Source organism: Pseudomonas sp. P4_C1 (genome assembly GCF_056402155.1).
Map to the genome: position 1 here is coordinate 1 of NZ_JBFUHY010000019.1, position 81,688 is coordinate 81,688.

58 protein-coding genes, 2 pseudogenes and 1 riboswitch are annotated in these 81,688 nt (G+C 60.8%); of the genes and pseudogenes, 38 read left to right on the forward strand and 22 right to left on the reverse strand.

Features of this window, described 5'->3' with window-relative positions:
- A partial coding sequence (gene uvrA, locus AC1DU9_RS13955; RefSeq protein WP_477810341.1) for an excinuclease ABC subunit UvrA occupies positions 1-2,810 on the reverse strand: 2,810 nt, incomplete at its 3' end.
- A 191-nt stretch (positions 2,811-3,001) separates the two neighbouring features.
- Between uvrA and AC1DU9_RS13960 the strand changes: the two genes are divergently transcribed.
- Positions 3,002-4,399: an MFS transporter gene (locus AC1DU9_RS13960; RefSeq protein ID WP_477810342.1), complete on the forward strand. Its 1,398-nt coding sequence runs from the start codon at positions 3,002-3,004 to the stop codon at positions 4,397-4,399.
- A gap of 9 nt (positions 4,400-4,408) precedes the next feature.
- Positions 4,409-4,927: a single-stranded DNA-binding protein gene (locus AC1DU9_RS13965; protein ID WP_223461674.1), complete on the forward strand. Its 519-nt coding sequence runs from the start codon at positions 4,409-4,411 to the stop codon at positions 4,925-4,927.
- Positions 4,928-5,038: 111 nt separating this feature from the next.
- On the opposite strand, the gene AC1DU9_RS13970 is transcribed toward AC1DU9_RS13965, so the two are convergent.
- Positions 5,039-5,587 carry a cysteine hydrolase family protein gene (locus AC1DU9_RS13970; protein ID WP_223461676.1) on the reverse strand — a complete coding sequence of 183 codons (549 nt, stop codon included), beginning with the start codon at positions 5,585-5,587 and terminating at the stop codon, positions 5,039-5,041.
- Positions 5,588-5,688: 101 nt separating this feature from the next.
- On the opposite strand from AC1DU9_RS13970, the gene AC1DU9_RS13975 reads away from it, so the two are divergent.
- The 3 genes from AC1DU9_RS13975 (at position 5,689) to AC1DU9_RS13985 (ending at position 8,844) form a co-directional block, all read left to right on the forward strand.
- Complete coding sequence (locus AC1DU9_RS13975) at positions 5,689-6,681, forward strand: GlxA family transcriptional regulator (protein WP_223461678.1); 993 nt, start codon at positions 5,689-5,691, stop codon at positions 6,679-6,681.
- Between the two features lie 305 nt (positions 6,682-6,986).
- A complete protein-coding gene (locus AC1DU9_RS13980) occupies positions 6,987-8,096 on the forward strand; it encodes a DUF3182 family protein (RefSeq protein ID WP_223461680.1) in 1,110 nt (369 codons plus the stop codon).
- Entirely contained in the window at positions 8,086-8,844 is a 759-nt protein-coding gene (locus AC1DU9_RS13985; protein ID WP_223461682.1) for an alpha/beta hydrolase family protein, read from the forward strand. Before AC1DU9_RS13980 ends, AC1DU9_RS13985 begins: the two co-directional genes overlap by 11 nt.
- Positions 8,845-8,981: 137 nt before the next feature.
- Here AC1DU9_RS13985 and AC1DU9_RS13990 read toward each other — a convergent pair whose 3' ends face one another.
- The 4 genes and pseudogenes from AC1DU9_RS13990 to AC1DU9_RS14005 all read right to left on the reverse strand — a co-directional run.
- Positions 8,982-9,968, reverse strand: a complete 987-nt coding sequence (locus AC1DU9_RS13990; RefSeq protein WP_223461685.1) for a lysylphosphatidylglycerol synthase domain-containing protein — start codon at positions 9,966-9,968, stop codon at positions 8,982-8,984.
- Positions 9,955-11,247: a cardiolipin synthase ClsB gene (gene clsB / locus AC1DU9_RS13995; RefSeq protein WP_477810343.1), complete on the reverse strand. Its 1,293-nt coding sequence runs from the start codon at positions 11,245-11,247 to the stop codon at positions 9,955-9,957. The genes AC1DU9_RS13990 and clsB overlap by 14 nt, the downstream gene beginning before the upstream one ends.
- On the reverse strand, positions 11,244-12,008 hold the full coding sequence (locus AC1DU9_RS14000) for an endonuclease/exonuclease/phosphatase family protein (RefSeq protein ID WP_477810359.1): 765 nt from the start codon (positions 12,006-12,008) through the stop codon (positions 11,244-11,246). The genes clsB and AC1DU9_RS14000 overlap by 4 nt, the downstream gene beginning before the upstream one ends.
- Positions 12,009-12,247: 239 nt before the next feature.
- Positions 12,248-13,180 (reverse strand): annotated as a pseudogene (locus AC1DU9_RS14005) (MFS transporter); the annotation flags it as partial.
- Between the two features lie 192 nt (positions 13,181-13,372).
- Between AC1DU9_RS14005 and AC1DU9_RS14010 the strand changes: the two are divergent.
- Entirely contained in the window at positions 13,373-15,493 is a 2,121-nt protein-coding gene (locus tag AC1DU9_RS14010) for a mechanosensitive ion channel family protein (RefSeq protein ID WP_223461690.1), read from the forward strand.
- Between the two features lie 152 nt (positions 15,494-15,645).
- On the opposite strand, the gene AC1DU9_RS14015 is transcribed toward AC1DU9_RS14010, so the two are convergent.
- Positions 15,646-19,962: an Lhr family helicase gene (locus AC1DU9_RS14015; protein ID WP_477810344.1), complete on the reverse strand. Its 4,317-nt coding sequence runs from the start codon at positions 19,960-19,962 to the stop codon at positions 15,646-15,648.
- Between the two features lie 306 nt (positions 19,963-20,268).
- Between AC1DU9_RS14015 and AC1DU9_RS14020 the strand changes: the two genes are divergently transcribed.
- Entirely contained in the window at positions 20,269-21,153 is an 885-nt protein-coding gene (locus AC1DU9_RS14020) for a sugar nucleotide-binding protein (RefSeq protein WP_223461694.1), read from the forward strand.
- The gene (locus AC1DU9_RS14025; protein WP_223461696.1) at positions 21,146-22,075 is read left to right on the forward strand and encodes an NAD-dependent epimerase/dehydratase family protein; all 930 of its coding nucleotides are present in this window, start codon (positions 21,146-21,148) and stop codon (positions 22,073-22,075) included. Before AC1DU9_RS14020 ends, AC1DU9_RS14025 begins: the two co-directional genes overlap by 8 nt.
- Positions 22,076-22,350: 275 nt before the next feature.
- On the opposite strand, the gene AC1DU9_RS14030 is transcribed toward AC1DU9_RS14025, so the two are convergent.
- From AC1DU9_RS14030 to aceE, 7 genes and pseudogenes are all read right to left on the reverse strand, one after another.
- Positions 22,351-23,049, reverse strand: a complete 699-nt coding sequence (locus tag AC1DU9_RS14030; protein WP_223461698.1) for an OmpW/AlkL family protein — start codon at positions 23,047-23,049, stop codon at positions 22,351-22,353.
- Positions 23,050-23,202: 153 nt separating this feature from the next.
- Positions 23,203-25,896: a putative bifunctional diguanylate cyclase/phosphodiesterase gene (locus tag AC1DU9_RS14035; RefSeq protein WP_477810345.1), complete on the reverse strand. Its 2,694-nt coding sequence runs from the start codon at positions 25,894-25,896 to the stop codon at positions 23,203-23,205.
- Between the two features lie 332 nt (positions 25,897-26,228).
- The gene (locus AC1DU9_RS14040; protein ID WP_223461703.1) at positions 26,229-27,512 is read right to left on the reverse strand and encodes an NHL repeat-containing protein; all 1,284 of its coding nucleotides are present in this window, start codon (positions 27,510-27,512) and stop codon (positions 26,229-26,231) included.
- Between the two features lie 223 nt (positions 27,513-27,735).
- Positions 27,736-28,029 (reverse strand): annotated as a pseudogene (locus AC1DU9_RS14045) (2-oxo acid dehydrogenase subunit E2); the annotation flags it as partial.
- A 21-nt stretch (positions 28,030-28,050) separates the two neighbouring features.
- Positions 28,051-29,445 carry an alkaline phosphatase D family protein gene (locus tag AC1DU9_RS14050; protein ID WP_223461705.1) on the reverse strand — a complete coding sequence of 465 codons (1,395 nt, stop codon included), beginning with the start codon at positions 29,443-29,445 and terminating at the stop codon, positions 28,051-28,053.
- A gap of 273 nt (positions 29,446-29,718) precedes the next feature.
- On the reverse strand, positions 29,719-31,662 hold the full coding sequence (aceF, locus tag AC1DU9_RS14055; protein ID WP_223461707.1) for a dihydrolipoyllysine-residue acetyltransferase: 1,944 nt from the start codon (positions 31,660-31,662) through the stop codon (positions 29,719-29,721).
- A gap of 11 nt (positions 31,663-31,673) precedes the next feature.
- Positions 31,674-34,319: a pyruvate dehydrogenase (acetyl-transferring), homodimeric type gene (gene aceE, locus AC1DU9_RS14060; protein WP_108218364.1), complete on the reverse strand. Its 2,646-nt coding sequence runs from the start codon at positions 34,317-34,319 to the stop codon at positions 31,674-31,676.
- Positions 34,320-34,702: 383 nt separating this feature from the next.
- Between aceE and glnE the strand changes: the two genes are divergently transcribed.
- The 15 genes from glnE to AC1DU9_RS14135 all read left to right on the forward strand — a co-directional run bounded on the left by glnE (position 34,703) and on the right by AC1DU9_RS14135 (position 52,879).
- Positions 34,703-37,642 (forward strand): bifunctional [glutamate--ammonia ligase]-adenylyl-L-tyrosine phosphorylase/[glutamate--ammonia-ligase] adenylyltransferase, encoded by a 2,940-nt coding sequence (glnE, locus tag AC1DU9_RS14065; protein ID WP_223461709.1) that lies wholly within the window; start codon positions 34,703-34,705, stop codon positions 37,640-37,642.
- 306 nt (positions 37,643-37,948) lie between these two features.
- Positions 37,949-38,983 (forward strand): lipopolysaccharide heptosyltransferase II, encoded by a 1,035-nt coding sequence (gene waaF / locus AC1DU9_RS14070; RefSeq protein WP_477810346.1) that lies wholly within the window; start codon positions 37,949-37,951, stop codon positions 38,981-38,983.
- A 1-nt stretch (position 38,984) separates the two neighbouring features.
- Positions 38,985-40,046 (forward strand): lipopolysaccharide heptosyltransferase I, encoded by a 1,062-nt coding sequence (gene waaC / locus AC1DU9_RS14075; RefSeq protein ID WP_477810347.1) that lies wholly within the window; start codon positions 38,985-38,987, stop codon positions 40,044-40,046.
- Positions 40,046-41,167, forward strand: a complete 1,122-nt coding sequence (locus AC1DU9_RS14080) for a glycosyltransferase family 4 protein (RefSeq protein ID WP_477810348.1) — start codon at positions 40,046-40,048, stop codon at positions 41,165-41,167. Before waaC ends, AC1DU9_RS14080 begins: the two co-directional genes overlap by 1 nt.
- A complete protein-coding gene (gene rfaP / locus AC1DU9_RS14085; protein WP_477810349.1) occupies positions 41,168-41,974 on the forward strand; it encodes a lipopolysaccharide core heptose(I) kinase RfaP in 807 nt (268 codons plus the stop codon).
- On the forward strand, positions 41,974-42,708 hold the full coding sequence (locus AC1DU9_RS14090) for a lipopolysaccharide kinase InaA family protein (RefSeq protein WP_477810350.1): 735 nt from the start codon (positions 41,974-41,976) through the stop codon (positions 42,706-42,708). The genes rfaP and AC1DU9_RS14090 overlap by 1 nt, the downstream gene beginning before the upstream one ends.
- The gene (locus AC1DU9_RS14095) at positions 42,705-43,457 is read left to right on the forward strand and encodes a lipopolysaccharide kinase InaA family protein (RefSeq protein WP_477810351.1); all 753 of its coding nucleotides are present in this window, start codon (positions 42,705-42,707) and stop codon (positions 43,455-43,457) included. The genes AC1DU9_RS14090 and AC1DU9_RS14095 overlap by 4 nt, the downstream gene beginning before the upstream one ends.
- Positions 43,457-44,908 carry a lipopolysaccharide kinase InaA family protein gene (locus tag AC1DU9_RS14100; protein WP_477810352.1) on the forward strand — a complete coding sequence of 484 codons (1,452 nt, stop codon included), beginning with the start codon at positions 43,457-43,459 and terminating at the stop codon, positions 44,906-44,908. The genes AC1DU9_RS14095 and AC1DU9_RS14100 overlap by 1 nt, the downstream gene beginning before the upstream one ends.
- Positions 44,909-45,127: 219 nt before the next feature.
- Positions 45,128-45,463 (forward strand): YceK/YidQ family lipoprotein, encoded by a 336-nt coding sequence (locus AC1DU9_RS14105; protein WP_223461725.1) that lies wholly within the window; start codon positions 45,128-45,130, stop codon positions 45,461-45,463.
- Positions 45,464-45,628: 165 nt separating this feature from the next.
- Positions 45,629-47,386, forward strand: a complete 1,758-nt coding sequence (locus tag AC1DU9_RS14110) for a carbamoyltransferase family protein (protein WP_223461727.1) — start codon at positions 45,629-45,631, stop codon at positions 47,384-47,386.
- Complete coding sequence (locus AC1DU9_RS14115; RefSeq protein WP_477810353.1) at positions 47,370-48,500, forward strand: glycosyltransferase; 1,131 nt, start codon at positions 47,370-47,372, stop codon at positions 48,498-48,500. The genes AC1DU9_RS14110 and AC1DU9_RS14115 overlap by 17 nt, the downstream gene beginning before the upstream one ends.
- A complete protein-coding gene (locus AC1DU9_RS14120; RefSeq protein WP_223461730.1) occupies positions 48,500-49,396 on the forward strand; it encodes an antimicrobial resistance protein Mig-14 in 897 nt (298 codons plus the stop codon). The genes AC1DU9_RS14115 and AC1DU9_RS14120 overlap by 1 nt, the downstream gene beginning before the upstream one ends.
- 8 nt (positions 49,397-49,404) lie before the next feature.
- Positions 49,405-50,847: a PIG-L deacetylase family protein gene (locus AC1DU9_RS14125; RefSeq protein ID WP_223461732.1), complete on the forward strand. Its 1,443-nt coding sequence runs from the start codon at positions 49,405-49,407 to the stop codon at positions 50,845-50,847.
- A complete protein-coding gene (locus AC1DU9_RS14130; RefSeq protein ID WP_223461735.1) occupies positions 50,844-51,998 on the forward strand; it encodes a glycosyltransferase family 4 protein in 1,155 nt (384 codons plus the stop codon). Before AC1DU9_RS14125 ends, AC1DU9_RS14130 begins: the two co-directional genes overlap by 4 nt.
- Positions 51,995-52,879 carry a glycosyltransferase gene (locus tag AC1DU9_RS14135; protein ID WP_223461737.1) on the forward strand — a complete coding sequence of 295 codons (885 nt, stop codon included), beginning with the start codon at positions 51,995-51,997 and terminating at the stop codon, positions 52,877-52,879. Before AC1DU9_RS14130 ends, AC1DU9_RS14135 begins: the two co-directional genes overlap by 4 nt.
- Before the next feature lie 65 nt (positions 52,880-52,944).
- Here the strand turns inward: AC1DU9_RS14135 and AC1DU9_RS14140 are convergent, their stop codons facing one another.
- Together AC1DU9_RS14140 and AC1DU9_RS14145 are read right to left on the reverse strand one after the other, a co-directional pair.
- Complete coding sequence (locus AC1DU9_RS14140; protein WP_223461739.1) at positions 52,945-54,168, reverse strand: acyltransferase family protein; 1,224 nt, start codon at positions 54,166-54,168, stop codon at positions 52,945-52,947.
- Positions 54,165-56,030, reverse strand: a complete 1,866-nt coding sequence (locus AC1DU9_RS14145; protein WP_223461742.1) for an O-antigen ligase family protein — start codon at positions 56,028-56,030, stop codon at positions 54,165-54,167. The genes AC1DU9_RS14140 and AC1DU9_RS14145 overlap by 4 nt, the downstream gene beginning before the upstream one ends.
- A gap of 154 nt (positions 56,031-56,184) precedes the next feature.
- Between AC1DU9_RS14145 and msbA the strand changes: the two genes are divergently transcribed.
- Together msbA and hldE are read left to right on the forward strand one after the other, a co-directional pair.
- Positions 56,185-57,987, forward strand: a complete 1,803-nt coding sequence (gene msbA, locus AC1DU9_RS14150; RefSeq protein WP_007996569.1) for a lipid A export permease/ATP-binding protein MsbA — start codon at positions 56,185-56,187, stop codon at positions 57,985-57,987.
- Between the two features lie 253 nt (positions 57,988-58,240).
- Complete coding sequence (gene hldE, locus AC1DU9_RS14155; protein WP_223461744.1) at positions 58,241-59,662, forward strand: bifunctional D-glycero-beta-D-manno-heptose-7-phosphate kinase/D-glycero-beta-D-manno-heptose 1-phosphate adenylyltransferase HldE; 1,422 nt, start codon at positions 58,241-58,243, stop codon at positions 59,660-59,662.
- Between the two features lie 109 nt (positions 59,663-59,771).
- Here hldE and AC1DU9_RS14160 read toward each other — a convergent pair whose 3' ends face one another.
- The 4 genes from AC1DU9_RS14160 to AC1DU9_RS14175 all read right to left on the reverse strand — a co-directional run bounded on the left by AC1DU9_RS14160 (position 59,772) and on the right by AC1DU9_RS14175 (position 63,276).
- The gene (locus AC1DU9_RS14160; RefSeq protein ID WP_477810354.1) at positions 59,772-60,740 is read right to left on the reverse strand and encodes a metal ABC transporter ATPase; all 969 of its coding nucleotides are present in this window, start codon (positions 60,738-60,740) and stop codon (positions 59,772-59,774) included.
- 32 nt (positions 60,741-60,772) lie between these two features.
- Positions 60,773-61,585 carry an aldo/keto reductase gene (locus tag AC1DU9_RS14165; RefSeq protein ID WP_223461748.1) on the reverse strand — a complete coding sequence of 271 codons (813 nt, stop codon included), beginning with the start codon at positions 61,583-61,585 and terminating at the stop codon, positions 60,773-60,775.
- Positions 61,582-62,757, reverse strand: coding sequence for an NAD(P)/FAD-dependent oxidoreductase (locus tag AC1DU9_RS14170; protein ID WP_477810355.1), 1,176 nt, complete (start codon positions 62,755-62,757; stop codon positions 61,582-61,584). Before AC1DU9_RS14170 ends, AC1DU9_RS14165 begins: the two co-directional genes overlap by 4 nt.
- A 186-nt stretch (positions 62,758-62,943) precedes the next feature.
- Entirely contained in the window at positions 62,944-63,276 is a 333-nt protein-coding gene (locus AC1DU9_RS14175; protein WP_007977444.1) for a DMT family transporter, read from the reverse strand.
- Between the two features lie 103 nt (positions 63,277-63,379).
- Between AC1DU9_RS14175 and AC1DU9_RS14180 the strand changes: the two genes are divergently transcribed.
- Together AC1DU9_RS14180 and waaA are read left to right on the forward strand one after the other, a co-directional pair.
- The gene (locus AC1DU9_RS14180; RefSeq protein ID WP_177413258.1) at positions 63,380-64,282 is read left to right on the forward strand and encodes a LysR family transcriptional regulator; all 903 of its coding nucleotides are present in this window, start codon (positions 63,380-63,382) and stop codon (positions 64,280-64,282) included.
- 11 nt (positions 64,283-64,293) lie between these two features.
- Entirely contained in the window at positions 64,294-65,586 is a 1,293-nt protein-coding gene (gene waaA / locus AC1DU9_RS14185) for a lipid IV(A) 3-deoxy-D-manno-octulosonic acid transferase (RefSeq protein WP_223461753.1), read from the forward strand.
- Positions 65,587-65,720: 134 nt separating this feature from the next.
- On the opposite strand, the gene AC1DU9_RS14190 is transcribed toward waaA, so the two are convergent.
- The gene (locus tag AC1DU9_RS14190; protein WP_223461755.1) at positions 65,721-67,154 is read right to left on the reverse strand and encodes a TolC family outer membrane protein; all 1,434 of its coding nucleotides are present in this window, start codon (positions 67,152-67,154) and stop codon (positions 65,721-65,723) included.
- A 204-nt stretch (positions 67,155-67,358) separates the two neighbouring features.
- A riboswitch (TPP riboswitch) is annotated at positions 67,359-67,464 on the forward strand.
- Between the two features lie 166 nt (positions 67,465-67,630).
- On the opposite strand from AC1DU9_RS14190, the gene thiC reads away from it, so the two are divergent.
- Positions 67,631-69,520, forward strand: a complete 1,890-nt coding sequence (gene thiC, locus AC1DU9_RS14195) for a phosphomethylpyrimidine synthase ThiC (protein WP_223461757.1) — start codon at positions 67,631-67,633, stop codon at positions 69,518-69,520.
- Positions 69,521-69,672: 152 nt separating this feature from the next.
- Positions 69,673-70,965: a putative hydroxymethylpyrimidine transporter CytX gene (gene cytX / locus AC1DU9_RS14200; RefSeq protein ID WP_223461758.1), complete on the forward strand. Its 1,293-nt coding sequence runs from the start codon at positions 69,673-69,675 to the stop codon at positions 70,963-70,965.
- Here the strand turns inward: cytX and AC1DU9_RS14205 are convergent.
- On the reverse strand, positions 70,934-71,680 hold the full coding sequence (locus AC1DU9_RS14205; protein WP_223461760.1) for an RsiV family protein: 747 nt from the start codon (positions 71,678-71,680) through the stop codon (positions 70,934-70,936). The genes cytX and AC1DU9_RS14205 overlap by 32 nt on opposite strands.
- Positions 71,681-71,904: 224 nt before the next feature.
- Between AC1DU9_RS14205 and AC1DU9_RS14210 the strand changes: the two genes are divergently transcribed.
- The 9 genes from AC1DU9_RS14210 (at position 71,905) to AC1DU9_RS14250 (ending at position 81,353) form a co-directional block, all read left to right on the forward strand.
- Positions 71,905-72,522, forward strand: a complete 618-nt coding sequence (locus tag AC1DU9_RS14210) for an NUDIX domain-containing protein (RefSeq protein WP_477810356.1) — start codon at positions 71,905-71,907, stop codon at positions 72,520-72,522.
- On the forward strand, positions 72,513-72,965 hold the full coding sequence (locus AC1DU9_RS14215; RefSeq protein WP_108218392.1) for a DUF1249 domain-containing protein: 453 nt from the start codon (positions 72,513-72,515) through the stop codon (positions 72,963-72,965). Before AC1DU9_RS14210 ends, AC1DU9_RS14215 begins: the two co-directional genes overlap by 10 nt.
- A 112-nt stretch (positions 72,966-73,077) precedes the next feature.
- Positions 73,078-73,893 carry a 3',5'-cyclic-AMP phosphodiesterase gene (gene cpdA, locus AC1DU9_RS14220; RefSeq protein ID WP_223461766.1) on the forward strand — a complete coding sequence of 272 codons (816 nt, stop codon included), beginning with the start codon at positions 73,078-73,080 and terminating at the stop codon, positions 73,891-73,893.
- Between the two features lie 217 nt (positions 73,894-74,110).
- Complete coding sequence (locus AC1DU9_RS14225; RefSeq protein ID WP_477810357.1) at positions 74,111-74,719, forward strand: YqiA/YcfP family alpha/beta fold hydrolase; 609 nt, start codon at positions 74,111-74,113, stop codon at positions 74,717-74,719.
- 43 nt (positions 74,720-74,762) lie between these two features.
- Positions 74,763-76,667 carry a DNA topoisomerase IV subunit B gene (gene parE, locus AC1DU9_RS14230; protein WP_223461770.1) on the forward strand — a complete coding sequence of 635 codons (1,905 nt, stop codon included), beginning with the start codon at positions 74,763-74,765 and terminating at the stop codon, positions 76,665-76,667.
- A complete protein-coding gene (locus tag AC1DU9_RS14235; RefSeq protein WP_223461772.1) occupies positions 76,667-77,656 on the forward strand; it encodes an esterase-like activity of phytase family protein in 990 nt (329 codons plus the stop codon). Before parE ends, AC1DU9_RS14235 begins: the two co-directional genes overlap by 1 nt.
- Positions 77,653-78,177 (forward strand): retropepsin-like aspartic protease family protein, encoded by a 525-nt coding sequence (locus tag AC1DU9_RS14240; RefSeq protein WP_477810358.1) that lies wholly within the window; start codon positions 77,653-77,655, stop codon positions 78,175-78,177. Before AC1DU9_RS14235 ends, AC1DU9_RS14240 begins: the two co-directional genes overlap by 4 nt.
- 7 nt (positions 78,178-78,184) lie before the next feature.
- Positions 78,185-80,455, forward strand: coding sequence for a DNA topoisomerase IV subunit A (gene parC / locus AC1DU9_RS14245; RefSeq protein ID WP_223461777.1), 2,271 nt, complete (start codon positions 78,185-78,187; stop codon positions 80,453-80,455).
- A gap of 184 nt (positions 80,456-80,639) precedes the next feature.
- A complete protein-coding gene (locus AC1DU9_RS14250) occupies positions 80,640-81,353 on the forward strand; it encodes a PqiC family protein (protein WP_223461779.1) in 714 nt (237 codons plus the stop codon).
- The last annotated feature ends 335 nt before the right edge of the window (positions 81,354-81,688 follow it).

Consider the following 81,688-nt stretch of genomic DNA (forward strand, 5'->3'; position numbering starts at 1 on the left):
GGTTTGAGGTAGTAACCGGTGTGGGATTGCTTCATCTCGGACACTTCCTCCGGCGTGCCGACGGCAATGATCTGACCGCCCTTGGAACCACCCTCCGGACCCAGGTCCACCAGCCAGTCAGCGGTCTTGATCACGTCCAGGTTGTGTTCGATCACCACCACGGTGTTGCCGTGGTCGCGCAGGCGATGCAGCACGTCCAGCAGTTGCTGGATATCCGCGAAGTGCAGCCCGGTGGTCGGTTCATCGAGGATGTACAGGGTCTTGCCGGTATCGCGCTTGGACAGCTCGCGGGAGAGTTTCACCCGTTGGGCTTCACCACCGGAGAGTGTGGTCGCCGATTGCCCCAGCTTGATGTACGACAGGCCGACGTCCATCAACGTTTGCAGCTTGCGCGCCAGGGCCGGTACAGCATCGAAGAACTCCCGTGCTTCCTCGATGGTCATCTCGAGGGTTTCGTGGATGTTCTTGCCCTTGTACTTGATCTCCAGGGTTTCGCGGTTGTAACGCTTGCTCTTGCACACGTCGCACGGCACGTAGATGTCCGGCAGGAAGTGCATCTCCACCTTGATCAAGCCGTCGCCCTGACAAGCCTCGCAGCGGCCGCCCTTGACGTTGAAGGAGAAGCGCCCCGGCCCGTAGCCCCGGGAGCGGGACTCCGGTACGCCGGCGAACAACTCGCGGATCGGCGTGAACAATCCGGTGTAGGTCGCCGGGTTGGAGCGCGGTGTACGGCCGATCGGGCTCTGGTCGATGTCGACGACCTTGTCCAGGTGCTCAAGGCCCTTGATGCTGTCGTGGACGGCCGCTTCAAGGGTAGTGGCGCCATTCAGCGCTGTAGCGCTCAAAGGGAACAGCGTGTTGTTGATCAGCGTCGACTTGCCGGAGCCGGACACGCCGGTCACACAGGTCAGCAGGCCGATCGGAATCTCCAGGTCGACATTGCGCAGGTTGTTGCCACGCGCGCCCTTGAGCGCCAGCGTCAGCTTCTTGTTGCGTGGTGTGCGCTTGGCCGGGACTTCGATCTTCACCCGGCCCGACAGGTATTTGCCGGTCAGCGAGTCCGGATGCGCCATGACCTCGGCCGGCGTGCCTTCGGCGACGATATGCCCGCCATGCACACCCGCGCCCGGGCCGATGTCCACCACGTAGTCGGCCAGACGAATGGCGTCTTCGTCGTGCTCGACCACGATCACCGTGTTACCGATATCACGCAGATGCTTGAGGGTGCCCAGTAGCCGGTCGTTATCGCGCTGATGCAGGCCGATGGAGGGCTCGTCTAGGATGTACAGGACGCCCACCAGGCCGGCACCAATCTGGCTGGCCAGACGAATACGCTGGGCCTCACCACCGGACAAGGTGTCCGCACTGCGATCCAGCGACAGATAGTCGAGACCGACGTTGACCAGGAACTGCAGGCGTTCGCGGATTTCCTTGAGGATCTTGTCGGCAATTTCCCCACGCCTTCCGGTGAGCTTGAGCCCGCCAAAATAATCGGACGCATCACCGATAGGCAGGTTGGTCACTGCCGGCAGGGTTTTCTCGCCGACCCACACGTGCCGCGCCTCACGCCGCAGGCGGGTGCCGCGGCAATCCGGGCACGACTGGGTGCTGAGGAACTTGGCCAGCTCTTCGCGCACCGATGCCGATTCGGTCTCGCGGTAGCGTCGCTCCAGGTTCGGCACGATGCCTTCGAACGGATGCGAGCGTTTGACGATATCGCCACGGTCGTTCAGGTATTTGAAGTCGACGTTTTGCGAACCGCTGCCGTGCAGGATATTTTTCTGCTGGTCAGCGGCCAATTCGTTGAACGGCACTTCAAGGCTGAATTTATAGTGGGCCGCCAGCGACCCGAGCATCTGGAAGTAATAGACGTTGCGCCGATCCCAGCCACGAATCGCCCCTTCGGCCAGGGTCAGTTCGCCATTGACCAGGCGCTTGATGTCGAAGAACTGCTTTACTCCCAAACCATCACAGGTCGGGCAAGCGCCCGCCGGGTTGTTGAAGGAGAACAGTTTTGGCTCAAGCTCGCTGATGGCGTGACCACAGATCGGGCAGGCGAAGCGTGCGGAGAAGATCATCTCTTCACCCGGCTCGTCGTCCATCGGGGCCACCAGGGCGATGCCGTCCGCCAGTTTCAGCGCGGTCTCGAAGGATTCCGCCAGGCGTTGTTGCAGGTCGGCGCGAACCTTGAAGCGGTCGACCACGACATCAATGGTATGTTTTTTCTGCTTGTCGAGCTTGGGTGCTTCGTCCAGCTCGTAGAGCTTGCCGTTGATTCGGGCGCGGACGAACCCTTGGGCGCGCAGCTCTTCGAAAACCGACAGGTGCTCGCCTTTGCGCTCGCGGATGACCGGCGCCAACAGCATCAGTTTGCTGCCCTCCGGTTCGGCGAGGACCAGGTCGACCATCTGGCTGACGGTCTGCGCTTCCAGCGGGATATCGTGATCCGGGCAACGGGGAATACCCACGCGTGCATAAAGCAGACGCAGGTAGTCGTAGATTTCGGTAATGGTGCCGACCGTCGAGCGCGGGTTGTGCGAGGTGGACTTCTGCTCGATGGAGATCGCCGGCGACAGGCCTTCGATGGTGTCGACATCGGGTTTTTCCATCATCGACAGGAACTGCCGGGCGTAGGCCGACAGCGATTCGACGTAGCGGCGCTGACCTTCGGCGTACAGGGTGTCGAACGCCAGGGACGACTTTCCGGAGCCGGACAGGCCGGTGATGACGATCAGCTTGTCCCGTGGCAGGGTCAGGTCGATGTTCTTCAGGTTGTGGGTTCGAGCCCCACGAATCAGGATCTTGTCCAAGGTGGCCTCGCTTGGCGGGCGTCGAAAACGTAGGAGTATACGGCCAAATACTGGATGGATGCACACTATCAAACGAGTGGGCTACTGTCTTACATGAAGAGTGTGTCAGCAATGCGCGTCAAAGCGTCGCGATATACCCTGCCAATCGAAGGGACTGGTAGAATCGCCGCCGGTTAACATGAGGTTTTTCCATGCACGATCCCCACAGCGAGCGCATGAGTGGCAGCGAGACCCGCGCAGCAAGCGGTCTGGCCCTGGTGTTCGCCTTCCGTATGCTTGGCATGTTCATGGTGTTGCCGGTTCTGGCGACCTATGGGATGGATCTGGCCGGGGCTACTCCGGCCCTGATTGGCCTGGCGATTGGCGCTTATGGGCTGACCCAGGCGGTTTTCCAGATTCCTTTCGGTTTCATTTCCGACCGCATCGGTCGCCGCCCGGTGATTTACCTGGGCCTGATCGTGTTTGCCCTCGGCAGTCTGCTGGCAGCCAATGCCGATTCGATCTGGGGTGTGATTGCCGGGCGAATCCTGCAGGGCGCCGGGGCGATTTCCGCGGCGGTCATGGCCTTGCTGTCGGACCTGACCCGCGAGCAGCACCGGACCAAGGCCATGGCCATGATCGGCATGACCATCGGCCTGTCGTTTGCGGTGGCCATGGTGGTCGGCCCGCTGCTGACCCRCGCCTTCGGGCTGTCCGGGCTGTTCCTTGCCACGGGCGGCATGGCGTTGTTCGGCATCGTGATCGTGATGTTCATGGTGCCGCGCTCCACCAGCCCGTTGCAGCATCGCGAGTCCGGTGTCGCGCGCCAGGCGCTGATCCCGACCCTCAAGCATCCGGACCTGCTGCGCCTGGACCTCGGCATTTTTGTCTTGCACGCGATGTTGATGTCCAGCTTCGTCGCCTTGCCACTGGCGCTGGTCGAGAAGGCCGGGCTGCCCAAAGAGCAGCACTGGTGGGTGTACCTGACCGCGCTGCTGATTTCTTTCTTCGCCATGATCCCGTTCATTATCTACGGCGAGAAGAAACGCAAAATGAAACGAGTTTTACTCGGCGCCGTCGTGACGCTGATGCTCACTGAGCTATTCTTCTGGCAGTTCGGCGATAGCTTGCGGGCTCTGGTGATCGGTACGGTGGTGTTCTTCACCGCATTCAATCTGCTGGAAGCTTCGTTGCCATCGCTGATCAGCAAGGTTTCACCGGCGGGCGGCAAGGGTACGGCGATGGGGGTTTATTCCACCAGCCAGTTCCTGGGCTCGGCACTGGGGGGCATCCTCGGCGGCTGGCTGTTCCAGCATGGCGGTCTGTCGGTTGTGTTCCTCGGATGCGCCGGTCTGGCTGCCCTCTGGCTGGCCTTTGCTGTTACCATGCGAGAACCTCCCTACGTGACAAGCCTGCGCTTGCCGTTGTCGCCCGAGGCGATCCGCGAAGCGGGTCTGGTCGAGCGCCTGAAGGCGGTCGTAGGGGTAACAGATGCAGTGATAGTCGCTGATGAAGCGGCCATTTACATCAAATTGGACACCGAACTATTGGATCGCACCACCCTTGAAAGCCTGGTGAACAACTCGGCCGGGGCAGCGTGCGTAGCCTAGGAGAACGTAATGGCCCGTGGGGTTAACAAAGTCATATTGGTCGGCACTTGCGGCCAGGATCCTGAAGTTCGTTACCTGCCCAATGGTAACGCCGTGACCAACTTGAGTCTGGCGACCAGCGAACAGTGGACCGACAAGCAAACCGGTCAGAAAGTCGAAAAAACCGAATGGCACCGTGTGTCGATGTTCGGCAAAGTGGCTGAGATCGCCGGCGAATACCTGCGTAAAGGTTCGCAGGTGTACATCGAAGGCAAGCTGCAGACCCGCGAGTGGGAAAAAGACGGTATCAAGCGTTACACCACCGAAATCGTGGTCGACATGCAAGGCACCATGCAGTTGCTGGGCGGTCGTCCACAAGGCGACCAACAGGGTCAGGGCGGCGGTAACAACTACCAGCAATCCGCTCCGCGCCAGCAGGCTCCGCGTCCACAGCAGTCGGCACCGCAACAGTCGCGTCCGGCGCCACAGCCGGCTGCTCCTCAGCCGGCTCCGGATTTCGACAGCTTTGATGACGATATTCCGTTCTAAAGCAGCTGCAAGCCTCAAGTTACAAGCTACAAGCTACAAGCTGACAAAACAAAACCCGCACTTCGGCCTGAAGTGCGGGTTTTTTATGGGCGGTGGAATTTAACCGCAGACTCAGGCCGCGAGGAAATCGTTGGTCGACACTACGCTGGCATACGCAAACGCCAGGGCTGCCATGAACGCCGCATGAACCTGCGTCGCCGGAACTGTCACGCCATTGAACTCCAGGTCACGGGTCGCGCAGGCGTCGTGGATCACGGTTACCTTATAGCCAAAGTCCGCCGCCGCACGGGTGATGCCGTCGACGCACATGTGGCTCATGCTGCCCACGACCACCAGTTCCTTGATGCCTTGCTCGTCGAGGATCGATTTCAGCTCGGTTTCGCGGAATGAATTGACGAAGTGCTTGAGCACCACAGGCTCGTCGGCGCGGTTGAGAACTTTGGGGTGGAGCTTGGCGCCTTCGGAGTTCGGGGAGAAAAACGGTGCCTCTTCGGAGGTGAATTCGTGGCGGATGTGCACCACCGAATCACCGGCGTCGCGGAAGGCCTTGATCAGGCGTGCGGCGTTGTCTGCGGCGGCGTCGGCACCGACCAGCGGCCACTTGCCTTGGGGGAAGTAGTCGTTCTGGATATCGACTACGATGAGCGCTTGCTTGGCCATGACTGATTCCTCGAAGTGTGTGTTGGTGTGGAATGAAGTATTGGCGCTGGCAGACGATCCGGGGATTGGCCGCACCGACAATAAGAGGGGGAAAACTGACAATGGATGCAGAAAGGGCAATCGCCGAGCTCGGTGTGCTGATCTATCCCGGCGCGCAGATGGCGGCGGTGCATGGCTTGACGGACTTGTTCGGGGTGGCCAACCGGATCGCCGCCGAACATCAGTCTGCGCAGTTGCCGCTGTTGCGGGTCAGCCATTGGCAGGTCGAAGGTGATCAGCCGCCAGTTCGGGTCTTCAACAGCCATCCCGGTCCGGAGCGCACCCCGGTGGCCGTGTTGATTCCGCCATCGATCGCCGGTTTTTCCGAAGGCCAGGCGCCACAGGGATTGATCCGCTGGTTGCGCGAGCAACATGCCAGCGGCGCGACGCTGGGCGGGGTTTGCGTGGGTTCTATCCTGTTGGCCGAAAGTGGTCTGCTCGACGGTCGTAGCGCCACCACCCACTGGACCTCGGCCAAAACCTTTGCCGAACGTTACCCGGCGATCAGGCTCAAGGCCGACACACCGATTGTCGATGACGGTGATCTGATTACCACCGCCGGGCTGATGGCCTGGTCCGAACTGGGTTTGCGCCTGGTCAACCGGTTGTTGGGACCGAGCATTGCCACCAATACCGCACGTTTTCTGGTGGTGGAGCACAGCGACAGCGCCAGTGAGTGCGGCAGCAACTTTGCGCCGATCCTCGGTCATGGTGATGCGGCGATCCTCAAGGTGCAACACTGGCTGCAAAGCACCGGGGCAATCGATGTGTCGCTGGCGGCGATGGCCGAAAAGGCAGGGCTGGAGGAGCGCACCTTCCTGCGAAGATTCCGCGCGGCTACCGGGCTCAAACCCACCGAATACTGCCAGCATCTGCGAGTCGGCAAGGCCCGGGAAATGCTCGAGTTCACCAACGGCACCATCGACCATATCGCCTGGACCGTGGGTTACCAGGACCCCGGGGCGTTTCGCGCGACGTTCAAGAAAATCACCGGGCTGGCGCCGAGTGATTATCGGATGCGGTTTGGGGTGACACCGGGGGCGGCGCCGCGCTAGACGCAGCACCACAAACATACTGTGGGAGCGAGCTCGCTCGCGATGAGGGCATGACATTCAACATTGATGTGTCTGACACACCGCTATCGCGAGCAAGCTCGCTCCCACAGGGTCGGGTGTGCGGGTTTGAATCGTGCAAAATGCCGGAATTTCAAAGGGCGTCGTGCAGAATAAAACAGGCATCATGCCATCACTTTCTGCGCAACAGGCTGATTTGAAAACCCTTTCCCCGTACACAGGCTTGGCCTGATCTCTGCACCCCTTCAGCTACATTCATCAAGCGTCGATTGAAGGGGGGGGGGGGCATGACCCCAACAAACCGCAAGAAACTGGTGGTCGCCCATTCGGTGCTCGCCGATGCGCCACTGCATGAAGTCGAAACCAACCGTGCACTGGCCCGCTGGCTGGCGCAGATACTGGGGCTCGAGTACGGCGGCAGCTACGACCCGCAGTTGCACGACGGGCAGGACCTCTACCTGTTGCCGACCCAGACCCTGGTGGGCGCTGCGGTTGCCCGGCAACTCGGGGTCAAGGGGCCGGAGGACTTGTGGGGCGGTTATGTCGACCACGACTTCATATGCACCAAAGCCATCAGTCATGGATTGCTCAACCACCATGCCCATGCACCGCAAGGCTGGGCACCATTGTTTTCCGAGCGGGTGCGCAGTGTCGTGCTCGACGGTCTCAGTGTGTTCTCGCTGGAGGATGCACGGCCAGCGGCGAAGCATCTGCTCTATACCGGCCCGATCCGCCTCAAGCCGATTCACGCCTGCGCCGGGCGGGGTCAGGAAGTGATCGACAGCCTCGACCGGTTCGACGAAATCCTCGCCCGACCCGAAGCCAAAACGCTGTTCGCGCAAGGCGTGGTGTTGGAGCAGGACCTGGATCAAGTGATCACCCACAGCGTCGGTCAGAGTTTCATCGGCGACAAGGTGCTGAGTTACTGCGGTGAACAATACTTGACCAAGGACGCAAGGGGCGAAGAGGTGTATGGCGGCTCGAACCTGTTGGTGGTGCAGGGCAGCTACGTCGATTTACTGAAGCTGGACCTGGCCGATGATGTGCGGGTGGCTATCAAGCAAGCGCAGGTGTTCGACAGCGCCGCGGATGAAGCCTATCCAGGTTTCTATGCATCGCGGCGCAACTACGACATCGCTCAGGGCATCGATAGCGACGGCAAACAGCGCAGTGGCGTGCTCGAACAGTCCTGGCGCATGGGCGGTGCCAGCAGCGCCGAGGTAGCGGCCTTGCAGAGTTTCGTCAACGATCCGGGGATGCGCGCGACTCGTGTGTCTTCGGTGGAAACCTACAGCGATCAGCCGTTGCCGGCAGACGCCATCGAGGTGTATCGCGGGCCGGCGCAGACCAGTGACTTTCTCCTCAAGTATGTGACGGTTAAATCCTATGACGGCTAGAAGCGAATCCATTCAGATCGACATCGACAACGAACAGATGAGCGGGACTTTTCTGAGCCCCAAATCGAAAGTCCCCGGCGTGCTCTTCGTGCACGGTTGGGGCGGCAGTCAGGAGCGGGATCTGGAGCGCGCCAAGGGCATCGCCGCGTTGGGCTGTGTCTGCCTGACGTTCGACCTGCGCGGACACACCGGCGGCACCGGTATTCCATTGTCCCGGGTGACCCGCGAAGACAACCTGCGTGACCTGTTGGCAGCCTATGACCGATTGCTCGCGCACCCGGCTCTCGATACGTCGGCGATTGCCGTGGTCGGCACCAGTTACGGGGGGTATCTGGCCTCGATTCTGACCTCGCTCAGGCCGGTGCGCTGGCTGGCGCTACGGGTACCGGCGTTGTATCGCGACGAGCAATGGCACACGCCGAAACGCGATCTGGACAAACTGGATCTACGTGATTACCGAGGTACCCTGGTACGTGCCGACAGTAACCGCGCGTTGCATGCCTGTTCGCAGTTCACCGGGGATGTCCTGCTGGTGCAGTCCGAGACCGACGAATACGTGCCCCACGCGACGATCATGAGCTATCGGGCAGCCTGCCAGCAGACGCACTCACTGACCCACCGCATCATCGATGGAGCCGACCATGCCTTGAGTGACCCGATTTCCCAGCAGGCCTACACCTCGATCCTGGTGGACTGGATTACCGAGATGGTGGTGGGGGAGCGGTTAAGCATTATTCAATCCCAGTGATTTTCGGTGAGCTTGCGGACGCCATCGCGGGCAARCCCGCTCCCACAGTTGATCGTAGACGAGCACAAAAATGTGTTCACCCTGGCTCCCTGTGGGAGCGGGCTTGCCCGCGATGACGGACGCCCAAGCACCACAAATCACTTGGGTTTCCTGGCAATCCGCAACGATTTTGCCTTGGCTTCCACCAGCAAATACATCACCACGGTAATCAACAGCGGCAAAATGAAATAAATCGCCCGATAGGCCAGCAGTCCCGCTACCAGACTGCCCCGCGAAACCTCATGTTGCAGCAGTGCCACGAACACCGCCTCGAGTACGCCGAGCCCGGCCGGGATGTGAGTGATGACTCCGGCGATGGCGCTGATCAACAGCACGCCCAGCACCAGTGGATAATCCAGTTTGCCTGGCAACAAGGTGAAAATCACCGCCGCCATCAGCGACCAGTTCAATGCACCCAGGACCAGTTGCAGCACTGCCATGCGCAGTGACGGCAGATCAATTTCCACGCCGCGAGTCGCCCACTCCCGACGTTTGGCAAACCGACACGCCGCCAGGTACCCGGCGCTCAGCAGCAACAACAAAACCCCCACGCCTTGCAGCGCGCTGCTGCTGAGTTTCCAGCCCGGTGGCATGCGCACCAGCCCGCTGCTGAACACCGCGCCGGCAATCACCATGTAGCCGAACCAGTTGGTCGCCAGGCTCAGGCCAAGGATTTTCGCGATGTTGCTCTTGCTCACCCCGAGCCGCGAATACAACCGGTAACGCATGGCGATGCCGCCGACCCAGGCGCTCAGGTTCAGGTTGAAGGCGTAGCTGATGATTCCCACGGGCAGGATCTGTTTCCACGTCAGGTTCTGACGGATGTAGGTGCGGCCGATCAGGTCGAAGCAGGCGTACACCAGAAAACTCACCAGGGTAAGCCCCGAAGCAATGATCAGCGTGCGCACCTTGAAATCTGCCAGGTTATCGAACACTTCGTTCCACTCGATGCGCTGGGCGAGCGTCGTGAACAGCACGATCAGCATCAGGAAAAACAGCATCGTCAGCGGTCGTTTCCAGCGACGCCAATGGGACTTGCCCCAGCTTTTGCCGGGAGAGGCCGAATGGGTCTCAGCGCGGTTCATGGTCAGCACTCCCGGATGGCGGGGGGAAGCGTTTCAGACGAGGTTTATGCGCCGGCAACCAACCGGCCCACGCCGGAAAATGCCGCAGGAAGTGAAACACCAGAAAACCGATGGTCATGTGCCAGACACGACCTCGTGGCGCGACGTCGGGAGACATGGCCTTGCAATGGTTATCGCTGAGGTCTTCCAGGCGATTGAACAGATGACGATTGAAGGCCTGGTCGCGGATCAGCACGTTGGCTTCCAGATTCAACGACAGGCTCAATGGGTCGAGGTTGCTGGAGCCGACGGTGCTCCAGTCCTCGTCCACCAAGGCGACCTTGCCGTGCAGCGGGCGGTCGCAATATTCGTAGATCTTCACGCCGGACTTGAGCAGGTAGTCATAGGTCATACGCGCGGCGAGCCTGGCCACCCGCATGTCTGGCTGGCCCTGCAGGATCAGCCGCACATCCACGCCTCGGCGGGCCGCGTTGCGGATCTCGCGCAGCAAGCGGAAACCGGGAAAGAAGTAGGCGTTGGCGATCACCACTCGGCGCTGTGCCTGGCGCAACACCTGGCGGTAAACCTCTTCGATGTCGGTCGGGTGTTCCGCGTTGTCGCGGTACACCAGCCGTACCTGGCCATCGTGATCGCTGAAGGCCAGTTCCGAACGCCGCTGCCGACGGCGTTGCCACCAGTATTTGGCGTGCATCGGGCGACCGCATTGCAGCAGCGCGAAGTGATGGATGTCGGCCACGGCAGGGCCTTGCACCTCTACGGAATAATCCTGTTTGGCCCCGGGGCCGAAGTCGGCCAGATGATCGGCGGAAAAGTTGATCCCGCCGACGAACGCGACGCTGCCATCCACCACCACGATCTTGCGGTGCAGGCGCCGGAACCAGTTGGTGCGGATGCCCAGGCGTTTCGGTGCCGGGTCGAATACTTGCAGGTGTACGCCGGCCGCAGTCAGCGCGGTGAGGAACCCGGTACTCAGCTCGCCGCAACCAAAGCCGTCGAGGCTGACGGTGGTGCGCACGCCGCGCTGAGCGGCTTCGATCAGGATCTGCTGCAGCTCATTGCCGACCTTGTCCTCGAACAGAATGAAGGTTTCCAGCAGGATTTCACTTTGCGCCCGGCGCAGGGTTGCAAACACCCGGGGAAAGTACGCCTCGCCGTTTTCCAGCAACTCGACGCGATTGCTGCCTTGCCAGCCGTATTCGACATCGACCGCTGTCGGCTCGCGGATCGGCGGAGCGGGGATGTGTTCCAGCGTGGTTTTTTCCATCGACCGGCTGCTCATAGCTCGATCTCCACCGACAGCGGGACGTGGTCGGAAAGGTGCGACCAGGGCCGGGTGGTCAGCACTTGCGGATGGCTGGCCTTGAGGTTGCGCACGTAGATGCGGTCCAGGCGCAATGCCGGCAAGCGCGCGGGGAAACTGCGCGCCGGTTTGCCATGCAGCGCGGCGAAGACTTCATGCAGACCGCTGGGCTTGAGAAACGCATCGGCGCGCTGGCGCCAGTCGTTGAAGTCCCCGGCGACAATCACCGGGGCGTCGCTGGGCAGGGCGTCCAGGCGTTGGGCGAGCAACTTCAGTTGCGCGGTACGATGGGTTTCGCGCAGCCCCAGGTGCACGCAAATCGCATGCACCTCCTGGCCGTCACCGGGCAAACGCAACACGCAATGCAAGAGCCCGCGGTTCTCGTGGCCACTGATGGATACGTCGAGGTTGTCGTGGCGAATGATCTGGAATTTCGACAACAGCGCATTGCCGTGATCACCCGTCGGATACACCGCATTGCGTCCATAGGCGAACTGCGGCCAAAGGGTGTCGGCGAGGAATTCGTATTGCGGCATCGCCGGCCAATTGGTGTAGCGCTTGGGGTGCTGTTCATGGGTGCCGTGGACTTCCTGCAAAAACACCACATCGGCTGACACACTGCGTACCGCTTCACGCAGTTCCGGCAGGATGAAACGCCGGTTGAGCGCAGTGAACCCCTTGTGGGTGTTGACCGTCAGTACCGTGAAACGACAAATGACGGACGAACCTTGTACCCGCATGTCGGTTGCGTTTGAGTGTGCGGGAATATCGGTGTGATTCGCTGTCATGTCGCCTCCCGCCTGACGGCCACTGTCTTTGGATGACTCTGGGGCGGCGGCGAAAGTTTCGATGGGGCTACGGGCGGTACATTTTCTGCAGAACACCGAACAACTGTGGGAGCGAGCTTGCTCGCGATGGCGTTCTGTCTGACAAATCCATGTTGAATTTGCCGCCGTCATCGCGAGCAAGCTCGCTCCCACAGGGTAGGTACGTTGCCGAACGCCACGGCGCCCCAGACCAGCACGGTGGCCAGCGCGAGCCACGGATTGCCGGCGGTGAAGGTCAGCAGGAACAACACGGCGGCGAGCAGGGCAAAGATGATTTTCAGGGCGCTGATCGGACCGCGTTTGTCCGCCAGTTTGCCGCCCCAGATGTTGCCGACAGCTACCGAGATACCGTAGACCAGCAACACCAGGCTGACGGTGCCGGCGCTGAAGCCGGAGAGGTCCTGCAGAATCGGCGCGAGGAAGGTAAAGGCGATGAACGAGCCGCCGTAGCCGAGGGCTGTCATGGCATACACCAGCAACAGGCGCGGTTTCTTGAGCACCTGTAATTGCTGCAACAACGAAGCAGGTTTGCCGTGGGCAATATTTTTCGGCACGTAGAGCAGGCTGCCGATGAAGGCGATGACACCCAGTGCCGAAACGGCGAGGAAGGTTTCACGCCAGCCGAAATGCTGGCCGATGAATGTCCCCAGCGGCACGCCGGTGACCAGCGCCACGGTCAGACCGGTGAACATGATGGCGATCGCGCTGGCGGCTTTTTCCTTCGGCACTAGACTGGTGGCGATGGTCGAACCGATCGAGAAAAACACCCCGTGGGCCAGGCCGGTGACGATCCGGGCGAGGATCAACGACTCGTAGCCCGGTGCTTGCCAGGCCAGCAGGTTGCCGAGGGTGAACAGCACCATCAGCGACAACAGCAGGAATTTGCGTGGAACCTTGCCAGTGAGGGCGGTCAGCACCGGGGCGCCGACGGCAACACCCAGGGCATACAGGCTGACCAGCAGGCCGGCGGACGGCAGGCTGACGCCGAGGTCGGCGCCAATGGTGGGTAACAGGCCAACGATGACGAACTCGGTCGTCCCGATGGCAAAGGCGCTGAGGGTCAGCGCGAGCAGGGCAATGGGCATGGCTGCAACTCCGGAGGTTGATTCGATGGAGCGCAGTGTCGGGGTTCGGGTTGTGCGGAAAAATACAGGGACGGACATTTGATATTTGCGTGCAGATCAAATATCGCTGTCCTGCTTTCTGCGGGCAATGTCCGAACTTGCCCGGCATTTCTCGATCAGTACCTTACAGACACAGCCAAAGGAGTGGGTGCTTTGATCAGGCTCAAGACCGCGATACTGCTGGGTGCGTTGCTGTTGCTGGGCAGCGAGCAGCTGGAAGCCGCCGCGATACCGGGGCTGCCGGCCACCGCGACACCGCTGGCGCACCCCGAACCGCTGGTACAGGGCGGCTTGCTCGGTGCTATCAGCTCAAGCATCGACGAGGTCCAGACCAGACTCGATCTCAACGAGAACCTGGTCGACGCCTGGCGCCTGCGTGCCGATCGCGCGGCCGATGAAGTGGATCAGTTGGTCAATCAGCCTTCGGCCCGTTCGCCCTGGAGCGTCGCCGGCGATTTTCTGCTACTGACCTGCGTGTGGGCGGTGGTGTTTGCCTGTCTTTGGCTGCTTGGGCGGATGACCGCCAGGCGTCTGTGCGAGCATCGTCTGCTGCTCAGTCGTGAACGGGGACAGGCGTTGCTCGGTTACGTGCTGCCCTACACTCTTCCGGCGGTGGTCAGCCTGCCCCTGACGATTTATGCCAGCCAGTTTTTGCCGATATCGGCCGGTCGGGCGCTCGCGCTGTGTCTGGCTTATGCCGCAAGCACGGGGATATTTTCCGTGTCATTGGTGCTGTCGCTGGTGGTGGTGTTCAATGCCGGCCACAAGCGGCGGGCGGTGCAGATCATTCGCGAGAAAAGTCCCCGGCCGTTATTCGGTATCGGTTTTCTGGTGGCCTTGAGCGATGCCCTGACCAGTCCGCAGATCGCCCATCAACTGGGCAGCAATCTCACCAGCAGCATTGCAGTATTCACCGGGTTGGCCGCGTCGATTTCCTTCGGCTTGCTGGTGATCCGCATGCGTCGCCCGGTAGCCCATGTGATCCGCATCCTGCCGCTGGCCCAGCGCCTCAGGCAGCCGGCGTTGCGTGAAACCCTGCGGATATTTTCCGGGCTCTGGTATTGGCCGATTCTGTTGATGGTACTGGTTTCGATCATCAACCTGATCGGTGCCGGGGCGGACAACCAGAGAGTGCTGCGCAGCGCCTTGTTCACCACGGTGCTGCTGATCGCCACGGTATTTCTCAGCACCACGCTGCATCATCTGTTCAAGGCGCGCAGCGAAGCGGAGCTGCGCCGCAGCGGCGCCTACAAGGAGCGTTTTCTCAATCTGTCCCATGCGTTGCTGCGCATCGGCATGGCCATCGTGTTCATCGATATCCTCGGGCGGATCTGGGGCGTGTCGCTGTTCGAATTCGCGGTGAGCAATGCCGTTGGCCGGGCGATCAGTGATTCCCTGAGCCACATCGGTTTGATCCTGCTGGTGACCTGGATGGTCTGGGTGGTGCTCGATACGGCGATTCAGGAGGCCCTGAAACCACCGACCTACAAGCGCTCGGCGCGCCAGCCGAGTACGCGGGTGAAAACCATCCTGCCGCTGCTGCGCAACGCGATCAAAATCATCCTGGTGGTGATTTGCGCGATCACCACCATGGCCAACCTGGGGATCAACGTCGCGCCGTTCCTGGCTGGTGCCGGGGTGATCGGCCTGGCGATCGGTTTCGGTTCCCAGCAACTGGTGCAGGACGTGATTACCGGGCTGTTCATCATCATCGAAGACACCCTGTCCATCGGTGACTGGGTGGTGCTTGATTCCGGGCATGCCGGCACCGTCGAAGGCCTGACCATCCGCACCTTGCGCCTGCGTGATGGCAAGGGCTTCGTGCACTCGGTGCCGTTCGGGCAGATCAAGGCCGTGACCAACCAGTCGCGGCAATTCGCCTATGCGTTTTTCTCGGTGCAATTCACTTACGACACCGATGTCGATAAGGCCATCGAACTGATCCGCGAGGCCGGGCACTCCATCAGCAATGACCCGTTCCTGCGTTACAACCTGCAAGGACCGCTGGATGTGTTTGGCGTCGACAAGATGGACCTCAACGGTGTGGTGCTGACCGCGCAATTTCGCACGGTATCCGGTGGTCAATACGCGGTGAGCCGGGCCTTTAACCAGCGTTTGAAAAAGCTTGTGGATAACTGCCCGTGGGTGAACTTCGCGCAGACTTATCCACAGCAGGCGCTGGTGCCGAGGCATCCGGTCGAAGCGCCGCCCGAGGCAGGGCATGAGCCGGATCATTCGGCAGTGCTGATGCCGGATCGGCCGCGATCTCAGTAGTCAGTTTTGTACTTGAGGCTTTCAGTGGCTGGTCTGGCCCCATCGCGAGCAAGCTCGCTCCCACAGTGATCTCTGTTGTGCCAAAAATTTGTATTCACAGAAAATCCCCTGTGGGAGCGAGCTTGCTCGCGATGGGGCCGGTCCAGACCACATTAATGCCGGATAAGCTTACTGCGCACTTCAGCCATTGCCTGTTCATTCAGCTCCAGCCAGAACTGCTGCTTGCCGGCAATCTCGGCAGCCACCGGCAAACCATCGCGATACACCAGCCGATTGCTCGCCAGCGCCGGGACTTTCGCGCCGGGCAACAGCATGCCGGCAAGGTTCAGCGGATCGACCCCGCACACTGCGACCAGACTGCCGTCATGGGGCCGACGCCGGACCTCGCGCAGCAATGGAATCGCCTCGGGAAGGGCGAATTGCTCGCCCGCCAGGCCGCTGACAAACCGCCCGCCACGAATCTCGCCCCGTGCCTCCAGGCGATGGAAAGTGCGCAGCAGTTCGCGCCAGCTCGGCAGCCAATCCGCCTCGCGTTCCAACAGGCGCCAGAACACCACGCCATAGCGACGCAACAAGGTCATGGCGATGTGTTCAAGGGTTTCGGCCGGTGTCGGCGCGGGACGCTGGTTTTCCACCACGGGCGCGGCAGGTGCGCGTCGCAACAGCGCCCAGCGCCCGGCGTCGTCCATACCACCGATAAATGCCCCGCGCCCGCGCCGACTGTTGCGCGGCTGGCGCTTGCTGACCGGGGTGATCAGTGCGCGCAATCCGGCGAAGCTGTCGGCATTCACCAACCCCGCGCCTACCAGTTCCTGCAGGGCGATTTCCAGCTCCGAACGCAGCAGATGGGCCTCATGGATCAGCTCATCGAAAAACAGCGCGCCGTGCTGGCTGAGGGCGGCGTGGACCTTTTGCGTTTTCGGCGACAGTTCGCTGACCGGCGTCTGTTCGGTCAAACCGCTCCAGAGACCGACCCGGTTACGCGGCAGCAATACAATCGGCGTGCTGCGCAGCGCGGTGCCGGCGCTTTTGTTGTGCGCGGTCAGGCGCGTCCACACCAGTCTTCCGCTGCGGCACAACTCATCCAGCCAGGTCGCTGAGTAGTCCTTGATCCGTCCGGGCAGGATGTCGCTGTCCCAGGCTGAGGCTGCGGCGGGGTAGCCTTCGAATTGCGCGACGACGGCTGGCAAAACCGCCGCGCCCTGACCCTGGCTCGCGGCCGACACATGCTGCCAGTCGAACAGGAATCGCATGAAATCCTGCAACGCCACCGGTTCGATTTCCCGACGCAGGCGCTTGACCGTATAGCGGTGAATCCGCGCCAGCAAATGCCGCTCGCACCATTCTTCTTCGGCGGTGCCCGGGGTGAAGCGACCTCGCAGCACGTAGCCTTCGCGTTCCAGTTGCGCCAGGGCCTGGTTGACCCGTGCAGCGGGCAAGCCGAGTGGTTCGGCAATACGATCGAGCGCCAGCGGCCCGAAGGCACTGAGCCGTGCGCGGATCAGTTCGAGGATGGCGTCGTCGGGTTCCCAGACCTCGTCGAAGTCCGGCAGCGCTTGCAGCCGTGGCGTCAATTCGGCCTGTGGATAAATCGCCCGCAGGCAGGTCAGGCGCTCCAGCGCCAACCACAACGATTGCCCAGCGTTGATCTGCAAGCGGCTCGCGCGTCCGCTGTCGGCCAGGGTCGTGAGCCAATCGAGCCACCGCGGATTGGCACCGGCCTCGGCATCGGTGATGCACGCCAGGCTCATCAACGCTTCGTGCATTTCATCGACGCCGGAGGGCGTCGGCCAGGCTTCGTCGCGCACGGCGGCAATCGCCTCGGCATCCAGGGCACCGAGGTCGTCGGTGGATTGCGGGTCGCTCCAGCGGCGATTGAGCACGGCCTGGGTTCTGCGTTCCTCCAGTGGCGCATCGTCGAGAAAGGTATAGGGGCGGGCGCTGAGAATCTCCGCCGCCAGCGGCGAAGGCGCCGGCAAATCGCGGCTGATCAGGCGAATGTCGCCGCGTTCCATGCGCCGCAACAGGGCCAGCCAGCCTTCAGTGTCCATGGCTTCGTGCAGGCAATCGTCGAGGGTCTGCTCTACCAGCGGATGGTCGGGAATTTCCCGTTCGCCGGCGAGGTTTTCCACGCAGGCGATCTGGTCGGGAAACACGCTGGCGATCAAGTCTTCGCTTTTCATCCGCTGGATCTGCGGCGGGACTTTGCGCCCGCCGCTGTAGCGCGGTAACGCCAGGGCCACCCCGGCATTCCAGCGCCAGCGCACACCGAACAGCGGCGCGTCGAGCACCGCTTGAATCAGGATATGCTCGGCGCTGTTGCTGTGCAGGTAGCGCCAGACATCGTCCAGTTCAAAACTGTGGCTGGTGGACAGCGACAGCACGATGGCGTCTTCGCTGGCGGCGGCCTGCAATTCGAAGTTGAAGGTGCGACAGAAACGCTTGCGCAGGGCCAGACCCCAGGCGCGGTTGATGCGGCTGCCGAACGGCGTGTGAATTACCAGTTGCGTGCCGCCGGACTCGTCGAAAAAGCGCTCCATCAGCAGCGTGTCTTGCGAGGGCAGGGCACCCAGCGTTTGCCGCGCGCGGGCCAGGTAGTCCACCAGTTGTCCGGCGCTGGCGAGGTTCAGGCCCAAGGTGTCAGTCAGCCAGTCGAGCGCTGGCTGCAAGTTGCCTGGCGCAACCCCCAGCAGGTCATCGAGTTGTGCCTGCAAGCGCGCCACCGCCGCGGACAGTTCGGCGCTGCGCCCCGGTGCTTCACCGAGCCAGAACGGAATGGTCGGCGGCTGGCCCTGGGCGTCCTCGACCCGGACTTTGCCGGTTTCCACCCGCAGGATCCGATAGGACGTATTGCCCAACTGGAAGACATCCCCGGCGATGCTTTCCACCGCGAAGTCTTCGTTGATGGTGCCGATGTTCAGCCCTTGAGGCTCCAGCAGCACGCTGTAGTCGGCGTTGTCCGGAATGGTCCCGCCGCTGGTCACCGCCGTCAGTTTTGCGCCCCGGCGACCGCGCAGGGTGCGGCTCACGGCGTCGCGGTGCAGGTAGGCACTGCGGATGCCCTGACGCCCGTTGTAGCCCTCGGCGAGCATGTGCAGCAGCGCCTGGTAGTGTTTGTCGTCGAGTGCAGCGTAGGGCGAGGCATGGCGCAGCATCTCCAGCAACGCCTGCTCCGGCCACTCCTGGCAACTGACCTCGGCGATGATCTGCTGCGCCAGCACGTCCAGCGGCGCCTGCGGGATCATCAAGGTATCGAGTTCGCCCCGGCGCACGCAGTCGAGTAGCGCGGCGCATTCGATCAGGTCGTCGCGGGTGGTGGCGAACAAACGGCCCTTGGGCGTGCCGCCGACCTGGTGCCCGGAACGGCCGACCCGTTGCAGAAACCCGGCAATCGAACGTGGCGAGGCGATCTGGCACACCAGGTCGACGTCGCCGATATCGATCCCCAGTTCCAGCGACGCCGTGGCGATCAGCACCTGCAGGTCGCCGCGCTTGAGTCGCTGCTCGGCGTCCAGGCGAAATTCCTTGGCCAGGCTGCCGTGGTGGGCCGCCACGGCATCCTTGCCCAGGCGCTCGCTCAGGTGCCGGCTCAGGCGTTCGGCCAGGCGCCGGGTGTTGACGAAAATCAGCGTGGTCCGGTGTTCCCGGGCGAGGGCGGCGAGGCGGTCGTAGACCAGTTCCCAGACATCGTTGGCCATCACGGCCGATAGCGGCACGGGTGGTACTTCGATATCCAGGTCGCGGGGGCGGGCGTGGCCGATGTCGATGATCTCGCACGGGCGGTCGCGACCCACCAGGAAGCGCGAGACGGCTTCGATGGGTTTTTGCGTGGCTGACAGACCGATGCGCAGCAGCGGCTCCGGGCAGAGTGCTTGCAGGCGTTCAAGGCTCAGTGCCAGGTGGCTGCCGCGTTTGCTGGCGGCCATGGCGTGGATCTCGTCGACGATCACCGTTTGTGTGGTGCCGAGCATCTGCCGGCCGGAATCAGAGCCAAGCAGCACATACAGGGACTCCGGTGTGGTCACCAGAATATGCGGCGCCGTCTTGCGCATCGCCGAACGGTCCTTTTGCGGAGTATCGCCGGTGCGCACGGCGGTGCTGATCTGCAGTTCGGGCAGCCCCATCACGCGCAATTGCTCGGTAATGCCGGCCAGCGGGTTTTGCAGGTTGATCTGGATGTCGTTGGACAGCGCCTTGAGGGGCGAGACGTAGACCACCAGGGTGGCGTCGGGCAAGCCTTCGGGGCTTTCCAGGCCGCGGTGCACCAGGTCGTCGATGACGGCGAGAAAGGCGGTGAGGGTCTTGCCGGAGCCGGTGGGCGCGGCGACCAGAGTCGAACGGCGCTGGCGGATCGACGGCCACGCCCGGGCCTGGGCGGCGGTGACCGCTGCGAACGTGTGGCTGAACCAGGCGCTGACGGCAGGGTGAAAGCCGCTCAGGGCACTGTCTGCGGGGATGGGCAGGTTCATGCAGCAATTTATGCGGGTGGGGGGCGCAAGATGCAAGTACCACTCAAGATCTTCACCGCCTTTCAGGGCCCTATCGCGAGCAAGCTCGCTCCCACAGGGGGGCGGTGTACACAAAACCACTGTAGGAGCGAGCTTGCTCGCGATGAAGCCAGTGGCAGCACTGCAAAACTCAGGCATCTACACTTTACGGATGACGGTTGCGCTCTAAACCCGCAAAATGCAACGATTCCGGCAATTACCAACGACATCGCCTGGGCGCGGTGTCGATAACGCCATTGTTTCAATCAGACTGGGCCTGCTGACTCTATGCGAATGCGCCTTATGTTACTGGGCGGCGGAAATGCCCTTGGGCAGGCGCTGATTCGCCTCGGTGCGGAGGAAGACATCGGTTTCCTCGCACCCCGCCCGCCCGAAGACGGCTGGGATGCCGCGAGCCTGACACAACTGCTCGACGACACCCGTCCCGATGCATTGATCAACCTTGCCTACTACTTCGACTGGTTTCAGGCAGAGGCGGTGAGCGAACAGCGTCTGGCCGGCCAGGAGCGTGCGATCGAGCGTCTGGCGGAATTGTGCCAGCACCACAACATCGTCCTGCTGCAACCTTCCAGCTATCGAGTGTTCGACGGCTCCCGTGCCACGGCCTACAGCGAAAAAGACGAACCGGTGCCATTGGGCCTGCGCGGTCAGGCGTTGTGGCGGATCGAGCAAAGCGTTCGCGCCACCTGCCCGCAACACGTGCTGTTGCGTTTCGGCTGGCTGCTGGACGACAGTCCGGATGGCACCCTTGGTCGCTTCCTGGCCCGTGCCGAACAACCCGAAGAGCTGCTGATGGCCGATGACCGACGGGGCAATCCGACGCCGGTCGACGATGCTGCCCGCGTGATCATTTCAGTGCTCAAGCAACTCGATTGTGCCGCGCCGCTGTGGGGCACCTACCACTACGCCGGGCATGAGGCGACTACGCCGCTGGCGCTGGGGCAGGCGATTCTGACTGAAGCCCGCAGCCTGCATCCGCTGGCCATCGAAGCCCCGACCGCTCAGGCCCATGCCGCGCGTCCTGATGCTGCCGAAGAACCGCAACACGCGGTATTGGCCTGCAAAAAAATTCTGCACACCTTCGGGATCAAACCGCGCGCCTGGCGTGCGGCGCTTCCCGGTCTACTGGACAGGTTCTATCGCCATGGCTGACGGTCCCGTTTTGATCACCGGCGGTGCCGGTTTCATTGGTTCGCACCTGACTGACGCCCTGCTTGCCAAGGGCCATGCGGTGCGGATTCTCGATGACCTGTCCACCGGCAAGCGCAGCAATCTGCCGCTGGACAATCCCAGGGTCGAACTGATCGTCGGCGACGTGGCCGATGCGGCTTTGGTTGCCCGGGCGATGGCCGGTTGCAGTGCTGTGGCGCACCTGGCCGCCGTTGCTTCGGTGCAGGCCTCGGTGGACGATCCGGTGCGCACGCACCAGAGCAACTTCATCGGCACGCTGAATGTCTGCGAGGCCATGCGCCAGACCGGAGTCAAACGCGTGCTGTTTGCCTCAAGCGCGGCGGTCTATGGCAACAATGGTGAAGGTGAGTCGATCGATGAAGACACGCCCAAGGCCCCCCTGACGCCTTACGCGGTAGACAAACTGGCCAGCGAGCATTACTTCGACTTCTACCGCCGCCAGCATGGGCTGGAGCCGGTGATTTTCCGCTTCTTCAACATCTTCGGCCCGCGCCAGGATCCGTCCTCGCCGTACTCCGGGGTGATCAGTATTTTCAGCGAGCGCGCACTAAAGGGCTTGCCGATCACCGTGTTCGGCGATGGCGAGCAGACCCGGGATTTTGTCTACGTCGAAGACCTGGTCGACTTGCTGGTGCAGGCCATCGAGAAGCCTCGGGTCGAAGTCGGTGCGGTCAACGTTGGCTGGAACCAGGCGACGACACTCAAGCAAATGCTCGAAGCGCTGGAAGCCGTGGTCGGCAAGTTGCCACCGGTGAGCTACGGTCCGGCGCGCTCCGGTGACATTCGTCACTCCCGGGCGAACAACCGGCGTCTGTTGGAGCGCTTCACTACCACAGAGCAGACACCGATGCGTGTGGGGCTGGCGCGGTTGCTGGGGCGCTGAGATTTTTGCTGCCACAAAAAAGGCGCCTTTGACAGGCGCCTTTTTTGTGGCCGGAATTTGCATTAAAAGTCTGTGCAATTCCTGTGGCGAGGGAGCTTGTCGGATCGCCGCATCGTCCCGCTCGACTGCGTAGCAGTCGTCAATCCAGTCAATGCGGTTTGTCTGAGTCACCGCTTCTGCCTGGAATAGGGCTGCTTCGCAACCCGGCGGGAGCAAGCTCCCTCGCCACAACATCCAGGTTCACCACCACGTGAACATTCTTTCAGCGATGTCGCTTAGAACTTGTAGCCCAGACCCACCATGTAGATGAATGGGTCTACATCGACGTCCACACGTGCCCGGGTACCTGGGGCAATCGAGTTGTTCTCGACGGTGGCGCGGGTATCGATGTCGATGTAGCGCACCTGGGCGTTGATCATGATCTTATCGGTCAGCATGTAGTCAGCACCGACCTGCCATGCCAGGCCCCAGGAGTTTTCCGCCTTGAAGTTGCTGAAACCGGCGGACTGCGCTTGGCTGCCAACGTGTTCGTCGTAGATATAGGTGTAATTGATGCCGCCGCCGACGTACGGCTGGAAGGCCGACTTCGGATCCAGCGGGTAGTACACCAGGCTCAAGGTTGGCGGTAGGTGCTTGAGGGTGCCGAGTTTGCCGTTGGCCGCGCTCAGGGCCGTGTCCTTGAGTTTCACGTCATGCTCGAACGGTGTGGCTGCCAGCAGCTCGATACCCAGGTGGTTGGTGAGCATGTAGGCGAAGTTCAAGCCCAGTTGCGTGTCGCTGCTCATGGTCGCCTTGCCACCCAGGTCGGCACCCGCCAGAGGACCTTGATCGACCTTGACGCTGGAGCTGTCGGCTTCCGGGTTGACGGTGATTGCACCAGCGCGAATGAGAATATCGCCGGCCTCGAAGGCTTGGGCGAGCGGGGCTGCGAGCGCGAGGGCAACCAGCGAAGCGCTGAGCATGGACTTGTTCATGGGGGCTCCAGAGGACGTTAAAAATGTTCGATGTCCAATGGTAAGGTGCCTAACGAATCGGTCTTTTGATGCAGCTCAAGGAAAGTGGCAAGGAGTGGATTTTGTAGCGATTTCGATGGCCCTTCGCGAGCGAGCTCGCAGGTTCTGTGCCTGTCAGGCGATTGGGCCACGTGGGTAGCGCTTGAGCTTTTCGATCAGCTCATTGCCCGGGATCGGACGATCGAACAGGTAGCCCTGGCCGACGTCGCAGCGGTGACGGCGCAGGAACGACAACTGCTCGGCGGTTTCGATGCCTTCAGCCACGACCTTGATTTTCAGGTTGTGCGCCATGGCGATCACCGCGGAGGTGATTTCCATGTCGTCCTGGTYGTCCGGGATTTCGTGGATGAAGCTTCGGTCGATCTTGATTATGTCGATGGGGAATTTTTTCAAGTAACTGAGCGACGAGTAACCGGTGCCGAAGTCGTCCATGGCCAGGGTCAGGCCCAGGCGCTTGAGTTGGTCGAGTTGCAAGTGGGTGTCTTCGGTGGCTTCCAGCAGCAGGCCTTCGGTCAGCTCCAGCTCCAGCAAATGAGCTGGAAGGGCTTCTTCCTTGAGGATGTTGGCAATGGAGGCCACCAGGTCCGGATCGGAAAACTGCTTGGGCGACAGGTTGATCGCCACTTGCAGGTTGCCCAGGCCGGCGGCGGTCAGCGCTTTGCTCATGCGGCAGGCCTGGCGGGCGATCCATTTGCCGATCGGAATGATCAGCCCGGTTTCTTCGGCGACGCTGATGAACTGATCCGGGCGGATCATGCCCTTTTCCGGATGGTCCCAGCGCAGCAGTGCTTCCATGCCCAGCAGGCGACCGCTGCGCAAGCACAGCTTGGGCTGATAGAACACGTCGAGTTCGTTCTGGGTCAGGGCGCGTCGCAGGTTGTTCTCGACGAACAGCTTGTAGCTGGCCTCGGCGTTGAGCGCTTCGGTGAACACTTGCACCTGGTGTTTGCCATTGGCCTTGGCCTTGTGCAGCGCCAACCCGGCATTGCGCATCAGGGTTTGCGGGTCGCGCCCGTGCAGCGGCGCGCAGGCCAGGCCCACGGAGCCGGTGACGCTGATCAACTGGTTGTCGACGAACATCGGTTTGTCGAGGGTCGCCAGTAACTGGTTGGCTACTTGCTGACCCACCGTGAGGTCGCTGTTGTCCAGTAACACGGCGAATTCGTTACTGGCGAATCGCGCCAGGCTGCCGCTCGGAACCAGGCTGTTGCGCAGGCGTCGGGCGAGGCTGATCAGCAGCTTGTCGCCAGTCTGGTGGCCAAGGCTGTCATTGATCCGCTTGAAGTTATCGATGTCCACCAGCAACAGGCTGATTGGCGCATCGCTGTCCCGGGCGAAGCGTTCATCGAGGTTGCGAATGAAGGCCGGGCGGTTGCCGAGATTGGTCAGGTTGTCGGTGTAGGCCAGGCGCTCGATACGTTGCTGAGCGAGCTTGGCCTGGGTGATGTCTTCGTAGATGCCGATGTAGTGGGTCAGCTCGCGGTTGTCGCCGTAAACCTTGGAGATCGACAACTGGCCCCAATAGGGTTCGAGATTTTTCCGGCGACTCTTGAATTCGCCCTGCCAACTGTTGCTCTTGGCCAGCGCCGAAGGCGCGTCGAACAGCAGTTCGCTGAGGTTCTCCAGGGCTGGTAGTTCTGACAGGCGCTGACCGTGCACTTCTTCCGTGGAATATTGGGTGATCGCGGTGAAGCTCGGGTTGACGTATTCCACCACGCCGTCGCAGTTGACCAGCAGAAAGGCGTTGGCACTTTGCTCGACCGCACGCTGGAACAGGTGCAGGGCGCTGGTGGCGGTTCGCCGGTTGTGGTTGCTGATGACCTGGGCAAACTGGTCCGCCAGTTCTCCGGCGAAGGCGATTTCATCCGACTGCCAGGCGCGGGTCGCGCCGGTCTGCTCCAGGCACAAAACGCCGACCACCTGGCCATCGACGCGGATACTGGCGTCGAGCATTGCGTTGACGTCGCGCGGACGCAGGCTTTCGGCCATCTCCCGGGTACGCGGGTCGCGCATGGCGTTATGGGCGTCGATGGCGCGGCCGGTGTGCAAGGCGTCGAGGTAATCGGGGAAAACGCTGACGTCGATCGGCTGCGGCAGCAGGTATTGCTGATTCGTGCGGTGATAGGCCGAGATCGGCACCAGCCTCGAGCCTTCGAGGTGCCACAGGCTGGCGCAGTCGATCTCGTAAATATCGCAGGCGCTGCGGGTGATCAGCTCGGCGGCTTCCTGCAAGGAATTGTTGCTGCTGTAGCGTTGACGGGTGAGCAGCAGGATCAGGTCCTGCTGGGCACGCGCCCGGTCCAGATGCAGCAGTTGCTCCTGCTGGGCACGTTGATTGAGTTCCAGGGCGATTTGCAGGCGCGAGTTCTGGGTTTCCAGATCCAGCGCCGGTTGCAGCGGGTCGTCCTCGACCAGGCCGTCAATGACCAACAGGTAGCCGCGCAACAGGTGACGATTGTGTTGTTTGTAGGCTTCGCCCAGTTCCAGCAGATTCAGGGAGCCCGAGGCGGTGTGCAGGGTGTAGCGGATCAGGTAATGCGGGCTTTCAGTCAGCTGCTGCTGGACCGCGTCGTGCAGTTGATAGCGCGCTTGCGGCTCCATCAGGCTGGCGTAGGGCGAGCCCACCAGCGCACACAACTCGACGGCTGGCAGACCGAACTGGCGTTCGCAATTGGGATCGAGAAACAGCAGCGCCCAGCTGGGTTCATTAAGCCGTTCGAAACGCAGCATGCCGAGCCGCGAGGGCACAGGCAACTGCGTCACTACCTCGGCCACCATACGGCTGGCGGCATCGGGTTGGCTTTTCATGGAGGGAAACTCGCTTCGAATATGCTGAACGCGCCGGGCTCTCGCCCTCTTTACTGTTGCCTGCGGCAAGGTTGCATCATGCGGCACTGGCTGACAAGAGAGGATGAAGGCCAAGTGCTATAAGCCTATGTCGGCAGGAACGAAGATTTCTCCAGTTAATAGCAAAAAGTCATAAATTTGGCCGAATTTGAGCTCTGATTTCTCTTTTCGGTAAAAAATGCGGATGAAAGAAACCCCGCCAGATTGGTGGGGTTGAAGTGTGAGCGATACATCGTCGTCCAGTGGGGGGGGTGCCTCCCTCAACTTTTGCTATGGAAGTCGGCGAAGAGATCTCAAGTTTCAGGGGTTAGATGGTAGCGTCGTACCGAACCGGCGGAGTTGTCAGTCTGCCCGCCGACCGCCAGCAGCTGGTTATCGGTTCTGATGATGTCCCAGAAACTGCCTTCGAGTTCTTCGAAAAGGCCATTTTTGCCAAAGCTGTCGTCGGGCTGGCCATTGTGTAAGTAGCGAGCCAGCACGCCATGAAAACGTGGCCCAGGAGAGATGATTTGCCCGGCGCAGAGGATCTGCTGGTCATCGTTCGATTGCACGCGCTCGAATCGAATGTTGCGGCTATCGGCAGGCGTGGTGACAGGTTCGAAACTTTGGTCGAGATGCCCGTTTGAGGTAAACCGGACGATCCAGCCCGCGAGTGCCTGTTGTGGGGTCTGGGTGTAGCCCGAGGCAAGCAGTTCTTCATCCGGCGTCTGGTCCAGCGCCAGGAATGCCCGCTCGCCGGGCAGGGCCGTGAAGCCCTGATTGCCGAAGGCCGGATCGGCTTCACCCTCCAGAGTCACGCCAGCCAGTAGCGCCCCTCCGCTATATTGGCCGGCCAGTACGAGGCGTTGCGCAAGGTCGCGCGCCGGCAGACTGATGATTGCATCCAGTCGGCACGGGCCATTTTCATAGGTGATCTCGATGTAGCCTTTATCGTGAAATTGGGTGTCCAGTTGCCCGTTCTCCTTCAGGCGGATCAGAACGGTCCTGGCCGGTTCGCCGTAGAAGTTGTCCATTACGAACGGAATCAGTAACTGTCCCTCGGGAGTCATGATGGGCGGAGTGCTGTGGGTGCCATTACGAGCTTTTGAGGAGCGGGCCATGATTGAGCGCCGGGTCCTGGCGTTGCGCGAGGAATCCAATTCGACGATGGTGACCCCGTTATTGCCGAAGGTCCGGTCACGCTGGCCATTGTGGTGGTACATGACGAACCCTGGAATATACCCGTCCTGGCCTTCGAGCCATGTTGTCAGCAGCAACCGACCATCGGGCATCAACTGAACATCGATACCTTCGTTGGGGCGTACATCATCAAGATCCTCAGACACATAACCCTGGGCATTGAAGGTTCGGTCCAGGCTGCCATCCTCGTTCAAGGCGATCAGAAGTGCTTTGTCGGCATAGCTGCTTGCCAACACTAGCGAGCGGTCCTGACGCAGAGCGACGGCATAGATAGACGAGGCGGATACCCCGTTACCAAGCAGCATTGCGTTGCACTTCACAGTGCCTTGGGTGCCGAAAGTCGTGTCCAGGCGTGGGCTGGAGCGAGCGCTGCAGCGTGGTTGAGGTGGGTTTTGCATGTCATCATCCTTAATAATGGGACCAGTGATTGGCCCTCGCTTATTAAACTAAGTGACGTAAGGCTGGAAAAACAACTGTCAGAAATAACAGGATATTATTTTTGGAGAACAGTGGAGATCGAGGCAAAAAAAGCCCCGCCAAATTGGCGGGGTTGAGGTACGAGCGTGGCGCTCGGAAACGTGGAACGCAATCGGGCCTCCGGTGAAGGAGGGTCGGTCGGTGTTACAGGAGCATGGTGCGGATGTCGCCCAGCAGGTCGCTCAGACGCTTGGTGAAGCGTGCAGCAGCGGCGCCGTTGATCACACGGTGATCGTAGGACAGCGACAGTGGCAACATCAGTTTCGGCTGGAAGGCTTTGCCATCCCGGACTGGCCGGATGGTTGCCTTGGAAACACCGGGGATCGCCACTTCCGGCGCGTTGACGATCGGCGTGAAGCCGGTGCCGCCAATGTGGCCGAGGCTGGAAATGGTGAAACAGGCGCCTTGCATCTCGTCTGACGAAAGCCGAGCGTCCCGAAGGCTGTGATTTTTTTGCCATCAACGCAAATTAATGCCTGTCGATTGCAGCAACTTGCCCTCCCGATCGTGGTAATTCACCTGAATGCGTTCTGCATCGATGACGAGATGCGCGAAGTTATCCTGACTGATGACTTTGCCGGTCAATTCCTGTCGATATTCGCCTGCGGCGTTGCGTGCCAACGGCTGGTCGAGGATAAAGCTGGATTGACTGGCATAGGGCAACAGTTTGATGTTGCACAATGGCGACGACACGATGGTGTGCACCTCAAAGTCCGGGTCTTCGCTGTGGGTCAGTCGACTGGTCAAGGAGCCGTGGACGTCGCCGGAAACGAAAATGATATTCTTCAGTCGGTGCGAGCGAATGGTCTCCAGCAACCGCAGCCGTTGCCCGGGAAAACCGGCCCAGGCGTCATCCCCGTTGTGTTTGGCGTCGGGATAGAGCATCACGCTGGTGACCACCAACTTGACCCGGGCGGGGCTGTGGATCAGCCATTGGCACAAGGCATATTCCTGCTCAACATCAAGGATACGTCGATCATCGGCGGACAGATTACGCTGGGTGCGGCTATCGGTGACGAACCATTCGATATCGCCATCGGTGAACTTATACCAATAGTGCTTCGGATGCCGGCTGATCCGCCCATCCTCTAGTAATTCAAATGCCGGGCTGTGGCTGGCTTGATATAACTCATAAGCAGTGATGGCGTTTTTATATAAAAAATCATCGCCTGATTTTTTATTTTTCGGCCAGTTATCTTCAATTTCGTGATCGTCGAGGATCATGTAAGTCGATACATTGGCCATTAACCTGGAAATATGCGGCTGTGAGAAAGTCGCACGGTATTTTGCGAGTATTTCCTGATATTCGCGGTCAGGTGCGAAAAAATTCAAATCGTCGACATAGATCTGATCGCCAGTCATCAACATCGCGCTGACCGGCGGGTCGGCTTGCTGAGCCAATTGTGAAATCGAGGCAAATATCCGGTCGCCCAGATGTGGCGCCGACGGGATGCCGGCGGTCATCCGCAAGTAACGGCATGAGCCAACGAAATAGGCTCGTGGTGTGCCGGCCGTGCTGGACCGGGTGCGCACGCGATAGAGTTCTTGCGGCCATCGCAGCGGCAGTTCTTGCACCGAATCCACGGAGTGCCCGGCACTCGTGGTACTGAACCAGCCAGCCTGGTATTCGTATTCGGTATCGGCCGCCAGGTTATTGATAACAATGACATCGGACATGTCTTGCAGGCTTGTCAGCCTTACAAAGATACTTTTAAGCCATTGCTCACGCCCGGACTGCCGATAACGGATGCCGGCAAATACGGGTGCATCTTTTTGCGCTTCGCCGCGCACAAATATACGCGCGTGATTAGTTGTGGTGTGGCCAATAATCGGGCCAACAGTTAGTTTGAGCATGTTTGAGTCCAATCGCTGCCAGTTAATTGGTAGTTGGTTATTTCGGATGTAATGGGAGGGTGTTCAGCCAAGACTAGTTATTTGGCCTGAATAAATATCTGGCAGAAATGGATTCGAGTTGTGGGCGATATCAGCCACAAATGTAGGAAAGCGTATCAAACAAGAACTTCAGGCAAAAAAAAGCCCCGCCAAATTGGCGGGGTTGAGGTACGAGCGTGGCGCTCGGAAACGTGGAACGCAACAGGCCCTCCGGTGAAGGAGGGCCGGTCGGTGTTACAGGAGCATGGTGCGGATGTCGCCCAGCAGGTCGCTCAGACGCTTGGTGAAGCGTGCAGCAGCGGCGCCGTTGATCACACGGTGATCGTAGGACAGCGACAGTGGCAGCATCAGTTTCGGCTGGAAGGCTTTGCCGTCCCAGACTGGCTGGATGGTTGCCTTGGAAACACCGAGGATCGCGACTTCCGGCGCGTTGACGATCGGCGTGAAGCCGGTGCCGCCAATGTGGCCGAGGCTGGAAATGGTGAAGCAGGCGCCTTGCATCTCGTCCGACGAGAGCTTCTTGGTCCGGGCTTTTTCAGCCAGGGAAGCAGCCTCGGCGGCCAGTTGCAGCAGGCTCTTCTGGTCGACGTTCTTGATGACTGGTACCAGCAGGCCATCCGGGGTGTCGACGGCGAAGCCGATGTTGACGTATTTCTTGCGGATGATCGCTTTGCCGCTTGGCGCCAGCGAGCTGTTGAAGTCCGGCAGTTCCTTGAGCAGGTGCGCACAGGTCTTGAGCAGCAACGGCAGGATGGTCAGCTTGACGCCGGCCTTCTCTGCAACGGCTTTCTGGGCAACACGGAACGCTTCGAGCTCGGTGATATCCGCCGAGTCGAATTGCGTCACGTGCGGCACGTTCAGCCAGCTGCGGTGCAGGTTGGCGGCGCCGACCTGCATCAGGCGGGTCATCGGCACTTCTTCGATTTCACCGAAGCGGCTGAAGTCCACGACCGGAATCGGCGGGATGCCCGCGCCACCGGTTGCGCCAGCAGCAGCGGCCGGCGCTTCCTTGGCCTTCTGCATCATGGCCTTGACGTAAACCTGCACGTCTTCCTTCAGGATGCGACCGTGCGGACCGCTGGCGCCAACGGCGTTCAGCTCGACGCCGAATTCGCGGGCCAGTTGACGCACGGCAGGGCCGGCGTGAACTTTTGCACCAGGCTTGGCTGGCGCGGCGGCCGGGGCAGCAGCAGGTGCGGCGGCGGCAGGAGCAGCAGCTGGAGCAGGTGCGCTCGGAGCTGCAGCGGCAGTTGCCGGTGCAGCGGCCGGAGCGGCGCCTTTGACTTTCAGCTTGAGGATCAGGTCGCCGGTACCGACTTCGTCATCGAGCTTGATGGAAATGCTTTCCACCACGCCAGCGGCTGGCGACGGGATTTCCATGCTCGCCTTGTCGGACTCCAGGGTGATCAGCGACTGGTCGGCCACAACGGTGTCGCCGGCCTTGACCAGGACTTCGATGATCTTGGCCTTGCCCGCCGAACCGATGTCCGGAACGTGGATGTCCTGAACGCTGTCGGCCACTGGAGCAGCCGGTGCGGCAGCGGCAGGCGCGGGAGCAGCGGCGGCAGGAGCGGCCGCCTGAGCTGGAGCGGCAGCAGCTGGTGCAGCAGCACCCGCCACTTCCAGATCCAGAATCAGGTCGCCAGTGCCGACTTCATCGTTGAGCTTGACGCTGATGGCCTTGACCACGCCAGCGGCAGGCGACGGGATTTCCATGCTGGCCTTGTCGGATTCCAGGGTGATCAGCGATTGATCAGCCGCGACGGTGTCGCCGACCTTGACCTGGATCTCGATGATCTGGGCCTTGCCCGACGAACCGATGTCCGGCACGTGCACTTGCTGAACGCTGGCGGCAGCCGGCGCAGCAGCAGGAGCGGCGGCGGCAGGAGCAGCAGCCGGTTTGGCTTCAGCCTTGGCAGCCGGCGCAGCGGCAGCCGCAGGGGCACCTTCGACTTCCAGTTCCAGCAGTTCGTCGCCTTCTTTCAGGCGATCGCCCAGCTTCACTTTCAGGCTCTTGATGATACCGGCCTTCGGCGCGGGCACTTCCATGCTCGCCTTGTCCGATTCCAGCGTCAGGATGCTCTGGTCGGCTTCGATACGGTCGCCGACCTTCACAAACAGTTCAATTACTTCACCTTCACCGCTGCCGATGTCAGGTACGCGAATGAGTTCGCTCACAAAATCTCTCCTCAGCAGTCCAGTGGGTTGCGTTTTTCCGGGTTGATACCGAACTTGGCAATGGCCTCGGCCACCACTTTAGGTTCGATGTCGCCACGGTCAGCCAGTGCTTCCAGGGCTGCCAACACCACGAAATGACGGTCGACTTCGAAGAAATGACGCAGTTTCTTGCGGCTGTCGCTACGGCCGAAACCGTCGGTGCCCAGGACTTTGAATTCCTTGGACGGTACCCACTGACGGATCTGCTCGGCGAACAGTTTCATGTAGTCGGTAGACGCGATGACCGGACCTTTACGGCCGTTCAGGCACTCTTCGACGTAGCTCAGCTTAGGCTTCTGGCCAGGGTGCAGACGGTTGGTGCGTTCAACGGCCAGGCCGTCGCGACGCAGTTCGTTGAAGCTGGTAACGCTCCACACGTCGGCGCCGACGTTAAACTCTTCGCGCAGGATCTTCGCTGCTTCACGGACTTCACGCAGGATGGTGCCGGAGCCCATCAGCTGAACGTGGTGCGCCGCTTCGCGGGTGTCTTCCTCAAGCAGGTACATGCCTTTCTTGATGCCTTCTTCGGCACCGGCCGGCATGGCAGGCTGCTGGTACGACTCGTTCATCACGGTGATGTAGTAGAAGACGTCCTGTTGCTCTTCGGTCATCTTCTTCATGCCGTCCTGAATGATCACCGCCAGCTCGTAGCCGTAGGTTGGATCGTAGGTGCGGCAGTTCGGGATGGTGGCAGCCAGCAGGTGGCTGTGACCGTCTTCGTGTTGCAGGCCTTCACCGTTCAGGGTGGTACGGCCGGCAGTGCCGCCGATCAGGAAACCACGGGTGCGGCTGTCGCCAGCGGCCCAGGCCAGGTCACCGATACGCTGGAAGCCGAACATCGAGTAGAAGATGTAGAACGGCAGCATCGGCTGGTTGTGGCTGGAGTACGAAGTACCGGCAGCGATGAAGGAGCTCATGGCGCCCGCTTCGTTGATGCCTTCCTCGAGGATCTGGCCCTTCTGGTCTTCCTTGTAGAACATCACCTGGTCTTTATCGACTGGCTCGTAGAGCTGGCCGACGGAGGAGTAGATGCCCAGCTGACGGAACATGCCTTCCATACCGAAGGTACGGGCTTCGTCCGGGATGATCGGCACGATGCGCGGGCCGATTTCCTTGTCCTTGACCAGCTGTGCGAGGATCCGCACGAAGGCCATGGTGGTGGAGATTTCACGGTCGCCCGAGCCGTCCAGGATCGCCTTGAGGGTGTCCAGTGGCGGAGTCGGGATGTTGAAGCTCTTGGCGCGACGCTGAGGCACGAAGCCGCCCAGTGCGGTACGACGCTCGCTCAGGTAACGGGCTTCGGCGCTGCCTACTTCCGGTTTGAAGAACGGCAGGTTTTCCAGTTCATCGTCCTTGACCGGGATGTCGAAGCGATCGCGGAACAACTTCAGGCTTTCGACATCGACCTTCTTGGTGTTGTGCGCAGTGTTCTTCGCTTCGCCGGCACCGGTGCCATAACCCTTGATGGTCTTGGCCAGGATGACGGTCGGTTGTTCTTTGTGGTTGACCGCTTCGTGGTACGCCGCGTAGACCTTGTACGGGTCGTGGCCGCCACGGTTGAGCTTCCAGATCTCGTCGTCGGACAGGTCTTCAACCATCGCCTTGAGTTCTGGCGTGTTGAAGAAGTGTTCACGCACGAACGCGCCGTCTTTGGCTTTGTAGTTCTGGTACTCGCCGTCGATGACTTCGTCCATGCGGCGTTGCAGGATGCCGTCGACGTCCTTGGCCAGCAGTGGGTCCCAGAAACGGCCCCAGATGACTTTGGTCACGTTCCACTGGGCACCGCGGAACACGCCTTCGAGTTCCTGGATGATCTTGCCGTTGCCGCGAACCGGGCCGTCAAGACGCTGCAGGTTGCAGTTGATGACGAAGATCAGGTTGTCCAGCTTCTCGCGGCCGGCCAGGGAGATGGCGCCCAGGGATTCCGGCTCGTCGCACTCGCCGTCGCCCAGGAAGCACCAGACTTTCTGTTTGCCTGGCTGGATGAAGCCACGGTGTTCCAGGTACTTCATGAAGCGTGCCTGGTAGATCGCCTGGATCGGGCCCAGACCCATGGATACGGTCGGGAACTGCCAGAAGTCAGGCATCAGCCAAGGGTGCGGGTAGGACGACAGGCCTTGACCATCGACTTCCTGACGGAAGTTGTTCATCTGGTCTTCGGTGATGCGGCCTTCCATGAATGCGCGGGCGTAAACGCCTGGCGAGGTGTGGCCCTGGAAGTAGATCAGGTCGCCGCCGTGTTCGTCGCTCGGGGCCTGGAAGAAGTAGTTGAAGCCGATGTCATACAGGGTCGCACTGGACGCGAAGCTGGAGATGTGACCGCCGAGGTCGGAATCTTTCAGGTTCGTACGCATTACCATGGCCATCGCGTTCCAGCGTACCAGCGAGCGAATGCGGCGTTCCATGAACAGGTCGCCAGGCATGCGTGCTTCGTGGGTAACGGGGATCGTGTTGCGGTAAGGCGTGGTGATGGCGTAAGGCAACTGCGAGCCGCTGCGGGTCGCGAGTTCACCCATACGGGTCATCAGATAATGAGCACGGTCTTCGCCTTCTTTGTCGAGAACCGATTCCAGGGCGTCCAGCCATTCCTGGGTTTCGACGGGATCGAGGTCTTGCATGGCTTGCTCCAGGGCGGAAAGGCTACCAGAATCGGTTGCCTGAGTTAGCGACTGGCCTTGTGGGCAGACGTTATGAATTCTTGGATTGCCGACAGGTTGTTCCGGCGGCGTGTAGTTTTACTACAAATCTTCCGGCATTTCAGCCCGTCTAATGTATATACGAGTAGTAAAACTACAGATGAGCGGCTTGTAGCCCCCGGCTGCGTTGTGAGAATAATCGTTAAGGTTGGTCTTTTTCCAACTACAAAAGGTAAAAGCTTGATGCTGGCTGCCAAAATTAAAGAAATTTCAGCTATTTCTAACTTTTGTTCGACAGTCCCTCAGGTAGTGAGTTTTCGAAAACCACTACATGCAGTCCGTTGTACGCCGATCAAGGATAGACCATGAGCCTCCCTTCGCTTGCCGAACTGCCCGCCATTCTCCTGCCGTTGGTCACCCGCGCCGAGCAGTCGTTCCGGGCTGCCGTCGCTGCCCTGGACGATGATCACGGGCTGTCCACCTGGACGCCGGAACGCTGGGCGCAATTTGCCCGCGTCACCGCCGCCAGCGATTTCGTGATTGAACAGTGTGTTCGTGACCCTTTGATGTTGCTGGCGCTGGTGCAGTCCGGCGAACTGGACCGCCGCTTCGCGCCCGGTGAGTTGTGCGCGCAGATTGCCGCTGCCGTGAGCGTGGCCGAGACCGATGATCAGCTTGGTCGCGCCTTGCGCCGTCAGCGTGCACGCCATCAGGTGCGGATCATCTGGCGCGACCTGACCCGTCAGGCTGACCTGGTACAGACCTGCCGCGACCTCTCGGACATGGCCGATGCCAGCATCGATCAGGCCTATCAATGGTTGTATGTGCGGCATTGTCAGCAGTTCGGCGTGCCGACCGGCCGACGTAGCGGCGAGCCGCAGCAGATGGTCATCCTCGGCATGGGCAAGCTCGGCGCCGTGGAGCTGAACCTGTCCTCGGACATCGATCTGATTTTTGCCTACCCCGAGGGCGGCGAAACCGTCGGTGTGAAACGCGCGCTGGATAACCAGGAGTTCTTCATTCGTCTGGGCCAGCGGCTGATCAAGGCCCTGGACCCGATGACCGTCGACGGCTTTGTATTCCGCGTCGACATGCGCTTGCGACCTTACGGTTCGTCCGGCGCTCTGGTGCTGAGCTTCAACGCGCTGGAACAGTATTACCAGGATCAGGGCCGCGATTGGGAACGCTACGCGATGATCAAGTCGCGGGTGGTGGCCGGCGATCAAGTAGCCGGCGCGCAACTGCAGGAGATGCTGCGGCCGTTCGTTTACCGGCGCTACCTGGACTTCTCSGCCATCGAAGCGCTGCGCACCATGAAGCAGCTGATCCAGCAGGAAGTACGGCGCAAGGGCATGGCCGACAACATCAAACTCGGATCCGGCGGTATTCGTGAAGTCGAGTTCATTGCCCAGGCGTTCCAGCTGATTCACGGCGGCCGCGATTTGAGCTTGCAGCAACGCCCGCTATTAAAGGTGCTGAGCACGCTGGAAGGTCAGGGTTACCTGCCGCCGGCTGTGATCGGCGAGCTACGTGAAGGTTATGAATTCCTGCGTTACACCGAACACGCGATTCAGGCGATTGCCGACCGCCAGACGCAAATGTTGCCCGATGGCGAGCAGGATCAGGCGCGTATTGCCTTTATGCTGGGTTTCGCCAACTGGACGGCCTTCCACGAACAATTGATGTATTGGCGCGGCCGCGTGGCCTGGCACTTCGGGCAGGTGATCGCCGATCCCGACGAAGAGCAGGGCGCCGAAAGCGAAGTGGTGGTCGGCGGTGAGTGGTTGCCGCTGTGGGAAGAGGCTCAGGACGATGAGGCCGCTTGCCGTCAACTGGAAGAGGGTGGTTTCAAGGATGCCCCAAAAGCCTTGAAAGCCCTGGCCAGTTTGCGCAGCAGCCCCCAGTTGCGGGCGATGCAGCGTCTGGGTCGCGAACGTCTCGATGCTTTTATTCCGCGTTTGCTGGCGCAGGCCGTGGAGCATGACAATCCGGACCTGGTACTGGAACGGGTGCTGCCGCTGGTTGAAGCCGTGGCCCGTCGCTCCGCGTACCTGGTGCTGCTGACCGAGAACCCCAGTGCGTTGCGGCGGTTGCTGACGCTGTGCGCGGCGAGCCCGTGGATCGCCGAGCAAATCACTCGCTTCCCGCTGCTGCTCGACGAATTGCTCAACGAAGGCCGGCTGTTCAAACCGCCACTGGCGCCAGAACTGGCGGCTGAATTGCGCGAGCGCCTGACACGGATTCCCGAGGACGACCTCGAGCAGCAAATGGAAGCCCTGCGCCACTTCAAGCTGGCGCACCGCCTGCGGGTGGCTGCCTCGGAAATCGCCGGCAGCCTGCCGCTGATGAAGGTCAGCGATTACCTGACCTGGCTCGCCGAGGCGATCCTGGAGCAAGTGCTGGCACTGGCCTGGCGCCAGACCGTGGCCAAGTACGGCACGCCGCTACGCACCGATGGCACTTTGTGCGATCCCGGCTTCATCATTGTCGGTTATGGGAAAGTCGGCGGTCTGGAACTCGGGCATGGTTCGGACCTGGACCTGGTGTTCATCCACGACGGCGATCCGCAGGCTGAAACCGATGGCGTCAAACCCATCGATGGCGCGCAATTCTTCACCCGGCTGGGGCAGCGGATCATTCACTTGCTGACTGCACAGACCAACTCCGGGCAGTTGTATGAAGTGGACATGCGTCTGCGGCCATCCGGTGCGTCGGGCTTGCTGGTGAGTTCCCTGGGGGCGTTTGCCCGCTATCAGGAAAACGAGGCCTGGACCTGGGAGCATCAGGCATTGGTGCGGGCGCGGGTGTTGGTGGGCAGTCAGGATGTCGGCCAGGCCTTCGAGAAAGTCCGCGCCGCGATATTGGGCAAGACGCGTGAACTGCCGACCCTGCGCCAGGAGGTCAGCGAGATGCGCGCCAAGATGCGCGATAACCTGGGCAGCAAGAGCACGGCGGCCGGCACCGGGGCAAATGCCTTCGAAGCCACGGCGCCGTTCGATATCAAGCAGGACGCCGGAGGTATCGTCGATATTGAATTTATGGTGCAATACGCGGCCCTGGCGTGGTCCGAAACACACCCGCCGTTGCTGCGCTGGACCGACAACATCCGCATTCTGGAAGAGCTGGAGCATGAAGGGCTGATGCCCGTCGAAGATGCCGGCCTGTTGCGTGAAGCGTATAAAGCGTACCGTTCCGCCGCCCACCGGCAGGCCTTGCAGAAGGACCCGGGGGTGATTCCGGGCGACCAGTTCGCGGACGAACGGCGGCAGGTCATGCGGATCTGGCGTGAGCTGGGGCTAAGCTGAAACGGGATATTCGATACGCCCAATACCCCTGTGGGAGCGAGCTTGCTCGCGATGGCGGACTGACAGTTACCATTGATGTTGAATGTGATGGCCTCATCGCGAGCAAGCTCGCTCCCACAGTGGATCTGCAGTGCCATGCGGATCGAGGTACACCAATACCCAATGTGGGAGCGAGCCTGCTCGCGATAGCGGAGTGACACTCGACAGCAATGTTGAAGGTGATGACCCATCGCAAGCCGCCGTGCTCCCGCAGAGATTTTCGAGGCGGGGAGGCGTAGGCCTCCCCGGTTCGTTTATGGAAACCACATGAAAATTCTGATCGTTGGGCCCAGTTGGGTCGGTGACATGGTGATGGCGCAGACACTGTTCCAGTGTTTGAAACAACGCCACCCGCAATGCGAAATCGACGTGCTGGCCCCCGAGTGGAGCCGGCCGATTCTTGAGCGTATGCCCGAAGTTCGCCAGGCCTTGAGCTTTCCGCTCGGTCACGGTGTTCTGGAACTGGCGACTCGCCGGCGCATCGGCAAATCCCTGGCCGGCCAGTACGACGAGGCGATCCTGTTGCCCAACTCCCTGAAGTCGGCGCTGGTGCCGTTCTTTGCCGGCATCCCGAAACGCACAGGCTGGCGTGGCGAGTTCCGCTATGGCCTGCTCAACGACGTGCGCACGCTGGATAAAGATCGTTATCCGCTGATGATCGAGCGCTTCATGGCCCTGGCTTATGAGCCGGGCGTCGAGTTGCCAAAACCCTATCCGCGCCCGACACTGCAGATCGACCCGGTCACGCGCGAGGCGGCACTGGCAAAGTTCGGTCTGACCCTCGACCGTCCGGTGTTGGCCCTGTGCCCTGGTGCCGAGTTTGGCGAGTCCAAGCGCTGGCCGTCCGAGCATTACGCCAAGGTCGCCGAAGCGAAGATCCGCGAAGGCTGGCAAGTCTGGCTGTTCGGTTCGAAAAACGATCACGCCGTGGGCGAAGACATCCGCGCGCGGCTGATTCCAGGTCTGCGTGAAGAATCGGTCAACCTCAGCGGCGGCACCTCGCTGGCCGAAGCCATCGACCTGATGTCCTGTGCAGATTCTGTGGTGTCCAACGACTCCGGCCTGATGCACGTCGCCGCCGCGCTGAACCGCCCGCTGGTCGCGGTCTACGGTTCGACGTCGCCGGGTTTCACGCCACCGTTGGCCGAGCATGTGGAAATCGTACGCCTGGGCATCGAGTGCAGCCCGTGCTTCGATCGCACCTGCCGTTTCGGCCATTACAACTGCCTGCGCCAGCTCATGCCGCAGGCCGTGAACGAAGCCTTGCAGCGGTTGCAAGGCACTGTGGTCGAGGTCAAATAGCTTGCGGGTTCTGTTGATCAAGACTTCTTCGCTGGGCGACGTCATTCACGCGTTGCCGGCGTTGACCGATGCGGCGCGGGCGATTCCCGGCATCAAATTCGACTGGGTGGTGGAAGAAGGCTTTGCCGAAATCCCGACCTGGCATCCGGCGGTGGGCAAGGTGATTCCGGTGGCGATCCGTCGCTGGCGCAAAAACATCTGGCAGACCATCAAGAGCGGTGAGTGGAAGCGCTTCAAGCAAAGCGTTCGCGCCACCAGATATGACTTGGTGATAGACGCCCAGGGCTTGCTGAAAAGCGCCTGGCTGACCCGTTACGTCAAGGCTCCGGTGGCCGGCCTCGATAAAAGCTCCGCACGCGAGCCCATTGCAGCGCGCTTTTATGATCGACGTCTGGCCGTTGCCCGTGGGCAGCACGCGGTGGAGCGAGTGCGTCAGTTGTTCGCCATTGCGTTGGGCTATGACTTGCCTAAAGGCCTGGGCGACTACGGACTGAATATCGAGCGCCTGGTGGAATTGCCGCGCAAGAATCCTTACGTGGTATTTTTGCACGGCACCACCTGGGACACCAAGCACTGGCCCGAAGCCTACTGGCGCGAGCTGACCGAACGGGTTGGCTACCTTGGCGTCGGGGTGAAGTTGCCCTGGGGCAATGCCCTGGAGAAAGCCCGGGCCGAGCGTATCGCCGCGGGTTTCAAGCACGCCGAAGTGCTGCCAAAACTGAACCTGGCGGGTGTCGGCAGGGTGCTGGCCGGCGCGCAAGCCTGCGTGGCGGTCGACACCGGTCTTGGTCATCTGGCCGCCGCGCTGGATGTGCCGACGTTGTCGCTGTTCGGCCCGACCAACCCGGGCCTGACAGGCGCTTATGGCAAGGTGCAGATTCACATGGCCAGCGACTTCCCTTGTGCGCCGTGCCTGCAAAAGAAATGCACTTATCAGCCGACGGCTGAAGATGCCCGTCAATTTGACCTGAAACGCGAGTTGCCGTTGTGCTTCACGCGTCTGAATCCCGAGCGTGTCGCCAGCCGACTGAGCACGTTGTTAATGGCTGAGGAGCTGCGCTGATGCAATTGGCATTTGTCCTGTACAAATATTTTCCGTTTGGCGGCTTGCAGCGCGATTTCATGCGCATCGCCCTCGAATGCCAGAAGCGCGGCCATCAGATTCGCGTCTACACGCTGATCTGGGAGGGTGACGTGCCGCCGGGTTTCGAAGTGCTGGTGGCGCCGGTCAAGGCGTTCTTCAACCATCGCCGCAATGAGAAGCTCAGTGAATGGATGGAAGCGGACCTGGCCAAGCGCCCGGTCGACCGCCTGATCGGCTTCAACAAGATGCCGGGCCTGGACGTCTACTACGCCGCCGACGGCTGCTTCGAAGACAAGGCGCAGAACCTGCGCAACTCGCTGTATCGCCGTTGGGGCCGCTATCGCCACTTCGCCGAATACGAGCGGGCGGTGTTCGCCAGGGATGCCAAGACCGAAGTGTTGATGATTTCCGAGGTCCAGCAGCCGCTGTTCATCAAGCATTACGACACGCCGCTGGAGCGTTTCCACCTGCTGCCACCGGGTATCGCCCAGGACCGTCGCCGACCGGCGGATGCCGATGAAATTCGCGCCGGGTTCCGCGCTGAATTCGATCTCAAGGACGACGAACTGCTGCTGGTGCAGATCGGCTCCGGGTTCAAGACCAAGGGCGTGGACCGTAGCCTCAAGGCACTGGCGGCATTGCCTGCCGAGTTGAGGAAACGCACCCGGCTGTTTGTAATTGGCCAGGATGACCCCAAATTATTCCAGATGCAGAGTGCGACATTGGGGCTGGGCGACAACGTCACGTTCCTCAAGGGGCGCAGTGATATCCCGCGTTTCCTGTTGGGTGCTGATCTGTTGATCCACCCGGCGTACAACGAAAATACCGGCACCGTGCTGCTCGAAGCGCTGGTGGCTGGCTTGCCGGTGCTGGTGAGCGCGGTGTGCGGGTACGCCCATTACATTGCCGAGGCCGACGCCGGCCTGGTGCTGGACGAACCTTTCGATCAGGCACAGCTGACGCAGTACCTGACCGGCATGTTGAACGACGCTCAAGCAAGGGCGGCCTGGAGCCGCAATGGTCTGGCCTACGCCGGGACGGCCGACCTCTACAGCATGCCGCAGCACGCGGCCGATGTGATTCTGGCGGAGCACGCTTAAATGAAGTTGATGCTGGCTGAACCGTTCAAGAGCCTCTGGGCCGGACGCGACCCGTTCACCGAAGTCGAGGGGCTTGAGGGCGAGGTGTACCGCGAGCTGGAAGCGCGCCGGACCTTACGCACGGAAGTCGATGGCAACGGATTTTTCGTGAAAATCCACCGTGGCATCGGCTGGGGCGAAATCTTCAAGAACCTGCTCACCGCCAAGCTTCCAGTATTGGGGGCCGGTCAGGAGTGGCAGGCCATTCAGCGCCTGCAGGAAGTTGGCGTGCCGACCATGACCGCCGTCGCGTATGGCGAGAAGGGCAGCAACCCGGCCGACCAGCACTCGTTCATCGTCACCGAGGAGCTGGCACCCACTGTCAGCCTCGAAGACTTCAGTATCAACTGGATCAAGCAGCCGCCCGAGCCAAAACTCAAGCGCGCGCTGATCGCCGAAGTCGCACGCATGACCGGCATGATGCACCGCGCCGGGGTCAACCACCGCGACTGCTACATCTGCCACTTCCTGCTGCACACCGACAAACCGGTGACCGCGGACGACTTCAAGCTCTCGGTGATCGACCTGCACCGCGCCCAGACCCGCCCGGCGATCACCTCGCGCTGGCGCAACAAGGATCTGGCGGCCCTGTACTTTTCCGCGCTGGACATCGGCCTGACCCGCCGCGACAAGCTGCGTTTCCTCAAAGGCTATTTCCAGCAACCGCTGCGCCAGATCCTGAGTGAAGAGGCCGCTTTGCTGGCATGGCTCGACGGCAAGGCCAACAAGCTCTACGAGCGTAAACAGCGATACGGGGATGCGCTCTGATGTCGGGTTGGAAACTGGAACCGGCCTACAGCGAACTGGCCGATGACTTTGGCAGCCTCGAGGCTGTGTTTGCGCTGCAAGGCGAGCGTTTGACCAGCGATCTGCTTTCGGAGGTCATCCGGGTCGAGCGCAATGGCGTCAACTATTACGTCAAACGGTATGTGGGCGCTGGCAAAGGCTTGCGGCGTTACCTGGGCAAGCCTCGGGTGAAGATGGAGTGGCAGAACCTCAAGCGCTTCGCCAAGTGGGGCATCCCCACGGCCGAAGTGGTGGCCTGGGGGCTGGAACGACGCGGTGTGTCCTACGCTCGCGGCGCGATGATTACCCGGGAGCTGCCGCATACCGAAGACTTGTCGGCACTGGCCGAGCGTCGCGACCCGAAACTTTCGGATCGCGCCTGGGTCGATACCGTCAGTCGTCAGCTGGCCGAATACACCCGGACCATGCACGACCACCGCTTCACCCATAATGACTTGAAGTGGCGCAACCTGCTGATCGACGATGAGGCCCGAGTGTTTTTGATCGATTGCCCCAACGGCGATTTCTGGCGCGGTTTCTGGCTCAAGTACCGTATTACCAAGGATCTGGCGTGCCTGGACAAGGTCGCCAAGTATCAACTGTCGGCAACCCAGCGCCTGCGCTTTTACCTGCAATACCGCAATCGGACCCGGCTCAACGCTGCGGACAAAAAACGTATCCGGCACGTGGTGAGATTTTTCGAGGGACGTGAATGACTGATTTTCTGGCCGCTGATGACCGTGCGCTGCTTGAACGCCACGGCCTCGGCACATTCGATGCCCTCTGGGCCAAACAACTCGACGCGGTGGATGAGCCCAACACCGGTCGGGGCGGTTGGAGCAGTGTGTTTCGGCTGGACCTGGAAGGTCATGGTTTCTACCTCAAGCGTCAAAGCAACTACCTGACCCGCACGTTACGCGCACCGTTCGGCGAGCCGAGCTTCGCTCGCGAGTTTCGCAACATCTCCCGTTACCAGAAGCTGGGGGTTCCGGCGCTGGAAGCGGTGTTCTACGGTGAGCGCAAGGTCGATGGTGAAGTTCGGGCGGTCCTGTTGACCCGCGCCCTGGATGGTTGGGACGACCTCGAATCGCTGTTGCAGCGCTGGGATGAACTGAGCCCTGAGCAACACTCGGAAATCCTCAAGGCCAGTGGCGAACTGGCCAGGCGGCTGCACGCGGCACGCCAGGTGCACGGATGCTTCTATCCCAAGCATATTTTCATGCGCGCCACCGGCAACGGCTATCAGGCTCAATTGATCGATCTGGAAAAGACCCGACCACTGCTGTACGGGCAGCGTGACCGAATCAAGGACCTGGAACCGCTGGCGCGCCGCGCGCCCGAGTGGGGAGAGTCGCAACTGCGGCAATTGCTGGCCGCCTATCTGGATCAACCACAGGACAGCTTGTTGATCGACAGCTGGCTGGGGCGTTTGACTACGCGGCGCAGCCAAAAGGGACCACGCTGATGCGTTTATCCGAGTTGAAGTCCGCCGGCCGCAACCCGGCGTTGCCATTGAGCGTTTCGCTGGCTGATGCCGCCGGCCCCGCCGAGCTACAACTGCTGAGCCTGTTGCGGGTGTTGCCGGGGCAGCGTTATGTCGGTGCCGGTGTCTGGCGTGGCCGACCGGTGTTGGCAAAGTTGCTGGTAGGCAGCAAGGCTGCGCGGCACTTCCAGCGTGAGCTGGACGGCGTGCGCTTGCTTGCCGCTCAAGGATTGACCACGCCGCAGCTGTTGGCCGATGGCCTGAAAGAGGGTGAGGGTGGTTGGCTGCTGTTCGAGTTTCTGGAAGGCGCCGAAAGCCTGGGTGATACCTGGAAGCAGGTTGAGCAGCAGCCCGTGCTGTCCGATGGGCAAGGAGCGGTGCTGGCCGAGGCGTTAGGTGCCATCGGTCAAATGCACCGCAAAGGACTGTGGCAGGAAGACCTGCACCTGGACAACCTGCTCCGTCAGCGTGGTCGTCTGTACTTGATCGACGGCGCCGGGATTTGCTCCGAAACGCCGGGGCAGCCGCTGTCACGGCAGAAGGTCCTGGAAAACCTCGGGGTGTTCTTCGCCCAGTTGCCGAAGTCGATTGAACCCTTCATTGAAGAGTTGCTGGTGTATTACCTGCTGAGCAACGGCGAGCACGCCTTGCCCATGGAGGCGCTCCAGAAGCAGATCGACAAGGTCCGCAGTTGGCGCCTCAAAGACTTCCTGATCAAGGTCGGCCGCGAGTGCACGCTGTTCAGCGTCCAGCGCGGGGCCTTCGGCTTGCGGGCGATTCGCCGCGAGGAAGAGTCGTCGATGGTGCCGGTGCTGGAACAGGCCGATACCCTGCTCGATCAGGGGCATCTGTACAAGACCGGGGGCGCGGCGAGCGTCGGTAAGGTCGAGGTGGATGGCCGCACGCTGGTGATCAAGCGTTACAACATCAAGGGCTTTGCCCACTGGCTCAAGCGCTTCTGGCGCCCGAGCCGGGCCTGGCATTCATGGCGCGAAGGCAATCGCCTGGTGTTCCTCGGGATTGCCACGCCCAAGCCGCTGGCGTTGCTGGAAAAGCGTTTTCTGTGGCTGCGCAGCCGGGCGTACCTGATCACCGAGCATCTGTCGGGGCCGGACATCATCGAACGTTTTGCGCCGCATGTTGAAAGCGGTGATGCACCGGAAGTCGAGTTGGCGGCGCTGGATCATCTGTTTGCCGAGCTGATTCGCGAACGCATCAGCCATGGCGACTTCAAGGGCCATAACCTGTTCTGGCAGCAGGATCGCTGGGCGTTGATCGATCTCGATTCGATGTGCCAGCACAGCTCCCTTGGCAGTTTCGCCCCGGCGTATGCAAGGGATCGCGCGCGGTTCATGCGCAATTGGCCTGAAGGTAGCGCCCTTTACCAGGTGATTGATCAGCGTTTGCCCAAAGATATCTCCAGTGCTGGCTGAATCAGGACCTTCGGTCCTATCGCGGGCAAGCCCGCTCCCACAGGGATTGTTGGTGAGCACAAAGCCTGTGGGAGCGGGCTTGCCCGCGATGAGGCCGGAACTGCCAACCGAGAAAGCAGACAAGTTCTTGTGAACCGTCCTACGCGATCTTGGGAAGTCATGAACTGTGGCCCAAATCGCCCCGATGCTAGTTTGCCTGACGTTCTCGGAGGGCAGGCTGTGACAATCAAAATGGCAGTTTCATCAGGTGTTTTATCAGTGTCGCTAATGGGCTGCGGGACTGCCGCAACGGTCCTGCAGGATGAAGCCGAAGCAGCGCAGGGGCTGCGCAGGCAAAAGACCTATTGCCAGTCCATCCCCCGTGTCTACAGCGGCCTGGCTTACGACTTCTGTGTATTGAATGCGCCGCCAGACCCTACGGGTTTTCTTGTACCACTCATATTGGTGGACTTGGCCGTGTCTGGCGCGCTGGACACCGTTGTCTTGCCGTACACGATTTACCGGCAAAGCGTGGACGGCAATATTTCCATCTATTGGCGACCTGCGCGCGGATAAAAATGCCGCGAGGTCCCTGTCGCAGTTGCTGGCCGCTTGCGGCTAGAGGCTTGCCGCTGCTTTTAAGCTATAATCCCGCCCTTTAGCTGTCTCTCGCCCCTTGCGAGGGCACATTAATTTTTGAGGCGCTTGCGCCTGCATGCAGACTAAAGAGGCTAGACCCCTGTGGCATTGACGATTCTTGGCCTGTCCGGCGCCCTTAGCCATGATCCTTCCGCAGCCCTGTACATCGACGGCAAGCTGGTCGCGGCGGCTGAAGAGGAACGCTTCGTACGCGATAAACATGCAAAGAACCGCATGCCCTACGAATCGGCGAAGTTCTGCCTGGAACAGGCTGGCATCAAGCCGTCCGACGTTGACGTGGTAGCGATTCCATTCGCTCCGATCAGCCTGTTCGGCAAGGCCCGCTGGCAGTACGCCAAGCGTTACTGGTATGCCCCGGACCGCGCCCTCGACGCGATCCTGATGGGCAACCGTCGCTACAAGCGCTATCGCAACAAGATCGTCTGGTGCCTGGAGCAACTGGGTTTTGATCCGAAGAAGATCAAGATCGAGCCGGTCGAGCACCACCTGGCCCACGCCTCCAGCGCTTATCACTGCTCCGGTTTCAAAGAGAAAACCGCGATCCTGGGCATCGACGGCAAGGGCGAGTACGCCACGACCTTCTTCGGTTATGGCGAAAACGGCAAGATCCACAAGATCAAGGAATTCTTCGATCCGGACTCCCTCGGCGGCCTGTACGGCGCGATCACCGAGTTCCTCGGATTCGATATGCTCGACGGTGAGTTCAAGGTCATGGGCATGGCGCCGTATGGCGATGCCAGCAAATACGACTTCTCGCGCCTGGCTTCGTTCGAAAACGGCGAACTGGTGATCAACACCGACTACGCCAACGTCATCGGCTTGCGTCGCTACAAAGAGAAGGGCAAAGGTTACTACTTCTCGCCGAAGCTGATCGAGTGGCTGGGTCCCAAGCGTGAAGGCGATATCGCCGACGAGCCGTACATCCACTACGCCGCCAGCATTCAAGCGCTGTTCGAAAAAATTGCGCTGCAGATGATCGACTACTACCTGGGCGACGTGCTCAAGCAAACCGGCAAACTGGCCTACGCCGGTGGCTGTGCGTTGAACGTCAAGCTCAACCAGAAAATCATCGCTCGCGACGACGTCAAGGAACTGTTTGTACAGCCTGCCTCCGGCGATGCCGGTACCGCGGTGGGCGCGGCAGCCTATGTGTCCCACGCCCGTGGCGTACCGGTCGAGAAGATGGAGCACGTCTACCTCGGCCCGTCGTACAGCAACGAAGACGTGATCGCCGCGTGCGCCCGTCACGCCGACAAGCCGACGTGGCGCAAGCTCGACAACATGCCGGAGCAGATCGCCAAGATCATGGTCGATGGCAACCCGGTGGCGTGGTTCCAGGGCCGCATGGAGTTTGGTCCGCGTGCACTGGGTGGTCGCTCGATTATCGGTTGCCCGAGCGTGGCCGGTGTGGCCGACCGAATCAATCACCAGATCAAGTTCCGCGAGCGCTGGAGGCCTTTCTGCCCGTCGATGCTCGACACTGTCGCTCCACAGATGATCAAGATCGATCACCCGGCTCCGTTCATGACCTTCACCTTCGAAGTGGCTGAAGAGTGGAAAACCCGCGTGCCGGAAGTCGTCCACGAAGACGGCACCTCCCGGGCCCAGGTGCTCAAGCGCGAATACAACCCGCGCTACTACGACATGATGAAAGCGCTGGAAGTGCTCACCGGCAACGGCGTGTCGCTCAACACCTCGCTCAACCGTCGCGGCGAACCGATGATCTGCTCGCCGACCGACGCCCTGAACATGTTCTTCGGTTCGGATCTACAGTATCTGATCATGGAAGACATCCTGGTGGTCAAAGAGGGCGCGAACGCCTATGACACGTTCGGCTGAACGCCATGTGCTGCAGTTCTGCCACGGCTATGACGGGCCGTTTCTGGACTGCGCACGGCAGTACGCCAGCCTGTTCGCGGGGACCGGTTATCGAGTGACCACGGTGTTTCTCACCGGGGTTGCCGATGCTGAAGTCGCCGCGCAATGCGCCAGCGATGAAGTGCTGTTCATGGAGTACAGCTCCAAAGCCATTCGCGGCCTGAAGCTGGGAGCCATCGGCGATCTGCGCAAGATCGCCGCGTCGCGCAACTTCAGTTTCTGCATCGCTCATCGCTTCAAGCCTATCTACATCGCCTTGCTCGGTACGTCGTTGCCGGTCATTGGCGTGCACCACGGGTTTGAAGACTACCAGCGCGGCAGCCGTAAACTGTTCGCGCATATATTCCGCAAGCGTTTGAGTTTGCTTGGCGTGTCCGACGCGGTGCGCGACGACATGCGCAATTGCCTGCCGAAGTGGCCGGCTTCGCGAATTCAGACCTTGTACAACCGTATCGACGTGGATGCCTTGCAAGCCACGCAGGTGTCGGCTCGCGAGGCCCGGGAAACCCTCGGGCTGGCGGCGGATGCCTGGATCGTCGGCAACGTCGGACGGCTGCATCCGGACAAGGACCAGGCCACGCTGTTGCACGGTTTTGCCGAGGCGTTGCCGGGGTTGCCGGCCAACAGTCAGCTGGTGATTCTCGGTAAGGGGCGTCTGGAGGAAAACCTCAAGGCTCAAGCCCGGGAGCTGGGTATCGGTGACCGGGTTCTGTTTCTCGGTCAGGTGCCGGATGCGCGCAACTACTTCCGGGCCTTCGATGTGTTTGCCCTGAGCTCTGATCACGAACCGTTCGGCATGGTGCTGCTGGAGGCCATGGCCGCTGGTGTACCTTTGCTCGCCACGGCGTGCGGCGGAGCGAAAGAAGTGGTCGAAGGCGTGGGCATCCTGTTCCCGTTGGGCGATGCCGAGCGTCTGGCCCAAGGGCTGCAACATCTGGCTGGCATGGATGATCAGCAACGCCGACAGTGTGCCGAGTTAATGCTCGAGCGCTTGCGCGAACGCTTCTCCGATCGCGCGGTGCGCGATGCTTTCTGGCATTTGCCGCACGTTACCGAACTGGCACAGAGGGGCTGATGCTCAACCGATTTCAAGGCTGGCGCGAGCGTGGCTGGGCGGTAGTCGACGCCTCGACTTACGCCGAAACCTGGCAGCGTTATGGCGGCAGTGTCGCGACTCATCCCATGGTGGTCGAGCGGCTGGCGCAATTGGCGGATATTCCGGTGCGTTACCTGGCCTGGGTCCAGGGTGACGAGGTCAAGGCGGCGATCCCGACCTGGGGGCGCGACCTGGCCTTGTCCAAGGACGTGCTCAAGCGTCGCGGCAAAAAAGGTCTGTTCGACCTGGGCAACGCCGAGATCATCCTGCCCGCCGCTGCCGATACCCAAGCGCCTTTGCGCCATCGCGCGCGGTATCTGTCGGCGCTGAACGAAGGTCGTTTCACTGGCATCAAGTTGCAAGCCGAACAACTGGCCATGGCCCGCACACCCGAAGAACTGTCGAAAAAATTTCGCTATAACCAGCGCCGCGAATTGCGCTTGCTGGAAGAGGCCGGTGGCGTGGTGCGGCCGGTGTCCGAATTTTCCAGCACTGAACTGGCGGCGATTTATTGCGACCTGTTCCAGCGCCGCTGGGGCTTCCCGGCGACGGGTGCCGAGCGCATGACCGAGGTCGTCGAGTTGCTGCGCGAGTTGCTGATCGGCTCGGTGATTTTCCTCAACGATGCGCCGATTGCGATACAACTGGTGTACCGCGTCGAGACCCCGCAGTGGATCAGTGTCGAGTACATCAACGGCGGAGTCGATCCCGAGACTCGCGAGTTCAGCCCTGGCAGTGTGCTGAGTTTTCTCAATACGCAAAGCGCCTGGGAGCATGCCCGGGCACAGGACAAACCGTTGCGCTTTTCCTTCGGTCGCGCCGATCGTGAGTACAAGGATCGCTGGTGCAACCCCGTGCCGGTCTTCACCGTATGAGCCAAGCCATGAGCCGCAAACAGCAACTGCTCAAGCGCCACCGGCGCAATAAACGTATCGGCCTGTTGATTGCGCTGGTGCTGTTGATCGTCGTAGGTGTGCTGGTGGCCTGGTGGTTGCCGCTGGTGCTGGCGGTTCTTGGCTGGATTGCCCACGAAGCCTGGTTTGCCGACCATCTGTTCTACTCAGCGAAAGACGATTACCAGTACAGCTTCCCCCCGTATACGCCACAGCCCAAGGTGCACCTGAGCGGTGAACACTTGCGGCTGGACGAGGGCGTGATGCTGGTCGACGACGCGACGCTGGTGTTGGCCCTGCGGGTAAAAAGCACCTGGCTGGGGCGTTTTATCGATCCGGTGGTGGAGTTGGCGGGTGGCGAAAACCCTGATCGACAAACCTTCGAGCGGGGCGTGAACGGCCTGCGTTACCTCAATCTCAGTGGTCAGGCTCAGGCGCTGTCGCGCGGTGACCTGCGCTTGCGCGGGCGCTTCTGTCGCGTGTTTGGTGAGCCCGTGCTGTGGGCGTTCGAGCACTCGGATTACCGGCATCAGCGGGTGATGGTCATCGCCCCCCACGCCGATGACGCCGAACTGGCGGCCTACGGTTTGTACAGCCAGGCCGACGAAACCTGGATCGTCACGCTGACCGCCGGTGAAATCGAAGCCGAGCACTATCGGCAGATGGGCCTGAACAAGGTCGATGCGGCCCGCTTGAAAGGCCGCCTGCGCACCTGGGACAGTATCGCCGTGCCACGTTGGGCCGGAGTGCCCGAGGCTCACTGCGTACAACTGGGTTACTTCTGTCTGCAATTGGCGAGCATGCAGGCCGCGCCTGCCGTAGCGGCGGGATCGCGGGAAGCGGATATGAGTGATACCCGTCTGTTCCGCCGGTTGAATCCTTTCGTGCTGCCCGGCGATGTCGATGGCGCGCCGACCTGGAACAACCTGCTGGCGGATCTGCGAGAGTTGCTGCTGCGGGCCCGGCCCGAGGTCATCGTCCTGCCGCATCCGACCCTGGATCCGCATCCCGATCATATCTGCGCCCAGGCGGCAGTCCTCGAAGCCTTGCAAGGCCTGGACTGGCAACCGACCACGCTGCTGGGCTATGCCAACCACCTGCACGACAACGACCGCTGGCCGATGGGCGATACCGGTGACGGCATCGCCTTGCCGCCTGCCTTCGATCCGTCCCAACCGATGCAACCTTATTGCCTGCCCTTGCCGCTGGAGCAGCAGCGAGACAAAGCCATGGCGTTGGGCATGATGCACGACCTGCAACCGGCGATGCCGTTCAAGCGTCGCTTGCGTCGGTTGATCCAACGGTTGTTGGCCGGCCGCTTGCCGCCAACCTATGGCCAGAACGAATTCTTTCGCAAGGCAGTCCGGCGCCACGAGCTTTTGTGGTCCCTCAAGCACACACCAGGCAATGTTTCTCAGCGGGGAGAGTTATGAGTCAGCGGTCAAAGGTCCTGCAACTGCAGCCTGACTACAACGTCAAAGCCCATGATTTCGCCGACCTCGCGGAGCAAATCGTCAAGGCCCTGCCCAGTGAACGCTATGAAGTGACCGCCGCATTTTTGCGCGGCAAACCCGGGCCGGGTGAAGCGGTGAGCCGGGCCGACCGTTCGGTGTACTTCGAGTTTTCCGACAAGTCCCTCAAGGGCATGCGCCTGCGGGCCATGTGGCAGCTGTACAAGTTCTGCCGCCGGGAAAAATTCGATGTGGTGATCTGCAATCGCTTCAAGCCGGTCAACATGATGCTGGCACTCAACCGCTGGCTGAAAGTGCCTTTGTGCATCGGTATTTCCCACGGCTTTGGCGAGTACGACCGTTTTTACCGGCGCCGCCAGACCCAGCGCCTGATTGATCGTCACTGGCGCTTCGTCGGCGTGTCGCCTGCGGTGAAACAGTATCTGCTGGACTGTGACTGCGGCTTCACTGACCAGAATACCTACGCCATCACCAATGCCATCGACATCGAGCAAGCCGAAGGCCTGCAACACAGTCGTGAAAAGGCCCGTGAAATGTTGGGCATCGATCCGTCTGTGCGGCTGATCGGTGCGTTGGGGCGACTGGTGCCGGTCAAGGGCCATATCTATTTGCTGCAGGCCTTCGCGGCACTCAAGGACAAATACCCGAATACCCAACTGGCGATCATCGGAGCCGGCCGTGAAGAGTCGCGCCTGGCTGCGGAAATCGACCGCCTCGGCCTCAGCGGTCGCGCCCATTTGCTGGGGTTCAAGGAAATTGCCCTGCAGTACATTCGCGCTTTCGATATCTGGACCATGCCCTCCCTGGCCGAAGGACTCGGGTTGGCGCTGCTTGAAGGCATGAGCGGGCATTTGCCAGTGATCGCCTCGAACGTGCCGGCCATGCTGCCGCTCATCGAGGGTGCCGGTGGCCTGGCGATTACACCGAAGGATGTGCCGACGCTGCAGGCGGCGCTGGACACTTACCTCGGGCTGACGGATGACGAGCTCAAGGCCAAGGGCGAGCAGGCTTTCCGTTATCTGCAGCAACACCATGACATCGAGGAGTTCCGTCGCGAATACCTCAATCTGATCGACTCCGGCCTGGAACAGGCCCGCAAGGAACAGCCATGAACGACGCGCAACCCATCGTCACGGTCATCATCGCGTCGTATAACCATGCCCCTTACATCGAGGAAAGCATTCTCAGCGTCCTCAACCAGACCTATCGGAACATCGAGTTGCTGGTGGTCGACGATGGCTCGAAAGATGACAGCGTCGAGCGGATCAAGGCGCTGCAGGCAATCCATGGTTTCGATTTCCGGGTGCAGGAAAACCAGGGGCTGACCAACACCCTCAATGGTGCGATTGCCCGGGCCAAGGGCAGCCTGATCGTGCCGTTCGGTTCGGATGACATCATGTTGCCGGAGCGAATCGCCACCCAGGTCGCCCATATGGACGGCAAGCCCGAGGTCGGCATTTGCGCCGGTAACATCGAGTTGATCGATGCCGACGGCAATCTCTACCCCGAGAAGCGCCAACGCCGGGATGTACCGTTCCGTCGCCTGGACTTCGACGACATGTTCCTGGAGCGCAAGCCCTATCCTCCGGCTCCCACCCTGATGATCCGTCGCGAAGCGCTGGAGAAGGTGGGCGGTTTCGACCCGACCATTCGCCTGGAAGACTTGCTGATTGAACTGAAGGTGACCCATGCCGGTTACTTTATCGATGGTCTGAATGTGTTGATGGCGCGCTATCGCAAGCACGCCACCAACTCCTACAAGAACCACCGCTTCATGATTGACAGCATCCTGCGCACCTACGCGCTCTTCAGCGATCACCCGCTGTATGACGAGGTGCGCTACAAATTTCTCAACTCCATGTTCCTCAAGACCGCCAACCGTGATCGCAAGCTGGCGCGGGAGTTGCTGGCGCAGATTCCGTTCAAGGCCTGGAACAAGAAAACCTGGCGTGGGCTGGGGCGGATGTATTTCTCGCGGCTGGAGAAAGACTGAGCCAAAGGCGGGATTCAAGGGGGGGAGGCGGGGCATTGTCCTCGATGACATGCCCCGGTGGTTGCTTAACGTTGTTGAGCCGACTCCTCCGAAAGTTCTTTCCTCAGCTTCCTGTTCTGGCGCAACCAGTGCAGGGTTTTCTTGCCGGCATTGATACCGGGCTTTTCGATGTACAGGTAACTCAGGCTGCTGATGATGATCAGCAGGCAACTGCACACAGCCAGCAACGGCAGGAAGACCCAGGCTTGCCGGGCGTCGAGATGCAATACCGGCGGCAGTCGCTGCACCAGTACCCAGAGCACGAAACCGTGCAGCAAATACGTGCTGTAGCTGATTTCCCCCAGCCAGCGAATGCTGCGTGGTCTCAGGGCACCGAACAAGGTGTTGCCGGACGCCACGATCACAAAGAACAGTGAAAGCAGCAGCAGCGCTCCCAGGTTGAAAGCCCGGTTGAACACCGTAAAGGCGATCGCCAATGCGAGCAGGGCGATGATGCCCGCTAGCGGAGACAGGCTCCAGGCGACCCATTGTGGGCGGCGAACCCAGTACGCTGCAGCGATGCCGCCGAGGAAACTGGCCAGGAAGTGCTTCTTCAGCGAGTGTTCCCAGCCGACCACCTCGTACAGGGCATAGATGCCGATAAGGCACAGCACTGTCTGCATCCAGCCGCCGCGATAAATGAACAGCATGGCGGCCAGTGGCAGGGCCAGGTAGAAAAACAACTCGTACCCCAGCGTCCAGGTGACGTTGGATATCAGCATGCCGGTCTGGTGGTACTGGTTGACGTCTGGCCGGTCGAATATCAGCCAGGCCAGGGTCTGGCCAATGAGCTGGGTGCCGGAGTCCTTGAGTTCCCAGTCCTGCAAATAGAACACACAGACAAACACGGTCAACATCAGCGGCAGGTAGAGCGGGTAGAGGCGAAACAGCCGAGATACCGCAAATGCCAGCCAGTCGTGTTGCCGCCCATGGGTCAGCAAGCGGTCCCAGAACAGAAAGCTGGTGATCATGAAAAAGAGGGCGACGCTACCCTGGCCGAGCTGCGAGTAGAAGTTGCTCGGCGGAAAATCGATCACGCCGGTTTGCAGAAAGATCCAGGTAATGATCGAGTGGTGCACGAACACGCCGAAGGCCAGATACCCGCGTAAGCCGTCGATGCCGGCAAAGCGGCTTTCGCCGCGATGCTCCAGCTGTCGGGTGAATCTCGGCACGCTGCGCAACAGTAGCGCAGCAGTCGCGATGGCGAGCAGGTAGGCCGTCATCGCGATAAGCGGGTTGGTTTCTATCATCGGTGAGCCTGGGCAGGAGGACTCCCGGCCAGCACGTGCCTGTGCAAATTATCTACGTCGGATTGCGAAGCCACTGCAGCGTATCCCTGCAGCAGCGCTTCGAAGTGATCCTCGAACAGCCAGTGCCAATCTGATGCGTAGCGCTGCATGTGGCGCAGATTGCGCCGACGCAGCGAAGGGCTCAACGATGAAGGGTAAATCCGCAGGTCGGCCAGGTCGATCAGGCCGAACTCGCCGTCCTCCAGCACCAGCACATTACCCAGGTGCAGGGAGCGGAAGTAGACCCCTTGCTGATGCAGTTGGGCCATGAATTTGCCGAAGCGCTCCACCAGTGCCTGGCGCACCGCCGGGGCGGTGATGCCTTGCAGGATCTGGCGCAGCGTGTTGCCCGGCAAGGGAGAGTAGTGCACAGCGTTGCTGCCGTCTTCGAACCGGTAAAGGTCGAGGATGTGCGGTGTCGGGATGCCCATGTTGCGCAGTTGCACACTGTTGACGGCAAATCGATCGGAGTAGGGCGTGAAACTGCCCGAGGTGTACCAGCGGCGACGGCGGAACAGCTTGAGAAAGCTGCCATCGGTCAGGCGCAGGACTTTGGGGCCCAAACCATCTTCTTCGATGACCCGGGCATCGGCCGTCAGTTGTTGCAGTGCGCTTGGTGTCGCGGTCTTGATCGGCGTGTCCAGCAGGCGCCTGGCCCGTTGATTGATGCTCAATGCAGCAATCAGCGCCAACGGGATCCACAGCAGGAACCAGTGCTCCTTGGGGCGAGAGATAATTCCGCCACCTTCGGTCAGGCCCGCACCGATACCGAAGGCCAGCCAGGCTGAGGCAATGACAAACAGCGGTTGCACGCGATGGCGCCAGCTACTGATGAAGCTCCACGCGAGGAAGAACAGCCATGGCAGCAGACCGATAATGCCGACGTAGTAGAGCACGCCCAGGGCGAAGCTATGGGGCTCCTGAAGGGGGTAGCCGACGCCTGGGTCCAGGGTCAGTTCGGCGTTGTAGCCGTGCCCGATCCACGGATGATCAGTGATCCTGTCCATGGCCAATTGCCAGAGCTCGATACGAAAGGAGCTGCCTCTTTCGAGGATCTTGTCCGCAAACAACGCGAAAGTCGCCGTGCCGGTGATGAACATGGAGCCAAGCATGAAGACCGAGCGTCGATTCCAGCAGATGTAGCACAGCCACAGCGCGGCCAGCGTCAGTGCAACCAGTGGGGTCCTGGAGCCGGTGGCCAGGACGGCGGCGAACATGATCGCCATCGCCGGTATGCTTAACCAAAGTACCTGGTGTCGCTTGCAGGTCATGCTCAGGCTCAGCCAGTAAGTACAGAAAAAGCCGAAAGCGTGGGAGCTGAGCAGTGGATTGTCGAACGCGCCGACACCGATCAGGCGCATTTCCGGTTGGTAGATCTGGCCGAACCTGTACAGGTTATAGACAGAGGCAATCAGCGCCACCGTTGCGGCGCAGAACAGCAGGGGCTGAATGATTTCGCTGCGATAGCGCACCAGCAGGTAGCAGCCAACGAACAGCATCAGGGTATGCAATGGCGGTTTGAACTCACCAAAGTCGATGTCGCCGCCCAGTCCCCAGCGCAGACTGAGTAGTGCCCACGCCACAAACAGCAGGACTGCAATGACGATCGGTTCGTGCAGCAGTTCTTTGCTGAGCCGCGGACGCAGGCACAGCGCAATCAGTGCCGGAATGCTGAACAGGCCATAGTAAAGCTTGTGATGCACACTGCGCCCAGGCAGGAAAAACAGCGCACAAAGCAGTAATAAATAACCGAGCGGAAGGATCCACAAGCAAATGAAATCGAAGATTCTATTGGACGTGCTGTTCAAAGCGTTTGATTGCATGCTGAGTAACTTATTCCTGAATTGAGCGAGCGTACCAAGGCAGGGACATCTGGTGGGTATTTGACGCGCCACAATACACAGACTGTATGCGATTGCCAGAACCCTGGGGAAGCTGTGCTAAAGTCAGCGTCCTTTTTATCGACATTCGCGTGATATGACCGACTCCAGTCTCAGTGCAAGCCCATCGAGCTTGAAAATCTACTTCCGTCTGCTCGGCTATGTCCGGCCGTACATCAGCCTGTTCCTGATCAGCATCGTCGGTTTTCTGATTTTCGCTTCGACGCAGCCAATGCTGGGCTACATCCTCAAGTACTTCGTCGACGGTCTGTCCAACCCTGAAGCGGCGCTGTTTCCAACCGTGCCCTACCTGCGGGATCTGCAACTGCTGCAGGCGGTGCCGTTGTTGATCATCCTGATCGCTGCGTGGCAGGGATTGGGGTCGTACCTGGGCAACTATTTCCTGGCCAAGGTTTCCCTGGGCCTGGTCCATGACTTGCGGGTGCAGTTGTTCAACAATCTGCTGGTGTTGCCAAACCGGTATTTCGACAAGCATAACTCGGGGCACCTGATTTCACGTATCACCTTCAACGTGACCATGGTCACGGGGGCGGCAACGGATGCGATCAAGGTCGTAATTCGTGAAGGCATGACGGTGATCTTCCTGTTTGCCTCGCTGTTGTTCATGAACTGGCGCCTGACGCTGGTCATGGTCGCCATCCTGCCGCTGATCGCCATCATGGTGCGCACCGCCAGCAAGAAATTCCGCAAGCAGAGCAAGAAAATCCAGCTGGCCATGGGAGACGTGACGCATGTGGCGTCCGAAACCATCCAGGGTTATCGCGTGGTGCGCAGCTTCGGCGGTGAAGCCTATGAAGAGAAACGCTTCTTCGACGCCAGCCAGGGCAACACTGACAAGCAATTGCGCATGACCCGCACCGGCGCCATCTACACGCCGCTGCTGCAATTGGTGATCTACACCGCCATGGCCGTGCTGATGTTCCTGGTGCTGTTCCTGCGTGGCGATGCGTCAGCCGGCGACATGGTGGCCTACATCACCTTGGCCGGCCTGCTACCCAAGCCGATTCGCCAGCTGTCCGAAGTCAGCTCGACCATCCAGAAGGGGGTGGCCGGTGCCGAAAGTATCTTCGAGCAACTGGATGTCGAACCTGAAGTCGATACCGGCACCGTCGAGCGTGACGTCGTCAGCGGTCGCCTGGACGTGCGCAACCTCAGCTTTACCTACCCTGACACCGAGCGTCAGGTGCTCAATGACATCAGTTTCTCGGTCGAGCCCGGGCAAATGGTGGCGCTGGTGGGACGTTCGGGCAGCGGCAAGTCGACCCTGGCCAACCTGATTCCGCGTTTCTATCACCACGACAAGGGTGAAATCCTCATCGATGGCGTCGAAGTGGAACAGTACAAGCTATTGAACCTGCGTCGGCATATCGCCCAGGTGACCCAGCACGTGACCCTGTTCAGCGACACCGTGGCCAACAACATCGCTTATGGCGACCTGGCCGGTGCACCCCGTGAAGACATTGAAAAGGCGGCCAAGGATGCCTACGCAATGGACTTCATTGCTCAGTTGCCTGAAGGCCTGGACACCCAGGTCGGGGAAAACGGCGTGCTGCTTTCCGGTGGCCAGCGTCAGCGCCTGGCGATTGCCCGGGCGCTGTTGAAGAATGCTCCCCTGCTGATTCTCGACGAGGCGACTTCGGCACTCGATACCGAGTCCGAGCGGCATATTCAGGCAGCCCTGGATCAGGTCATGAAAGGTCGCACCACGCTGGTGATCGCTCACCGCCTGTCGACCATCGAGAAGGCCGACCTGATCCTGGTCATGGATCAGGGGAAAATCGTCGAGCGCGGCACCCATGATCAACTGCTGGCGCAAAACGGCTACTACTCGCGCCTCAACGCGATGGGCCTCGACGCCCCGGCCGAAGACATCGCCTGACCCCGAAAGGGCGAGCCTGGCTCGTCCTTTCGCGCGGGTGTCTGCATGTTGCAACGTTATCTCTGGAAATTGTTGCCCAAGCTACGAGATGCCTGGTTATGAATGAAGCCGATGCGTGTCGTCGCCTGGCGGGTTTTCGCTCAAAAAATGAGCAATAAATCCCGGCGAATCATCCGGTTGCAGCCACCGCACAAGCCGACACCAACCCTGTGTTAATATCGCGCCCCTGTTCATTCTGTATGTGGGTTGCACCATGAAGTTGTCCATGCCGCGATTCGATCAAGCCCCCGTCTTGGTGGTCGGCGATGTCATGCTCGACCGTTATTGGCATGGTGGTACCTCACGGATTTCTCCTGAGGCGCCGGTGCCGGTGGTCAAGGTCGATCACATCGAAGACCGCCCGGGCGGTGCTGCCAACGTTGCCTTGAACATTGCCGCCCTGGGGGCTCCGGCTTCGTTGGTCGGTGTCACCGGCGACGATGAAGCCGCCAACAGCCTGGTCAACAGCCTCAAGGGCGCCGGCGTGCGGGCCATCTTCCAGCGCATTGCGCACCAGCCGACCATCGTCAAGCTGCGGGTCATGAGCCGTCACCAGCAATTGCTGCGTATCGACTTCGAAGAGCCCTTCGCCACTGACGCGCTGGCGCTGGCTGTGCAGGTCGATGAGTTGCTCGAAGGCATCAAGGTGCTGGTGCTGTCCGACTACGGCAAAGGCGCGCTGAAAAACCATCAGGCGCTGATCCAGGCTGCCCGTGCCCGTGGCATTCCGGTGCTGGCCGATCCCAAGGGCAAGGATTTCTCGATCTACCGCGGTGCGAGCCTGATCACACCGAATCTCAACGAATTCGAAACCATCGTCGGTGGTTGCGCCGATGAGCACGAATTGGTGAGCAAGGGCGCGCAGCTGATGCACGACCTGGACCTCGGTGCCTTGCTGGTGACACGTGGCGAGCACGGCATGACCTTGTTGCGTCCGGATCACCCGGCGCTGCACTTGCCGGCTCGTGCCCGTGAAGTGTTCGACGTGACCGGTGCTGGCGATACGGTGATTTCCACCCTGGCGGCCGCGATTGCCGCTGGCGAAGAGCTGCCTCACGCGGTGGCTCTGGCCAATCTGGCGGCCGGTATCGTGGTCGGCAAACTCGGTACGGCGGCCATCAGTGCGCCGGAATTGCGTCGTGCGATCCAGCGCGAGGAAGGTTCCGAGCGCGGTGTGCTGGGTCTTGAGCAACTGTTGCTGGCGGTCGACGATGCCCGCGCGCACAAAGAGCGGATCGTGTTCACCAACGGTTGCTTCGATATCCTGCACGCCGGTCATGTGACCTACCTCGAACAGGCGCGGGCCCAGGGCGATCGTTTGATCGTTGCGGTAAACGACGATGCATCGGTCAGCCGCCTGAAAGGGCCAGGCCGTCCGATCAACAGTGTCGACCGGCGCATGGCGGTGCTGGCCGGTCTGGGGGCGGTGGACTGGGTCATCAGTTTCCCGGAAGGCACTCCGGAAAACCTGCTGAGCGCGGTCAAGCCGGATGTGCTGGTCAAGGGTGGTGACTACGGGGTCGACCAGGTGGTCGGCGCGGACATCGTGACGGCCTACGGTGGCACCGTGAAAGTGCTGGGGCTGGTGGAAAACAGCTCGACCACCGCGATTGTCGAGAAGATCCGCAAGTCGTAGGAGCTGGCGTAGCCTGCGATCTTTTCCGGTAGCCTGGGGATCGTAAAATCAAAAGATCGCAGCCTGCGGCAGCTCCTACATGGAGTACGCAGGCTGCGATCTTTTGCGTTTAAGTGCTTACTTTTTTACGCGGCACGATTTTCTTCAGCAGCAACTTGGCCTTCCCACGTAACCGCGCCAACCCCGAATCCTTCCCCGGAGGGGTCAACCCCTGCTGTCTCACCCAGTCCTTCCAGCGAATCCGCTCATCGCGCACCAACCAGCCTTCCTGTCGGGCAAAACTCTCGGCCAGGTACAGGCCGCGCGTGCTGGCCGGGTACAGTTGATCCTTTTTCAGGGTATACAGCTCAGCCATCGGATGGCCGTCCTGCAAAGGCATCAAGTACAGATCGGGACGCTTGCGGTCGAGGCGGGCGACGAGTTGATCGCCTTCCAGTCTTTCATCGACATGGAACAGGCTCAGGGATTTGGCTTCCTTGGGAACGCCCAGGCGCAAGTCGTAAATCAATTGCAGTGACGCCGTCGGTAAATGCACGTAAGCCCGCGGACGCTCTATCAGCATCAGATTGGCGCAACGTACCGGCCGAGCCGAACCGGACAAAGGCGACAAGCGAAACGGCAGGGCTTCACGGTAATGCAGGGCGGCCGAGTAGGGCGTCGGCAGCCAGGTGTCATTGAACCGCCCACCGAGCCAGCCTTCCGGAGTTTCCAGCAGGCATTCTTCGGCTATCTCCTGGATCGCCGTGTGCAAGGGCAGGTTCAGCTCATGAGCCGGCACGTAGCCGGAGATCAGCTTGAGCACCACATCGCCACGGTCCTGCCGGCGTTGGCGCACCAGCACCCAGTAATCGCGATTCTGCCAATGCAGGGTCAGGCGCACCGAAACCCCGAGGTTGGCCAGCTCCAGGGAAAACCGTTCGCTGTCGCCGACCGTCACCGGACGACGACGTTGCAGGGTCTGGGAGAAATTCAGCGGCCTGCCGACGCTCTGATAAGCCAGGCCTTCGGGAGTCGCTTCGACGAATAACGGCAGGGTCTTGAAGTTGCTCGGGTTCTTTCTGATGAGCGTACGCGACATGTCGGCTCCTGCTTAAGGCCGCGTGGGCGGCGTCAGTGGCTACGTAGGACCTGGGCAACGGTCGCGACATTGTGGGCGAGGTGCAGCGGATTGATGGTCCCGACAATAGCACTGGCAACACCCGGATGTTCAAACAACAATTCGAAACTGGCGCGCACCGGATCCACGCCCGGACTCAGGCAGACATGACCGCTGGCGAGGGCTTTCTTGACCAGAATGGCTTTGCCGTGTGCAGCAGCATAGTCAATGACGGCCTTCTCGTTTTGTTCGTTCAGATTGTAGGTGACCATCGCGCAGTCGCCTTGCTCCAGGGCCTTCAGGCCACCGTCGACGGTTTTGCCGGAAAAGCCGAAACCGCGAATCTTGCCTTCGGCCTTGAGCGCGGCGAGGGTCTCGTAGACTTCGCAGTCATTGAGGATCGCCAGGTCGTTGCCATCGGAGTGCACCAGCACCAGATCGATGAAGTCCGTTTCCAGGCGTTGCAGGCTGCGCTCCACCGACATACGTGTGTGTGCGGCGCTGAAATCGTGAAGGGACTGGCCGTCGGCAAACTCTTCACCCACCTTGCTGACAATCACCCAGTCCTGGCGCTGACCGCGCAGCAACGGGCCGAGGCGTTCTTCGCTGCGACCATAGGCAGGTGCGGTGTCGATCAGATTGATACCCAGGTCGCGGGTGAGCTTGAGCAACATGTGCGCTTCATCGTCATCGGGAATCCTGAAGCCGTTGGGATACTTCACCCCTTGGTCGCGGCCCAGTTTCACCGTGCCAAGGCCCAAGGGTGAAACCACCAGGCCGGTACTGCCCAGGGGGCGATGCAGGTCGTGCAGGGTCGGTTGGCTCATGGCAGCAGTTGCTCCCAGGCAGGTACGCCCATCGGTGGCTTCGGCAGTTCAGGCAGTGCTGGCCGGTGGCTTGGCTGGATACCGTCGCGGGTCAGGCTGGCGATCACACGGTCGGCGAAGTCCGGCGCCAGGGCGAGCTTGGTCGGCCAGCCCACCAGCAGGCGGCCTTCTTCTGCGAGAAACGCATTGTCGGGGCGGGTCAGGCCGGATTGCAGGGGTTCGGCGCGATCTACGCGCAGGGTGGCCCAACGCGCCGTGCTCAAGTCGATCCACGGCAGCAACTGGCCGAGTTCTTTCTGTGCGGTGGCGATTTGCTCGGCAGGCTCACGGGCCACGCCTTCAGATTCCGCGATATCGCCGCCCAGGTACCAGACCCATTGGCCATCCGCCGCCGGGTGTGTGGTCACGGTGATACGGGGTTTGGTACCACCGCCCAGGCAGTGGGCGTACAGCGGTTTGAGGCTTGGACCCTTGGCGATGATCATGTGCAACGGGCGGCGCTGCATGGCGGGCTGGCTCAGGCCCAGTGCTTCAAGCAATGCCGCCGTCCCGGCACCGGCGCTCAGGACGATGCGTTGGGCACGGATTTCGCGCTCATCCACCTTCAGGCCGACCAGCACGCCACCTTCCAGCAACGGCTCGATTCTCTGCCCTGCGAGCAAACCATCTCCCGCCAGATCGGCCAGGCGCTGGATCAGGCTCGGCACATCGACCACCAGTTCCGCCAGGCGATAGACCTTGCCCTTGAAGCGTTTGTCTCGCAGGGCAGGCGGCAATTGCTCGCCCTTGACCTGATCGACGCGACCGCGCACGGCCTTGCTGGCAAAAAAACTGGTGAGGTTGCCGGCGAGGGTGCCGGGGGACCACAGGTAGTGAGCTTCGGACAGCAGGCGCACGCCGGACAGATCCAGCTCGCCATCACCAGCCAGGGCTTCGCGCCAGCGGCGCGGCATGTCGGCGATGGCTTCCGAGGCGCCGGTCAGGGCGCCGTGCAGCGCGTATTTGGCACCGCCGTGGATGATGCCCTGGGACTTCACGCTCTGCCCGCCGCCGAGGCTGGCGCTTTCCACCAGCACGGTCGAAAAACCCTGGCGTCGCAGGCGCGCATTCAGCCAGAGGCCGGCGACACCAGCGCCGACAATCAGAACGTCGGTGGAAATAACGGATGGCATGCAGCGACCTCTGTGTTCAAGACGAGGGCGCAGTATACAGACTCGACGAAGAGCAGATTTGTTGGCGGATGCAAAACCTGTAGGAGCGAGCCTGCTCGCGATGAGGGCGTGTCAGTCGATATCAATGTCGACTGATACACCGCTATCGCGAGCAGGCTCGCTCCTACAATGAATCGTGCTTCGGATTTAGTGCCCGGCAGTTTTGGAGAACAGCTGGATCACCACAACACCCAGCACAATCAACGCCATCCCCAGCATCGCCGGCACGTCCAGTTTCTGCCCGTAGATAAACAGTGCCGCGACGCTGACCATCACGATCCCCATGCCGGCCCACACGGCGTACGCCACACCCACCGGAACGCTGCGCACCACCAGGGTCAGCATCCAGAAGGCAATGCCGTAGCCGAGAATGACCAGCACCAATGGCAGCGGGGTGCTGAGGCCTTTGACGGCTTTCATCGAAACAGTGGCAATCACTTCGGCGCAGATGGCAATGGCCAGGTAGTAGTAAGCGGTCATGGTTCAATCCTCGTGTGAAGTGTTGCTCTCTGAGGTCGGCATTCTAGTGATTCGCCAGATGCGGTAAAGTCATTACCTATCTGTTTATAAGATGGGTTGAGCCATGAGCATGCAATGGAATCTGGAGCAGTTGCGGTTGTTTGTCAGCGTAGCGGAGCAGCGTTCGTTTTCTGCCGTGGCGCGGGATCAGCGCAAGGCGCAGTCGGCGGTCAGCAGTTCGATAGCGTTGCTGGAAGAAGACCTGGGTGTCAGCCTGTTCGACCGTAGCAGCGGGCGTCAACCGAAGCTCACTGAAGCCGGTACGGCATTGCTGGACGAAGCGCGGGAGGTGTTGCGCCAGTGCGAACGGCTCAACGGCCGGGCGCTGGCAATGATGCGCGGGCAGGAAGCGCGATTGCGTGTGGCGCAGGATGAAGCGATGCCGTATCAGCCGATCATCGAAAGCTTCGAGGCCCTGGCGGAAAAATTCCCCAGCCTTGAAGTGCAACTGACCAGCGCCGCCCAAGGCGATGTCGCGCGCAAGCTGGTGGAGCGGCGCGCCGATCTGGGGCTGCTGTTCTTTCACGATCAGATTCCCGAGGCACTTGAGCGGCGGGTGCTGGGCAGCGTGGAAATGGTCACGGTGTGCGGCAAGGATCATCCGTTGGCGCGTAAAGGCGCAGTGGACAGTCAACAATTGGCGCAACATCGGCAGTTGCTGATGTCCACGGCGTCGAGCATTTATCCCGGCAGTGACCCGGCCAGCCCGCAAGTCTGGCGCGCCGACAGTTTCTATGTGATGGCCGAATGGCTGGTACGTGGCCTCGGCTGGGCCTGGTTGCCACGCCACGTAGTGCAGTACCCGACTTATCAGAATCAGATGGTCGAACTGGTCAGCGAATGGACCCCGCCGGCTCTGGTGGTGGAACTGGTATGGCGCCGGGATGAGCCGCTAGGTCCGGCCGCGCGCTGGCTCGCCGAACGTTTTGCCGTGCACTTGCAGACGATTGGCGAAAAAAGCCGATAAACTCCGCCGCCATGAATAGAACTCTCTACACCGCGCTGTTTTATCTGGGGCTGCCATTGGTAGCGATTCGGCTTTGGCTGCGCGCGCGCAAGGCGCCTGCCTATGCCAGGCGCATCGGCGAGCGTTTCTCCTGCGCGATGCCGACGATGAAACCTGGCGGCATCTGGGTGCACGCCGTGTCGGTGGGCGAAAGCATTGCTGCCGCGCCGATGATCCGCGCCTTGCTGGCGCGTTATCCGAATCTGCCGATCACCGTGACCTGCATGACACCGACCGGGTCGGAACGGATCCTGGCACTGTTCGCCAATGAGCCGCGCATCCAGCACTGCTATCTGCCTTACGATTTGCCGTGCGCCGCCCGGCGCTTCCTCGATCGGGTCCAGCCGAAACTGGCGGTGATCATGGAAACCGAACTGTGGCCCAACCATATCCATCAGTGTGCCAAACGCGGGATCCCCGTGGCGCTGGCCAATGCGCGACTGTCCGAGCGTTCGGCCAAGGGCTATGGCCGGTTTCCCAAGCTGACCCAGCCGATGCTGGCCGAGATGAGCCTGTTCGCGGTACAGACCGAAGCCGAAGCCCGACGCTTGCGCGACCTCGGCGCGCGGACGGAAACCGTCGAAGTGACCGGATCGATCAAGTTCGACCTGACCATCGACCCGCAACTGCTGGAGCGTGCTGTTGAGCTGCGCGGGCAATGGCAGGCGCTGGAGCGACCGGTGTGGATCGCCGCCAGTACTCACGAGGGCGAGGATGAAGTGGTGTTGGCAGCCCATCGTCAGTTGTTGGCCAGTCACCCCGATGCCTTGCTGATTCTGGTACCGCGTCATCCGGAGCGCTTCAATTCGGTGTACGGGTTGTGCCAGCAACAGGGGTTTGCCACGGTCCGGCGTTCCAGCGGCGATGCGGTCAGTGCGAATACGTCGGTGCTGCTGGGCGACACCATGGGCGAGTTGCTGTTTCTCTATGCCCTGGCGGACAGTGCATTCGTCGGCGGCAGCCTGGTGCCCAACGGCGGGCATAACCTGCTGGAGCCGGCGGCCCTGGCTAAACCGGTGTTGAGCGGTCCGCATCTTTTCAACTTCCTCGAAATCGCCGCCCAGTTGCGCAGTGCCGGGGCGTTGCAGGAAGTGGAGGATGCTGAAGGGCTGGCGGTGGCGGTGCAGCGTCTATTCGAACTGCCGCGAGATGCGCAGCGCATGGCAGAGGCCGGGTTGAAAGTGATGCGCACTAATCAAGGTGCGTTGCAGCGGTTGCTGGACGGGTTGGGGCGGTTGATCGACAACTCTTCAGTCCGCCAATGATCCTGTGGGAGCGAGCTTGCTCGCGATGGCGGCTGAACATTCAACACTTAAGTTGCCTGTCAGTCAGCGATCGTCGGAACGCCGCCCGGAGCAAGCTCGCTCCCACAAGGTTTGTGCTGCCTAAAATCTGATGGTCAAGGCCGGGCTTTCAACTGCTCAGCCGCAGCCTTGGCCAGATCTGGTGGCAGGAAATCCTTGTCCGGGTTGTAGTTGGGATTGAGCCAGCGTGCCAGGGTTTGCAGGTCCCCCGGATTCAACGTGCCGGCCTGTTGCTTCAAGCGCAGGTTGTCGAGGATGTAGTCGTAGCGGGTGTTGTTGTAGTCGCGCACCGAGGTGTAGAGCTGGCGCTGCGCATCCAGCACGTCGACGATGTTTCGCGTACCCACCTGATAGCCGATTTCAGTCGCTTCCACCGCGCTCTGGTTGGAGATGATCGATTGCTTGCGCGCCTGTACCTGCTCGACATCGGTGTTCACCGCGCGGTGCAGGTCGCGGGTATTTTCCACGATGCTGCGGCGCAGGGATTCGCGTTGCTGCTCGGTCTGGTCCAGCTGTGCATACGATTGACGCACCTGGGAGTTGATCAAGCCACCACTGTAGATCGGGATGTTCAGTTGCAGGCCAACGGTCGTTTGCTCGGCGTTGCCACCGAACGGCACAGGCTGGTTATTCGGGTTGCTGAAGCCCAGTGCGTCGTTGTCGCCTTTCTCGTACTTGGCTATCGCATCAACCGTTGGCAAGTGCCCGGACTTGCGCTGCTTGAGGGTTTGCTCGGCGGCGCTGACAGCATAGTTGCTGGCCAACAGATTGAGGTTCTGCCTGCCCGCCGTTTCGACCCAGGCCTTGGCGTCGTTTGGTACTGGCGGCAGGATCGGCAGGTTATGGCTGATGCCCCAGATCGAGTTGTACTGGCGGTTGGTCAGGGTGATCAATGCTTCAAAGGCGTCGTCCACCTGGCGCTGCGCAACGATCCGGTTGGCGCGTGCGGTGTCGTAGCTGGCTTGTGAGTTCAATACGTCGGTCTTGTCCGAGAGACCAACATCGAAACGCTCGTTGGATTGATCGAGCTGACGTTTGAACGCCGCTTCTTCAGCCTTGGTCGAGGCCAGGTTGTCCTGGGTGCGCAGCACGTTGAAATAGCTGTTAGCGGTTTGCAGGATCAGGTTTTGCTCGGTCGCCGAGAGTTGCAGGGCGGCCTGTTCGTTGACTTCCTTGGCGGCCTGGAACTGGAACCAGCGGTCAGCCCGGAACAGCGGCTGCGCCAAAGTGGCCTGGTAGGAATGAGCGTCGCGGTTGAGCGTGGAGGATGGCTGATCGAGATCCGTACGCACCTCGGAAATATTCGCGCCGCCCGAGAGGTTCGGCAGCAGCCCGGCGCGGGCCTGGGGTACGACTTCCTTCTGCGCGCCGTATTGGGCGATGGCAGCCGCCAGGTCGGCGTTGTTGTTGACGGCTTCCTGATAAACGCTGACCAGGTCCGTCTTGTTCGATAGGGGCGCATCTGCTGCCCAGGCCAATCCGTTGGACGCACAAGACACGGCAAGGGCCAGTGAGAGTTTGCGCAGCATAGACGATCCCTAGAATTGATATTACAGAGGTAATTTGAGCGCCAAGGCTAAGGCCCCGCTTTGACAGCGTCAATGCCGGCTCAGCGTAGCGAGTGTAGTTGCGCATTCAGGCGGCAACAATCCTGATACTGCGTGTAATTACGCCATTCATCATGGTATTTGCAGTGGGATTGGCGTTCTTTGCCAGTTGTGTCTAGACTGGCCGGGTTCTTGTCGGGGTGCCTTGCTATGAGGCTGAGATCGAATAATTTCGGATCCCGTTGAACCTGATCAGGTTAGCGCCTGCGTAGGGAACAAGATTTCTCGTCACCCGGCGAGTCCTCTTGTGCTTCGTCCGGGATGTTGTTCGACAATCGAACACCCCTCGAGTATTGAGCACAGCACAGCTGGTTTTCCCAGCGCCCGTGCGTCCATTCGTTTACAGGTTCGCTCCGACAAAAAATCCACTGCCTGGATGTGTGTCTGGAGAGCCCGTGATGACTACAAAATCAAAAATCGCAACCAATCTGAGTGACTCGGCCAAGGTCGATCAGCAATCGGTTAAGCCGTTTACCCGCTCGCAAAAAATTTATGTCCAGGGCAGTCGTCCCGACATCCTCGTGCCGATGCGCGAAATCAGCCTGGACGTGACCCCGACCGACTTCGGCGGCGAAATCAACGCGCCGGTAGTGGTGTACGACACCTCGGGCCCCTACACCGACCCCAATGTCATCATCGATGTGCGCAAAGGCCTGGCTGACGTGCGTTCGCCGTGGATCGAATCCCGTGGCGATACCGAGCGCCTGAGCGGCCTGAGCTCCAACTTCGGCCAGGAGCGCCTTGCCGATCCGGAGCTGGCCAAGCTGCGCTTCGCCCACGTCAACAACCCGCGCCGCGCCAAACCGGGTGCCAACGTCAGCCAGATGCACTACGCGCGCAAAGGCATCATCACCGCCGAGATGGAATACGTCGCCATCCGCGAAAACATGAAGCTGGAAGAGGCCCGCGCCGCCGGCCTGCTGGACCAGCAACACGCGGGCCACAGCTTCGGCGCCAGCGTACCGAAAATCATCACCCCCGAATTCGTCCGTGACGAGATCGCCCGCGGCCGTGCGATCATTCCGGCCAACATCAACCACACCGAACTGGAACCGATGATCATCGGCCGTAACTTCCTGGTGAAGATCAACGGCAACATCGGCAACAGCGCCCTGGGTTCGTCCATCGAAGAAGAAGTGGCGAAATTGACCTGGGGTATTCGCTGGGGCGCGGACAACATCATGGACCTGTCCACCGGCAAGCACATCCACGAAACCCGCGAGTGGATCATCCGCAACTCGCCGGTGCCGATCGGTACCGTGCCGATCTACCAGGCCCTGGAAAAAGTCGGCGGCGTGGCCGAAGACCTGACCTGGGAGCTGTTCCGCGACACGCTGATCGAACAGGCCGAGCAGGGCGTCGATTACTTCACCATCCACGCTGGCGTGCTGTTGCGCTACGTGCCGATGACCGCCAAGCGCGTGACCGGCATTGTCTCCCGGGGTGGTTCGATCATGGCCAAGTGGTGCCTGGCGCACCACAAAGAGAACTTCCTCTACACCCATTTCGAAGACATCTGCGAAATCATGAAGGCCTACGACGTCAGCTTCTCGCTGGGCGATGGCCTGCGTCCCGGCTCGATTGCCGACGCCAACGACGAAGCGCAGTTCGGCGAACTGGAAACCCTCGGCGAGCTGACCAAGATTGCCTGGAAGCACGACGTGCAGACCATGATCGAAGGCCCTGGCCATGTGCCGATGCAGTTGATCAAAGAGAACATGGACAAGCAGCTGGAGTGCTGCGACGAGGCACCGTTCTACACCCTCGGCCCGCTGACCACGGACATCGCGCCGGGCTACGACCACATCACCTCCGGCATCGGTGCGGCGATGATCGGCTGGTTCGGTTGCGCCATGCTTTGCTACGTGACGCCGAAGGAACACCTGGGCTTGCCGAACAAGGACGACGTGAAGACCGGGATCATCACCTACAAGATCGCCGCGCACGCCGCCGATCTGGCGAAGGGGCACCCGGGCGCGCAGATCCGCGACAATGCCTTGAGCAAGGCGCGTTTCGAATTCCGCTGGGAAGACCAGTTCAACCTGGGCCTCGATCCGGACACCGCCCGTTCGTATCACGATGAAACCCTGCCGAAGGATTCGGCCAAGGTCGCGCACTTCTGCTCGATGTGCGGGCCGAAATTCTGCTCGATGAAGATCACCCAGGAAGTCCGCGAGTATGCGGCCAACCAACGGATCGAAGCGGTCGACGTGGACGTCGCCCAGGGCATGGCCGAACAGGCCGAGCGGTTCAAGCAGGAAGGCAGTCAGCTTTATCAGAAAGTTTGATCTGACCTGACGTCGGCGGTGCTTGCACCGCCGCCATCGCGAGCAAGCTCGCTCCCACAGGGGATTTGTGAACGACACAGATCCCCTGTGGGAGCGAGCTTGCTCGCGATGGCGATCTTCACAACAACAAATGTCCCTCTGAGATAACACCCTTGAGCATTCAACCCAGCACTTATTCACCTGATGTCGCAGTGCCGACCGACAAACGTGTCTTCGGCGGCCGCGATCTGTTTTCCCTGTGGTTTTCCCTCGGCATCGGCCTGATGGTGTTGCAGACCGGTGCATTGCTCGCGCCGGGCCTGGGGCTGTCCGGTTCGTTGCTGGCGATTTTTCTCGGCACGCTGGTGGGTGTTCTGCTGTTGGCCGCCGTCGGCGTGATTGGCAGCGACACTGGCCTGTCGTCGATGGCCGCGCTCAAGCTCAGCCTCGGTGCCAAAGGCGCGAGCCTGCCGGCGGTGCTGAACCTGTTGCAATTGATCGGCTGGGGTTCGTTCGAAATCATCGTCATGCGCGATGCCGCCAGCCTGTTGGGCGCCAAAGCGTTCAGCGAAGGCAGTCTGCTGTCGAATCCGCTGCTCTGGACGCTGTTCTTCGGCGCCCTGGCGACCTTGCTGGCGGTCAGCGGTCCGCTAACGTTCGTGCGGCAGATCCTGCGCAAATGGGGTATCTGGCTGCTGCTGGCCGCCTGCACCTGGCTGACCTGGAACCTGTTCGCCAAGGCCGACCTGGCCGCATTGTGGGCTCAGGCCGGTGACGGTTCGATGCCGTTCGCCGTGGGTTTCGACATCGCCATTGCCATGCCGCTCTCGTGGTTGCCGCTGATCGCCGACTATTCGCGCTTCGGCAAACGGGCGAAAAACGTCTTCGGTGGCACCGCCATCGGTTTCTTCATCGGTAATTTCTGGCTGATGAGCCTGGGCGTGGCCTACACCCTGGCGTTCGCGCCAAGCGGTGAAGTCAATGCCTTGTTGCTGGCGCTGGCCGGTGCCGGCCTGGGGATTCCGCTGCTGCTGATTCTTTTGGATGAATCGGAAAACGCCTTTGCCGACATTCACTCGGCGGCGGTGTCCAGCGGGATTCTGTTGCGCGCCAAAGTCGAGCACCTGGCCCTGGCCATCGGCGTCATCTGCACGCTGATTGCCCTGCTGGCTCCGTTGGCCCAGTACCAGAACTTCCTGCTGCTGATCGGTTCGGTGTTTGCACCATTGTTCGGCGTGGTGCTGGTGGACCACTTCATCCTGCGCAAGCGTAGCGGCCAGGTGGCCTCGGCCGCGCTACGCTGGCCGGCGCTGCTCGCTTGGCTGGGCGGGATCAGTACTTATCATTTGCTGGCCAACCTGTACCCGGATGTCGGTGCCACCCTGCCGGCACTGGTCCTGGCAGGGCTGCTGCAGCTTGTGCTGGGCCGAGCCTTCAGTTACGGCCGGGAAACAGCTCGGGCTTGATGATCCCGTTAAGACGAGGGTAGGGGATCTTCAGTTCGACATGGCCCAGCGCGTAAGGCGCGATGCTGCTGGTTTCGTACTTGAGGATCACCCCGCCGTAGGTCAGTGCCACGTTCCGGGTTTTCTGGAACGGCCAGCTCTTCACGAACTCCGGTTCCTGATCGAGCTTGGTGCTGATCAGCCAGTTGTTGTGCGCCACCTGAGCCGCTTTCCAGAACGCTTCTTCCTGCCCCGGCACCAGCATGTCCGACAACGTCAGCACTTTATGCTGCTGGCGCGAGTAGTTGATAAAGCCTCGCCCCGGCGTGCCATGGTCACCGCCGGTGTCCAGGTAACTGGACAATTCGACGATCACCAATCCGTCATGCTGCTCACGTACTTTCGCTTGCAGATAGCTACTGCTGCGCGGGCCGGCGGTGCGCAAAAACTCCTCGCGATAGGCCTCCAGGGTCGGCGCTACCGGAGCGTCAGGCGAGGTGCGGGTCATTTGCAGCAGGCGTTTTTCGATGATGCCGTCCAGTGCAGGCTCGGCCGGGAAGCGCAGGGTGTCGATGTTGACCAGCGGGCAATCCGGGTTGCTGCAACCGGGCTTGAGTTGCTCGGAGGCATCGCGCGTGGTTTCCAGCGGCGTCCGGTAGTTGGGCTGGAACAGACTCGCGCAAGCGCCCAGGGTCAGGGCGATAGCGGCCACGGAGGCGATTTTGAAAAACGACATGTGCGTCCTTTCTGAAACAGGGGAAGGCAAAAAGTTACCGGCTTCGACTCTCAACAAAGCAGTCAGTTCGCCACTAAGCTAATTAGAGTGGGTTTCGCCCTCACCGTCTATCCCGCTGACGGGAAAGGAGCTGCATCAAACATCACGGGCGCGTTAGGATGGCGCGAAGTCGAGGCCCAGGAAAAAAGCAGCCTCGAACAGGATTTGCAGTAACGAGGATAGTCATGAAGGATTTTGCCAACGCCATTCCGACCGCCGTTGATATCGTGCGGCGCGAAAAGTGCTACGAGGGCTTCTACAAACTCGAACGAGTGCACTTGCGCCACGAATTGTTCGCCGGGGGCATGAGCCGCGAGATCAATCGTGAGGTGTTCGTTCGTCATGACGCGGTCTGCATGCTGCCTTACGATCCGCAGCGCGATGAAGTGGTGCTGATCGAGCAGTTTCGCGTCGGAGCCATGGGCAAGACCGACAACCCGTGGCTGATCGAACTGGTCGCTGGTCTGATCGACAAGGATGAAGTGCCGGAAGCAGTTGCTCACCGCGAGGCGCAGGAGGAAGCTGGGCTTGAAATCGGGGCGCTCTGGCCGATGCTCAAATATTTTCCATCGCCGGGCGGCAGCAACGAATTCGTACATCTGTACCTGGGGCGTTGCGACAGTACCGGGGTTGGCGGCCTGCATGGGCTGGAGGAAGAGGCAGAAGACATCCGCGTCACGGTCTGGGCTTTCGAAGATGCCCTGCAAGCCGTACGCGACGGACGTATTGCCAACGCGGCGAGCATCATTGCCTTGCAATGGCTGGCTTTGAACCGCGTTGAAGTGAGGGGGTTATGGTCGTAAACAAGCTGCGCGATCGCTATCGGGTGGACCTGGTGGGGCTGCAAGCGTCTTGCGAGGCGAACTACGCGCGCCTGATGCGACTGCTGCCGGACATGCGCAGCGAGCCCGCCGCGCGGCGCATTGCCGTGACCCATGGCGACCAGATGCTGGGTGTGCTGGCCCTGGAAGTGCTGCTGACCTGTCCTTACACCACGACCCTGCAAGTGCGCCAGGAGCACAGCCTGCCCTGGCTGCCGGTGCCGCAACTGGAAGTACAGGTCTATCACGACGCGCGCATGGCCGAAGTGGTCAGCGCCGAACATGCGCGACGCTTTCGTGGCATCTATCCTTACCCGAACGCCGCGATGCACCAGCCGGACGAAAAAGCCCAGTTGAACATGTTTCTGGGCGAATGGCTGAGCCATTGCCTGGCGCTGGGGCATGAATACGAAGTAGTACGTTAGTAGTGAAGCGCAGTTGTGAACTGTGTCAGGTTCACAGGTTTCCCCTTTCGATCGTCCCCCAGCATAATTGCGGCACTTACCCATCCCCGTGATCACGCCCTGGGAGAACGCCTTGCCGAGCGTATCCACATTGACCACCGCCGATCCGGCGTTGCTGGTGCAACTCTCCGACAGCCACCTGTTTGCCGAAGCGGACGGCGCGTTGCTGGGCATGAACACCCGCGACAGTCTGCAAAAGGTCATCGAGCTGGTGCGCGGGCAACAGCCGCGGATTGACTTGATCCTGGCCACAGGTGACCTGTCCCAGGACGGGACGCTGGAGTCCTACCAGCAGTTTCGCGACATGACGCGCCAGCTTGATGCGCCGGCGCGCTGGATTCCCGGCAATCACGATGAGCCGCGAATCATGGCCGAGGCGGCGGTGCAAAGCGCTTTGCTCGAACCGGTGGTGGATATTGGCAACTGGCGGGTCACCTTGCTCGATTCGGCGGTGCCAGGCTCGGTGCCGGGATATTTGCAGGATGAACAGCTGCAGTTGCTCGCCCGCTCGTTGAGCGAAGCGCCGGATCGCCATCATCTGGTGTGCTTCCACCATCACCCGGTGTCCATCGGTTGCGCATGGATGGAGCCTATCGGCCTGCGTAATCCCGAGGCGTTTTTTGACGTGCTGGATCGTTTTCCACAGGTACGTGCCGTGCTGTGGGGGCATGTGCACCAGGAAATCGATCAATTACGTAACGGCGTGCGTTTGATCGCCTCGCCCTCGACCTGCATCCAGTTCGAGCCGGGCAGCGAGGATTTCAAGGTCGGGGAACAGGCGCCAGGCTATCGCTGGTTGCGGCTGCTGCCCGACGGGCGGCTGGAAACCGGGGTGGAGCGGGTTACCGGGTTCGATTTCACTGTGGATTACGGTTCCAACGGCTACTGATTTTTTCATTTTTCTGGAAACCGAGGTGCGGCCATCGCGAGCAAGTCGAATCGTCGCACCGTCGCTCCCACAGGGATTTTGTGAACGACGCAAAACTAGTGTGGGAGCGAGCTTGCTCGCGATGGCGGCGGTGCAGGCACCTGATTTTTGCGGGTATCCCCGTTTCTCCCTGCGCCCTGTAAACTCCGCCTCTTTAGCCGACGCACAGGGAGCTCAAATGTCCGGTTCGATCCTTTATATCCACGGCTTCAACAGCTCGCCGTTGTCGAAGAAGGCCTGTCAGTTGATCGAGGTGATGGAGCGTCTGGGCCTGAGTGAACACTTGCGCGTTCCGGCGTTGCACCATCACCCGCGCCAGGCTATTGCGCAACTGGAACAGGCGATTGTCGAACTGGGGCGGCCACTGCTGGTCGGCAGCTCACTCGGCGGCTACTATGCGACTCACCTGGCTGAGCGCCTTGGCTTGAAAGCCCTGTTGATCAACCCCGCCGTCGGTCCGCACCGGATGTTCGACGGCTATCTGGGGACGCAGAAAAACCTGTATACCGAAGAGACTTGGGAAATGACCCACGACCACGTGACGGCCCTGGCCGAACTGGAAGTGCCGGCGCCCCAGGACCCACAGCGTTATCAGGTGTGGTTGCAGACGGCTGACGAAACGCTGGACTATCGCCTCGCCCAGCAGTATTACCGGGCCTGTGCCTTGCGCATCCAGGCCGGCGGCGACCATGGTTTCCAGAGGTTTGCCGCACAGCTTCCGGCCATGCTGAGTTTTGCCGGCATTGGCGCAGATTTGTATCAGGCGATCGATTTCACGGCATTGTGAATTCTCGCCCCTATTTTCAATGAACGACTGACGACGAGACCCCATGGCCACTCCCAGCGCTAGCTCTTATAACGCAGACGCCATCGAAGTCCTCTCGGGCCTCGACCCGGTGCGCAAGCGCCCCGGCATGTACACCGACACCAGTCGGCCGAACCACCTCGCCCAGGAAGTCATCGACAACAGTGTCGACGAAGCCTTGGCCGGGCATGCCTCATCGGTGCAGGTGATCCTGCATGCCGACCATTCTCTGGAAGTCAGCGATGACGGCCGTGGCATGCCGGTGGACATTCACCCTGAGGAAGGTGTTTCGGGCGTCGAGTTGATCCTCACCAAGCTTCATGCCGGTGGCAAGTTTTCCAACAAGAACTACCAGTTCTCCGGTGGTTTGCACGGGGTAGGTATTTCCGTGGTCAACGCCTTGTCCACCGAAGTGCGGGTGCGGGTCAAGCGTGACGGCAACGAATACCAGATGACCTTCAAGGATGGCTACAAGGCCACCGAGCTGGAAATCGTCGGCACTGTCGGCAAGCGCAACACCGGCACCAGCGTGTTCTTCGCGCCGGATCCGAAATACTTCGACTCCCCGAAATTTTCCATCAGCCGCCTCAAGCACGTGCTCAAGGCCAAGGCCGTGTTGTGCCCGGGGCTGCTGGTCAGTTTTGAAGACAAGGCCACCGGCGAGAAAGTCGAATGGCATTACGAAGACGGCCTGCGTTCCTACCTGGTGGATGCGGTCAGCGAATTCGAGCGCCTGCCGGACGAGCCGTTCTGCGGCAGCCTGGCCGGTAATAAAGAAGCGGTGGATTGGGCGCTGCTGTGGCTGCCCGAAGGTGGCGACGCGGTCCAGGAAAGCTACGTCAACCTGATCCCGACAGCCCAGGGCGGTACTCACGTCAACGGTTTGCGTCAAGGCCTGCTCGACGCCATGCGCGAGTTCTGCGAATTCCGCAGCCTGTTGCCGCGCGGCGTGAAGCTGGCGCCGGAGGACGTCTGGGAACGCATTGCCTTCGTGTTGTCGATGAAGATGCAGGAACCGCAATTCTCCGGCCAGACCAAGGAGCGCCTGTCGTCCCGTGAGGCGGCGGCGTTCGTCTCCGGTGTAGTCAAGGATGCGTTCAGCCTGTGGCTCAACGCCAACCCGGAAACCGGTCTGGCGTTGGCGGAACTGGCGATCAACAACGCCGGCCGTCGTTTGAAGGCGAGCAAGAAAGTCGAGCGTAAACGCGTCACCCAGGGCCCGGCGCTGCCGGGCAAGCTGGCCGACTGTGCCGGGCAGGACCCGATGCGTTCCGAGCTGTTCCTGGTCGAAGGTGATTCCGCTGGCGGCTCGGCCAAGCAAGCGCGGGACAAAGAGTTCCAGGCGATCCTGCCGTTGCGCGGCAAGATCCTCAACACCTGGGAAGTCGACGGCAGCGAAGTGCTGGCCAGCCAGGAAGTGCACAACATCGCCGTGGCCATCGGCGTCGATCCGGGCGCGGCGGACATGAGCCAACTGCGCTATGGCAAGATCTGCATCCTCGCCGACGCCGACTCCGACGGTCTGCACATCGCCACGCTGCTCTGCGCCCTGTTTGTCCAGCATTTCCGCCCGTTGGTGGATGCCGGCCACGTTTACGTGGCCATGCCGCCGTTGTACCGCATCGACCTGGGCAAAGAGATCTACTACGCCCTCGATGAAGCCGAACGCGATGGCATCCTCGATCGTCTGGTGGCCGAGAAGAAGCGCGGCAAGCCGCAAGTCACACGATTCAAAGGTCTGGGCGAAATGAACCCGCCGCAGCTTCGCGAGACCACCATGGACCCGAACACCCGGCGCCTGGTGCAATTGACCCTGGAAGATTTCGAGGCGACCTCGGAAATGATGGACATGCTGCTGGCGAAGAAACGCGCTGGCGACCGCAAGACCTGGCTGGAGTCCAAGGGCAACCTGGCCGAGGTGCTGGGCTGATGCGTCTGGGCTTTGCCCTGGCTTGTGGGTTGCTGTTGACGTCGTACACGGTATCCGCCGATCCGGCGCCACAGCTGCGCCTGTTGTCCGAACATGTCGTCGACGGTATGCGCGGCGGCAACCTGTCCGGGCTGGCGCAGTGCGGCAATGATCTGTGGGCGGTTTCCGACCGCGACGATAATCAGATCTACCGCCTGGATACCAGCGAATCTGTCTGGCAGGCCGAAACGGTGCACATCAACGCACCGCCAGTGCCTGACAGTGGTTTGCCCTGGGGGCTGAAGTCTCGCGTCTGGGGGGCTTCGTTCGTGCGTGGCGGTGATCTGGACTTCGAGGGCATCACCTGCGACAGCGCCGGCAATCGTTACATCGTCAGTGAAGGCCATGCCGCTGTCTTGCAAGTGCCGCCAACGGGGCCCGCCGCCTGGCTGAAGATCTCGCCGATGCTGGTTCGCGAGGCACGGGCCAGAGGCCTGCTGTTGCAATTCAATGCATTGTTCGAAGGGCTGGCGGTCAATCCGGCGGGCGATCAGATGTGGTTCGCCGCCGAGCGTGAAGGGCGCGGATTGCTGATGATCAAACGCAAGCAGACGTTGTGGGATTGCGACGGTGGCTGCGTGCTGCTGAGCGAAGCGGGCATGGAAATGCAGCCCGAGCAGTTTCCTGACGCCAAAGCTGTACCGCGGGATTTTTCTGACCTGTCGCTGTTCAACGGCAAGCTGTTCACCCTTGAACGCAACGCCTACCAGATCTGCCGCCGGGATCCGCAGACGGCCAGGGTCGAGCGTTGCTGGTCGTATGCCGCCGAGTTGTTGCAGGCAAACCGTCGTTATCCACAGAACTACGGGTTGGAAGAAGCATTGATCGTGGATGCCGATGGCGCCTGGATCGGTGTCGACAATAACTTCGGCGCCCGCGCCGATGGCGAAGTCCGTCCGGTGGTCTGGCGCTTCGCTGCACCGGAAGGTGGCTGGAGTGCCAAGCCATGAGACAACAAACCCCGGGGCAGCGCATCGGCCGGGTATTCATGGTGCTGGCCTGGTGTGCGGCGCTGTTTCTGGCCACACGGTTTTTCGGCCAATGGGAAGCGCGTCAGCAAAATCCGAATGTGGTGGTCAGTTCGGAGCAGGGCGAAGGTTTCATCGAGGTGAAACTGGTGAGCAATGTGCAGGGGCATTTCGTCGCCAGCGGCCAGATCAACGGCCAGCCGGTGGACTTCATGCTCGACACCGGGGCGACTGATGTGTCGATTCCGGCGGACCTGGCCAAGCGCTTGAAGCTCGAAGAAGGATTCGGCGTGACCCTGAGCACGGCCAATGGCTTGAGCCAGGGCTATCGCACCCATATTGAACGCCTGCAACTGGGCGACATAGTGCTGCGGGATGTACGCGCACTGGTGGCCCCGGGGCTGCATGGCGATCAGGTGTTGCTCGGCATGAGCGCACTGAACAAACTTGAATTTACCCAGCGCGGTGGCACCATGCTGCTGCGCCAGACAACGAACCGATGAGGCCCGCATGAGCGACTCCCTTGATCTCAGCCTGGACGGTGTAGAACGCCGCTCGCTGGCTGACTTCACCGAAAATGCCTACCTCAACTACTCCATGTACGTGATCATGGACCGTGCCTTGCCGCATATCGGCGACGGCCTGAAACCGGTACAGCGGCGTATCGTCTACGCCATGAGCGAGCTGGGGCTGGACGCCGATTCCAAGCACAAGAAATCGGCGCGTACCGTCGGTGACGTGCTCGGTAAATTCCACCCCCACGGCGATTCGGCCTGCTACGAGGCCATGGTGCTGATGGCCCAGCCGTTCAGCTATCGCTACACGCTGGTCGACGGCCAGGGCAACTGGGGTGCGCCGGATGATCCCAAGTCCTTCGCCGCCATGCGTTACACCGAAGCGCGGCTGTCGCGTTATTCCGAAGTACTGCTCAGCGAACTGGGCCAGGGCACGGCGGACTGGGGGCCGAACTTCGACGGCACGCTGGACGAGCCACTGGTCTTGCCGGCCCGTCTGCCGAACATTCTGCTCAACGGCACCACTGGCATTGCCGTTGGCATGGCCACTGACGTTCCGCCGCACAACCTGCGGGAAGTCGCCACCGCCTGCGTGCGCTTGCTCGACGAGCCCAAGGCCACGGTCGAACAGCTCTGCGAACACATCCAGGGCCCGGACTACCCGACCGAAGCGGAAATCATCACCCCGCGCGCCGACCTGCTGAAAATCTACGAAACCGGTCGCGGATCGGTGCGTATGCGCGCCGTGTATCACATCGAAGACGGCGACATCATCGTCACCGCGCTGCCGCATCAGGTCTCGGGCGCCAAGGTGCTGGAACAGATCGCCGCGATGATGCAGGCCAAGCCGTCCAAAGCGCCGCAAATTGCCGACTTGCGTGACGAGTCCGACCACGAAAACCCGTGCCGGATCGTGATCATTCCGGGCGCGCGGAAAAACTTCGACCACGATGCCTTGATGCAGCACCTGTTCGCCAGCACCGAGCTGGAGTCGAGCTACCGGGTCAACATCAACATCATCGGCCTGGACGGCAAGCCGCAGCTGAAAAACCTGCGGGCGCTGCTGGTCGAATGGCTGGAGTTCCGGGTGCAGACCGTGCGTCGTCGCCTGCAATTCCGTCTCGACAAGGTCGAGCGTCGCCTGCACCTGTTGGACGGTTTGTTGATTGCCTACCTCAACCTGGATGAAGTGATCCACATCATCCGTACCGAGGAGCATCCACGGGCCAAACTGATCGAGCGTTTCGCCCTGAGCGAAATCCAGGCCGACTACATCCTCGACACCCGTCTGCGTCAGTTGGCGCGACTGGAAGAGATGAAGCTGCGTGCCGAGCAGGATGAACTGCTCAAGGAACAAGCCAAGCTGCAAGCCCTGCTGAGCAGCGAAGCCAAACTGAAGAAACTGGTGCGTAGCGAACTGATCAAGGACGCGGAAACCTACGGTGATGACCGCCGGTCGCCTATTGTCGAGCGCGCCGAGGCCAAGGCCCTGACCGAGCACGATCTGCTGCCGAACGAGAAAGTGACGGTCGTGCTGTCGGAAAAAGGCTGGATTCGCTCTGCCAAAGGCCACGAAATCGACGCCACGGGGCTTTCCTACAAGGCCGGGGACGGTTTCAAGGCCCTGGCAGCCGGACGCTCCAACCAGTTCGCGGTGTTTATCGACTCCACAGGTCGCAGTTATTCGGTGGCCGCCCACACCTTGCCGTCGGCTCGTGGCCAGGGTGAACCGCTGACTGGTCGCCTGACGCCGCCGCCAGGGGCGAGTTTCGAATGTGTGCTGATGCCGGAAGACGATGCGCTGTACGTGATCGCCTCCGACGCCGGTTACGGTTTCGTGGTCAAGGGTGAAGACCTGCAAGCCAAGAACAAGGCGGGCAAGGCCTTGTTGAGTCTGCCGAACAATGCCAAGGTCATGCTGCCGCGCCCGGTGGCCGATCGTGAGCAGAACTGGCTGGCGTCGGTGACGACCGAAGGTCGCCTACTGATCTTCAAGATCAGCGACCTGCCACAATTAGGTAAGGGCAAAGGCAACAAGATCATCGGGATTCCCGGTGAGCGAGTGGCCAGTCGCGAAGAGTATGTGACGGACATCGCCGTATTGCCGGACGGTGCAACACTGGTGTTGCAGGCCGGGAAACGTACCTTGTCACTGAAAGCGGACGACCTCGAACACTACAAGGGTGAACGCGGTCGTCGTGGCAACAAATTGCCGCGTGGCTTCCAGCGGGTCGATGCGCTGCTGGTCGAAAACTCGATCAATTGACCGAAGAGCGCGAGTTAGAGGCGCCGATCTACGATTTAACCCGTAGTTCGGCGCTTTGCGCTGGAGTCGGAACGCATATTCACGGATGATATGGCCTTTCAAGCGCCGGCATTGCCGTGCGTTATTCATATTTGTTGAGTATTTTCACTGTGGTCAGCCTTTTAGCGATCACCTGGATGGGACGATGACTGCTCTGCGCCTTCCTTTTATTCTTTTACTCGCCGGCGTTCTTGGCCTGGCGGGTTGCAGCGTTCACCAGCCGGTGTCGTTGTATCAGCTGGACGCTGGTAGTCCGGTTCAGCCCGCACAGAACGCGGGCATGGCGGTATTGTTGGGGCCGGTCACCGTGGCCGACTACCTGCAACGCGAAACCCTGTTGCAGCGTCAGCCCGATGGCAGCCTGCAAGCCTCGACCGACGGTCGTTGGGCAGGCAGCCTTTCGTCGGATATCGATCAGTTGCTGCTGCGTCAGGTCGCAGGTCGCCTGGACAGCCAGCGCGTAGTCCTGGCCCCGGCGACAGTGGGCTTCACCCCGGATGTTCAGGTGCTGCTGACTATCACGCGCCTGGATTCGGGTGCAAAACAACCGGCGATCCTCGACGCGCAATGGCGCTTGATCGACCGTCGCGGACAGGTCCGTGACAACCGCATCATCCATTTGCAGGAACAGCATGCCGGTAGTACCGCGGCTCAGGTTCAGGCTCAGGGTGTGTTGCTGCAACGTCTGGCCGAGCAACTGTCGGTGGCGCTGAAGCCGCTGGCCAATCAGCCACCGATCGCCGAAGTCCCGCGCAAGCCGGCAGCCAAGGCGGCAGCACCTGCGGTAGAACAGGAGAAGCAGCCGAAGATCCCGATGGCCGCGCCGGTCCGGACGGATATGGAAGTGTTCCGCTTCTAAGCCTGGATGGATTTGAAACAAAGCCCGCATTGATGCGGGCTTTGTTGTTTCTGCAGGTTGGAGATATCTGGCGTCAGTTCCGGCCTCTTCGCGGGCAAGCCCGCTCCCACATCTATGGTTACCCCCTTTTCTGCAATACTGTTGTTGATGTCGTGTTTGGCTTGCTTTCATCTATCCGGCGTCTGAGTTGGGGTTGTGGCCCCCGCGCCTCGATGAGAATCGATGCCCAACGACCCTAATTAGGGGAACGGCCTTGCAGCCGTGTGAGAGCCCAGGGTTGTCGTCAGGCCGGTTGGCCGTTCATGTCATCAGTTATCCAGCATCGCAAAACCAGG

Excerpts from the sequence above, each read along its gene's own strand:
- AC1DU9_RS13965 (WP_223461674.1), top strand. The coding sequence starts at position 4,409 with ATGGCCCGTGGGGTTAACAAAGTCATATTGGTCGGCACTTGCGGCCAG.
- AC1DU9_RS13970 (WP_223461676.1), bottom strand. The coding sequence starts at position 5,587 with ATGGCCAAGCAAGCGCTCATCGTAGTCGATATCCAGAACGACTACTTC.
- AC1DU9_RS13975 (WP_223461678.1), top strand. The coding sequence starts at position 5,689 with ATGGATGCAGAAAGGGCAATCGCCGAGCTCGGTGTGCTGATCTATCCC.
- AC1DU9_RS13980 (WP_223461680.1), top strand. The coding sequence starts at position 6,987 with ATGACCCCAACAAACCGCAAGAAACTGGTGGTCGCCCATTCGGTGCTC.
- AC1DU9_RS13985 (WP_223461682.1), top strand. The coding sequence starts at position 8,086 with ATGACGGCTAGAAGCGAATCCATTCAGATCGACATCGACAACGAACAG.
- AC1DU9_RS13990 (WP_223461685.1), bottom strand. The coding sequence starts at position 9,968 with ATGAACCGCGCTGAGACCCATTCGGCCTCTCCCGGCAAAAGCTGGGGC.
- clsB (WP_477810343.1), bottom strand. The coding sequence starts at position 11,247 with ATGAGCAGCCGGTCGATGGAAAAAACCACGCTGGAACACATCCCCGCT.
- AC1DU9_RS14000 (WP_477810359.1), bottom strand. The coding sequence starts at position 12,008 with ATGCGGGTACAAGGTTCGTCCGTCATTTGTCGTTTCACGGTACTGACG.
- AC1DU9_RS14015 (WP_477810344.1), bottom strand. The coding sequence starts at position 19,962 with ATGAACCTGCCCATCCCCGCAGACAGTGCCCTGAGCGGCTTTCACCCT.
- AC1DU9_RS14020 (WP_223461694.1), top strand. The coding sequence starts at position 20,269 with ATGCGAATGCGCCTTATGTTACTGGGCGGCGGAAATGCCCTTGGGCAG.
- AC1DU9_RS14025 (WP_223461696.1), top strand. The coding sequence starts at position 21,146 with ATGGCTGACGGTCCCGTTTTGATCACCGGCGGTGCCGGTTTCATTGGT.
- AC1DU9_RS14030 (WP_223461698.1), bottom strand. The coding sequence starts at position 23,049 with ATGAACAAGTCCATGCTCAGCGCTTCGCTGGTTGCCCTCGCGCTCGCA.
- AC1DU9_RS14040 (WP_223461703.1), bottom strand. The coding sequence starts at position 27,512 with ATGCAAAACCCACCTCAACCACGCTGCAGCGCTCGCTCCAGCCCACGC.
- AC1DU9_RS14050 (WP_223461705.1), bottom strand. The coding sequence starts at position 29,445 with ATGCTCAAACTAACTGTTGGCCCGATTATTGGCCACACCACAACTAAT.
- aceE (WP_108218364.1), bottom strand. The coding sequence starts at position 34,319 with ATGCAAGACCTCGATCCCGTCGAAACCCAGGAATGGCTGGACGCCCTG.
- waaF (WP_477810346.1), top strand. The coding sequence starts at position 37,949 with ATGAAAATTCTGATCGTTGGGCCCAGTTGGGTCGGTGACATGGTGATG.
- AC1DU9_RS14080 (WP_477810348.1), top strand. The coding sequence starts at position 40,046 with ATGCAATTGGCATTTGTCCTGTACAAATATTTTCCGTTTGGCGGCTTG.
- rfaP (WP_477810349.1), top strand. The coding sequence starts at position 41,168 with ATGAAGTTGATGCTGGCTGAACCGTTCAAGAGCCTCTGGGCCGGACGC.
- AC1DU9_RS14090 (WP_477810350.1), top strand. The coding sequence starts at position 41,974 with ATGTCGGGTTGGAAACTGGAACCGGCCTACAGCGAACTGGCCGATGAC.
- AC1DU9_RS14095 (WP_477810351.1), top strand. The coding sequence starts at position 42,705 with ATGACTGATTTTCTGGCCGCTGATGACCGTGCGCTGCTTGAACGCCAC.
- AC1DU9_RS14100 (WP_477810352.1), top strand. The coding sequence starts at position 43,457 with ATGCGTTTATCCGAGTTGAAGTCCGCCGGCCGCAACCCGGCGTTGCCA.
- AC1DU9_RS14115 (WP_477810353.1), top strand. The coding sequence starts at position 47,370 with ATGACACGTTCGGCTGAACGCCATGTGCTGCAGTTCTGCCACGGCTAT.
- AC1DU9_RS14120 (WP_223461730.1), top strand. The coding sequence starts at position 48,500 with ATGCTCAACCGATTTCAAGGCTGGCGCGAGCGTGGCTGGGCGGTAGTC.
- AC1DU9_RS14125 (WP_223461732.1), top strand. The coding sequence starts at position 49,405 with ATGAGCCGCAAACAGCAACTGCTCAAGCGCCACCGGCGCAATAAACGT.
- AC1DU9_RS14130 (WP_223461735.1), top strand. The coding sequence starts at position 50,844 with ATGAGTCAGCGGTCAAAGGTCCTGCAACTGCAGCCTGACTACAACGTC.
- AC1DU9_RS14135 (WP_223461737.1), top strand. The coding sequence starts at position 51,995 with ATGAACGACGCGCAACCCATCGTCACGGTCATCATCGCGTCGTATAAC.
- AC1DU9_RS14140 (WP_223461739.1), bottom strand. The coding sequence starts at position 54,168 with ATGATAGAAACCAACCCGCTTATCGCGATGACGGCCTACCTGCTCGCC.
- AC1DU9_RS14145 (WP_223461742.1), bottom strand. The coding sequence starts at position 56,030 with ATGCAATCAAACGCTTTGAACAGCACGTCCAATAGAATCTTCGATTTC.
- msbA (WP_007996569.1), top strand. The coding sequence starts at position 56,185 with ATGACCGACTCCAGTCTCAGTGCAAGCCCATCGAGCTTGAAAATCTAC.
- hldE (WP_223461744.1), top strand. The coding sequence starts at position 58,241 with ATGAAGTTGTCCATGCCGCGATTCGATCAAGCCCCCGTCTTGGTGGTC.
- AC1DU9_RS14160 (WP_477810354.1), bottom strand. The coding sequence starts at position 60,740 with ATGTCGCGTACGCTCATCAGAAAGAACCCGAGCAACTTCAAGACCCTG.
- AC1DU9_RS14165 (WP_223461748.1), bottom strand. The coding sequence starts at position 61,585 with ATGAGCCAACCGACCCTGCACGACCTGCATCGCCCCCTGGGCAGTACC.
- AC1DU9_RS14170 (WP_477810355.1), bottom strand. The coding sequence starts at position 62,757 with ATGCCATCCGTTATTTCCACCGACGTTCTGATTGTCGGCGCTGGTGTC.
- AC1DU9_RS14175 (WP_007977444.1), bottom strand. The coding sequence starts at position 63,276 with ATGACCGCTTACTACTACCTGGCCATTGCCATCTGCGCCGAAGTGATT.
- AC1DU9_RS14180 (WP_177413258.1), top strand. The coding sequence starts at position 63,380 with ATGAGCATGCAATGGAATCTGGAGCAGTTGCGGTTGTTTGTCAGCGTA.
- waaA (WP_223461753.1), top strand. The coding sequence starts at position 64,294 with ATGAATAGAACTCTCTACACCGCGCTGTTTTATCTGGGGCTGCCATTG.
- AC1DU9_RS14190 (WP_223461755.1), bottom strand. The coding sequence starts at position 67,154 with ATGCTGCGCAAACTCTCACTGGCCCTTGCCGTGTCTTGTGCGTCCAAC.
- thiC (WP_223461757.1), top strand. The coding sequence starts at position 67,631 with ATGACTACAAAATCAAAAATCGCAACCAATCTGAGTGACTCGGCCAAG.
- AC1DU9_RS14205 (WP_223461760.1), bottom strand. The coding sequence starts at position 71,680 with ATGTCGTTTTTCAAAATCGCCTCCGTGGCCGCTATCGCCCTGACCCTG.
- AC1DU9_RS14210 (WP_477810356.1), top strand. The coding sequence starts at position 71,905 with ATGAAGGATTTTGCCAACGCCATTCCGACCGCCGTTGATATCGTGCGG.
- AC1DU9_RS14215 (WP_108218392.1), top strand. The coding sequence starts at position 72,513 with ATGGTCGTAAACAAGCTGCGCGATCGCTATCGGGTGGACCTGGTGGGG.
- AC1DU9_RS14225 (WP_477810357.1), top strand. The coding sequence starts at position 74,111 with ATGTCCGGTTCGATCCTTTATATCCACGGCTTCAACAGCTCGCCGTTG.
- parE (WP_223461770.1), top strand. The coding sequence starts at position 74,763 with ATGGCCACTCCCAGCGCTAGCTCTTATAACGCAGACGCCATCGAAGTC.
- AC1DU9_RS14235 (WP_223461772.1), top strand. The coding sequence starts at position 76,667 with ATGCGTCTGGGCTTTGCCCTGGCTTGTGGGTTGCTGTTGACGTCGTAC.
- AC1DU9_RS14240 (WP_477810358.1), top strand. The coding sequence starts at position 77,653 with ATGAGACAACAAACCCCGGGGCAGCGCATCGGCCGGGTATTCATGGTG.
- parC (WP_223461777.1), top strand. The coding sequence starts at position 78,185 with ATGAGCGACTCCCTTGATCTCAGCCTGGACGGTGTAGAACGCCGCTCG.
- AC1DU9_RS14250 (WP_223461779.1), top strand. The coding sequence starts at position 80,640 with ATGACTGCTCTGCGCCTTCCTTTTATTCTTTTACTCGCCGGCGTTCTT.